Consider the following 113,558-nt stretch of genomic DNA (forward strand, 5'->3'; position numbering starts at 1 on the left):
ACCCAGGCCCAGTACGTGGTCGCCGAGCGCGACGCGCTGTCCGAGCTGATCATCACCGGGTCCGGGGACCTCACCGGCATCGGCGCCATGTTCCGGCGGCTGCAGAGCAATCACACCAAACGAATGGGCCAGCTAGGCCTGGGCTGAACCTTCCCGGCAAGTCCTCGCAACACCCGCCCCCGACGCAGGGCGCTGGAGACCGAATCCCAGTTTTAGTCATAACCGAGCCATGATCATGTCCGAAATGTCCACTCAGTTTGGACTAAAACTGGGACCTGGTGCGGCGGCGGCGGTGCCGGCCGGGGGTCCTGCGCAGGCATTCGCTCTGAGCGAATGGGCAGATCCCGTGCCTCGTGGGGTGGCTGGGATAGCCTTGGCCCGTCACATCGTTTCTAGTGCCCTACGGAGGTTCGGCGTGGAGGTCAAGATCGGCGTCGTGGACAGTCCGCGCGAGCTCACGGTCGACAGCGGACAGTCCCCGCAGGAGATCGAGTCGCTGGTCTCGGACGCGCTGAAGAACGACGTGAGCGTGCTGGCGCTGGACGACAACAAGGGGCGGCGCATCATCGTTCCGTCGAGCAAGATCGCCTACGTCGAGATCGGACCGGGCGACGTGCCGCGGGTGGGCTTCGGAGTCGGCTGACACCCGGATTCGAGCTGTACGAGGGGCATCCCGGAGCGGTCCGGGGTGCCCCTCGACGCGTTCAGCCCAGGTCCTGGTCCTCGACGGCCTCCAGGTGCGTGTCGTCGAGGAGGTCGAGGTTCTCGTCGGGGTCGAGGGTCAGGCCCGCCGAGCGCAGCACGCCGTCGATGGCCGACCAGATGACCTGCGCCAGGTAGGTGATGAGGTCGTCGCGGCTCATCGTCTGGCGGTCCAGCCACCAGTCACCGCTGGCCTGCACGAGTCCGACCAGCCCGTGGCTCCACACCTCGATGCCGCCGGAGTCCAGGCCCAGCGCGCGCATGTAGCGGCCGAGCAGCCGGGTCAGCGAGTTGGCGATGACGGTCTTCTCGTGGGACACCGGGTCGCTGGCGACCGGCCGGTCGGTGAAGTTGCGCTGCACGACGAACCGGTAGAGGTCCGGGTACTCCTCGATGACGCTCAAGTAGGCCTCGAGCAGTCGGCGGATGAGCTCGTTGGCGGAGCCGTTGATCCGGAACAGCGGTGCGAGCCGCTCCATCAGCAGGGTGGTGCCCCACTCGCCGACGGCGACGTAGAGGTCGCTCTTGTCGCTGAAATGCCGGTAGAGCACGGGTTTGCTGACGCCGGCCTCGGCCGCGATGTCGTCCATGCCGACGTCGGCGCCGTGCGCGCCGATGGCGCGGACCGCCGCCTGGACGAGTTCGGCGCGTCGGGCCAGGCGGTGCTCCCGCCATCGCTCCTTGCGGGCGTCGCCCTTGTGCTCGTCGTTCCGGGCGGCCTTGACATGTCGGGAACCGTGGCTCACGCTACCCGAGGTTACTGTTACTGAAGGTAACACGCAAATTCATGGAGTTCCAGTGCAGACGATCACTCGCCCCGAGTTCATCACCAGCGACGGCGCGCAGCTGCGGCTGATCGACGAGGGTCCTGCGGACGCGCCGGTCACCGTGCTGTTCGTGCACGGCTGGACGCTGAGCAAGCACAGCTGGGACCGCATCGCCGCCGGGTTGCCTGCGGCGGCCGGGCGCAACGTGCGCACGCTGCGCTTCGACCTGCGCGGCCACGGGGCTAGCAGGCCGGCCGAACCGGGTGAGGCCACCATCGCGCGTTGCGCTGAAGACCTCGCGGAGATCATCGCAGACCGGGTTCCGGCGGGGCCGATCGTGCTGGCGGGGCACTCGATGGGCGGCATGGCGATCATGGCGCTCGCCGAGCAGCACCCGCAGGTGTTCGACCGCGTTCGCGGGGTGGCGCTCGTGGCGACCTCGTCGGGGGACCTGGCCGCTCCCAGCTTCGGTCTGCCCCAGCGGGGTTCGGACGTGTTCAACGCCGGTGAGCGGGCGCTGCGCCGCTACCTGGCGAGCTCCGGAGCGAAGCGGGTCAGCGGTGCCTCTGCCTGGTTGCGCCCCGGCGTTCGGTGGCTGCTGTTCGGCAAGCAGGCCGCGCGCGAGGACGTCGCCGCGACGGCGTCCTGGCTGGCCACCTGCCACCCGAAGAACATGGCCGCCTACCGGGAATCGCTCGCGGTGCACGAGCGGGCGGAGGCGCTGGCCAGGCTCAACGAGGTTCCCACGCTGGTCCTCGCGGGCCTCTCGGACAGGCTGACGCCCAAGGACCACGCGGACAAGATCGCCCGAGCCCTGCCGAACGCCCGGTTCTACCTCTACCCGGGCGCCGGCCACATGCTGCCGCTGGAGCGCACCGCCGAGATCACCACCCGGATCGCCACGCTCCTGTAGGGCGGGTCAGGAGTTCTGGAGCGGGAAGCCCGCGAGCCCCTTCCAGGCGAGGGTCGACATCAGGTTGATGGCCTCGTCGCGGGGGATCTTCTGCGTCTCGTCGAGCCAGTCCCGGGCGGTGACCTGGGCGAGGCCGACGAGGCCCACCGCGAGCAGGCGGGCGCGGTCGGCGTCCAGGCCGGCGTCGGCCGTGACCGCGTCGGTGATCGCGTCGATGCAACCCGAGAGCGAGCTCTCGACGGCCTTCTCCACCGCGGGCTCACCGCGCAGGTCGGACTCGAACACCAGCCGGAAGGCCTGGTCCTCGCTGGCCACGAACTCGTAGAAGGCGCCGATCGCGGCGCGAACCCGGAGCTTGTTGTCGGTGGTCGACTCGATCGCCTTGCGGACCCGCCGGACCAGCTCGTTGCCGTGGGTCTCCAGCAGCGCCAGGTACAGCTCGAGCTTGCCGGGGAAGTGCTGGTAGAGGACCGGTTTGCTGACTCCGGCGCGCTCGGCGATGTCGTCCATCGCCGCAGCGTGGTAGCCGTTGTGCACGAACACGTACTGCGCCGCTTCGAGCAGCTGCGCCCGTCGCGCGTCGCGGGGCAACCGGATTCCCTTGTTCGGCTGCGCGGTCCCGGTCATCCTCGCCTCTTCCTTCTGCCGCGATCGGTGGCCATGCAGCCCCCAAACTTCCCCGACTCTACTCGCCAGTAAAGGCGCCTACCGCAATCCGCCCGGTTCGGGCTGCATCCTGTACCGATGACGACGCGTGCGACCGACCTGAACCTGCACCGGGCGACCCGGCGGAACCGGCTGGATCGCGACGCCCTGACCCGGGTGCCGCTGGTCGACGGCCTGCCGGAGCTGGACCTCCACCTGCTCCCGCCGGCAGGCCGTCAGGTCGACCTGCCCGCAGGGCCGGAGTGCGGTCCCGCTCAGGTGCACGTGCGCGAGACAACCGGGCCGCCTGGCGCGGAGACCGCTGTTCACCTGCACGGACTCGCCGGTTCGTCGACGAACTGGACGGACCTCTCCGCGCAGCTCTCGGGCACGCTGCGCAGCGTCGCCGTCGACCTGCCCGGTTTCGGCCGCTCCCGGCCCCCGGCCGGTTTCGGTTACACGCGCCAGGAGAACGCCGACCTGATCATCCGGCTGCTGGTCGAGCTGGGTGCCGGCGCGGTGCACCTGACCGGCAACTCCTTCGGCGCGGCCGTGGCCACCGAGGTCGCCGCGCGCCGGCCCGACCTGGTCAACACGCTGACGCTGATCTCCCCGGCGATGCCGGACCTGCGGCCGAGCCCGAAGCGGATCTCCGACCCGCGCCTGGCGCTCGCGCTGCTGCCGGTGATCGGACCGCCGACCCGCCGCAGGCTGGCCGAGGTCACCCCCAGGGAGCGCGCCGAGCAGCTGCTCCGGGTGTGCTTCGCCGAACCGGACCTCGTCCCGCCGCACCGCTTGGACGAGGCGGCCGAGGAGTTCGCCGAGCGCGCGGGGCTGCCGTGGGCCACCGTCGCCTTGGCCACGACCACGGTCGAGCTGATGCGTTCGTGGGTGGTCGCGCCCTCGCGCTCGCTGTGGCGGCTGCTGCCTCGAGTCGACACCCCTGCTCTGGTGATTTGGGGTGACAACGATCGGGTGGTTTCGGTCCGCAAGGCACCACGCACGGCGACTCTGCTCCCGCGCGGGCGGTTGCTCGTGCTGCCGCGCACCGGCCACGTCGCCCAGATGGAGAGGCCCGCGATGGTCGCCCGCGCCGTCCTGGGACTGGCCCTCTCCAGCACCTGGTGACTCGACGTCGTCGGCGCGCGGGCTCGCGGCGGGTGCGCACTGGCAACACCGGCCCGAAACGACTTCTTACGCAACAAGGGTGATCTTTTCCGCGCTGCTCACCCCGAGTGGTCGGTGTGACGGAGTTGGCTGGTCGGGCTGTGGCACGCTAGTGGGGTGACCCGCCCGCCGCAGCCCTCCCGCGACCCCGCGGAAGACCGCCATCCGGCGGATCATTCCGCGCGTGAGTCCCGTGGGCTCGCGGACCGTCCCCGCAAGCGCGGGGAGGCGCCCGGCGACGAGCCGCTCGCCGCGTCCTGGACACCGGACAAGCCGGAGGGCAACTACCGGGCCCGGCACCGCAAGAGCGTTCTGGGGCGCTACGGCTGGCGGGTCTACGCGCTGCCGTTGCTGGTGGTCATCACGGCTCTCGCGGTCCTGCAGACCGTGCGGCCGGGCGACGTCAACGCCGCGTTGACCGGACCGCCGCCGATCGCCGAGCAGGGACCTGGCGAGCCGGTCGTGCGCGAGGCGCCGCCGAGCCAGACCTACCCGGTCAACATGTTCTCCGCCGACCTGCCGCCGGGCGGGCCGGTCCCGGAGACCGGTGCCCGCACCTTCCAGGTGCTGCCGGGCTCCTCGCCGGTCGTGGGGGCCGGCCAGCTCTACCGCTACAGCGTGGAGGTCGAGGTCGGCGTGGAGCTGCCGGACCCGAACGCCGAGTTCGGCAACCTGGTGCAGTCGACGCTGTCGGATCCGCGCAGCTGGACGAACCCGCAGGCGGGCGGCATCTCGTTGCAGCGCGTCGATGCGAACACCGGTCAGCCGGACTTCCGGGTGATCCTGGTGAGCCAGCAGACGGCCCGCGAAGCCTGCGACTACACCGACGGCGTGCCCTACGACAGCTCGTGCCGCAAGGGCGACATGGTCTACCTCAACGCGGCTCGCTGGGTGCGGGGCGCGGTGTCGTTCGAAGGTGACATCGGCAACTACCGCCGGTACGCCATCAACCATGAGGTCGGCCACGTCTTCGGCAACAAGCACGTCGGGTGCCCGGGGCAGGGAGCGCTGGCGCCGGTGATGATGCAGCAGACGTTCAGCGTCGCCAACAACGAGCTGCACGACCTCAACCAGGTCGCCGACCAGGGCACCTCGATTGACTCGGACGGGTTCGTCTGCCGCCCCAACGCCTGGCCCTTCCCGGTCGCGCCCGGCTTCTAGGCGCGCCCGCACGACCGGCCCGGGCGTCCCGGATGCTGGGAGTAGTTTGGGTTGGGGAATCGGATCGTTCAGGCTTGCGTTGCAGATTCCGTGTTACCCGTTGGGAACACGAGGACGCTTTTGAGGCATCGGCCGCTCTCGCAGCGAGCGGTGCCGCCACCAGAGGAGGAGCTGGGAATGTCCGGCGCAACGTCGCTACCGCCGCTGGTCGAGCCGGCGTCGGAGCTGACCAAGGAAGAGGTCGCGCGCTACAGCCGCCACCTGATCATCCCGGACGTCGGGATGGACGGGCAGAAGCGGCTGAAGAACGCCAAGGTCCTGGTGGTCGGCGCCGGCGGGCTCGGTAGCCCGGCGCTTCTGTACTTGGCCGCCGCGGGCGTCGGCACGCTCGGCATCGTCGAGTTCGACGAGGTCGACGAGTCGAACCTGCACCGCCAGATCATCCACGGTCAGTCCGACCTGGGCCGCTCCAAGGCGGACTCGGCGAAGGACTCGATCGCCGAGGTCAACCCCTACGTCCAGGTCAACCTGCACAAGACGCACCTGACCTCGGACAACGCCCTCGACATCTTCCGCGACTACGACCTGATCCTGGACGGCACGGACAACTTCGCCACCCGGTACCTGGTCAACGACGCCGCGGTGCTGTCGGGCAAGCCGTACGTGTGGGGCTCGATCTTCCGCTTCGAGGGCCAGGCCAGCGTGTTCTGGGCCGAGCACGGGCCGCAGTACCGCGACCTCTACCCCGAGCCGCCGCCGCCCGGCATGGTGCCGTCCTGCGCCGAGGGCGGTGTGCTGGGCGTGCTGTGCGCCTCCATCGGTTCGATCATGGTCAACGAGGCCATCAAGCTGATCACCGGCATCGGTGAGACCCTGCTGGGCCGGCTGATGATCTACGACGCGCTGGAGATGAGCTACCGCACCGTCAAGATCCGCAAGGACCCGAACGGCGAGCCGATCGAGGGGCTGATCGACTACGAGGCGTTCTGCGGTGCGGTCTCCGACGACGCGCAGCAGGCGGCGGTGAACTCGACGATCACCCCGCAGGAGCTCAAGGAGAAGTTCGATCGCGGCGACAAGTTCGAGCTGATCGACGTCCGCGAGCCGCACGAGTACGAGATCGTCAAGATCGACGGCTCGAAGCTCATCCCGAAGGACCGCATCCTCTCCGGTGACGCGCTGTCCGAACTGCCGCAGGACCGCCAGATCGTCCTGCACTGCAAGTCCGGCGGCCGTTCCGCGGAGGCGCTGGCGGCGCTGCACAAGGCCGGTTTCGCCGACGCCGTGCACGTCGGCGGCGGTGTCCTGGGCTGGGCCAACCAGGTCGACAAGAGCCTGCCGACCTACTGATCGCAGTCATCGAGGGCGGTGCGCCGGTTTTCCGACCGGCGCACCGCTTTTGCGTAGATGCGGAGTGCCTGCTGCCTAATCGCCGATCTTCGAGGTAGCGTCTGCCGCGTGAGTGCTACGCCGGAGCCGCCACCGCCGCACGTGTGCGCGGCGTTCGGGGCGCGAGTCGAAGAGCCCGAGGCCCTGGACGGCGCGGTCGCCTGGCGTTGCGGCGAGATCGTGCTCAAGCCCGCGGCCAACACCGCGGAGGCCGCGTGGGTCGCGCAGACCCTCGACGTGCTGGAACCTGACGACGTCCGGATCTCGCGCCCGGTGAGGTCGACGGACGGGCGCTGGGTGGTGTCCGGCTGGTCGGCGAGCCGCGATGTCATGGGCCGTCCCGAACCGCGCCACGACGAGGTCGTGGCCATGTCGCTGCGGCTGCACGCCGCGAGCAGGTACGTGGCCCGCCCGAGGTTCCTCCAGCTGCGCCAGGACATCTACGCGCTGGCCGACCGGATGGCCTGGGGCGAAGAGGACTACGTGCTGCCGCAGGAGAAGGGCGGTCGTCTCTACGACGTGCTGGCCGGTTCGCGGCGCCAGGTGCAGCTGCAACCGCAGGTGGTGCACGGCGACCTGTTCGGCAACGTGCTCTTCGCCGGCGACGCCTCACCCGGCGTGATCGACTTCAACGCCTACTGGCGGCCCGCCGAGTGGGCCGCGGCCGTGGTGGTCGTGGATTCGCTGGCCTGGGGCGGAGCGGATCCGGCCATCGTGGAGCGCTGGTCGCACCTGACCGACTGGCCGCAGGCCCTGTTGCGCGCCTTGCTGTTCCGGCTCTCGGTGCACGCGCTGCACCCGCGCTCCAACGCCAAGACGCTGACCGGTTTGGAACGCGCCTCGCAGATGGTGCTCGAAGTTCTCTGACCTGGTCGCTCCGGCCTCGGTCGGCGCTCGCTCGCTGTGTGACGATGGGCGCGTGCAGGACGTTCTGAGCGGGTTCACGGTCGGTGTCACTGCGGAGCGCAAGGCCGAGGAGATCGGGAGCCTGCTGTCCCGCAGGGGCGCACGCGTGCTGTTCGGTGCCGCGATGCACACGGTTCCCCTGCCCGAGGACGGCGAGCTCGCCACCGCCACCGAACGCGTGCTCTCCGCTCCGGTGGACTTCGTCGTGGCGATCACCGGCGTGGGTTTCCGCGGCTGGGTGGAGGCCGCCGGCGACGCCTTGGTGGAGCACCTCAGCGGTGCGCGGGTGGTCGCGCGAGGAGCCAAGGCCAAGGGAGCGGTGCGCGGGGCGGGGCTCCGCGAGGAGTGGACCTCGCCGTCGGAGGAATCCGCCGAGATCCTCACCTACCTGCTGGAACGGGGTGTGGCGGGCAAGCGCGTCGTGCTGCAGGTCCACGGCGACCCGATGCTCGATTTCCGCCGCGAACTCACCGAGGCCGGGGCCGAGGTGGTGCCGGTCGCGGTCTACCGCTGGACGGATCCGGTCGACCTGGACCCGCTGGATCGCCTGATCGACGCCGTCATCGCCGGTGAGGTCGACGCGCTGCCGTTCACCAGCGCGCCCGCGGCTACCAACTTCCTGGCCAGGGCCGATGCCACGGACCGGGGTGACGCGCTGCGAGAGGCCCTGCGCGATGGCGTCTTCATCGCCTGCGTCGGTCCGGTCACCGCGGCCCCCATCGTCCGGGCCGGCCTGCCCCACGAGACCCCGGACCGAGCCCGCACAGCTGCCCTGATCCGCCTGGTCGCCGAAAGGCTCCCCACCCGCACCCCGCGAGCCTGAGTCCGTCCGATTTCGCGCGAGATTCGAATGCGAAGCGGCCTTGACCTGGCACTGCGCGCGGGCGAGTCGAACCGGGGGTCAGCTGCTCCAGCGGTAGTGGCGCATGTTCACCCGTCCGTCCTGGGCGAGGACGCCTTCAGCGCGGAGGAGCTCGAGCTGCCGGTGGCGGAGGTGGTCGGCGACGGTCCCGTTGGAGCGCAGCACGCGGTACCAGGGCAGGTCGGCGGTGTCCTCGGACATGATCCGCCCGACGAGGCGAGGCGACCGCAGCCCGGCGAGCTCGGCGACGTCGCCGTAGGACAGCACCCGGCCGGGCGGGATCGACTCGACCACGGCCCGCACCCGCTCGAACGTCTCCTCATCCACGGAACCGAAACTACCGCCCCGCAGCCGGGGACTTCCGCGGATGCCTCATCGAGTCCCAGTTTTAGTCCAAACCGAGCCATGATCATGTCCGAAATGTCGGCTCAGTTATGACTAAAACTGGGACCTGGTGGGTGTCGTTGCTTCAGGTGTGGGACTCAGCCCGCACCGCCGCGGGTTCTCACACGTCGTCTGGATGAGTACGCCGCGACGCCGTGTATTGGCATACATCAGGAGTGGCGCACGGAGTCCAGGCGGCGTGTGAGGTTCCGCTACCCGCACCGCCAAGCAAAGTGATTCTGCAATGAGCCCCAAAACTGGGAACGGCCCGCCCTCCGGGGAGAGGACGGGCCGCTTGGAGCCGGGGTGTCAGCCCTGGAAACCGGCGACGATCTTGGAGAAGTCCCAGTCCTGCTGCTCGATGCCGCTGCAGGAGTCGACGGCTCCGCCGCTGCACGGCCGGTCGCGGTTGACCGACCAGAAGGTGAAGCGGCCGAGGCTCTTCTCCTTGGCGTAGTCCGCCATCTTCTGGAACGCGGCCTGGTCGACGATCTCGCCCTCGACGTCGGTCTTGCCGTTCATCGACGAGATGCCGGAGTGCGCGTAGGCGTCCGCGTCCTCGTAGCCGAGGCTCGACTTCAGCGCTTCCTTGAGCCCCTCGGTCGCGGAGATGGTGTCCGCGGCCATGTCGGAACCGTTGAAGTCGAACGGCATCTGCGTCCAGACGTCGATGTTCGCGCCGATCTCGGCGGCCTTGGCGAACATCGCCTTGCCGTTCTCGTTCGGGCCGGTGGTCGTGGTCGGGAAGGTGACCACGGTCAGCAGGCCCTCGTTGGCCTCCTTGGTGATCTTCAGGGCCTCGATGACCTTGTCGCGCGAGGCCTGGTTCTCGAACTCGGTGGCCTCGATGTCGACGTCGATGGCCTTGAGGCCGTAGGCGTCGATCAGCTTCTGGTAGGCGCCCGCCAGCTGCTGGGCGTCGCCGCACACCTCGCCGAGCTTGGTGCCGGAGTACCCGCCGATGGACGGGATCACGTCGCCGCCGGCGCCGCGGATCGCGTCGATGGTGGCCTTGTCCTGGCCGTCGAGCGGGCGCTGGCCGTCCCACGCGGGGTTGCAGCCGCCGTCTGAATTGATGAAGGCGAGGGTGAAGTCCTTGATGCCGGTCGCGTTCATGACGTCGGCGGGCGCGGGCGGGCTGCCCCAGCCGTTGTACAGGTAGGGCGAGGCGGCGACCGGGCTCGTGGCCGCGCTGGGCTCTTCGGCGCTGAGCGCGGGGGCCGCTCCGATGGCCAACGTGCCGAGGACGGCGGCGCCGGCGAGCAGGCTCTTGCGGATCTTGCTCACGCTTCCTCCTTCGGGGTGTGCGTCGCGCGATCGGGGGACTGCGCGAATTCGCAGGTCACAGGCGGGGGAGGCCTGCGATGGAAGGAAATCTGCCAGAGCGCAAAATTGGTTTGTACCACCAAACGCCGGAGCGCGATCCCACATTCACAGTTGGGAATCACGGACAACTCGGGCACATCCCGGCGTGCCCAGAGCCGATCTTGTCTGGTTGACGTGGTTCCATTCGGTGCGTGCCTCCCGCGACTTCGCCCGTGCTCGTGCGCCGCGCCGGAACCGCGCGCCGCGCCACGACCTGGGACGAAGCGGGTCGGCGGGCGCTGGAGCACTCCTTCGGATTCCTGCGCGTGCTGGGCGGGCCGGGAACGGGCAAGTCGACGCTGATCGCCGAGATCGCGGCCGACCGGATCCGAAACCGGGGCGTGTCACCGGAGAACGTCCTCGTGCTGACCTCCAGCCGCCGCGCGGCGTCGTGGATGCGCACCGAGATCACCCGGTTGCTCACCGGATCCGGCGAGGACGTGCGCACCGCCCCGGAGCCGCTGGTGCGCACCGTGCACTCCTACGCGTTCGCCGTCCTGCGCCTGCAGGCCGTGCGCGACGAGCTCCCGCCGCCGCAGCTGCTCAACGGACCGGATCAGGACGCCCTGGTCCGGGAACTCCTCGAAGGTGACGTCGAGCAGGGTTCCCGCGACTGGCCGGAGCCGCTGCAACCGGCGCTGACCGTCCCGGGATTCGCCGAGGAGCTCCGGGACCTGCTGCTGCGCGCGGCCGAACGCGGCGTCGATCCGGACCGGCTGATCGCGCTGGGACGCGAGCACGGCCGTCCGGAGTGGATCGCGGCCGGTCGCTTCGGCAGGCAGTACGAGCAGGTCACGCTGCTGCGCGGAGCGGGAGGATCGCAGGCCGCCGCGCTGGACGCCGCGGAGCTGGTCGGCTCGGCGCGGCTCGCCTTCGCCACCGATTCGAGCCTGCTCATGGCCGAGCAGGACCGGGTCCGGCACGTGCTGGTCGACGACGCGCAGCACCTGGATCCGCAGCAGTACCGGCTGATCCGCACCCTCGGCGACACGGCCACCGAGTTCGTCCTGGCCGGGGACCCGGACCAGGCCGTCTACACGTTCCGCGGCGCGGATCCGCGCTGCCTGCTCGACGCGGACCCCGACGGCACCAGCACCACGGCGCTCACGATCGATCACCGCATGTCGAAGTCGGTACGAGAAGCGGTGCAGCGCTTGGCTTCCCGGCTTCCGGGACACGGTCCGCAGCGACGGCTGGCTGAACCGGAGCCGCAGTCCGAGGAGGACGAGACGGCGGGCGGTTCGGTGCAGGTGCGGTTGCTGGCGACCGAGGCGCAGGAGGCGGCGTGGGTCGCCGATCAGCTCCGCAGGGCCCACCTGCTCGACGAGATCCCCTGGTCGCGGATGGGTGTCGTGGTCCGCTCGACGGGCCGGTCGCTGCCGGTGCTGCGTCGCGCGCTGCTGGCCGCCGGGGTGCCGATCGCGCTGCCCGTGGACGACGTGCCGCTGCCCCAGCGCTCCGCCGTCCGCCCGCTGCTGACCCTGCTGCGCTGCGCGGTACGCCCGCACGAGCTCGATTCCGATGCCGCGGCGTTGCTGCTGTCATCCCAGCTCGGTGGCGCCGACCCGCTCGCGCTGCGCCGGTTGCGGCGCGGTCTGCTCCGCCTCGAATCGGCGTCCGGGGCAGGGCGTCCCAGCGGTGAGCTGCTGGTCGAGGTGCTGACCGAGGGCGACCGTCTCGCGGCGCTGGAGGATTCGGCGGCCGAGCCGGCTCGCCGTGTCGCCTCCCTGCTGCGCACCGCGCGGGAGTCGGTGGAGAAGGGGCAGTCCGTCGAGGAAACCCTGTGGCGGGTGTGGAAGGCCAGCGGTCTGGAGAAGCGCTGGGTCGCCCAGTCCGAGCGCCACGGCATCTCCGGTGCGCAGGCAGACCGCGACCTGGACGCGATCGTGGCGCTGTTCGATGCCGCCGCCCAGTTCGTCGATCGGTCGCCCGGCAACGACGCGGCCGGTTTCGCCGACTACCTCACCGACCAGCAGATCGCAGGTTCCTCGCTGGCACCGACCGCTCCTCGCGACAACGCGGTGCAGATCCTCACCGCGCACGCCGCGACCGGGCAGGAGTGGGACGTCGTCGCGGTTCCCGGTGTGCAGGAGGGCAGTTGGCCGGACCTGCGGCTGCGCGGGTCGCTGCTGGGCGTGGAGCACCTGGTCGACGTGCTGTCCGGGATGACCGCGGAACGCGTGTCGGCGACCGCGCCGCTGCTGGCCGAGGAGCGCCGGTTGCTGCTGGTCGCCGCGAGCCGCGCCCGGCGGAGCCTGCTGGTCAGCGCGGTGCGCGGCGAGGACGAGCAGCCGTCCCGGTTCCTCGACGAGCTCGACGGCGTGGAGAGCGATCCGGATTCGGCGGAGCGCCCGATCGCCCGTCCCGAGCGAGGTCTCACGCTGGCCGACCTGGTCGGCGAGCTGCGCCGGGTGGTCTGCGACGCCGACGAGCCCGAGGAGCGCAAGCGCCGCGCTGCCGCGCAACTGGCCCGCCTCGCGGCCGACGGCGTGCCGGGGGCGGATCCCGGAACCTGGTACGGATTGCCCGAACCCTCCACCGACGCACCGCTGATCACCGGCGACGACCCGGTCAAGGTCTCGCCGTCCACGGTGGACATCCTCGCGAAGTGCCCGCTGCGCTGGCTGGTGGAGCGCAACGGCGGGCAGGACACCGCCGAACTCGCCGCCGTCACAGGCACTCTCGTGCACGCGCTGGTGCAGGCGGCCGCCGACGGCGCCGACACCACCCAGCTGCACCAGGCTCTGGACGAGGCGTGGCAGAGCATCGACGCCGGAGCGCCGTGGTTCTCCCGCAAGGAGCGCAAGCGCGTCGAGGGCATGCTCAACGCCTTCGTGGTCTGGCTCGTCCAGTCCCGCGCCGAACTCACCCAGGTCGGCGTGGAGCGCGACCTCGACGTCACCGTGCAGGGACGCGAGGGCGGGCCGTGGCTGCGGTTGCGCGGCCGCGTCGACCGGCTCGAGACCGACGCGGACGGCCGTCCGGTCGTGATCGACGTCAAGACCGCGAAAGCACCGGTCAGCAAGGGCGATGCCGAAGAGCACCCGCAGCTGGCGGTGTACCAGCTGGCCGCCGCGCTCGGCGCTTTCGGCGACGAGGACGAGCCCGGTGGCGCCCGGCTGCTCTACGTCGCGAAGTCGGACCGCAAGGGTTCCGCCACCGAACGCGCGCAGGAACCGCTCGACCAGGAGAAGATCAAGGTGTGGCTCGACGTCGTGCACAGCGCAGCGGAGTCCAGTCTCGGGCCCGCGTACGTGGCCAGTGAGAACACCGACTGCCCGCGCTGCCCGGCGCGGACCAGCTGCCCGGTTCACCCCGCAGGCAGGCAGGTCTCGCAGTGATCAGTCCGCAGCGCGTCGCCCAGGCGCTGGGCCTGCACCAGCCCACGCCCGAACAGGCCGAGGTGATCGCGGCACCGCCGGAACCGGCGCTGGTGGTGGCCGGTGCCGGTGCGGGCAAGACCGAGACGATGGCCGCGCGCGTCGTGTGGCTCGTGGCGAACCAGCTGGTCACGCCCGAGCGGGTGCTGGGCCTGACCTTCACCCGCAAGGCCGCTCGCCAGCTCGCCGACCGGGTCCGCGCCCGGCTGCGCAGGCTCGCCGGGTCGGGTCTGCTCGACGAGGTGGACCCGAGCGGGCAGCTGCGCTCGGCGGTGCTCACCGAGGAACCGACCGTCCTGACCTACCACGCCTACGCCGGGCGCATCGTCGGCGAGCACGGTCTGCGCGTGCCGGTCGAACCCGGCGCGCGGCTGCTCACCGCGACCGCGTCCTGGCAGCTCGCGCACCGCGTGGTGGCGACCTGGACCGAGGACCTCGACACCGACAAGGTGCCCGCGACCGTCACCGGCTACCTGCTGTCGCTGGCGGGCGAGATCGCCGAACACCTGGTGAGCACGGACGATCTGCGGGTTCACGCCGAAAAGCTGTGCGAGGCGGTGGAGAACGCGCCGCGCGCCAAGGGGCAGCGCGCCAACCTCCCGCAGGATCTGGTGAAGGTCGTTGCCGCACAACGGCTCCGGGTCGCGATGCTTCCACTGGTCGAGGAGTACGCGCAGCGCAAGCGGCGCGAGGGCGCGATGGACTTCGCCGACCAGATGTCGCTGGCGGCCCACCTCGCCGCCGGGCACCCGGAGGTCGTCGAGGGCGAGAAGGCCCGCTACGGCGCGGTGCTGCTCGACGAGTACCAGGACACCGGGCACGCCCAGCGCGTCCTGCTGCGCTCGCTGTTCGGCGGGGAGTCCGCTTCCCTGCCGGTGACCTCGGTGGGCGACCCAGCCCAGGCGATCTACGGCTGGCGCGGCGCGAGCGCGGCGAACCTGCCCCGCTTTACCACCGACTTCCCGCGCACCGAGGTCGACCACCTCGCGCCCGCGCACCGCTACGGACTGCTGACGAGCTTCCGCAATCCGGAGGAAGTGCTGCGGGTCGCCAACGTCGTCTCCGAACCGCTGCGCAGGATCGGCCTGGAGGTCGAGGAGCTCCGCGCGCGCGAAGGCGCCGACGAGGGCGACATCCGGGTCCTGCTGGCCGAGCACGTCCGCGCCGAGCGCGAGTGGGTGGCCGACCGGATCCACGCCCACTGGCGGGCCTCCCTGGACGAGACGGGCCGGCCGCCGACCGCGGCGGTGCTGGTCCGTCGCCGCGCGGACATGGCCGACATCGCGGTGGCGCTGCGGGAACGCGGTCTGCCGGTGGAGGTCGTCGGACTCGGCGGTCTGCTGGACGAACCGGAGGTGCGCGACCTGGTCAGCGCGCTGCGGCTGCTCGTCGACCCGCTCGCCGGCACCGCGGCCGCCCGGCTGCTGACCGGCTCGCGCTGGCGGATCGGCGCCGCCGACCTGGCCGCGCTCTGGGAACGGGCGAGGGAGCTCGGCGCGCAGTTCTTCGGCGAACCGGAGTCCGACGACCCCTCGGCCGTGGTCCAGGCGGCGATGCCCGGCGAGAACGCCGAGCAGGCGGGACTGGCCGACGCGCTGGACGATCCCGGCTCGCCGGAGCGCTACTCGGAGCACGGTTACGAACGCATCCGCAGGCTCGGCGGTGAGCTGGCCGCGCTGCGGCGGCGCCTCGACCAGCCGCTGCCCGAGCTGGTCGCCGACGCCGAGCGGACGCTGCTGCTGGACATCGAAAGTCTCGCCCGCCCAGGCGGTGTCGGCCGCATCCACCTCGACGCCTTCGCCGACGTCGTCACCTCGTTCACCACCGCCAGCCCGTCGGCCACGCTGCCGTCGCTGCTGGACTACTTCGCCGCCGCCGAACGTGCCGAGGACGGCCTGGAACCGGGGGAGGTCGAGGTCGCCGACGACCGCGTCCAGATCCTCACCGTGCACGCGGCCAAGGGCTTGGAGTGGCAGGTCGTGGCCGTTCCTCACCTGGTCAACGACGTCTTCCCGGGCAAGCGGAAGTCCTCGTCGTGGCTGCGGTCGGTCACCTCGCTGCCCGCGGAGCTGCGCGGCGACGCCCCCGACCTGCCCGCGCTCGACGTCGACCGGCTCCACGGGCTGGACCGCAAGGAGCTGGGCGAGGCGCTGAGCATCCACGACGAGGAGTTCGAGGAGCGGCGCCTCGCCGAGGAGCGCCGCCTGTTCTACGTGGCGGTGACCCGCTCGGAGCGGACCCTGCTGCTGTCCGGGCACTGGTGGGGTGAGAACGGCGACCGCCCGAAGGGCCCGTCGGACTTCCTGACCGAGACCGCGCAGGTCGTGCACGACGACCGCGTCGGCGTCATCGACGAGTGGTGCCCGGCTCCGGACGAGGACGCCGAGAACCCGCTGGCGGACGAGGTCCGCTCCGCGGAGTGGCCGGTCGACCCGCTCGGCCCGCGCCGCGCCGCCGTCGCCGAAGGCGCCGACCTCGTGCGCTCAGCGATGAACAGCGCGGATTCGCCCGAGCCGGAGGAGGATCCCGACGGCTGGGCCCGCGACGTCGACGTCCTGCTCGCCGAACGGGCCGCCGCCGCGCAACGCAGGGAGCAGGTCGCGCTGCCGGACCACCTGTCGGTGAGCCAGCTCGTGGAGCTCGCGGGCGACACCGACGCGCTGGCCCGCAGGTTGCGCCGTCCGCTGCCGTACCCGCCGAACCCGATGACCCGCCGGGGAACGGCGTTCCACGCCTGGCTGGAGCACCGCTTCACCTCCTCGGCGCTGCTGGACGTCGACGAGCTGCCCGGCGCGGCCGACGATTCGGCCCCGCTGCACGAGGACCTCGCTGAGCTGCAGGAGGCGTTCCTGCGCGGTACCTGGGCCGATCGGACGCCGCACCGGGTCGAGGTGCCCTTCGAGACGCAGGTCGAGGGAATCGTGCTGCGCGGCCGGATGGACGCCGTCTTCGCCGATCCCGACGGCGGCTGGACCGTCGTCGACTGGAAGACCGGCGGGGTCCCCAACGGCGACCAGATCCCGTCCCTGTCGGTCCAGCTCGCCTCCTACCGGCTGGCCTGGGCGGAGTTGTCGAGGACACCGCTGGAGAAGGTCCGCGCGGCCTTCCACTACGTCCGCCACGACCACACGCTCCGGCCCACCGATCTCCGCGACGCGGAGGGCTTGCGCGACCTCATCACCGCGGTCCCGAAGAACAGCTGAAGATGTACACGTTCGGGTGGTGGAGCTTGAGTTCGGAGTGCGCGGCGACCGACTATGCCCGCGATGAACACCGACTGGAAGCTCACCACTCCGCCGGAATCCGCAGTGCGCGTGGACACCGAAGTTCTCGCCATGCGCGCCCCTCTGGTGCGGGTCCACCGCGACGATGAGGGCACCTGGACCTTCGAAGGCCCGGCTGCCACGGGTCGGGAGTCCAAGCAGACCAAGCTGCACGCCGTCGTGGGCGCCTGGCCGCACGTCGCAGCGCTGTCCGACCTCCACGCGGGCAGCGCGGTCATCTGGTCGTGGCGGCAGCACGGCTGGGCCAGCGAGTTCGTCTGCGAATGCGGCAGCTGCGAGCAGCCCGTCGCCGGCGACATCGACCGCCAGAGCTGGCCCGCGGAACTGCAGCCGCACACGATCATCAGCGTCGAGCAGACCGCGCTGTCCGGTCAGCGCCCGCTCGCCGACATCATCAACACCCCGGGCGGCATCGCGATGCTCGGCCCGGGCGACCACCGGCGCACGGTCGACATGATGACCCCGGTGGCGCTGGCCAACGTCATCCGCCGCTGGCCGCACACCGTCCAGGCCATGCGGGTCCTCCAGGAAGGCCGGGGGATGCGCTGGAATCAAGAAGGGCTCAACTGGCACGAATACGCCCTGGCCTGATCTTTTTCGCGTTCTCGCTTTGCGTGGCGGTGCGGGTAGCGGAACCTCAGCGGCCCTCTGGGTCCGGGCGCCACTCCTGATGTATGCCAAACGGCATCGCGGCGTCCTCCCCAGAGGACCGCTGAGAACCCGCGGCGGTGCCGGTTGAGTCCCGCACCTGAAGCAATCGCAGGCCCGGCGCTGGTTCGGGTTTCGTTCCGGGCTGGAACGCCTCTTGGTGAGAGCGGTTAGGCGTTCTCGGTCAGCTGGGGGTGTTCCAGGAGTTTGGAGTAGAGGACTTCGAGGAGCCAGCGGCCGAACATCGACGAGCCGAACTCGGCGGCGCGGTTCTCCGGTGCGATCACCAGGTGGGCGGAGTCCTCGGCAGCGGTCGTGACGGCACCGGCCCCGTAGTAGTCCAGCTCCAGCATCGACAGCGCGTCGTAGCGGTGGTCGCCCGGGAGGACGACCGCGCAGGGCGCGAGCGTCAGCAGCATCCCGCAGGCCCGCAGCGCGCGGGACGGTGTGGACACCGGAACCAGGATCCCGATCAGGTCGACCGCCGCCACCGGCAACTGGTCGTGGTGCTCGGGTTCCGACCACGCCTTGAACCACGCCGGATTGAGCTCGGGTCCCCACCCGTTGTGCAGACGCCATTCATGGACGTCGGGCCGAATGCGGGCCACCGCCGTGAACCGGGTGCCGAGCACGTCGACATCCGGTACTAGATTCCCGTCCCAGCCGAGAGCGCGGGCCGCGTGCTGAAGCTGCTGCACGATCGCATGGTAAACGCCCGGCGGGTGATTTCGGGATGGTGTTTCCCCATTGATTCGCCACAATTCCGGGCGGTCGTCTTCCGGATGTGCGGAGCGGTTACTGTTCAACGCCGTGAGTGGTCACAACGTCGGGGAGCACGACTCATGAATCGAGGTCCCAGCCAGTTGTTCGGCAGGCACGACGCCGAAGAAGAGCTGAGCACCAGGCCCGATCACGCACTCGTCGGCGTCATCAGGATGCCGGGGAACGTGACGAGTCCGGTGCGCTCGATCGTCCGGCGCATCCTCGGTGCGATGGTCGCGCTGGCCGCCACCGTCGCCATCGTCTACATCGGCCGCGAGGGCTACCGGGACGCCGCGGGCGGCGAGATCAGCGTGCTCGACGTCGTCTACTACGCCACGGTGTCGTTGTCGACCACCGGCTACGGCGACATCACCCCGGTGTCCGACAAAGCACGTCTGGTGAACGTGCTGGTCATCACTCCGCTTCGCGTGCTGTTCCTGATCGTCCTGGTCGGTACGACACTGGAAGTGCTCACCGAGCGCTCGCGGCAAGCTTTCAAGATCCAACGCTGGAGGTCCAAGGTGCGCGACCACGTGGTCGTCATCGGATACGGAACCAAGGGACGTTCCGCGGTCACCGCACTGCTCGGCGAAGGCGCCGACCCGGGCCGCATCGTCGTGGTCGACACCGACCGCGCGTCGCTGGAGTCGGCGTCCGCGCAGGGCCTGGTGACGGTCAACGGTTCCGGTACCCGCTCGGACGTGCTGCGCGTGGCGGGTCTGCCGCGCGCCCGCGCGATCGTGATCGCCCCCGCCCGCGACGACACCGCCGTGCTGGTGACCCTGACCGCCCGGGAGCTCGCCCCGAAGGCGCAGATCGTCGCCGCCGTCCGGGAAGCCGAGAACGTGCACCTGCTGCGCCAGTCGGGCGCGGATTCGGTGGTGGTCTCCAGCGAGACGGCGGGTCGTCTGCTCGGCATGGCGACGTCGACGCCGTCGGTGGTGGAGATGTTCGAGGACCTGCTCAGCCCCGAGGTGGGTCTGGCGATCGCCGAGCGCGAGGTGGAGCGCCAGGAGGTCGGCGGTTCGCCGCGGCACCTGGCCGACATCGTGCTGGGCGTGGTCCGCGACGGTGAGCTCTACCGGGTGGACGCTCCGGAAGCGGATGCGATCGAGGCCGGTGACCGGCTCCTCTACGTGCGCAAGGTGAGTCCGCCGCAAACGTGATCTTCTGACCCCGGGTATCACCCGATCCAGTTACGGGTTTCTGGGACTATCGGTGTTGTGGGAAGCACGCGCGGTTCGGCCTCGGTGGCGTCGATCCTGCTCGTCCTGGGCGTTCTCGGCGTCCTGGTGGCCGGCTTGACGGTGTGGCCGCTGGTCACGGCGTCCGGGCAGTCGGAGGTCGCCGAGCGCCGGGGGACGGCCGTCGTCGTCGAGCCTCGCCCGTGCGGTCCCCGCGCGGCAGGTGACGTGGTCGAGGTGACGATCGACGGGCAGACCCGGCGCGCGACCTTCGACGGCTGCGGGCACACCAGGGGTCAGCGCCTCGAAGTCATGGTTCCCGCCCGAGCGGCGGGGAAACTGCGCGTCACCCCGGCCAAGACCGAGTTGTCCGAGCTCGACGCCCTCGCCTGGCGCACCAACATCGTCCTGATCACGCTCGCCGCAGTGGCCGGCGGAGGCTACGGAATCCTCCTCGGCCGCCGCTAGGAGCTGTATATGTATTGCTTTGCGTGGCGGTGCGGGTGGCGGAACCTGATCGCCTTCGTGGACTCCGTGCGCCGCTCCTGATGTATGCCAATACACGGCGTCCCGGCGTACTCGCCACGAAGGCGCTCAGAACCCGCGGCGGTGCGAGCTGAGTCCCACACCTGAAACAACGGCTCCGCCGCATTCCCCAACAGCGCCTAGTCCACGTCGCCCGGGGACGAGAGCCAGGTGTTGCACTCGGTGATCCGGTTCTTGCTGAACCCCTGCTCGACCCACTGCGAGTTGGTCTGGATGCTGCCGTGGTCCTGGGTGTTGCTGTTCTCGTCACCACGCCCGGCCGAGTCGCGGAGCGCGGGGAAGATGAGGTCGTTGCTCACCCCGCCGTTCTGGAAGGCGGCGAGGGACATGCCTTCGAAGCAGGTCGCCTGGAGCTCGGAGCGCCGGGTGAGTTCGAGCCCGGCCGGGGACGTGCCGCCGACGCTCGCGGAGGCGTTGCCGTAGGCGCCGTTGATGCCCGAGAGCCGTTGCAGCGCATGGCCGAACTCGTGCGCGAGCTGCCCGAGGAACACCCCGGCATCGGACCGGCCCTCGACCTCGGAGTAGTAGCGCGCGGTCATGTAGATGGTGTTGTCCTGCGGGCAGTACAGCGCCGTCTGGTCCCAGGTCCGCAGCCCGCAGGGCGTGTTGATGTCGTCGCCGGTGGTGACAACCTTCGGTGTGTCCGTGGGCAGGTTCGCTTCTTCCAGCGCCGGTTCCCACGCTCGCACGAGGCACGGCAGCACGGCTTGGTAGAAGGCGTCCTGCGAGGCCACGTCGGTGGAGAACTCCGGGAGCGAGCAGGAGGTGGTGACGGCCCCGTTCCCCTCGACGTTGAGCGGGTTGTCCCCGAGCTTGAGCACCGGCACCGCGTTCGTGGACACCTCCGAGGTGGAGCTGGAGGTCGAGGTCGGCGCAGAAGTGGAGGTTTCCGAAGTGGTTTCGCTCGCGCTCGTGCTGGTCGAGATCGGCGGTCCGCTGGGCGCGACCGGTTCCTCCGCCTGGTGGGACGACTCGGAGAGGGCGACCGCTCCGACGGTCCCGAACCCGAACAGGGCCACCGCTGCCAGCACGAGCGCGACGACGAGCCCGGTGTTGCTCCGCTGCGGAGGCGGCGGAGCGTGCTGCGGGATCCGGGGGATCGGCCCGGTCGGCCGCTCCTCGAACGGAATCCACGAAGCCGGCACCTGCCCAGGCGGCGGAGGCTGCTGCCACTGCTGGGGCTGCCACTGCGGAGGTTGCCACTGCGGAGGCATCGGAGGCTGCGTCATCCGCAGAACCCCGTCCTCCGCCCGCAGCAGGCCGCAGCCCTCCCGCCCGACGACAAAGCCCTCATCCCACCGACTTCCCACCCAAGAACAAGACCGAGGCCAAACCCTAACCCCACGAACCCCGCCACAACCCGAGAACGTCCGAACCAACCCCCAGGCGCACGGGGCTCAGCAGTGGTCCCGTCCCGGACGTGACCTCGCCACCTCCCAGTTTTAGTCCAAACCGAGCCATGATCATGTCCGAAATGTCGGCTCAGTTATGACTAAAACTGGGACTTGCCGAGCGCCACTCACGTTCGCGGCCGAGAACTCTTGACACGCATTCCGGCCATTTCAGGCTTGAGCCCGTTCGTGCCGAGGTCGCAGCAGGGGAGACGAGGGGTCGTCGATATCTGACCTGCTGGGCTCCTAGACGACGCTCGACCAGGTCGAAATGTCTCAGGAATCGACGGCTTCGAGGCGGACTCCTCCTGGTGTTGAGCTGCCTCGAAGGACGAGGTTCGAGCTGTACGTTCCGCCGGGAATTCGGGAGGCGTTGAGCTCAACGGCCCGGAAGATCTCGCCGTTGTGCATGAAGAAGAGCAGTTGGCCGGGCCCGGCGTAGTAGTCCTCGATATCGACCTCGCTGTGAACCTTGGCTTGCACCTCTTCTTTGCTGGTGTACTCCTCGAAGACGTGCACGGTGTCCCATGAGCCGGGCTGCATCTCCCGCATCGCCCGTTCCCGACCAGGCTGGGTGAGACTGTTGACCTGGTCGTAGAGAGCCTGGTCGCGTTCGGGTTCAGCACCTCCGGTGGCGCACCCGGCCAGTGACAGCACGAGCAGCGAACTCGCCGCGAAACGCTTCAGCACGTCAGTAGTTCCCATCCGTCGTTCCATAGCTGTCCGCATCGTCACCGGGGTTGTAACCGCCAGACCAATGCCGGTCGGGCTCCTTCGGAGCGTGCCCGCCAGGATCTGGCGCGGCTTGGGCATTGCCGGATTGACCGATCTCAACCCGATCGCTGTAGTTGAGGTTTCCTTGTCTGTCGTGCACGAGCACGTCGCCGTTGCGCACAGCCTCTTCGACGTGTCGAGCCAGTTCCTCCGGGCTCGCGTCGGGGTGTGCCTCGGCGATGCCCCTGCCGACCTCGTTGTTGTACAGGTCCATCGCTTCGACCGTGGACGCGTTCGCCTGGTCTTGGGGGAGTCGTTCGTGCGCGGTGGTGTAGCTCTCGGTCCATTCCGCACCGAAGCGTTGTGCCAGAAGGGCGTTCCAGTAGGTGTGCCGGAAAGCATCCCCGTGGCCATCGGTGCTGCCCTGACCTCCGAACGCTTCGAAACCGGATTCCTGAGCGAGCTCGTAGATGTCGTAAGCGTCTTTGACGCCGGCTGCACCGAGATCGGTGAGCAGAGAAGCTTCACCGGCTGTCATCGGCTTCGGTTCGAACCCGAACTGTTCGGCGATCCAGCCCATTGCTCCGTCCGGGAACGTGACCATGCCGTTCGGGTCGGGTGTGACCTGGTATTCGTGCAGGATCTCCTCGATCGGTTTGCGCTGGTCACCGGACGCAGCGGCGAGGAAAACGATCGGGCCGAGCGGGCCGGAGGCGGACGCGAAGGTCTTCGCCGTCTCCTCGTCTTCGGTGCGAAGCTTGGTCACGAGCTTCGCCGCGTCGGTAACGGCCGATCGGGCGTGGTCCGCGAGGTCATTGGCAGCAGGTGACGTTGCCGCGTCGGGTGGGAGCGCATCGGCCTTGTGCTGCAGGTCGAGAAGGTATTGCTGGAGTGCGCTGTGCTCCTGGTGCGCGGATCGGAGCGAGTCGGCGACCGAGGTCAGCAGCTTGCTCGCTGCGGCGAAGAGGGTGCTGTCGGTCTCCAACTCCTTCGTCGCGGACATCAGCGCTCCGCTCGCCGCATCGGCGGCCTGGCCGGACCAGATGGCCGGGAGCCGTTCGACTGCCATGGCGGCGGAATCCTGCTGCGCTCCGTCCAGTCCCTGACCTGCTCGTGTGAACGCGTGGAGCAGATCGTCGATTCCACCGGGGTCACCCAGCGCGTGCCGGGCATCGGCGATCGCAGCGGCGAGGTTCTCCGGGCGCAGGGAACTCGCGATCCGCTCAAGATCCGCGGCTCGACGTGTGAGGTCGCCCGTGGTCGTCTGGTTCACAGGACACCGCCGATCTGACCCTTGCCGGACTCGTCCGCGGCGCCGTACGTGGTGGCGCTGTCGTGGACCTCCTGCGCGGTCCGGTCGTAAGCCTCCAGCCGTTTCGTGAGGTTGTCGAAGAGCAATTGCTGGAAAGCGCTGAACGCTTCCCCGCAGGTCGTCGTGGCGAAGACCCGACCGCCTTCCGAGGAGGCGCCGTCCCACGCGGAGCGGATCGAGCGAAGGTCCGTCGCCAGCACGCCGATCTCGCGTGAGGCGTTCCGGACCTCGTCGGGCGTCAGGTTGAACCCGGTCATGGATGCGACTCCTCCCCAGTGCGTCCGTCGCGGCCAGAGAGTCTCGCAATCTCAGAGCACGCACATCGGCGGATCAGGGGATTTTGTGAGGATTCGGACACCCTGCCGCGGTCTGCGGGCTGGACGTAGTGGTTGTGGTCCATCAGCCTCGATGCCCTGCTTCAGTAGTCCCACGTGTGTTCGTGGTGGGTTTGGTTGTTGGCGATGGTGGTGCATTCGGGGCAGCGTTCGGTGATGGTTCTGCTCGGGGGTTCTTGGGGCCAGGGGGTGGCCGTGGGGATGAGGAGCCACGTTTCGCAGAGGGCGGGGACCCAAGCGCCGGTATATACCGAACCGGGGAGCGTCGTCATGGCATGACGAATCTTGAAACCTGAGCCGACGATCCAGAACACATCCGCGCGGTCGCGTCGGAACACGTCGAAAACCATCCCATTGAGTCCTTTGCTCGAAATGCCGTGGAACCGGAATGGGATGGGAAGTTAAGTTCGCTTCAGCAGTTCATCCACCAGTGAAACGTTTCCCCGAGAACCGAAGCAGTGAAGCGGAATTCGAAGCAGGGGAGCCCGTCACGAACTACCCGGAGGTCAGGGTGCCGGCGAGATCCCGCCTGTTTCGCGTCAACCTGGGGGCCGAGCTCCGAACTCTCCGCGAGCGCACCAAGATGTCCACCCGAACGGTGGCCGCCCGCCTGGGCACCAGCCCGGCGTGGGTGAGCAGGACCGAGACCGGAGCCCGCTACCCGACGCCGGAGGAAGTCGGCGCGCTCTGCCACCTCTACGGCGCCACCAGCGAGATGTGCGACCTCCTGACGGCGAAGGCGGAGTCCAACGACGGATCGGTGATCAACCTGCCTTCGCACGACCAATTCGCGGACCAGCTCGCGAACGTCATGTTGTTGGAGACCGAGGCCTGGCGCGTGACTGAGTACGAGCTGGCGTTGGTTCCAGGACTGCTGCAGACGGCCGATTACGCGCGTCAGATCTTCGCCACCGTCCAACGTCCGCAGGCCGAGATCGAGCGCATGGTCTCCACAAGGCTGGGGCGGCAGCCGCTGCTCTCTCGGCCGAAGGGGCCTGAACTGCGATTCTTGCTCGACGAATTCGTGCTGCGCAGGCTCATCGGTGGTCCGGCAGTGATGCGGGAACAACTGCGCAAGATCGCCTCGGAGGCAGATCGCCCGAGCGTCCACGTGCGGGTCATACCAGCAGCGGCAGGCGCACACGCCGGCTTGGACGGGACGTTTGCGGTGTACGAGTTCGCAGCTGTCGAGACCTACGTCTACTTGGAGTACAGGAAGGGTGGAATTTTCCTGGCTGACCCCGAGGACACGCGTCGGTATGTTGATGTGCGGGACGCACTTTGGGAGTCGGCGCTCGACGAGCAGGCATCCGTCGAGCTGGTCGGCTCGTTAGCGGAAGGGTTAGCTGATGACTGACCTCGTATGGCGCAAGAGCAGCCGCAGCGGCTCCGAGACGAAGTGCGTCGAGGTCGCGCAGGCCGCCGACGGGATCGCGGTGCGTGACTCCAAGGACCCGGAGGGTGGCCAGCTGCGGGTCGGGCCATCCGAGTGGGGAAGCTTCCTGAGCGGCCTCAAGGGTGGGCGCTTCCGCTCGGCCAAGTAGGTGATCGTGATCCCGTGACCTGGGGTGGGGTGTGTCGCAGGTCAAGTTTGTCCAGATTCCCCGGAACCGTTACGCGCGCGGGCGCGTCAAGCTAAAGTAATCACGGTTCATGGGGGATCACAGGGTCCGGAGGATCTGAGATGGCAGGCGCAGAGGGCGGGTTCGCCGCAGCGCAAGAAGGTTTGAAGGCCGTCAGCGGCCAGACCGGATGGATCAACTCGCAGGTAGGCGCGGGCAAGCTCGCGCTGAACCCCGAGGCAGCGGAGAAGGCTGCCAAGCGCTGCGAAGACGAGATCCGAGAGCTTGCTCGTGCCATGCGTGACGCTGAGCAGATCACCCGTGTCTCTGGACTGGGGAACTATCCGGATGGCCAAGACTTGACCCAGCGGTTTGTGGACAAGGCGTCGGCGCCGGGGACTGGAGCGGTCGACCTGGTCCGTCAGCTCCAGGATGAGTTGAAGAGTCAGGCGGAGGCCTTTCGGGCTGCTGCCAAGGATTACCGTGCCACCGACGAGCAGAACGCTGACGATTTGAGGCGAGGTATTCAGTGAGTTTGGTTTCCCGGTCCGTTGTTGCAGGCATCGCTGGACTTGCTTTGGTGGGTCTTTCCGCCTGCTCGGGTGGCTCCAATGCGGGTGGTGAGCAGCCCGGTGCACCCACGACCGAGACGCAATCTACGGGTCTTTCGAGTTTTGATCCGTGCACCTTCTTGACGGCCGACGAGCTCACGGCGGCCGGTGTGCAGGCGGGGCCTGGTCGCCCTGCCAATGCTCTTGAATCCCAGCCTGGTTGTGACTGGGAGGGTGAGAACGTTCTGTTCACTCTGAGCAAGAACGAGACTCAGGACTTCGAGGCTTACAGCAAGAACAACTTCGAGAAGTTCGAACGGTTCGATCTCGACGGTCGCCAGGCTGCGCGTGCGATCACCTCGGGTTCCGGGGGGCATGGGATCTGTTCGGTAATTCTTGGTGCTGGCGGCGGCATCGTTGACGTGAACGTCGCTGGAATTATGCGCGATTCCGTGGCTGATCCGTGTGGTGAGGCGGAGAAGATCTCTCGCCAGATCGCACCGAGACTGCCTCAATGATTCAGGGGGAGTGATGGGGCTATTCAGCGCGCTGGACAATGCTGGCGGTCACGTCTTCGGTTGGGAAACCGAGGCGGAGGAGAACCGCAAGGAGCACACCGCTGAAGCGCAGCGGATCGCTCAGCAGCAGCAGAGCAGGCTCGCGAGCGAGAACTCCGGTCTTCAGATTGGCGCCTACGACTCGCCTGGCATCAGCCAGTGCGTGAACTGGGGCGGTTTCAGCCACGGCGACATCTACAAGACAAACCAGGAGTCCATCAAGCCTGACTCGGTCGGTGAGTCCGCGGACGCTTGGATCAAGCTCGCGAAGGCTCTCCGCGAACGCGGCGAGAATTACCACACCGACCTGGCCAACATCGTCCAAGGCGGTTGGCAGGGTGAGGCTGCGGACGCTGCATCGGAGGTTGGGAAGCCGGCGTCTGACTGGATGAAGGCGAGTGCAGATGCCTTCGAAATGACTGGCAACAACCTCCAGGGAGCTGGGGACGCTGCTGGTCAGTCGAAGAAACTCGTCCCCGAGCCCGAAGGCTTCAGCTGGGGTGAGGCTGCTGCGAGTGCTATTCCGTTCGGCCTTGCGGGCGGTGGGATCAACTCGCTCTCCCAGATGGAGGAGCAGGAGCAGGCTGAGAAGGCTGCTCAGGAGACGATGGGTCGGGTCTACAGCCCGACGTTGACGCAGGTCGACGCGAAGATGCCGCAGTACACGGCGCCTGACGGTTCGACCGCGAATCCTCCGCCGGTCGCGCCTCCGGGCGGCACCGACTGGGGTGGCGGCATGGGCGACGGGGGCAACGTTCCCGGTGGTTCGGGTGCGGGTTCCGGTGCTGGTGGCGGCGGGATCGGCGGATCCGGTTCCGGTGTCGGCGGTGGGGGAATCCCCGGCGGCGGTTACTCCGGTGGCGCCTACCCGGGCGGGACCAGCCCGGCCGGAACCGGCACTGCCTGGGCGAATCCGCCCGGCGGCGGAATTCCCGGCGGTGGCATGCCCGGTGGCCCGGGAACGGGCGTACCTGGTGGCGGTGCAGGCGGTATGGGTCTCGCGGCCGGCATGGGCATGGGCGCGGGAGGCGCAGCGGGCGCCGGTGCCGGAGGCCGTGCCGGTGGCATGGGCGCCGGAGCCAAGGGCGCTGGCATGGGTGCTGGTGGCCGGGCCGGGGCCGGTGGTCTCGGCGGTGGCGCGGGTGCCGGAGCCGGTGCAGGTGCTGGAGCCGGTGGTCGTGGTGCCGCGGGTCGCGGTGGCATGGGCGGCATGGGTGCCGGTCGGAAGGGCGAAGGTTCCGAGGACGACGAGCACGAGCGTCCGTCCTGGCTCGAAGAGCAGGACGACGTGTGGATGAACGACATGCCCAAGACGGCACCGCCGGTTCTCGGCGAGTGAGCGGGCTCTTCACCTGATGCGGCGGCGCGATGCCCGATGGGTTCGCGCCGCCCTGACAAGTCTCTTTTTGCTTCCACGAGTGGGAGAAAGCTCAAGTGAGTGTGTTGGGGCGGTGGCAGCTGCCGCCGGTGCACCTGGACATCGTGCTCAAGTACCTGCGGATCGACGGGCTCACGCTCCCGATCAGCACCCGGTCCTTCGGCCACACGGCCGATCAGTTCGCCGCGATCGGCAAAGCGGAACTGCCCGCCATGGAGGCCGCCGGTCTCGTCGTGGACGACGAAGTCGTGCCGCCGCTGATCGATGCGCTGAAAACCCTGTCCACGCCGTACCTCTGGGTCGATTCGATGTGGTTCCCGGAGCCGGGCAGCGATCACTGCTGGCGGGCGCTGGCGGTGTTCACCGAGGGCAACCGGGTCGTGCTCGGGGTGCAAGCGCCCAGCGAGGACCCGAAGCGCGGCGGGCTGCTCACCGTCGAAGTGCACCAGAACGTCCCGCTGCCCAGCGTCGTGCTCGGCACGCTGCCGCCCGCCAAGCCGGGCACGAGCGGTCCGATCCGCGTTCCGCACAGCTCGCTGCAGGGCGAGAAGGTCGAGGACTACGACACCTCCAGCATGATGCAGACCGCCACGCGGCAGCGCGGCAGCAGCGGTGACCAGCAGGTCGAGCTCTACGAGAAGATCGGCAAGGCACCGCACGCGCGGCTCGGGCAGATCGCGGCGAACAAGCGCGACCAGCACGGCAGGCGCCGCCGGACCCAGGTCCTGTCGTGGTTCGACAACGTCGAGCCCGACGGGCGCTACCTCGAAAGCGTGGAACGCGGCAGCACCGGCGAACCGCTCTACGGGTTGCTGCCCGCGGACGCCCGGTTGATCGGGAACGAGATCAACTCGTTGATCAACCAGATCCGCCAGGCCTGATCGCCTCCCGGCCGGTCGGTATGCCGCATCGGAGCAGGTCAACGTCCTGCGGGGCCTGACTCCGATCGCCCCCGCGGGCCTCGGTCCGGGTGTGCCGACACGCCGAGAATTCCAGAAGGGGGCACGCGCGGGTTGACAGCTCGCACGTAGGCTGCGTGGCATGGTCGAACCCCAGCTGCATCGCGTCACTCTGCCCAATGGGCTGCGCGTGGTGTTGGCACCGGACTCGGCAGCGGGCCAAGCGTCATCAGGGCAGGCCCCTGTGGTCGGTGTCAGCGTGCACTACGACGTGGGCTTCCGCTCTGAACCGGAAGGGCGCACCGGATTTGCGCACCTGTTCGAGCACTTGATGTTCCAGGGCAGCGAAAGCCTCGAGAAGCTCGCGCACTTCCGCCACGTCCAGGGATCCGGCGGCGTCTTCAACGGTTCGACGCACCAGGACTACACCGACTACTACCAGGTGCTGCCCTCGGCCGCCCTGGAGCGCGCGCTGTTCCTGGAAGCCGACCGGATGCGCGCCCCGAAGATCACCGAGGAGAACCTGCGCAACCAGGTGGACGTGGTCAAGGAGGAGATCCGGCTCAACGTCCTCAACCGCCCGTACGGCGGTTTCCCCTGGATCCTGCTGCCGCCGGTGCTCTACTCGACCTTCGCCAACGCGCACAACGGGTACGGCGACTTCACCGACCTCGAGAAGGCCACGGTCGACGACTGCGCGGCCTTCTTCGACACCTTCTACTCGCCGGGCAACGCCGTGCTCACCGTCGCCGGTGACCTCGACGTCGACCGGACGATCAAGCTGATCGAGAAGCACTTCGGCGACGTCCCGGCCCGCGACGTCCCGCAGCGGCCGTCGTTCGGCGAGCCGTTCCCCACCAGCGAGGTGCGCGGCAAGCACACCGACCCGCACGCGCCGCTGCCCGCCGTCGCGCTGGGCTACCGGCTGCCGGACCCGGTCGGGGAGCTCGACTCCTACCTGGCCAACGTGGTCCTCTCGGCGATCCTCTCCGACGGCGACGCGTCCCGGCTGCAGCAGCGGCTCGTGCACTCCGAGGCGCTGGTCGTCGACGTGAGCGCCGGCACCGGTCTCATGGGCGCCCCCTTGGACGCGCGCGACCCGGACACCTTCACCTTCACCGCGATCCACACCCCCGACGTCGGGGTGGACCGCGTGATCGGCGCGATCGACGAGGAGCTCGACAAGATCGCCTCCGAGGGCCCGAGCGAGGAGGAGCTGCACCGCGTCACCGCGCGCTGGGCGGCGAGCCTCTACCGGGAGCACGACAGGGTCATCTCGCGGACCCTGGACCTGGGCAGCACCGAACTGCTGCACGGCCGCGCCGAGCTGATCTCGGAGCTGCCCTCCCGGATCGGCCAGGTCCGGTCCCAGGACGTCGCCGCGGCCGCCAAGGCCCTGCGCTCCGACGCCCGCGCCGTGCTGGAGATCGAACCCGCTGGTGACGAGAACGGAGGTGCGGCATGACCCGCGCAACGCACCGCAGCGCCGAGGAGATCGGCCGCACCGAGGCAGGTCCGCGACCGCTGCCGCCGCTGGCCGAACCCCGCACCGGCGTCCAGCCGGTGGGCGTGGACACCGTGCTGCCCAACGGACTTCGCGTCATCGCCGTCCGCCACGGCCAGGTGCCGATGGTCGAGATGCGCCTGCGCATCCCGTTCGCCGGCGACGCCCGGGAGCACCCCGCGCAGGCCGAGGTCCTGGCCGAAACGCTGCTGACCGGCACCGAGCGCCGCGACCGGGTCAAGATGGACACCGACCTGGCCGCTGTCGGCGGAGACCTGCACGCGGCGGTCGATCCGGAGCGGTTGAGCATCGCCGGAGACGCGCTGGCCAGCGGGCTGGACACGCTGCTGGACGTCCTCGCCGACGCGCTGACCGGCGCCACCTACGCCGAGGACGAGATCAACGCCGAACGCGCTCGGCTGGTCGAGCGGATCAGCGTGGCCCGCTCGCAGCCCCGGGTGATCGCCCGCGAGGAGCTGCAGCGCCACCGCTACGGCGACCACCCCTACGTCCGCGAGGTCCCGCAGGCCGAGGACGTGGCCGAGGTGACCGCCGAGCAGGTCCGGGCGCTGCACGGCGCGGCCGTGCTGCCGCGCGGTGCGGTCCTGGTGCTGGTCGGCGACATCGACCCGGACGCCGTGGTCGGCGAGGTCGAAAAGGCCTTGGTCGGCTGGAAGTCCGAGGCCTCGGCCCGCGAACTGCCCGCGCTGCCGCCGGTCACCGGTGGCGACGTGCGGCTGGTGCACCGGCCGGGCGCCGTCCAGTCGCAGCTGCGCTTCTCGGCGCAGGCGCTGGCCCGCACCGACGAGCGCTACCCGGCGCTGCAGATCGCGAACCTCGTCTTCGGCGGCTACTTCTCCTCGCGCCTGGTGGAGAACATCCGCGAGGACAAGGGCTACACCTACGGCGCGCACTCGTCGTTCGAGTTCACCAAGGGCAACGGCACGCTGCTGGTCGACGCCGACACCGCCAGCGAGGTCACCGCGGCCGCACTGCTGGAAACCCGCTACGAGCTGGCGAAGATGGCGCTGGTGCCGCCGACGGAATCCGAGGTCGAGTCGGCTCGGCAGTACGCGATCGGTGGGCTGCTGACCTCGACGGCCTCGCAGGCCGGACTGGCTTCGACCCTGTCGGGGCTGGCTGCGGCGGGCCTGGACCAGGACTGGCTGAGCGCGCACCCCGAGCGGCTGCGCGGGGTCACGGTCGAGCAGGTCGCGGACGCGGCGAAGCTGTTCGCACCGGGTTCGTTCACCGGCATCGTCGTCGGTGACGCCGACAAGCTGGCCGACCAGCTGCAACTGCTCGGCGGCGTGGAGCTGCCATGAGCCGGTTACCGGATGGAGCGCAAGGATGACGCGCGAAGTGTTCGCCGGTGGGGGTTTCCAGCTGGATTCCCCTCCGCTCCTCTCGCGGTCCACTGTGGACCGCCGGGAGGAGTGGCGGGAATCCCTCGACGGTGGCGCGAAGCTGTGGCACACCGGCAGGGTCGTGCTCGTCGACGCCAAGGGGCGCTCGCAGATCGGCGAGGACGCGCGACTGGTGGTGCAACCGGCCGTCGACTTCGGTGATCGGCCGTCGCCGAACGCGGTGCTGCTCGGCGTCGAGGACGACGTCAGCTTCTGGGCGCTGCGCACGGATCACGACGGTGCCCAGGACGGCTGGCGGGACCTGCGTTCCGGCGGTGCGCTGCTCAACGACACCGATGCCGGGCTGCTCACCACCGCCGTCGGCCTGCTGGGCTGGCACGACAACGCCCGCTACTGCGCGGTCTGCGGTGCGGCGACCACCCGTGTCCGAGCCGGGTGGGCCCGGCGCTGCTCGGGTTGCGACCGCGAGGAGTACCCGCGCACCGATCCGGCGGTGATCTGCCTGGTCAGCGACGGTGAGGACCACGTGCTGCTGGCCCGGCAGCCGATCTGGCCGCAGTTCCGCTTCTCGGTGCTCGCCGGGTTCGTCGAGGTCGGTGAGTCGCTGGAGGCCTGCGCCGCGCGCGAGATCGAGGAGGAGGTCGGGGTCAAGGTCACCGACGTCCGGTACCTCGGCAGCCAGCCGTGGCCGTTCCCGCGTTCGCTGATGCTCGGTTTCGCCGCCATCGCCGACCGCAACGCCCCGCTGGTCCCGGCGGACGGCGAGATCGAGGAAGCCCGCTGGGTCCACCGCGACACGATCCTCGCGGCCCTGGAGGCCGAGGGCGAACCGGTGGACGGCGTCCGCCTTCCCCCGAACGTCTCCATCGCCTACCGAATGATCAAGGGCTGGGCCACTTCCAAGCCCTGACGCCCCACCGCGGCCGGGGAATTCGAACTTCGCGCGAAATTCGAATCCTCGGCCCGGGTCCGGGTGTGTCTGCGCTGGTCGGGGAGTGGGGAACGCGATCTGGGCGACACACGGTGGTGGGTATCGCCTGATCGGTGTCGGGGGTCTGCGAGGATGCCTGCATGGCCGATCAACCGCGTCTCCTGGAAGGTTTGGATCCGGAGCAGCGGCAGGCCGTCATCGCACCGCGCGGGCCGGTGTGCGTCCTGGCGGGTGCGGGGACGGGCAAGACCCGGACCATCACCCACCGCATCGCCCACCTCGTCCAGCGCGGTCTCGTAGCGCCTCGGCAGGTCCTGGCCGTGACCTTCACGGCGCGGGCCGCGGGCGAGATGCGCACCCGGTTGCGGGAGCTCGGGGCCTCGGGGGTGCAGGCGCAGACCTTCCACGCGGCGTCCTTCCGGCAGCTCCGGTACTTCTGGCCGCGGGTCCACGACACCCCCATGTGGCAGCTCACCGACAACAAGTTCCGCCTGGTCATGCAGGCCGCGAACCGGCTGGGGCTGTCCACCGAGCGGGAGGACGTGCGCGACCTCGCCAGCGAGATCGAGTGGTCGAAGTCCTCGCTGATCAGTCCGGAGCAGTACCCGGCGGCCGCGCAGCAGGCCGGGCGCGAGACGCCGATCCTGCCGGAGTTGATCGCGAAGGCCTTCGCCGGTTACGAGAAGCTCAAGAGCGGCGCGCAGCTGCTCGACTTCGACGACCTGCTGCTGCACATCGCGGCGATCCTGGAGGACCGCGACGACGTCGCGGAGGAGTTCCGCAGCCAGTACCGATCCTTCGTGGTCGACGAGTACCAGGACGTCAACCCGCTGCAGGCCCGGGTGCTCGACGCCTGGGTCGGCAACCGCGACGACCTCACCGTCGTCGGGGACGCCAACCAGACCATCTACTCCTTCGCGGGCGCCTCCCCGAAGTGGTTGATCAACTTCCCGCGGAAGTACCCGGAAGCGACCGTGGTGCGGCTCGAGCGCGACTACCGGTCGACCCCGCAGGTCGTGGACCTGGCCAACCAGGTCATCGGTGCCGCGCGCGAACGTCCCGCCGGCACCCGGTTGAAGCTGGTCGGGCAGCGGCCCGACGGTCCGCGCCCGGACTTCGCCGAGTACGACGACGAGACGGATGAAGCCGACGCGATCGCGCGCAAGATCGCGCAGCTCGCCAAGCGAGGGGTCGCGCTCTCGGAGATCGCGATCCTGTTCCGCGTCAACGCCCAGTCCGAGGTCTACGAGAAGGCGCTGTCCGACGCCGAGATCCCGTACCAGGTGCGGGGTGGCGAGCGGTTCTTCGCACGCGCCGAGATCCGCCAGGCCATGGCCACCCTGCGCACCGCGATCGCCCGCGACACCGCCGCCGAGGACCTGCCCGCAACGGTGCGGGAGCTGCTCGTCGAGGTCGGCCTGACCGACGAGCCGCCTGCCGGTGGCTCCGCCCGCGAGCGCTGGGAGTCGCTGATCGCGCTGGTCGAGCTCGCGGAAGGACTCGTCGCCACCTCGCCCGACGCCGACCTGTCCCGCTACGTCGCCGAGCTCGACGCTCGCGCCGAGGCCCAGCACCCGCCGACGGTCGAGGGCGTCACGCTCGCGTCGCTCCACGCGGCCAAGGGTCTGGAGTGGGACGCGGTGTTCCTGACGGGCTTGGTCGACGGGACCTTGCCGATCCAGCACGCCGACACCGATGCGGCGGTGGAGGAGGAGCGACGCCTGTTCTACGTCGGCGTCACCCGCGCGCGCGAGCACCTGCATCTGTCCTGGGCGCTGGCGCGCGCCGGCGGGCGTCGATTCCGGCGTCGCAGCCGGTTCGTCTACAGCCTCGTGCCCGACGGGCACCCGGCTGCGCTGCCGGGCAAGGTCAAGCAGCCGCAGCCGCCTGCGCGGCACACCGCGACGATCAAGCCGAAGTGCCGGGTGTGCTCGTGCACGCTGGTCAGCACGATCGACATCAAGCTCGGGCGGTGCTCGGACTGCCCGTCCGACGTCGACGAGAACCTGCTCGAACAGCTCAAGGCGTGGCGCAGCGAGCGCGCGAAGCAGCTCAAGGTCCCGGCCTACGTCGTGTTCACCGATGCGACGCTGACGGCGATCGCGGAGCAGCGGCCGGAGGACGAATCCGCGTTGGTGGGGATCTCCGGGATCGGCGCCACCAAGATCCAGAAATTCGGCACCGACGTGCTCGCCTTGATCAACCGGGTGAACTAGCAAAATCGCAGGTCAAAAATATGTTGCGGGTTGTACCCCGCAACCAATAACCTCGTAAACACGCGCGCGCCGATTCGGCGCGCATTCGCCGGACGAGACCGATGAGGAGGTGGGGAGCAGTGAAGATCTTCGAGACCATCACGAATGCCCCGCGCTCCTTCATGGCCGGGGTCGTTTCGCTGCTCGCGGGCACCTTCGTGCCCTTCGCCGCCATTGCCGCTGATCTGCGCGTCACCAAGCCGCGCGTCTACGGCTTCGTCCCGGCGACCACGCAGCACCCGCGCAAGTCGGTCCGCTGGCTCTTCCTGGATCCGCTGATCTAGGAAAGCCCCAGGCTTCTCAGAAGGCCGCGGACCTGCACACGGGTCCGCGGCCTTTTTGTGCTGGGTTGATCCACATCCACAACCACATCCATCCACAACCACACGTTGTCTGCCATCGACTACTGGAGGAAGTCGTATGTTCACCGCGAGTGTGCCGATACCCGAGTCGGCCGTGGACTCGCAGTTCGAGCCCGAGCAACCCCCGGGCTCCTCGCTGCAACGCCGCTTGCCCTGCCGACGCGACCCGGACCTGTGGTTCGCCGAGAGCCCGTCCGACCTGGAGCAGGCCAAGGTCCTGTGCAGCGACTGCCCGATCAAGAGCGCGTGCCTGGCCGGCGCGATGGACCGCTGCGAACCCTGGGGGGTCTGGGGAGGCGAGATCTTCGAACGCGGCGAGGTCGTCGCCCGCAAGCGCAGGCGCGGTCGTCCGCGCAAGCACCCACGTCCGGAAGAAGTCGAACCCCGCAAGCAGGAGCGAGCAGCATGACCAACGACAACGCGACCACCCTGATTCACCCGAACAACGCGGAGCTGCGCATGCAACCGACCGAGGAACTGATCCGGATACATCGGAAGGAGATGCTGGCCGAAGCGGAGCGACAACGCGAAGGACGTGCGCTCTCGGCAGGCAGGAGATGGCGGGCGATCGCCCGCTACGCGACGAGAAGAGCCGAAGCCGCTGAGCAGCGCTGAACCCTGTGATCGCGCGCTCGCGGGTGCCGCGTCGGCCGCTGCTTTCCGGCGGCGGCCGACGCACTCTTGCTGACATGGCAAATCGGCGTGCGTGGTTCGCGTTGCCCGGTCTAGGGTTTCGGCTCGTGGGAGCACATTCGCATTCGCATTCGCACGACAACATCGACTGGGACGCGCACCTGCAGCGGTTGCGCGCAGCTGACGACTTCATCGAGCCGGACCTCGTCGAGGTCGTCGGACGGCTGCTGCTGCCGGACGACCGATCGGTGATCGAGATCGGCGCCGGGGCGGGCGGAACCGCTGCGATCTTCGCGAAGTCCCTCGCGGGCAACGGCGGAGACCCGCAGCTGACCATCGTCGACACCGCCGAGCAGCTGCTCGCGGCGGCGGGGGAGCGGGCGTCGGATGCGGCCGAGGGCATCACGGTCCGGACCGTCCGGGCGGACGCCGCGGCCGACACGCTCGCCGCGGAGATCCACCAGGCGGGTGCTCCGGCGCAGGCCGACCTGGTCTACGCGGCGTTCGTGGTGCACCACCTGCCCGACCAGCTCGCGGGTCTGCGCAGGCTCGCGGAGCTGGTCACACCCGGCGGGAGGCTGGCGGTCGTGGAGTTCGGCCTGCAGACCAGGGTGCTGCCCGCCGACGTCGGGATCGGCGCACCAGGCCTGGAGGCCAGGCTGCTGGGCGCGAGCGAGCAGTGGTTCCAGCGGATGCGCGCCGAGATGGACGGAGCGGTCCGGCTCCCGGTCGGCTGGCCGAAGGCGATGGAAGAGGCGGGGCTGACGGGGGCGACCTCGTTCAGCTACCTCGTCGACCGGGCGGCGCCGCTGGACGAATCGGGTCGCGCCGCTGCGCTGCGACAGCTGCAGATGCTCCGCCGCGACGCCGACGAACTCCTCGACCCCGGGGACGTCACCGCGCTCGACCAGCTCCTGGACCCGGAAGGCGAGCACTACGCCGGCAACAGGGACGACCTGCATTACCTCAGCGCCAACACGGTCCACATCGGCACCAAGCCGTAGGGGCTCTTGAGGAATCGCTGTGCGTGGCGGTGCGGGCGGCGGGGCCTGGCGCGTCGAGCGACGTGGGATCCGGGCTCAGGCCTCGGCTTCGGCGAAGCCGGGTTGCCATTCGGCGATGATGTCACGGGTGGCGACCTCGGCGTCCAGCTGGCACAGGATGCCGGTGGCCCCGAGCGTGACCCGGTGGATCAGCAGGTAGTCCGGCGGCAGGTTCAGCGACCTGCCGGTACGGAAATCCGGACCTCGCAGGTCGGAGACGCGTTCGGCCTGCTGCTGCAACCAGCTGCGGCTGAAGTGGAACGTCTCCTCGCGGGCCGGGTCGACGAACGGCGCCAGGTAGGCGAGCACGTCCTCAGCGGGCAGTTCCTGATCCGGCTGCACGAATCGCTCCGACCGCAGCAGCTCCAGCAGCTCGGTCGAGCGGTCCTCCAACGCCAGGCGGATCATCTTGCCGAAGGTCGGCGGAAGTCCGTCCGGGACCCGGGAGACCGCGCCGAAGTCGATCACGCACAGCTGGTCATCGGGGAGCAGCATGAAGTTGCCCGGATGCGGGTCGGCGTGCAACAGCCCGACCTTCGCCGGGGTCGAGAAGTGGAACTCCGCCAGCAGTCGGCCGGCCAGGTTGCGCTCGTCCTGCTCGCCGTCGGCGATGATCTTCGAGAACGGCTTGCCCGTGACCCACTCCGTGACCACGACCTTCGGGGCGCTCGCGATCACCGCGGGCACCACGACGCGCTCGTCATCGGAGAAGACCTTGGCGAAGGTGCGCTGGTTCTCGGCCTCGATGCGGTAGTCGAGCTCCTCGACCATGCGCTCCTGCAGCTCCTCCAGGAGCGGTTTGACCTCGGCGCCCGGCGCCAGCGACTGGAACAGCCGGGAGAACCGCATCAGCTGCCGCAGGTCGGAGCGCAACGCCTCGTCGGCGCCCGGGTACTGAACCTTGACCGCCACCTCGCGGCCGTCGTGCCACACCGCCCGGTGGACCTGGCCGATGCTCGCCGAGGCCGCGGGTTCGTCGTCGAAGGACTCGAACCGCTGGCGCCACGACGAGCCCAGCTGCTCGCTGAGCACCCGGTGAACGCTGCTGACCGGCATCGGTGGCGCTGCGGACTGCAGCTTGGTCAGCGCCTCGCGGTAGGGACCCGCCATCGCGTCGGGGACGGCGGCTTCGAAGACGCTCAACGCCTGGCCGAACTTCATGGCCCCGCCCTTGAGCTGCCCGAGCACCGCGAACAGCTGCTCAGCGGTCTTGGCAGCCACGTCGGCGTTGATCTCGGCCGCGTCCTGACCGGTCAGGCGACGACCCCAGCCCGCGGCAACTCGTCCGGCGACGCCCAGTGGGAGGCTGGCGAGCTTGGCGGTGCGATGTGCGGCTTGGCGGGGAATGTCGGCCACGAATTCTCCTAGGTGCGCGCAGGAAAACCCTCTCGAAGACCGAAAGCCGTGAGTTCGCCATTCGGAATCCGAGAAGCCCATCAACATGCTAGTCGTTCACGAGCGCGTCGTGGGCTGTGATCGGCATTCTGGAGGAGTGAGGTTCGTTCCCCCGGCCTAATCGGACGGGCCGGTGGGAACGGTGGAAAACGGATTCGGCGCGTCTCGATGCGCCTGAGGACTGGCGCAGGGTGGGCCGCTGAGGGCCCACCCGTGCCCTGTCACGCCTTGCCGAGGATGCGGGTCATCTTGGTTCCGCACACCGGGCATGTGCCCTTGGCCATCCGGCGTCCGTTGGTCTCCGAGACCTCACCGGAAAAGTCGCGCTTCTCCCGGCACTTCACGCAGTAGCCGTTGTACGTCTCGGCCACGGCTCCCCTCCTTCTGGTCATTGATCCAGCGCCACAGCTGGATCGCCGTCGCCCCCCTGCGGGCGGCTGGGGGAACCGTACAGGCGGAGTAATTGAGATGCATGCATTACGCGTAGGGCATGTTCGACTCGATGGAGTAATCATTCGGCCATTGATGCGCACCTGGAGTTGAGGTGCAGCTCACAGGGGGAACCGTTTGTCGGAGCCGATCGCTAGGGTCCACTTCCGTGGCTGAACCGCAGGTCGAGGTCCGCCGCAGCAAGCGCCGCCGGCAGACGGTGAGCGCTTATCGCGACGGCGACAAGATCGTGGTGCTGCTCCCGGCTCGGATGAGCCGTGCGGAGGAAAAACGCTGGGTGGCGGACATGCTGAGCCGTCTTCAGCGCAGTGAGACGCGACGCCGATCCCCCGCGCGCAACTCGGACGAGGCGCTGGTGCAGCGCTGCCGTGAGCTGTCCCTGAAATACCTGGACGGCCGGACCGATCCGAGCAGTGTTCGATGGGTACCGCCGATGCGGACCCGCTGGGCCTCGTGCACGCCTAGCGAGGGCACCATTCGGGTGAGTCAACGGCTGCGAGATGTACCCGGTTGGGTGCTGGATTACGTGCTCGTCCACGAGCTCGCGCACCTGCTGGTGCCTGGGCACGGCGCCGATTTCTGGAAGTGGGTCCAGCGGTACCCGAAGACGGAACGGGCGATCGGCTACTTGGAGGGCCTGGTCGCGGCGGCCCAGCTCGAGATCGGCCTCACCGACGACGAGACCGAAGAACCCGAAGCCTCCTGACGCCACTTCCAGCAACCGTTCTGGGGTGCCGTCTGGATTCCGCGCGCGGCAGTTCCCAGTTTTAGTCCAAACTGAGCCGACATTTCGGACATGATCATGGCTCGGTTTGGACTAAAACTGGGATCGGACGCACATCAGCCCACCGCGAGGTCGCGATGGGCTGATGTGGTGAAGCGGTTCTGCGCAGGTCAGGACTGGGTGTCTCCGTTGGGGCCTTCGGTGTTCTTGGGGCCTTCCGGTCCCTCGTCGTCCGGGCCGTTGGGCTTCTCGCCCTCGGTGCTGTCGGAGCTCTGGGACTCGGTGGTGTCGTCGGACTTCTCGGCTTCCTCGGCGCGGCGGATGGCCGCGATCGGGTCGTCGAGGTCGGAGTTCGAGCCCCACCGGTCGGCGAAGTCGAGCGGCTCGTCGAGGTCGGTGCTGTCCGGCAGCAGGTCCGGGTGGTCCCAGACCTGATCGCGGGCCTCGGTGCCGTGGCGTTCGGCCATGAGCCGCCAGAGGTTGGCCGCGTCGCGCATCCGGCGCGGGCGCAGCTCCAGCCCGATCAGCGTCGCGAAGGTCTGCTCGGCGGGACCGCCGCTGGCGCGACGCCTGCGGATCAGCTCGCCCAGGGCATCGGCGGAGGGCAACCGCTCGCCCAGCGCATCGGCGACGACCACGTCGACCCAACCCTCGACCAGCGCCAGCAGCGTTTCGAGCCGGGTCAGCGCGGCCTGCTGCTCCGGGGTGGTCTTCGGCTCGAGCATTCCCGAGCTCATCATCTCCTGCATCGCCGCCGGGTTGGACGGATCGACCTTGCCGGCCAGGTCTTCCAGCGCGGAGGTGTCGATGTGGATGCCGCGCGCGTACTCCTCGACGGTGGCCAGCAGCCGCTGCGCCAACCACGGGACGTGCCCGAACAGCCGGTGGTGCGCCGCTTCCCGCGCGGCCAGGAACAGGGTGGCCTCGCTCGTCGGCCGGTCCAGTCCTTCGACGAACCGGTCGATGTTGGCGGGCAGCAGCGCCGCGGTCCCCGAGGGTCCGAGCGGGAGTCCGACCTCGGTGGAGGTCAGCACGTCGCCGCCGAGCTGGGCGAGTCCGCTGCCGAGCTGCGAACCGAAGGTCATCCCGCCCATCTGGCCGAGCATGTTCAGCAGCGGGCCGGCCGCCTGCTTCGCCTCCTCCGGCAGCGCTTCCAACCACGCCGCGGACATGCGCTGTGCGATCGGGTCGCACAGCCGCTGCCACACCGGCAGCGTCTTCTCGACCCAATCCACCGAGGACCAGGTCTGCACCGAGCGCACGCCCGCGGGCAGCGAAGTGCTGGCGTCCAGCCAGAGCTCGGCGAGCCGAACCGCGTCCTCGATCGCCTTGACCTGCTCCTGGCTGGGCCGCTCGGTGCGCTGGTTGTTGTGCAGCTGCTGCACGGCGAGCTGCTTGGCGAGGTCGTAGTTGACCGGCCCGGACTGGCCGCCGCCACCACTACCGGACTGGCTCAGCGCCTGGCCGAGCTGGCTCAGCATCTGGCCGAGCTGCCCCATGTCGAAGTTGCCGCCCGGTCCGGGCATGCCGGCGAAACCGAAGGGATTGTCCCCAGGGTTGCCGGACCCGCCCTCAGAGCGGCCTTGCGACGAGTCGCCCTTGTCAGAGTCGTCGGGGTCCTGCGAGCCGAACCCGAACGGCATATTGGTCATAGTTCCACCGTACGCGGCCTCGGCCGCCCCTAAGAAGAAGTCGTCTGTCTGGTCGGTGCGAACACCGGGAACATCGCCAACAGCGAACACGTACGCTGTCGCCTCGTGAACCGCCGTACCTGGACGCTGCTGACGAGTGTCGTGCTGGTTGTCGCCTTCGGTCTGCTCGGCGCGTTCGCGCGGGTGCCGTTCGTGGCGCTGGGCCCCGGTCCGACCTACGACACGCTCGGCTTGGATGGCGACCACCCGGTGATCAACGTCGAGGGGCAGGAAACGTACCCGACAGCCGGTCACCTCAACATGACCACGGTATCGGTCACCGACCAGTTGACGCTGTTCGGTGCGCTGGGCCTGTGGGTCTCCGGTCGCTACGCGCTGGCTCCGCGCGACGTCTACTTCCCGCCGGACAAGAGCGAGCAGCAGATCGAGCAGGAGAACACCGAGGCCTTCAACGACTCGCAGACGACCGCGGAGTCCGCGGCGCTGGGCTTCCTCGGGTATCCGAACAAGGTTCTGATCGGCCAGATCGTCAAGGGCAGTCCGGCCGACGGCTCGCTGGAGCCCGGCGACCGCCTGCTCAACGCCAACGGCAAGCCGGTCACCGACGCTGCGTCGCTGAAGACCGCGCTGGGCGGCACCAAGCCCGGAGACCGTGTGGAGATCCGCTACCAGCGGGGCGATCAGCCCGAGCAGGTCGCCAACGTGGAGCTGGGTCGCAACGACCAGCCGGGCGGCGACCAGTCGCAGGGCTTCCTCGGCGTGGCCGCGATCGAGCGTCCGGACGTGCCGTTCGAGATCAAGATCAGCCTCGCCGACGTCGGCGGCCCGTCGGCCGGCCTGATGTTCACGCTGGCGATCATCGACAAGCTGACGCCGGGAGAGCTCAACGGCGGCAAGTTCGTCGCGGGAACCGGTGAGATCGACCCGGCGGGCAACGTCGGCCCGATCGGCGGCATCCCGTTCAAGATGATCAAGGCCAGGGAAGCGGGCGCCACGACGTTCCTGGTGCCGGCGGACAACTGCGCCGAGGCCAAGTCGCAGGCCCCGGAAGGCCTGCAGCTCGCCCGCGTCGGCACCCTCCTCGACGCCACCAAGGCGCTGGAAGCGGTGCGCGGAAACCAGGCCCCGGCTTCCTGCTGAGGCCGGTCAGGTGAAGGTGGTCTGCAGGGCCTTGAGGAGGTTCGGGGCCAGCGACGGGTCGTTGAAGACCTCGTCCTCCTCCTCGCCGCGGAGCCGCATCACGCAGGAGTGAGCGACGTCGTCGCGCAGCACCGCGGCCACCAGCCGCGCTTCGCGGCGGTCCGGGTGCTCGGCGGCCAGCTTGCCCGCGCCTTCCTCGTCGTCGGGCAGCTCTGCCTCCGCCTCCGGCGGGAGCACGATGATCTCCTGCACCAAGGCGCAGCCGATGACCTGCTCCGGCCACTCGATGCGGGCCAGTGCCTCACCCAGGTCCTGGGCCGGCAGCGACTCCTGCGCGAGCGGGGTCAGGGGAGAGGCCGCGGGGTCGAGCTGACCGGCCATGTCAGGCGCTGCGGCGAGCATGGTCTCGGTCGACACCAGGGCGAAGATCTGCGTCGGCTGGTCCCAGCCGCCGGACGCGACGAACTCCTCGACCTCGCGGGTCGTGGCGGGCAGGGCGAACCCCAATTCCTCAACGGAAGGCATGGTCCGCATCGTCCCAGAACGGGGATTCGCGCGATGCGGCGCGCCGGGCCGAGGCGATCGATACCGATCTGTGTCCGAAAAATACCGTTCGCGCGGGGCCTTCCAGGAACTTCACACCTGGGTCGTAGAGTTGAACATCACGAGGGAATCGTGTTCCGGAAGCGCGATTGCCAAGTTCAGCTGATCGTCCCCAGGAGCGTGCGCTGTGGCCATGCGGCCCCCGGTAGGAATGCCGAAACTATCCCGGCGAAGCAGAATACTGCTGATTCTGGGCGGGGTCGTCCTGCTCGCCCTGATCCTCGGGTCGCGCCTGCTGAGCGCTTATGTCGACTGGTTGTGGTTCGGCGAGGTCGGATACAGGCAGGTCTTCACCACCCAGGTCACCTCGCGGCTCGGTCTCGGGGTCGCGGCCGCGGCCTTCCTGGGCGGTGTGCTGCTGCTCAACCTCTGGCTGGCCTACCGCAACCGCCCGGTGTTCGTGCCGGTCAGCGGTCCTGATGACCCGCTGACCCGTTACCGCACGGTCATCACCGAGCGCTCCCGGCTGTTCGGCCTGGGCGTGCCGATCGTGATCGCCGTGATCGCCGGGCTGGCGGGGCAGGCCGACTGGCAGACCTTGCAGCTGTTCCTGCACAGCGTCCCGTTCGGTCAGGCCGACCCCGAGTTCGGCAAGGACATCAGCTTCTACGTCTTCCAGCTGCCGTTCTGGCGGATGCTGCTGTCCTGGGCGTTCATCGCCGTGACCGTGTCGTTCCTCGGCGCGCTGGTCACCCACTACATCTTCGGCGGCATCCGGCTGACCGGTCGCAGCGGCCAGCTGTCGATGCCCGCGCGGGTCCAGCTCGGCGTGCTGGCAGGTCTGTTCGTGCTGCTCAAGGCCGTCGACTACTTCCTCGACCGGTACGACCTGCTGCTGTCCCAGCGCAACAACCTGTTCACCGGCGCCAGCTACACCGACCTCAACGCGGTGATGCCGGCGAAGCTGATCCTGATGTGCATCGCGGTGTTCTGCGCGCTGGCGTTCTTCTCGGTGATCTTCCTGAAGAACCTGCAGATCCCGGCGCTGGCGACCGTGCTGCTGCTGCTGTCGAGCGTCGTGGTCGGCGCGGTGTGGCCGGCCCTGCTGGAGCAGTTCTCGGTCCGCCCGAACGCCAACCAGCGCGAAGCCGTGTCCATCGAGCGCAACCTCGCGGCCACCAAGTCCGCGTTCGGCATCGGCGACGACAAGGTCAAGTTCGTCGACTACCCGGGCAAGACCCAGCTGCAGCCCAGCGAGGTCGCCGACGACACCGGCACCATCCCCAACATCCGGCTGCTCGACCCCAACGTGCTGTCGGCGACGTTCACGCAGCTCACGCAGCAGTACAACTTCTACGGCTTCCCGGACAAGCTCGACGTCGACCGCTACAAGGACGCCAACGGGCAGCTGCAGGACTACCTCGTCGCGCTGCGCGAGATCAACACCGACGGCCTGGCGGTCAACCAGCAGAACTGGATCAACCGGCACACCGTCTACACCCACGGCAACGGTTTCATCGCCGCTCCCGCCGACCGCGTCGACTCGACCTTCAACGAGGGCGCCACCCAGGGCGGCTACCCGGTCTTCCAGATCAGCGACGTCGCCAACAAGGGCCAGGGCGCCATCCCGGTCAAGCAGCCGCGCGTCTACTACGGCGAGCTCGTCGGTCCCGACGACTACGCCATCGTCGGCGGCAACCCCGGTGAAGCTCCGCGCGAGTACGACACCGACACCCAGCAGTTCACCTACGACGGTCGCGGCGGCGTGCCGATCGCCAACCCGTTCCAGCGACTGGCGTTCGCCGCCTACTACGGCGAGCGGAACTTCCTGTTCAGCGGTGTGATCGGGGACAACTCCAAGCTCATCTACGAGCGCAACCCGCGCGACCGCGTCCAGAAGGTCGCCCCGTGGCTCAAGCTCGACGGCGACCCGTACCCCGCGGTGGTCGACGGGCGCATCAAGTGGATCGTCGACGGCTACACCACGCTCAACAACTACCCGTACTCGAAGCTGACCGAGCTGGGCGAGGCCACCAACGACACCCTCACCGGTGTCGAGCGCCAGCCGAACCAGCAGATCAACTACATCCGCAACTCGGTCAAGGCCACGGTCGACGCCTACGACGGCACCGTCGACCTCTACGCCACCGACCAGAACGACCCGGTCCTCAAGACCTGGGAAGGCGTGTTCCCCGGCGTCGTCAAGCCGGCCAGCGAGATCAGCCCGCAGCTGCGCGAGCACTTCCGGTACCCGGAGGACATGTTCAAGGTGCAGCGCAAGTTGCTCACCGAGTACCACGTGGACAACCCGGGTGACTTCTTCTCCACCCAGACGTTCTGGGAGGTGCCCAACGACCCCACGGCCCGGGGCACCGTCGGCAGCAGCGAGGGCCAGCAGCCGCCCTACTACGTGCTCGCCCAGGTCGAGGGCCAGCAGCAGCCGAACTTCCAGCTGACCAGCGCCCTGACCGCGCTGCGCAGGCAGAACCTGTCCGCGTGGGTGTCGGTGTCCTCGGACCCGAAGAACTACGGGCAGATGACCGTGCTGCGGCTGCCCACCAACACGCTGACCCCGGGACCGAACCAGGTCCAGAACCAGATGGAGTCGACGCCCGAGGTCACCGAGAACCGGACGCTGTTCAACAACCCCAACGTCACGGCGATCTTCGGCAACCTGCTCACGCTCCCGGTGGCCGGTGGGCTGCTCTACGTCGAGCCCATCTACATCCAGCGCAACGAGCAGGAGTCCTACCCGCAGCTGGCCCGGGTGCTGGTGTCCTTCGGCGGCAAGGTCGGGTTCTCCGAGACGTTGAAGGGCGCCCTCGACCAGGTCTTCGGATCCGGAGCGGGTTCGGCGACCGAGCCTGGGAAGCCCGACGAGCAGCCGGGGCAGCCGCCCACCCCGGGCACTCCGCAGACCGACCAGTCCGTCAGCGCCATCCGCGACGCGCTCGAGCGCGTCCGCAAGGCCCAGCAGTCCGGGAACTTCGCCGAGATGGGTCAGGCCTACCAACAGCTCGACGAGGCCATCAAGCGCTTCGAGCAGACCCAGGGCACCGGAGGCTGAGCCGTCCGTGTGGAAGTCGGCGGGGTGGGGACCGGCGCGGTCCCCACCCCGCCGACGCATTTCCGGGCCAGTTCAGGACGGCGGACGGGTTTTAGGAGTTGTTTCAGAATCGGTTTGCAGCGGCTCCGCCGCACTCTGAAATGACCCCTTAGCCACCCCCGGTTTGAACGGCCGTTACCCGGCCCGTAGACTGGGGACACAACACAGCGGCCGATTCGGCCGATGGCGCGGGGTGGAGCAGTTCGGTAGCTCGCTGGGCTCATAACCCAGAGGTCGCAGGTTCAAATCCTGTCCCCGCTACTGATCGACAGGCGCCTTCCGGAGACATCCGGGAGGCGCCTTCGTCGTTGTTGATGTCGTGATGACTCAGCAGATCCTGGATCGCTTCGACATCGAAGAAGCCCTCATCCGCTACACCCGCGCGATCGACTCCGGTGACTGGGACGGGCTCGACACCGTGTTCACCCCGGACGCCCGGATCGACTACACGGCCTCGGGCGGCATCGAGGGCGACTTCGCCACCGTCAAGCCGTGGCTGGCCGAGAACCTGCCGATCTTCACCCGGCGCATGCATTCCCTGCACCAGATCGCCATCGACCACGAGGGATCCGATCGCGCCCAGGTCGCCGCCTACTTCCACAACCCGATGATCTTGCCCCAGGGCGACGGCGGGCCGGAGCTGCTGGTGGAGTTCGGCGGCATCTACCACCACACCTTCACCCGCACCTCGGACGGCTGGCGAAGCCACTTCCTGCGGGAGGAGATCTGCTGGAAGCGAGGGCTGTGACCGCCCGGTCGGCCGAGCGTTCCCAGCGGCGAGCGGATGGGCTGAACGGGGCTTCAGGCCGGGGCCGCGGTGTGGTCTGCTCGCGGTGTGATGAAGCTGGTGCTGTGCGTGCGCGGTGGCGATCTCGGCGAGGTGCTCCGGGGCGCTGAGCTCCGCGAGAGGGTGCGGGCCGCCGGGGCCGCTGAGGTTCAGGTGAACGTCGATGACGCCGATGTGGCGCCTGCCCTGCGATTCGGCCCGGGCGAGCAGGTGACCGGCCTGGTGTCGGTGTGGACCGACGGGGACGCGGCACCGCTGATCGCGGTGGTCGCCGAGGTGACCGGGGATCCGGGGGTGCACGCGTACCGGGTGACCGAGAGGGTCCGGCTGGACCCGCTGCCGGTGGCGGACGGGGAGCGCGCGGACGTCTACGCGCAGGTGGCCTTGTTGCGGCGGCCCGAGGGCATGTCGCGGGAGGAGTACCTGGGGTATTGGTTGGTGCACCACACACCGATCGCGATTCGGACCCAGAACACGTCGGGCTACGTCCAGAACGTCGTGGAAGAGGTGCTGACGCCGGATTCCCCGGAGGTCGCCGCCATCGTGGAGGAGCATTTCCCGATGGCGGGGATGACCGATCCGCACGCGTTCCACGGCAGCGGTGGGGATGAGGCCGAGCTCAAGCGTCGTTTCTCGGAGTTGATGGCCAGCGTCGCCGAGTTCGGCGGCGGTGACGGGCTCGACGTGGTTCCGACCAGTCGGTACCGCTGGAGCCTGTGAGCTGGCATTTCCTCTTTTGCCACCCCGGCGTTCGGTCGTCTTTCGAGGCGTGTAGAGTTTCACTTACAACAGAACGACGCGGCCGGAAAATTCGGCCGATGGCGCGGGGTGGAGCAGTTCGGTAGCTCGCTGGGCTCATAACCCAGAGGTCGCAGGTTCAAATCCTGTCCCCGCTACTAGAGAAAGTGCCTCCGGTGATCCGGAGGCACTTTTCTTTTGTCGCGTTCAGTCCTTCAGGCCTTCGGCCCACTTGCGAGCGCAGCCGGGGGAGCAGACCCTGCCCTCGCCTCGAACCACGGCCGTTTGACGCATGGTGCGGCCGCAGACCATGCAGGAGTCCGTCTCGGCGCCGCGCTGCACCGGGACCATGGACTTGGCTCGTTCGGTGACCCGCTGGGTCACCTTCTCCTTGCTCTCGTTGACCTTGGTACGCAACCAACTGCGATGCACGCCCGAACCTCCTGCTTTCCATGCCGTGCCCCCGCCGTGGCCCGGCGGTCACCAGCAGCGTGAGGGTAACCGCATGTAGTTGTGCAGTTTCAGAACGTGATAGCACCTCATTGCGCGCCCAAGAACCCCCATCCAGGCGAACGATCCGGAGGTTGGTTGCAATGCGTGCACCTACCGGGGCTGCATTCGGGTGGGATCTGTGATCGTCTTGCCTCCGAGCGTCGAAAAACCGGTAATCCCGACCTGGAACCAATGGCGGAACGGTTCGTCCACTTGGACCAGTCGGGTGCAACCACTGTGGACAGAAGCGCCGACCACTGTGGACAGCTCCGGCGGGACGTGGCACCGTTGGTGTCGTGAGCGAGCTGAATGCGACATCCGCTGCCCTGTTGGGACTACTGCACGAAGGGCCGAAGACCGGTGGCCAGCTGGTCGCCGCGGCCACCGAGCGCTTCGCCGGGTTCTTCAGCGTCACCCGCAGCCAGGTCTACCGGGAGCTCCCCGCGCTGACCGAGGACGGCCTGCTGCGCCTCGGCAAGCAGGGACCCCGCTCCAGCCAGCAGTACGCGATCACGGCCGCGGGCAAGAAGGCGTTCAAGTCGTGGCTGAACACCGCGCCCGGTCCGGACAACGTCCGCAGCCCGCTGATCCTCCGGCTGGTCTACTCCGGCACCCTCACCCCGCGCCAGCGCGCCGGCCTCGTCGAGTCCGCTCGCGCGCAGACCGCGGTGAAGATGGACGAAGCTCGCAACGCCGCCAAGACGGCAAGCGACCCCTACGAGAAGGCCGCCGCCGACTTCACCGTCTCCTACAACCGGGCGATCATCAAGCTGCTCGACTCGATCCCCGACTGACCCGGGTCCGCTCGCGAACAACGGCTGCGCCGCTCGATCGGCGCAGCCGTTGTTCGTGCGCGGCCGGTGGAGAAGCCGATCTGGCTGCAACGTGCCGTCCTCGTGGGCGACCGGTTATCGGTGAAGTACCCTGAGCTCTGTGAATGCCGACGTCGCAGCCTCCCTCAAGGAACTGTCCAACACGCTCGAAGGCATCGAGAGCGTGATGGATCTCGACGCGCTCCGCGCGGAGATCGCCGAGCTGGAGGAAGAGGCGGCCAAGCCCGACCTCTGGGACGACGTCGAGAACGCGCAGCGGGTCAGCAGCCGCCTGGTGTACCGGCAGGCCGACCTGCGACGCGTCACCGAACTCCGCCAGCGCGTCGAAGACCTCGAAGTCCTCTACGAGCTCAGCGAGGACGAAGGCGACGACTCGGGCCTCGCCGAGGCCGACGAGGAGCGCCAGCGCCTCGCCAAGGACCTGGAGACCCTCGAGGTCCGCACCCTGCTCTCCGGCGAGTACGACCAGCGCGAAGCGATGGTCACCATCCGCGCCGAGGCCGGTGGCGTCGACGCCGCCGACTTCGCCGAGACGCTGATGCGGATGTACCTGCGCTGGGCCGAGCGGCACTCCTACACGACCGAGGTCTACGACACCTCCTACGCGGAAGAGGCCGGGCTGAAGTCCGCGACCTTCCGCGTCAACGCGCCCTACGCCTACGGCACCCTCTCGGTCGAGCAGGGCACGCACCGCCTCGTGCGCATCTCCCCGTTCGACAACCAGGGCCGTCGGCAGACGTCCTTCGCCGGTGTCGAGGTGCTGCCGGTCGTCGAGGAGACCGACCACGTCGAGATCCCGGAGAAGGACATCCGGGTCGACGTCTTCCGCTCCTCCGGCCCCGGCGGGCAGAGCGTGAACACCACGGACTCGGCCGTGCGCATCACCCACATCCCGACCGGCGTGGTCGTCTCCTGCCAGAACGAGAAGTCGCAGCTGCAGAACAAGGCCGCCGCGATGCGCGTGCTGCAGTCCAAGCTGCTGGCCCGCAAGAAGGAGGAGGAGCGCGCCGAGCTGGACGCCCTCAAGGAGAGCGGTTCCAGCTGGGGCAACCAGATGCGCTCCTACGTGCTGCACCCGTACCAGATGGTCAAGGACCTGCGGACCGAGCACGAGGTGGGCAATCCCGACGCGGTGCTCGACGGCGACATCGACGGTTTCCTGGAAGCAGGCATCCGGTGGCGCAGGCAGCAGCAGAGCGTGGCCTGATCGACCCCCAGCGCTTCCATCGAAACTGCTGGTCACGGCTAGTAGAACCACCTCTGTGGGTGAGTGCGGATCGCCCTATCGGGCGGGGGTAAACTCCCGCCCGTGATCCGCCTTGAGCACGTGTCCAAGACGTACAAGACGTCGACCCGGCCCGCTCTCGACGATGTCTCGGTGAGCATCGACAAGGGCGAGTTCGTGTTCCTCATCGGGCCATCGGGCTCCGGGAAGTCGACGTTCATGCGACTCCTCCTGCGCGAGGATGTGCCCAGCCGCGGCCGGGCGTTCGTCGCCGACTGGAACGTCGCGAAGTTGCCGCGCCGCCGGGTGCCCCGTCTGCGCCAGCGCATCGGCTGCGTCTTCCAGGACTTCCGGCTGCTGAACAACAAGACCGTCGCGGAGAACGTCGCGTTCGCGCTGGAGGTCATCGGCAAGCCCCGGCAGGACATCCAGCGCGTCGTCCCGCAGGTGCTGCAGCTGGTGGGCCTGGACGGCAAGGCCGACCGCATGCCGAACGAGCTCTCCGGTGGTGAGCAGCAGCGCGTCGCCATCGCGCGCGCCTTCGTCAACCGGCCGCTGGTGCTGCTGTGCGATGAGCCGACCGGAAACCTGGACCCCGACACGAGCCAGGACATCATGCTGCTGCTGGAGCGGATCAACCGCACCGGCACCACCGTCGTGATGGCCACGCACGACCACGGCATCGTCGACTCGATGCGCCGTCGCGTCGTGGAGCTCAGCCTCGGCCGGGTCATCCGAGACGACGCCCGCGGCGTGTACGGCGTCGGCCGCTGATCCGGCGCGACCCGATCGCCAGGCACCCGAGGACACACACCCCCGAACGGCAGGAAAGCTGACCCAAGATGCGTGCGAGCTTCGTATTCAGCGAGGTCGTCAACGGCCTTCGGCGCAACGTGACGATGACCATCGCGATGATCCTGACGACCGCCATCTCGGTGGGTCTGCTCGGCGGCGGTCTGCTGGTGGTCCGGCTCATCGACAAGATGCAGGAGACCTACCAGGACCGCGTCGAGGTCGTGGTGTTCATGACCGACGACGTCAGCGCCAATGATCCCGACTGCAGCCAGCAGCCATGCGCCTCGGTCAAGTCGGCCCTCAACGGCGCCGACGGAGTCAACTCGGTCAAGTACGAGAACCGGGAAGAGGCGTTCGCCAGCTTCAACAAGGTCTTCGAGTCGCAGCCGGAGCTCAAGGACGTCGCCCGCGCCGAGGCGATGCCGGCCTCGCTGCGGGTGAAGCTCGACGACCCGGAGCGCTTCCCGCAGATCCAGGCCGAGTTCGCCAGCAAGCCGGGCGTGGACAGCGTCGTCGACCAGGCCGAGTACCTGGACCGGCTGTTCGACATCCTCAACGGCGTGCGCAACGCGGTGTTCTCGATCGCGCTGGTTCAGGCGTTGGCCGCGTTGCTGCTGATCTCCAACACCATTCAGCTCTCGGCGTTCACCCGCCGCACGGAGACGGGCATCATGCGCCTGGTGGGCGCGACGCGGTGGTACACCCAACTTCCGTTCTTGCTGGAAGCGATGGTGTCCGGTCTGATCGGTGCGGTGCTGGCGATCGGTGGCCTGCTGATCGCCAAGGCGGCGTTCATCGACAGGGTCATGGGGCCGGTGCTGGGCACCGGCATCATCCCGGCCGTCGAATGGGGCGACATCGCGCTGATCTCGCCGATCCTGCTGCTGGTCGCGGCAGCGATCTCCTCGATCACCGGCTACGTCACGCTCCGCCTGTACGTGCGGCTGTAGCCTGTTGCTCGGCGGTCCCCGCTGGAGGGGGCCGCCGAGTTCGGCTTATCCGGGTGACACGAGGACTAGAGTTGTTCGCATGGTGAAGGAACGCGGCCGCAAGGTCATCTCGCAGAACCGCAAGGCGCGGCATGACTGGTCGGTGCTCGACACCTACGAGGCCGGTATCGCGCTGACCGGTACCGAGGTCAAGAGCCTGCGCCAGGGCAAGGCGCAGCTGGTCGACGGCTTCGCCACTGTGGACGACGGCGAGGTCTGGCTGCGCAACGTGCACATCCCCGAGTACACCGAGGGGACCTGGACGAACCACGAACCGCGCCGGTCGCGCAAGCTCCTGCTTCACCGGCACGAGATCGAGCGGCTGGTCGGCAAGATCAAGGAGACCGGGCTGAGCCTCGTGCCGATGTCGTTGTACTTCAGCGACGGCAAGGCCAAGGTCGAGCTCGCTCTCGCGCGCGGCAAGAAGGCGCACGACAAGCGCCAGGACATCGCCAAGCGCGACATGGAACGTGAGATCCAGCGCGCCATCGGGCGCGCGCGAAAGGGCAAGCGCTGATTTGACGGCACCGCTCGACGACAACCGAATCCCCGCTTGGCTGGACGAACTCGGCTTGCCGGGTCTGGTCGACATCCACACCCACTTCCTCCCGCCCAACGTGCTGGACAAGGTGTGGGAGTACTTCGACAACGCCTCCGAGCACTACGGGATGCGGTGGGACATCTTCTACCGGCACGACGAGGCCACCCGGGTGCGGCTGCTGCGCGAGTTCGGGCTGCGCGCGTACGCCCCGCTGGTCTACGCGCACAAGCCTGCGATGGCCGAGTGGCTCAACGACTGGGTCCGCGATTTCGCCGAGCGCACGCCGGACGCGGTTCCCACCGCCACGATCTACCCGGAACCCGGTGTCGGCGATTACCTCGCCCGCGCGCTGGACCGGGGCGCTCGCTGCGTGAAGATGCACGTCCAGGTGGGCGGGTTCGATCCGCGCGACCCGCTGCTGGACCAGGCGTGGGGCCTGCTCAGCGAGACGGGCGTGCCCGTCGTCGTGCACTGCGGGCACGGTCCGATCCCCGGCTCCTACACGGGCCTGGACGTGTTCGAAGGCGTGCTGCGCAGGCATCCCGGCCTGACGGCTGTGCTGGCGCACGCGGGAATGCCCGACTACCTCGCCGCGCTGGCCCTCGTGGAGCGCTACCAGCGGGTCCACTTGGACACGACCATGGTCGGCGTGGCGTTCAGCGAGAAGTTCGCCCCGCTGCCCAAGGACTGGTCCGCCCGGGTCGCGGCCCACTCGGACCGCATCGTGCTGGGCACGGACTACCCGAACATCCCCTACCCGTACGCGGACCAGCTCGCGGTCATCGCGGACTGGGCCCACCGCGACCAGCGCCTCGGCCCGGATTTCCTGCGCGCGGTGCTGCACGACACACCGGCTGCGCTGCTGGGCTTGAGCGTTTGAGGGATATGGGAATGATCGCCGGGACCCGACGCGTTATCCTGTTGGACACCGGTTCGAAAGCCGGTAGCAGTGGAGTACAGACATGGGGGTGAACGGTTTCGACTCCGTACGTTGATCCTTGGGAAGCGTGCCGGTGCAGGCGGGAGACCACCGTGAGCGTCGCCGCAAACAAATAAGCGCCGACAAGAGTCAGCGCGAGTTCGCCCTCGCTGCCTGAGCGAGGAGCGACTCTGTCGGACCGGGAACGCCTCCGTCCCGGAATCCGGCATCAGCTAGGAGGCTCGACCACGAGGTTCGGTCGCGGGACCTCGTGGGACATCAAACAGCGACTGGGCTCGTCACATCGGCTAGTTCGCGAGACCGGTGGAGCCGAGTAGAGGCATAGCGGACTGCGCACGGAGAAGCCTTGGTGAAGCGACGGAGGACCCGGGTTCGATTCCCGGCACCTCCACTACGCGATTGAAAACGCCCTGCTCAACGCAGGGCGTTTTCGCTTTTATCGCTCCGTCATGATTTTGGGGGAGCGACTCCCCCAAGCCCCCTACGGTGCGGTGGCCGCTCGACGATGGCTCCTCACCTTGAGAGCGGTTCCCGGCCTGCTCGCTGACCAGCGGTTCGGTGTTCGAGTAGGCTCCCGCAACCTCCACTGACCTCGGGGCGAGCTGTGTTCGCGGAATGCGCGAACCGGCTCGCCTCGTCGTATTTGTTGCGGGGGCCGAGCCCCCGCAGGCCCCCACGGTGCGGTGGTCGCGCGACCGATGGCTCCTCGTCTTGGGGGCCGTTCCCGGCCTGGTCACCGACCAGCAGTTCGCTGGTGTTCGTGTTCTGCGTTGCGCCTCCGGGTCCGCAAACTCCCTGCACCGCGGAAGAGCCACTTAGTGGCAGGTGCGTCTGACCGCCCTTGTGTCGTGAACTCGCCACTGCGGAGCACTCCGCGCGTGCCCGACGCGGCATAGAGTTTTCCCGGTTCCGCCGTTCCTGGAGGTTCGACTTGCGCGTCGGTGTGCGCGGCGTTTGCGCCGCTGCGGTCTTCACCCTGCTCGCCAGCGGGTTTCCGGCCGCTGCCGGTGCTGCCGGTTCGTGCTTCGATCCGGACGCGCCGACGACCGTCGAACAGGGGCGGCTGGGCGACGACGTCGCGGTCGAGATCCTGCGGCGAAGCGGTTTCGACCGGCTCGCCGGGGAGTTCGAGCAGGAGCTGTGCGGCGTCGACACGCTCGAGGACGCGAAGCGGTTCGTGCGTTCCGGGGGCGGGCGGTTGTGGGAGGCCGCCGTCGACCGCGCGCAGGGCCGCGAACCTGCGGTGGGTGATCTCCCCGCGGAAGACGACCGTCCCCTCTACTGGGCGCGGCTGCACATGACCAGGTCGCTGGCCCGCTGGCAGCCGGGTTTCGAACTCGGCCCGGCCGAGCGGGCGGAGCTGGTGGCCTCCTTCGAGCGCGAATCGCGCGGCCACAGCAGCGTCGAGGTGCAGCCAGGTGTCAAGCGAGTGCTGGTCAGCGGTTTCGACCCGTTCCAGCTCGACGAGGACATCCGCCGCAGCAACCCGTCCGGCGCGGTGGCCCTCGCGCTCGACGGCACCGTGCTCGACACGCCTTCGGGCCCGGCCCGCGTCGAGGCGGTGATGTTCCCCGTGCTGTGGGAGCCGTTCGAGCAGGGCATCGTCGAACGGGCCTTCCTGCCGCACGTGCGGCCAGGTCCGGAACAGGTCGACCTGTTCGCCACGGTCAGCCAGGGCAGGCCGGAGCGATTCGACGTCGAGCGCTGGAACGGCCGCTGGCACCAAGGTGCCGACAACGACCGCGAGGTGCGCGAGGGCGGTGTGATCACCGTGCCGCCGGATCTGCCGACGATCGACCCCCAGCCGGAGTTCGTGCCCACGACCCAGCCCTACGCCGAGATCGTCGCCGCTGACACCGGTCGCTTCCCGGTCTTCGACAACACCGAGGTGACCGAGATCCCGAGCGGCGAGACCGAGCCGGTGACCCGGCCGGACGGTCCGACACCAGGTTCGCAGGCGCGGCAGGGCGGTGGCGGCAGCTACTTGTCCAACGAGGTCGCCTATCGGACGACGCTGCTGCGCGACGCGGTGGGCGCCGAGATCCCCGGCGGGCACGTGCACACGCCGATCCTGGAGTTCGGTCCCGGCAACACCACCGAGATCACGGACCCGGTGTTCGAGGCGAGCCGCCGCGACATCAACGCCCAGTTCCGCAACATCCTCGCCGTGGCGGTGGACGCCGGCGTCACGGGCGATCCGTTCCAGCGGTCGGTCACGCCGAGGTCCGGACCGCTGTCGCCGCCGTCCATGTGATCCGCTCGCGCAGGAGAGGTGGACGGCAGCCCGCGCGGCCGTCGTCCACCGGCGCACTGCGCTTCGTCAGCCGCCGTTCGCGATGCTCTGCTCGAAGACGCTGTTCCAGGCGGAGAGTCGCGTTCTCCACCACCTCACGCCGGCATCCCCAACGGGCTCGGCGCCCACGCGTCGTCAGGGGTTCGCGCCATCGAGGTGCGCAGGTGGTCGCGGAGCGCGGTCAGCACGGGGTGTCGATCTCCATCGCGCGACAACAGCACGTGGGGGTAGACCGGGGTCGGTTCGTGCAGCGGAATGCGTCGTAGGTCGTGGATCTGGGGCCACAGGTACCGATCTCCACCGCCGACGAGGGTGGCCAGCGAGGGTGAGTCGGCCAGCGCGTCCATCAGGGCCTCGTCGCCGAAGTGGGGGCCGAGCGCGTCGATGCTCAGACCGAAGGCCTCGGACACCGCCTGGTAGAACGCCGACCACGCGGTTCCGGGCTTGATCCCGGGGATCCAGATCCGGTGGCCGACGAGGTCCGCGGGCCTGGCCCGAGCGGCGTCCGCCAGGGGATGCCCGGGCCCGACCAGGAGTTCCAGGGGAGTGTCCAGGATTCGTTCCGCGGTGATCCCATCCGGGATCTGGTCCACCGCCAGGGCTCGGAAGGACGCGTCGATGGTGCCTTCGAGCACGGCCCGGGCTGCTCCGGCGGCGTTCTCGTCGGCCAGCGCGACCGCGTCCAAGTCCATCCCGGGATGCGAGCGGTAGAACCGGTACACGGCCTGGGCCGGAGCGATCCGCCGGTTGAGGACGTCGACGCGCAGGGGGCGGCTGCCGGGGCGCACGGCCCGCTCGCTCCGCTCGACGGCGGTCAGGACCTCCTTGGCGTGCGGCAGGAAAGCCTGCCCGTCCGGGCTCAGCCGGGATCCTCGCGAATGTCGCACCAGGAGCACGACTTCGAGGTATCGCTCCAGAACCGCGATCCGCTTCGAGACCGCTTGCTGACTGATCTCGAGCTCGTCCGCCGCTGCCTGGAACTGGCCGTGCTTGGCGATGGCCACGAACGTCCGCAGCGCTTCGACATCCACACCGCCAGCTTAGGGACACAACGAACGGTTGTGGTTGACGAGTCTCGTGGTTGTTTGATCGCGCTTTCCTCGGAGTGGTGATATCGCCGCATGAACACTCGCGCAGACCAGGTTCTTTTCGTGCGGACAGCCGAATTCGCCAGCCACGCGGAGCGAATCGCTGAAGTGACCGATGCGACGTCCAGGCTGAACGTGCTGCCGTTCAGCGACCACGAAGGTCGCGCAGAACTGCTGTCCGTTGTGTTCGGTGGCCCTCTCCCGGACTCGGTGACGATCTACCCGCCGTTCTTCACGGAATGCGGGCTGCACACGACCTTCGGGGAGAACGTCTTCGTGAACCAGGGATGCACCTTCATGGACAAGGGCGGGATCCGCCTCGGCGACGGGGTCATGATCGCCCCGAAGGTCAACCTGATCACCGGGGGCCATCCTCTGCGCCTGGCCGAGCGTCGCGAGCATCTCGTCTTCGCCCCGATCACCGTCGAAGACGACGTCTGGATCGGGGCGGCAGCCACGATCCTGCAGGGCGTGACCATCGGGGCCGGTGCCGTGGTCGCTGCCGGTGCGGTGGTGACCCGCGACGTTCCCGCACGGACTTTGGTCGCGGGAGTCCCCGCGCAGGTGATCAAGACGGTCGGCTGAGCGGCCGGGCCCGCCTGGCGAGCGCTGACGGCGGGCCCGCCTGCGACCGCGACGCTGCCCGTCCGGGGTGACCGGCGTGCTCGCTGTGGTGAGTGGGGCGGGCGGGATCTAAATGAAAGATCAACTATCATTTATTGACGATTAGTGACCGCAGTCACAGCGCGAACTGTGTTGTTTGGCTTACGTTTACCCCCGTTCGGAGTAGCGAGGATCACGCTACGGACACGCCGAGTGATGGGAGCGGATGTGGGCGAGAAAACGGGCGGCCGGACCCGCTGGCGCGTGTTCGGGCTGGTGCTGCTGGTCGGGCTCTTCGGGGTCGGGCTGATGTTCACCGGCATGTCCCAGGGCGCGATCGCGGCCTCGTTCGCGGTGGCCGGAACGAGCTACAAGGCCACGGCCGACAAGCTCGACGCGCAAGGAGTCGTGCAGTACGGCTCGGTCGATCAGAGCGCGGATCAGGCGCATCCGGTGATGGTCAACGGTTTCCAGAAGGCGAAGCTGGACAACTTCTGCCAATCCATCGTCGTGCCAGGACTGCCTGCGATCGGTGACATCACCTTGAAGATCGACGCTCCCGGCGGGATGAACGCCGACAACCTCGTGATCGGCGTCGAGGAGGTCACCGGCGATGTGACGCTCAACAACGTCGAGATCGGCCGCGACGCCGGAAGCATGGACAAGGGCCCCAACGGTGTGACCGGTAGTCCGGGCACCTTCGGCATCCAGGCCGACAGCACCCAGATCACGGGTCTGCGCCAGGTCGCATGGTCCACCACGGCGTCCACGCTCAAGCTCAACCAGGTCAAGATCTCGGCCTCCGCCGGCCGCGACGAGTGCTTCTGACCGGAGGTGAACCCATGGCTGCGAAGAACACCAACCTGACGAAGTTCCGCCAGTGGCGGCGAACTCGCCCGTTCTGGGCCGGGTTCTGCACGCTGGTGTCCGGACTGCTGATCCTCTTCCCGCCCTACGCGTCGCTGAAGTTCGGCGACATCGTCGTCTCGCTGAACACGCTGACCGGGATCTCGGCGATGGTCATCGGAGTCCTGCTGGTGTGCTGCGGGCTGTCGTTCTGGACCCGCCAGGAGTTCCGGATGCCCGCAGGAATCGTGACGCTGCTGCTGTCGGTGGCCGCGATCGTCACCGCCAACCTCGGGTCGTTCCTGCTCGGGACCCTGTTCGGAGTGGTGGGCGCGGCCCTGGGCATCGCATGGACGCCCAAGGCGCGCCAGCGCAAGCCCGCTGCCGAGCCCGCAACCGAGCCCGCAGCGGAACCCGTCGAGGTTCCGACCGGTCTTGCCGGAGGGCGTGCGTGAGGTCATCGAGGCTTCGCCTGGTGGCGAGCGTGCTCGGTTCGACGCTGGTGCTGGGGATGATCGGTCCCGCCGCGGAGGCCCAGGAATCCGGCGGCGGCCCGATCTCGGACCTGCTCGGCCTCTCGCCCGACGCTGCTCCGACGACGACGGAGCAGCCCGCTCCGGCTCCGACGTCGACCCCGGCGCCCGAGCCGACTCCAGCTCCGGAACCGGCGCCGGCCGCGCCGGTTCCGGCTCCCACCTCCGCTCCGGCCCCGCTGCCCGCCCCGGCACCCCTGCCGGCCCCAGCGCCGAAACCGGCTGCGCTGCCGCCGGCTTCGTCGTCCGACGTCCAGCCCGGCCCTGGTCGGTCGTGGACGCTGACGGCCAGCGCGCTGAAGCTCGTGGGGTCCCGGTACCGCGGCATCGAGGAACGCGACGGGGTGCGGACGCTGCACTTCACCGTCGACCGCCTGGAGATCACCGACCTGGTGCAACGCGGGGCCCTGGGCAACGGCATGACCCTGCGCACCGCCGCGCGCCAGGGAAGCGTGTCGAAGGTGGTCAACGGCCCGATCGAGCTCTACACCCAGGAGCTCACCGGGACGCTGGCCATCGCCCGCACCACGCTCACGGCCGACTCGCTCCTGATGCCGGACCTCGACCTGGGATTCCTGCAGCTGCCCGAGCTGACCTTCACCGACGCGATCGTCCGCAACACCGACCTCGCCGGCGGCACGCTGACCATCCCCGGCGCCACCATCGGGCTGGAGTGATCACGCCCTTCCCGGGACGGGGGAGGCGCTGCTCGTGCGGTGCAGCAGGTAGAGGAAGTACGGCGTGCCGATGAGCGCCGTGATCAGCCCTGCCGGGAGCTGATCGGGCGCGATCGCGGTGCGCCCCAAGGCATCCGCCGCGCAGACGAGGATCGCGCCCAGCAAGGCCGCGATCGGGAGCGACCGCGCGTGCTTGCGCCCCACGAGCGCCCGCGCCGCGTGAGGTGCGACCAGGCCGACGAAGGCGATGACGCCGATCGCCGCGACCGCCGCACCGGTCAGGACCACTGCGCACAGCAGCAGCACCAGCCGCGATCGGGACACCGCGACGCCCAGGACGCGGGGTGTCTCGTCGTCGAGCGAGAGCAGGTCCAGCTCGGCCCGCGCCCCGATGAGCAGCGGGATCGCGACGGCGATGGCCAGGGCGACGGGAACCAGGTGCTCCGGCAGCCGCCCGTAGGTCGAGCCGCCCAGCCAGGTCAGCGCCTTGGTCTCGTTCCACGGATCGGTCAGGGCGATCAGGAGCGTGATCACCGCCTGGGTGCCCGCCTGCATGCCGAAGCCGATGAGCACCAGGCGCTCGCTGGAGAAACCGCCGCGCGCGGCCACCGCGAACACGACAGCCGCGGCCAGAGCCGCACCGAGACCGGCCGCGGTCGCCTGCGCCCAGAAGCCGAGCCCGGGCGCGAAGGTGATCACCGCGATCGCCCCGATCCCGGCGCCGCCGGACGTTCCGAGGATTCCCGGCTCGGCCAGAGGGTTTCGGGTCACCGCCTGGATCGCCGCGCCCGCCAGGGCGAGTGCGGCACCGGCCAGCAGGGCCGCCAGGACGCGCGGGAAGCGGTTGCCCATCACGTTCGACACGATCGGCCCCGCCTGCCCGGTCGTCCAACGGGTGACGTCGCCCAGCAGCAGCATTCGGTCGCCGAGCAGCACCGACGCCACCACGACCAGCGCGGCCAGGACCAGCAGACCCGCCAGCACCAGCCGGAACCGCAGCACGCTCACCGACCCGCGCACGCCTGCGGCCGGGGGCTCGGACACCGTGCTGGACACCCGGATCCCGCGCGCGAGCACGATCAGGAACACCACGCCGAGCAGCGTCGTCACCACGCCCGCAGGCACTTCCAAGGCGCCTCGGGCACCGATCACCGCGCGCAGCAGGACATCCGCGCTGAGCAGCAGCACCACGCCCATCGCCGCCGAGACCGGGATCAGCGCAGCGTGCCGGTGCAATCCGGGCACGAGGTTCGCGCCCAACCGCACCAGGGCCGGGGCGGCCAGGCCCACGAATCCGATCGGACCGGCGAGGGTGACGGCCGCGGCGGCCATCAGCACGGCCAGCGCGACCGCCCCGAGACGGATCCGTCCGACGTGGACGCCGAGCGTTCGCGCGTGGTCGTCGCCGAGGTGGATCAAGTCGAGCTTGCGCGCGAGCAGCAGGAGCCAGACCAGGGCGATGAGCACCACCGGCGCGAACGTGCGGACGCCGTCCAAGCCGTTCTGGCTCAGCGACCCCGCACCCCATGCGAACAAGCCCTCGGTCTCCTCCGAGAACAGCAGCAGCAACATCTGCGTCACCGAGCTCATCGCCAGCGCGAGCGCCGTTCCCGCCAGCACCAGCCGCACGATCCCGGCACCGCCGCTGCCCGAGAGGCCCAGGACGACCAGGGCGGCGCACAACCCGCCCGCGAACGCGACACCGGCCGTGCCCAGCAGCGGGACCGACACGCCGAAGGCAGCGACGGCGACGATCGCCAGGTGCGCGCCCGCCGACACTGCCAACGTGTCGGGAGCGGCCATGATGTTGCGCGACACCGACTGCAGCACCGCGCCCGCCACGCCCAGCGCCGCTCCCACCAGCATCGCGGCGAGCAGCCGGGGCAAGCGGGACTGGAGGATCACCGCTGCGTGCGCGTCCGGTGCCAGGAGGTCGACGTCGGCCGTTCCCTGCGTCAGGTGGACCAGCGAACCGGCGGCGATGAGCCCACCGAGAGCGACGACGACCAGCAGCAGCCTGATCTTCACGCCTGGACCGCGGCGATGGCCGCGTCGACGAACCGCTCCATCGACTTCGGTCCGCCGAACGTCCACAGCTCACCGGGCAGGAGGTGGACCTCGCCCTTCTGCACGAACGGCAGGTTCGTCCAGATCGGGTTCCCGGCGAGGTTCTCGGCGAACGGATCGCCGGACGTGGCGTTGTACCAGAACGGGACGTCGCCCAGCTTCGTCAGGCCTTCGACGTCGGTCTGGGCGAGCCCGTAGGCGGGGTCGCCCTCCATCTCCCAGGCCGTCGGCAGGCCGATGCGCTCGAACACCGCGCCCACGAGGGAACCCCGCGTGTAGGGGCGGATGGTGACCGAGCCCGCGGTGGCGTAGGCATCGGCGAAGGCCACCGGCCTGCCCGACATGCCCGCCTGCCGGACCGCCGCCCTGCCTGCCTGGACCTTGGCGTCGAACTCGGACTTCAACCGCGCTGCCGCGTCCTGGGTCCCGGTGGCCTGGGCGATCAGGTCGACGTTGCTGAACATCGAGCCGATCGGGTCCTGGGCGTTGCCTCCCGGGATGACGACGACCGGCACCTTCGCCTCGATCTGCTCGAGCGCGCCCTCCGGGAGGTCGCCGGTGACCACGACGAGGTCCAGGTCGAGCGAACCGAGCGCGTCGATGCTCGGTTCGCCGCGCGTCCCGATGTCGGCGACCGACGCGTCCAGCGGGGCGGCGCTCGAGTACTCGCCGTAACCCCGCACGTCCGAGACCGCGGCGGGCATGACGCCCAGCGAGACCAGGTATTCGGCGGCGTTCCACTCGGTCGCGGCGACCCGCGCGGCCGGGTGCTCGAGCCGGACCTCCTTGCCGCGCGAGTCCACGACGCTCACCGGCGGGCCGCTCGCTTCCGGCGCTGGACCGGCAGGCGCTTCGGTCGTGCCGCAGGCAGACGACGCCGCGGCGAGGGTGACGACGGTGGCGATGAACGCACGTCTGGTGCGCATGATGACTCCCCGGGGGATTAGAGCGAGGCGGCGTTGAAGCGGCCGACCGCGCGGGTGTGGATGCGTCCGTCGGCCGGATCGCGGTGGACCTCCACCTCGATTCCGTAGGCGCGGGTGAGGTTCTCGACGGTCAGGACGTCGTCCGCGGCGCCTTCCGCGGACACGCGGCCGTTCTCGAGCAGCAGCAGCCGATCGGCGACGGCCGCCGCCTGGTCGAGGTCGTGCAGCACGACCCCGACGCCGACTCCGTGCTGGTCGGCGAGATCGCGCACCACGTCGAGGATTTCGACCTGGTAGCGCAGGTCGAGGAAGGTCGTGGGTTCGTCCAGCAGCAACAGGCCGGTGTCCTGCGCGAGGCACGCCGCGAGCCAGGTCCGCTGGGCCTGACCGCCGGACAGCGCCTGCACCGGGCGCTCGGCGATGGGGCCAAGGCCGGTGAGCTCCATCGCCCGCTCGATCGCGGCGGGCCCGTCGGGATCGTTGCCCGCCCAGCGGGAGCGGTGCGGGTGGCGGCCGAACTCCACCAACTCGCGCACCGAGAGACCGCCGGGAGCGGTGCGCTGCTGCGAGAGCAGGGTGATCCTTCGTGCCAGGTCCTTCGCGGACAGGGCGCGCAGTTCGGCGCCGTCGGCGAACCGGACCTCGCCCGAGGCCGGCGGGTGCAGCCGTGACAGCGCGCGCAGGAACGTCGACTTCCCGCTGCCGTTCGGGCCGATCAGAGCGGTCACCGTTCCGGCGCGCAGCGTTACCGACGCGGCGTGAACCACGACGTCACGCCCGTAGGCGACGTCGATCTCCTGCGCGGACAGACCAACCGAAGCCTGCGATGAGTAGCGCGACACGCCATCACACTAAAGTGAGCCTTCCCTAACCCACAACCCAGGCCGGACATCCGGGCAGTGACGCGGCATTTCCCAGTTTTAGTCCAAACCGAGGAGGCTTCGTGCCCGAAATGTCGGCTCAGTTTGGACTAAAACTGGGAAACGCCCTGGTCCCGCCGCTGCGAGGGCATCAGCCGGTTCTCTGTCGGACTACTTGGGCGACCTCGGCGGCCAGGTGCGTCGGGGCGGTCGCAAGCCTCTCGGCGGTGATCACGACGACCACCCACCCGTTCGCCCGAAGCCATGCGCGCCGACGCTCGTCCCTTCGGAACTGATCGCGATCGGCGTGCCACCGGCCCTCGTATTCCACGACGACCTTGGCCTCGGGAAATCCGAGGTCGCCGCGCAGCGTCTCACCGAACTCGCCTGGTATCTCCAGTTGTGGCACCGGGCGGAGACCTTCGAGTCGGAACAGCACCCGCAGCACCGACTCCGGCGGCGATTCCGCCCGCTCGTCCAGCAGCTCGAAACCGCGGCGGGCGCGCACGATGCCGTCGTCGTGGCGGTCTGCCATGAAGCGGGCGAGTGCTTGCTTGGAAAGTCGCCCGGAGTGGAGGAGGGCGTCGACGCAGGCGACGCCCTGGGTCAGCGGGTTCTTGGTGAGCAGATCGAACGCCGCTCGTACCAGGGTGGCGACTTGCACGCCGCCCCAGGGCATGTGCTCCGAGTGGTGCCTGCGAGTGTTCCAGGTTCGCAGGCCGTGGACCCGTTTGACGCCGCTCGCCAAGACTTCGACCGCGTCTTGTGCTCGAGCGAGGTCGATCCCGTGCAGCGTCGCGGCGGATCTTCCGGTGATCACCGCGTCCCGTGGCAGCACCATCGCGGCAGCTCGGCAGCGCAGCTCGTGGGTCAGTGGCGTGGAGTCGAGCCTGTAGACGCCGTGGAGGACGCGCCGGAAGGGGCCCTTGCGCAACTTCTCGTCGGTGAAACCCTGCTGCAGCGCCTCGGCGCGGGTGAACAACCCCCGAGTCCCGCCGAGCGCCACCTTGTTCGAGGCAGCCATGCCTCCCAGGTTGCACAGCGAAAACGACGCCGAAAAGCCAACTCCGGAATCTGTGGAGAAAACAGTCCCCTGTGGACAATCACGCTTACACCTTCGGGTGGAATCCCAGTTTTAGTCCAAACCGAGGAGGGTGCGTGCCCGAAATGTCGGCTCAGTTTGGACTAAAACTGGGACTTGGTGAGGGGTCTTCAGCGGGGTGTGCGGGGTGGGGTGTCTTGGTGGAGTTCTGGGAGGCCGAGATCGAGGTGCGGGCCGGCGCCGAGTGCGCGGTGACCACGCTCGTGCCCACCACCGCCTCCTCGATCCTGGAGCCGCTGCGATGAACATCCCCGCCGAGATCCCCGCAGGCCGCTACCGGCTCCGCCGCTGGCGGCCGTCCGACGCCGAGCAGGTGTTCCAGGCCTGCCAGGACCCTGAGATCCAGCGCTGGACCACCATCCCCGTGCCGTACCTGAAGGAGCACGCGGACGGTTTCATGACCAGCGCGGTCGATGCGCCGCTGTTCGCGGTGACCGCGCACGGCGACGACGTGCTGGGGTCGTTCGGGCTGGTGGAGGTGCAGGACGACCGCGCCGAGGTCGGCTGCTGGGTCGCCCCCTGGGCTCGCAGGCTCGGCGTGGGCGAGGTCGCAGGCCGCGCGCTGGCGAGCTGGGCGTTGCGGACGACCGGGCTGACGACGCTGGAGTGGATCGCCGACGCGGCCAACGGGACCTCGCTGAGGCTGGCCGAGCGGATCGGCTTCACGCCGGTCCGGATGCTGCCGGATCACCTGGAGAACCGCGACGGCAGCTTCTCGGACGCCGTGCTCGCGGTGATGCGCGAGGACTCGTGATGTTCGACGCCACCACCTCCTCGACCATGCCCCCGGCTCGGCGTTGCCGCTGCTCGCCGAGGGTCTGCGCCCGCGCGCCCGCGGCCGGGCGGGCAACCTCAACTCGCTGCTGGTGGTGCTGCGGGAACGGCTCGACGCGATCGGCTGGGGCGGTGAGGAGGTGACGAGCTGGGTCCGCGCTGCCGCCGACGCCGATCACCGGGTCCGCGCTCGCACCAGTCCGGCCGCCGACGACGTCGCGGAGCAGAGCGCCGCGGACACCGCCCGGCTGGTGCTTGAAGCGCTCGGGGGATGATGGCGAACAGCCGCGAAAACAGTGCGTGGCAGAATGCGCGTGTTCGAAAAACCCAGAGTATCCACACCACCACGGGCGATGAAGGGTTCGGAATCCGGTGACCGAGAGCAGCACACCGACGATGCAGGACGCGCTGCTGGCGCTGCAACGCTACTGGACCGAACGAGGTTGCATGATCATGCAGCCGTTCAACACCGAGGTCGGAGCCGGTACCGCCAACCCCGCGACCATGCTGCGGGTGCTGGGGCCGGAGCCGTGGCACGTCGGGTACGTCGAACCCAGCGTCCGGCCCGACGACGCCCGCTACGGCGAGAACCCGAACCGGTTGCAGACCCACACCCAGTTCCAGGTCATCCTCAAGCCCGACCCGGGCAACCCACAGGAGCTCTACCTGGGCAGCCTGGAAGCGCTCGGCGTCGACACCGAGGCCCACGACATCCGCTTCGTGGAGGACAACTGGGCCTCCCCGGCGCTCGGCGCCTGGGGTCTGGGCTGGGAGGTCTGGCTGGACGGGCTGGAGATCTCGCAGTTCACCTACTTCCAGCAGGCCGGTGGCCTGGTGCTCGACCCGGTGTCGGTGGAGATCACCTACGGCATCGAGCGCATCATCATGGCGCTGCAGGGCGTCGAGCACTTCAAGGACATCCAGTACTCCGACGGCGTCTCCTACGGCGAGATCTTCGGCCAGTCCGAGTACGAGATGAGCCGCTACTACCTCGACGACGCCGACATCGAGGCCACCCACCGCATGTTCGACACCAGCGCCGCCGAAGCGGGCCGGCTGCTGGACCTGCGCCTGCCCTCACCGGCCTACGTGCACGTGCTCAAGTGCAGCCACATGTTCAACGTGCTCGACGCGCGGGGTGCCATCAGCACCACCGAGCGGGCCAAGGCGTTCGGGCAGATGCGCGGTCTCACCCGCCGCGTCGCGCAGCTGTGGGCGGAGCGCCGCGAGGAGCTCGGCCACCCGCTCGGCGTCGTCGAGGCCACCGCGCCGGCGGACGACGTCGTCGACTTCCCGACCGTGAGCGAACCGGCGACGCTGCTGTTCGAGATCGGGCTCGAAGAACTCCCGCACGCGGACGTGTCCACGATGGCCGATTCGGTGCGCGACTCGCTGGAGTCCAAGCTCTCCGGAACCCGCCTGGCGCACGGCGAGATCAACGCCCACGCCACGCCGCGCCGGATCATCGTGCAGGTCGCGAACGTCGCCCCGGCCGAGCCGGACGCCGAGCGCACCGTCCGCGGCCCGAAGGCCGCGGCCGCCTTCGGCGAGGACGGGACGCCCACCAAGGCCGCCCAGGGCTTCGCGGGCAAGCACGGCGTCTCGCCGGAGGAGCTGAGCCGCGTTGAGGTCGACGGCACCGAGCACGTCGTCGTCGTGCGCACCGACGAGGGGCGCACGGCTCCGGTCGTGCTGGCCGAGCTGCTGGCCCAGCTGGTGAGCGAACTGCGCGCGGACAAGAACATGCGCTGGCGCGACCCGAAGCTGTCGTTCAGCCGCCCGGTCCGCTGGTTGCTGGCGCTGCTCGGCGACACCCCGTTGCCGGTCGCGGTGTCCTCGCTGCGCAGCGGCACCACCACGCGCGTGCACCGCACCGCTGCCGAGCCGGAGGTGCAGGTGGCCTCCGCTGATGGATACGTGGCGTTCCTGGCCCGGCACGGCATCGTCGCCGACGCGGCCGATCGCCGTCGCACGATCGTCGCCGCCGCCACCGAGCTCGCCGCGGGAGTCCGCGGCACCGTCGACTTCGCGGGGGAGGCCGGTCTCGTCGACGAGGTCACCAACCTGGTCGAGCAGCCCAACGCCATCCTCGGCGGCTTCGACGAGCGCTACCTGGAGCTGCCCGAGCAGATCCTCACCACGGTGATGCGCAAGCACCAGCGGTACCTGCCGGTGCGCGGTGAGAGCGGGCTGCTGCCGCACTTCGTGGCCGTGGCCAACGGCGACTGCGACACCGACCTGGTCCGCGAGGGCAACGAGTCGGTGCTGCGGGCCCGCTACGAGGACGCCGCGTTCTTCTGGCGCGCCGACCTCAAGCGCAAGCCCGAGGAGCTGCGCGAGGGCCTGCACAGGCTGACCTTCGAGGAGCGGCTGGGCTCGATGGCCGACCGCGCCGACCGCATCGCCCGGGTCGCGGTCTCCCTCGGCGCCACCACCGGCCTGTCCGGGGAGGACCAGAAGACGGTCGCCCGCGCCGGTGAGCTCGCCAAGTTCGACCTCGCCTCGCAGATGGTCGTGGAACTCTCCGGACTCGCCGGGACCATGGCCCGCGAGTACGCGTTGCGCTCGGGTGAAACTCCCGCCGTGGCAACGGCTCTGGTCGAGATGGAGCAGCCGCGCGGAGCCGGTGACACGCTCCCGGAGAGCACGCCTGGTGCGGTGCTCGCGCTCGCCGACCGCTTCGACCTGCTCGCGAGCCTGTTCGCGATCGGCGCCAACCCGACCGGCAGCTCCGACCCGTTCGGTCTCCGCCGTGCCGCCGGCGGGGTGGTGACGATCCTGCGCGCCACCCCGGCCGCGGGTGCCGTCACGCTGCGCGCCGGGCTGGAGGCCGCCAGCGCCGAGGTCGCCGTGCAGGGCTCGACGCTCAGCGACGAGGCCCTGGCGGAGGCGCACGACTTCGTCATCCGCCGCTACGAGCAGCAGCTGCTCGACGCCGACCACGAGCACCGGCTCGTGCAGGCAGTCCTGCCGCTGGCCGACGCTCCGGCCGTCGCCGACGCGACCCTGGCCGAGCTGGAGAAGCGGATCGACGACGAGGACTTCGCCGCGCTCGTCGCGGTGATCCAGCGCGCCCGCCGCATCGTTCCGGAGGGCACCGCCCCCTCCTACGACGCGGACGTGCTCACCGATCAGGCCGAACGCGATCTGCACTCCGAGGTCGCGGCGGTCTCGGGCCGGTTGTCGGGGGCCGCGAGCCTCGCCGAGTTCCTCTCGATCGCCGCGCCGCTGGTGGCGCCGGTGAACCGGTTCTTCGACGAGGTCATGGTCATGGCCGAGGACCCCGCCCTCCGCGCGGCCCGCCTCGGACTGCTGGCCACGATCACCGCTCTCGCCGACGACTACCTCGACTGGCGAGCCCTCTGACGAACCCCTCGAACGGGGCCCGGACCACTGCGCCCGGGCCCCGTTCGTGTGAAGTTGTCACCAGGTCCCAGGTTTAGTCCAAACCGAGGACCTCTCGTGCCCGAAATGTCGGCTCAGTTTGGACTAAAACTGGGCTGCTCCCGGGACGAGGAAGGCGGGAGCGCTCACGAGAACGACCTCGACCACCGCGAAGGCTCTCCGGGTGCGCCGCCGCAGAGTTGCGGGGTCGCTCGGGGCGGTTTTGGTCTGAATTGACCGGGTGAATCGGGCTTTGATCATGGACGGTTCGGACCAAAACCGCCCGTTGGCCACGCGCCGCACGAGCGTGCGGTGCCTCCACTCCTATGGTCCTGAAGTGCTGCTCCGCGCGGAGGATCAGGGTGAGCAGGCGTCCATGCCCGCTGTGTTCTCCAGTCCGAAGTCGGCGAGGTACCCGTCGTCCTTGAACGCGAAGATGTAGCGCTGGCCCGGGCGGTCCGGGATGTCGTGCGCGTAGGTGAAGTCCGCCGGCGGGTACTGGTACAGGTCCGGGTAGGTCGCCTTGACCTGGTCGAGGGTCTGCCCGAAGCCGACGCCTTCGGGCGTCTGCATGGCGTCGGTGACCTGGATCTCGACCACGCCGTGGGTGGGGTGGACGAACACCCCGTTGCCCGGGTTGCCCTGCCCCTCCTCGGGCCGGAAGTCCAGGACGTTGCAGCCCTGGTTCGGTTCTCCCGGCGTCTCGTCGACGACCAGGCCGGTCGCGAGCGCGTCCTGCTCGGACTGGCCCAGGCACAACGTCTTGTAGCAGTCCGGTCCGATCGGAACGGGCGCTTCCTGCGCGCTCGCGAGTCCGGTGCCCCCGACGGTCAGCGCAGCCGCCAGCGCTCCTGCGATCCCCAGTGCTCGTCGCATGTTCACTCCCCAGTGAGTCGGTACGTCCACCATCCTGCAGACGCCCGGGGTGCCTCGCAGGTTGCAGGCGGGCGAGCAGTTCTTCTGTTCGAAGAGGACGTTCCCGATCACTTCGCTTGGTGGACAGCGACTTCCGTCAGTCGAGCTCGATGGGCGCGATGCCCAGCACCCCGTAGCTCACCGCCCAGTACAGGACGTAGCCCGCCAGCAGCACGTAACCGTGCCAGCGGCGCAGCTGACCGGTCGACAGGAAGTAGGCGGCCAGGGCCGTGAGCACCACGAGCGCGGGCAGGTGCCAGCTGAGCACGCTGGAGTCCACCACGAGACCTCCGGCGAGCAGGATGATGCCGAGCTTGCCGGTCACCGAGAACACGACGCTGCCGATGACGTTGCCGACGCCGATCTCCGGCGCGCCGCGCCGGGTGGGCTCGACGGTGAGGAAGATGTCCTCGATGGTCAGCACGAGCGTGGCGATGGTGGCGCCGAACAGCGTTCCTTCGAGGCCGAACTCCTCCAGGATCCCCTCGGTGCCGACGCCGGTGGCCCACGCACCCGCGATCAGCCCGACCAGCGCCAGGAGCGCGAACGCGGCTCCGGCCCAGCCGGGCATGTCGCGCATCTTGGCGAAGGGCATCCGCTCGGCGAAGCTCGGGTTCTCCGGCGTTTCCGGCCCCTGGGGCGGGAGTTCGGCCACCGCGGTTCCGCTGCCCTCGCGGGCGGTCGCGAACGCCTCGTAGAGCTCGGCGTCGCGGAACACCGGGCGCGAGCCGCGGGATTCGCGAACCACGACGTAGCCGAGGAATCCCGCGAACAGCGCCAGCAGCACCACGCCGGTGAGCGCGTTCATCGGCGCCAGCGCGACGAAACCCACCAGGACCAGGGGAGCGGCGGCGAACAGAAGGAGGTAGTCGCGCGGGATGTTCACCTTCGTCGGGGTGAGGATCGCCGCGAGCGCGAGGACGACGCCGGGCAGCGAGAGCGCGGTCCCGAACACGATCCCCAGCGCGACGCCGTCGAGATCCTCCATGTTCAGCGCCACGCCGAGGAAGATGTCGTCGAACTCGATTCCGGTGAAGATGATCGCGAGCAGGAAGAGTGAAATTCGCAGCCCGGCAGCCATTCCGACCAGGTAGCCGACGAGCTTCTCGGCGCTGTAGATCAACAATGCCGCTCCGGCGGCGAAGATCAGAATTGATTCCATGGCGCCTCGAAGTGTCGGGCGGGCGCTGGTGTCGCTCGCTGTTCGAAACACCATCGCGTCGCCGCCCTCGAGTGGCAACCCGTTGCCCGACGGGCGCGATCTCATCCGCAACGAACGGGTGCGCGAACGCAACCGGCGGTGGGGCGTTGCGGCGGTGCGGGAGACTGTGGGCGTGACTGGTGGTGCGTGGTTGATGCTGGTGTACCGGGTTCCTGGCGAGCCGACGCGGCTGCGCGCGACGGTGTGGCGCAGGTTGAAGGCGGCCGGGGCGGTGTACCTGGCGAACTCGGTGGCGGTGCTCCCGGAGTCCGCTGCGGCGGAGCGAGCCCTGCGCAAGCTGCGCGCGGAGATCGAGGGCATGGGCGGAACCGGGCAGCTGCTGCGAGCCGAGGCGCTGGCGGGGCAGGACGAGGTCGTCGCCGCGTTCAACGGTGCTCGCGACGCCGAGTACCAGGAGGTCCTGTCGCGGTGCTCGGACTTCCAGGCCGAGATCGACAAGGAGACCGGCGCGGGCAAGTTCACCTACGCCGAGCTGGAGGAGAACGAGGAGGACCTCGCCAAGCTCCGCCGCTGGCTGGACAAGATCCGCGCCCGCGACACCCTCGGCGCCCCGCTGGGCGAGGAGACCGTCGCCGGCGTGGAGAACTGCGCCCGCGCGCTCGACGCCTTCGCCGAGCGCGTCTACGCAGCTGAGGCGAACACCTGAGCGGCACGCTGAAGGATGGTGTCGCTCACGAGCACTACCTGCGGAGTCTAACCGCCGTTACACTCGTGTCATGACGATCGTGAGCACTCTCCTGGGCGTTGCCGCGGGTCTGCTGGTGGTCTGGCTGGCGCTCGTGGTGGTCCTGCTGGTGATGTGCCCGCGCAAGGGGATGCTCAGCGAGGCCCTGCGGCTGCTGCCGGACACGCTGCGCCTGCTGCGCAGGCTCGCCGCCGACCCCGGGATGCCGCGCGGCGTGCGCATTCGGCTCGGCGGTCTGCTGGCCTACCTCGCGCTGCCGTTCGACCTGGTCCCCGACTTCGTCCCGGTCCTCGGGTACGCGGACGACGCGATCGTGGTCGTCGCGGTGCTGCGCTCGGTGGTCCGCAGGGCGGGCACCGAGGCCGTGCAGCGGCACTGGCCCGGTACCGACGAGGGCTTCGCGGCCCTGTCGCGGTTGGCGGGGCTGCCGCAGCGCGCACTCGACTAGCGTGGAATTCACGCTTTTGGAATACTCCGGCGGGATTATCGGGTCGATTCCCGAGAAATGCCGCTCGAATTTCTTGCGCGCAAACCCCGAACCCTAGGAAACTCGGTCTCTATCCGTTTGACCTTGTTAATGGGGGTGGAATCCGGTGCGGTTCGACGTGCTGGGGCCGGTTCGGGTGCGGCACGGCACCGTGGACGTACCGGTTCCAGGCCTGTTGCGGCAACGCCTGCTCGCGTTGCTCCTCGCGCACGCCAACACGCCGGTCTCGGCGGAGTGGCTCTCGGTGGCGCTGTGGGGAGGCGAGCCGGAACGTCGCGGCGGCAGCAAGCTGCACCTGCTGGTTCACCGGTTGCGAAAGACCCTCGGTGAACCCGAACGCCTGGTCTCCGACGCGGGCGGCTACTGGCTGCAGGTCGAACCGGACGAGCTCGACGTCGAGCGCTTCGAAACCCTCCTGAACCTCGCCGAGCGCAACTTCGACCCGCAGCGCCGGGTCGACATGCTGCGCCAAGCGCTGCGGTTGTGGCGCGGCTGCCCGTACCACGACCTCGACCTCACCGAGCTCGCCGGCGAGACGCAGCGCATCGAAGAACGCCGCCTGGTCGCGCTGGAACAGCTGCACGCGGCTGAACTCGACTGCGGCAGGCACGCTTTCATCATCGCCGAGCTCACCGAGCTGGTGCGCGAGAACCCGCTGCGGGAACGCCTCCACGCACTGCTCATGACGGCCCTGTACCGCTCGGGCAGGCAGGCGGACGCGCTCGCGGTGTACCGCCGCGCCCGCCGCACCGTCGTCGAGGAGCTGGGTCTGGAACCGGGCCAGGCGCTGCGGGAGCTGGAGCAGCGCATCCTCGCCGGGGAGCACATCGAGTTCGAGCCGCCGACCGCCCGCCCGCCGACGCGACCGGCGCAACTTCCGCACGACGTCCCGGGTTTCGTGGGCCGCGACGCGGCTCTGGCCGAGCTCGACCGGCTCGGCGAGAAGCCCGAGGTGCCCATCGCCGTGATCGCGGGCACCGCGGGCGTGGGCAAGTCCGCTCTGGTGACGCACTGGGCCCACGCGGCGCGCGAACGCTTCCCGGACGGCCAGCTCTACGTCGACCTGCGCGGCTACGGCCCGGACCAACCGCTGAGCACCACCGAGGTGCTGGCCGGTTTCCTGCGCTCCCTCGGCATTCCCGGCGACGCGATCCCGGCCGACGCCACCGAGCGCGCCGCTCGCTTCCGCACCGTGGTCGACCAGCGCCGGATGCTGATCGTGCTGGACAACGCCGCTGATCCGGGGCAGGTCCGGCCGCTGCTTCCCGGCACGCCCACGAGCTTCGTGGTGGTCACCAGCCGCGACTCGCTGTCCGGCCTCAGCGCCCGCGACGGCGCCTACCGGCTGGTGCTGGACCGGATGCACGCCGACGAGGCGCACGCGTTGCTCACCGATCGGCTGGGGGAGCAGGTGATGAGCGCCGAGGCGGCCCGGCCGCTGATCGAGCGGTGCGCCCGGTTGCCGCTGGCCCTGCGGGTCGCGGCCGAGCGCATCCACCAGAGCACGAGCCGCGACGTGGGCGAGCTGCTGGAAGCCCTCACCGACGAGCAGCGCGGCCTGGACGCGCTGGACACCGGGGACGAGCACACCTCCGTGCGCGCGGTGTTCTCCTGGTCCTACCGCAACCTGCCCGAGGACGCGGCCCGCCTCTTCCGCCTCTACGGCTTCACCTGCAGGCACGCCGGTCACCGCATCGGCGTCTTCGCGCTCACCGCCTTGCTGGGCGCCGAGGACGTGCAGACGACCCGGCGGCTGCTCGACGTGCTGGTCCGCGCCCACCTGCTCACCGAGGTCAGCTACGGCCGGTACGAGATGCACGCGCTGCTCGGCGACTACGCGGCCGAGCTCGCCGTGCTGGAGCAGGACAAGCCGGCGATCGTGGCCCGGTTGCTCGGCTTCTACCTGCACACCGCCGACCAGGCGATGCGCATCCTGCAGCCCGGCCGCGACCCGGACGCGGGAGGGCTGCCTGCTCCGGTGGTGATGCCGAACCTGTCGAACCAGGAGTCGGCGGTGAAGTGGCTGGAGACCGAACGCCCCAACCTCATGTGCGCGGCCGAGGCCGCCGCCAGTTCGGGGATGAGCGACCTGGTCACCACCCTGTTCCAGATGCTGCACGGCTACCTGTCGGGGGAGAGCCGCTACCTCGATGACGCCGACCGGCTCAAGGCCCTGGCCACCGGAGCGATGCCCGAGGACTGCTGAACAGCTGCAAGCGCGGCGAAAGACCGGCTGCTCAGTCTGGCCCGATGACACGCGAGTACCACTTCCGCACCGCCACCGACCTGGGGCGGGAGCAGACGGAACTGCTGCAGGAGATGCTCGACGAGCGGACCAGGCAGCTCATCGAGCCCGCCGTGCGGCCCGGCGCCCGCTGCCTGGAGATCGGCGCGGGCAGCGGTTCGGTCGCGCGCTGGCTGGCCGGGCGGGGAGCCTCCGTGGTCGCCGTGGACCTCGACACCGAGCAGCTCACCGACCTGCGCGATGTGGCGGTCCTGCGGCACGACATCAACGAGGGCGTCCCGCCGGGTGGCCCGTTCGACCTCATCCACGCCCGCACCGTGCTGATGCACCTCCAGCGGCGGGAGCAGATCCTCGGTGAGCTGGCCGCAGCGCTGGCACCCGGCGGGATGCTGGCGCTCGGCGAGGTGTGCCTGCACGATCCGCCGCGCCTGCTGGCGGTCCCGGAGCCGGGTGACGCCGAGGTCTTCCAGCGAGTGCTGGGCATGGCGAGGGAAGCGTTCACCGGGCCCAACGGGATGGCCCTGGACTGGGGCCTGGAGATGGACGGGCACCTGGCTGCGGCCGGGCTCCAGGAGGTGCGCAGCGAACTGTTCGGAGAACCCGCGGTCGGTGGTGCGACGGTGGGCAGGTACGTCCGGAACCTCCTCCTGCAGCTGTCGCCCGCGCTCGCCGAGCGGGGATGCGCTCAGAGCGACCTCGACCGGTTCGCCGAGCTGTTCCTCGATCCGCGGATGCGGTGCTGGTACCTGCACTTCGTCTTCAGCAGCGGCGTGAAGGCGAACGGGGCCGCGACCCCGACTTCCTGAGCGGGCGAGCTCAGGGCCGCTCCCGGTGCCAGGGCGTGGCGGGGACGGACCGGTTCGCGAGGGCTTTCGCGGTGTGGGCGTGCAGGGCGGCCGTGTCCGGGAAGTGGTCGGGGTCGAGGGCCAGCACCGTCAGGTTGAGCGTTCCGCCCGTGCGGGTGAGCCACGCCGTGAGACCACCACCGCGCGAGCGCAGCAGCGCTGGACTGGTGCCACCGGTGATCGAGCGCATCACGATCGAGGTGGCCGGGAAGCCCGTCGGAGCGGCGAAGTCCTGCGGCATCTCGCCGAGGTTGGAGCACAGGCAGAGCGGAACCGGGAATTTCTCCGCGGTTCTGGCCCCCAGCGCGTCCGGCAGGAGCTGGACCAGCGGTTCCAGGAGCTTGGCCGGGGTCGGGGCTCCGGCGGCGGCGAAGGCCCGCTTGCTCGAGGCGCGGATCGGGGCGAGGTCGTCGACCCGGCCTCCGGTAGGGGTGACGGCGATCGAGACGCCGGTGGTGGCGTTGGAGCGGTCGTCGTCCTGCCCTCGGAGGCTCACCGGCAACGAGACCTTGACCGGCGCGTCCGGGCCCACTCGCCCGGACGACAGCAGGACCTCGGTGAGGATCGCGATGAACAGGGCGTTCGCCGAACCGCCTCGGACAGCGGCGGCCTCGTCCCAGGCCTCGGCGTCGCAGTCGAAGACCACCTGCGGCGGGCGTGCGGGCGTGTCGTCGCCTTCGCGCGGACCGGCCTGCGACACCTGGGTTCCCGGCGGCAGCGCAACGCTCTTCGGAGCGCGCAGCGCGCGGAGAACCCCGAGTCCGGCTCGAACCAGCTGGCCGGCCGCGTCGCCGAGCTCGTGCCGCAGCCCGGTCCGGGTGGAAGGCGGACGCCCGGCTTCCACGCCGCGCACCGCCTCGGTCACCGCGCGCACGTGGGCACCGCCGTCGCCGACGACGTGCGAGACCGTCAGGGAGAGCACGGATCCGCCTGCGCGGGTGGGGGCGCAGGCCAGCCGCCAGCCGGGGCCGCGCACGGGATCCAACCGCTTCGCGGCCTCGTCGTCGGCCCAGCTCAGCACCTCGTCCGGCGCGAGCGCGACCGGGTGCACCGCGACCGGTTCGACCGACGCCGAGCGCACCCAGCGCGGCCGCGCGCCCGGAACGGCACCGCGCACCACGAGTCTGCCGAGGCGTCCCCTGCTCAGCCGGTGCGCGAGCTCGTCGAGCTCGGAAGCCGGGATCTCGCGGTCGAAGTGCCAGACGCTCTGGTTGGTGACGGGGATGCCCAGCACGCGCTCGGCGCGCAGGAACAGGTCGTCGTCGGAGGTCAGCCGGTTCACCACTCCTGCACCTCCACCCCCCACCCGGACAGCTCCGAGAGCACCAGCTCGCGCAAGGCCGCGACGCCGTCGATCCGCCCCGGCGCGAGTCCGCACACTGAGAACGTGGTGCGGGCGCCGCTGTCGCTGAGCCACCCGGTGACGCCGTCGCCGATGGTGGCGATCTCGGCCGGGCCGGCGCCGGGGTAGTGGGCGGTGGCGGAGGTGCTGCGCACCGGAACACCGCACAGCTCGCGCGGGATCTCACCGAGGTTGGAGGCCAGCACGGTCGCCGCGGGCGGCGGCGGGAGTCGCCGCACCACCGCGTCCGGCAGCATCTGCACCAGCGCGAGCGGCTGCGCCGCCGAGGAGTTCGCCGCGAGTCGCTGGTAGGCGCTCTTGCACGCCGCCTTCACTGCGGACAGGTCCCGCGCGTCGAGCACGGCCCGGTCCAGCGCCGCCACCGCGATGCGCGTCGAATTCGCCCGCACATCACCGGGTTCCCTGCCGCTGACCGGCAGCGCAGCGGGCACCACCTCGTCCGCGCACCCGGCGGCGGCCGCGATCCGGGCCAGCGCCGCCACGAACAGCGAGTTGACCGAACCACCGTGCGCCGCGGCCTTTTCGGCGAGCGCGGCGCTGTCGCACTCCACGACCACGTGCGGGGTGCGCCAGTCCCGGGGTGCCTCGGGCTTCACCTTCGCGGAGGCGGCTCCGCCCTTGCCGCGCTCGCGGGTGATCGCCCAGCGCGCCACGGACCTGATCTGGTCGAGCCCGTCGCCGATCTCGTCGACCACCGCGGACAGCAGCGGGGCGCGCTCCGGGACCGGCACGGGGTCGCCGGCGTCGGCGCGGACCACGGCATCGATCAGGGCCGCCCCGTCGGCGATCGCGTGCGCCGCGACCAGGGACAGCACTGCGCCGCCGTCGGTGGTGCGGGCGAACGACAGCTGCCACGCGCGTCCGGTCGCCGGGTCGAAGTCCGCCGACACCCGGCCGTCGAGCCAGCCGAGCACATCGGTGATCGGTTCCGGTTCGACGTGCAGCGGCGCGGCGTCCGCCGAGCGCGACCACCTGTCCCGCGCAGTGGGAAACCACGCGCGTTCCACCCTGCGAGAAAGCGCTCCGGCGGCTATTCCTTCATGAAATTTTCGCACGCTGGACACATCAGGCGTCGTGTCGAATCGCCAGCCGAACTGGTTTATCGCGGGTGTTCCGAGACCGCGATGACGCCGCATGAACAGGTCATCGGCGAATTCGAGTCGTGCAGTGCCGGAAATGATGCCTCCAGTTGCGGAAATGGACCGTTGGCCCAGCGTTTTACCAGCTTGAAACATCGGGCTTCGAGGTGGTACCGATTGTGGCCAATGCCCGCCGGAGGCTTGAAGCGGCCTGTGTGGTGACCATCGACACACTCGATTGGGCGTGTGCGCGAGCGATACCCTGCTTGCTCTGCGGTCAACGCCGATTGCCTTTCCCCACCACGAAATTCCGGGAGATTCGCGAAGTGGAATACACCGAATTAGCCGACTACCCGCTGCCGGACGGCGCGGTCAGCACGTGGGCGCCGGTGTGCGAACCCGATTCCTGGTCCGACGACGACCGCAAGCTCACCCACGACCACGAGGCGCACCTGGCTTCGGCCCTGCCGGGCTCCTGGATCGGCTCGGTGCTGCGCGTCCCCATGCGCTACGACGCCGAGGTGCTGCGCCGGGCCCTGCGCGCCTGGATCGCCCGGCACGAAGCGCTCCGCACCACCGTGAGCCCGGGCGAGAGCGGCTGGCGCCGGCACCTGATCGCCGCGGACGCCATCGACGTCACCGAGCGCTCGCACGGCGAGCTGAGCGGCTCCGTTGCCCACGACACGATCTCCGAGCACTTCGCGGGCGTGACGCCGGACCGCTGGCCGCACTGCCTGTTCGCGACGATCGCGCTGCCCGAGGGCTTCGTGCTCGCCTTCGGCGCCGACCACAGCGTCATGGACGCCTACTCGCAGCTGCTCTTCTTCGGCGAGATCGTCGAGCTCTACGAGCGCGCGCTCGACGGCGTCCCGGACGAGGAGCTCGGCACCCTGGACGTCGGCAGCCACGTCGACCACAGCGCGGCGGCCCGATCGCTGTCGGAGGTCGTCGACGCAGAGCACCCGGTCGTGCGGCACTGGGCCGAGTTCCTGAAGGACGGCGAATTCCCCGGCATGGAGGGCGTTTCGTCGCAGGCTCCGGCTCCTGAGGGGGTTTCGCAGCACTCGCTGTCGCGATGGGTGATCCCGTCCGGAGACGCCGAGAGCATGGAGCGGTTGTGCGCGAACCTGGGCACCGGCGCGCAGTCCGGCGTCTTCGCCGCCGTCGCGCTCGCGATGCGCGAGCGGACCGGTTCGGAGCAGCTGCGGTTCGTGCTCCCCATGCACACCCGGCACGACCGGCGGCACGCCGGAGCCGTCGGCTGGTACGTCGGGTTGTGCCCGGTGGACATCGATCTGCGCGGTGCCACCGACTTCCGCGAAGTCGTCTCGCACACCCGTGCCGGGGTCTCCGCCGGTCGCGGCTGCGTGAAGACCTCGTTCGCCCGGGTCGCCGACATCCTGGAGCTGGACGCCGAACCGCGCTTCGTCATGTCCTACGTGGACGTGCGCAAGGTGCCGGGTGCCGAGCACTGGCCGGACTGGGGTGCGCGGGCGCTGCGCAGCCCGGAGGCCAGCCGCGATGAGGCCTACCTGTGGGTGATCCACTCCGACGAGGGCATCAGCGTCTCGGCCCGCTGCGGTCGTACGGACAGCGCGCTGGAGGCCGTCGAAGGGCTGATCGCCGGTTTCGAGGAGAAGTTCACCGACGTGCTGGGCGCTCCCGAGGCGCTGGAGGTGGGCGCGTGATCCTCGCCGACATGGCCGACTGGCGCACCCCGCCCGGCCGAGTCCTGCGCTGGGTGCCGACCGCCGCTGCCCGCGAGGCGGCGGAGACCGCACCCGTGGATCCCGGCCCGCCGTCGGATCTGCAAGCCGACCACCTCGCCGCGTTCCGGGCGCACGGCCGCAACCGCGCTTGGACGGGCGTGGCCACCGACGTCGACGGCGACCTCGATCGCGCGGCGATGACCCGCGCGCTGCAGCGCCTGGTGCGAACCCACGGCGGCTTCCGCACCTGGTTCGACCTGTCCGAGCCCGAACCGGTCCGCCACCTGGTGCCCGCCGAGGCCGTCGACTTCGAGGTCGACGAGGTCCCGGTGCCGCAGGAGGACTGGGACGCCGCCCTGCAGGAGCACCTGGCGAGCCGGTTCGACGACGAGTGCACGCCCGACGCCTGGCCCGGTTTCGCGCTCGGCGTCGTCGAGCGCCCCGGTGGCTTCGGCGTGTTCTGGGGCTGCGACCACGCGTTCACTGACGGCGCCTCGCAGATCCTGCTCGGTTCGGAGCTCGCCGACCTCTACGCCGCCGAACTCGCCGAACCGGGCGGGCCGGAAGTCGACTCCGGTGCGTTGCCCGGACCGGGCGAGCGCGGCGACTTCCGCGACTACGTGACCGAACAGCGCGAAGCCGCAGCCGCTTTCAGCTCGGAATCCCACGAGGTCCGCGAGTGGGTGCGGATGGTGTCGGCGAACGGGAACCAGCTCCCGCGCTTCCCGCTGCCGCTCGGCCTCGCCGACGGCGAGAAGGCGCCGGTGCACATCAGGACCCTCACCTGTCTCGAAGGCGAGGAGCTCGCCGCCTTCGACAAGGCCTGCAAGGCCGCGGGCGCGCGCATGAGCGGTGGCGTGTTCGCCGCGGTCGCGGCCACCGAGCGGTTGCTGGCCGGGCGGGACCGCTACTTCGGCATGACGGTGCTCAGCACCCGCGACCGCGGCCCCTACTCGCGCTCGCAGGGGTGGTTCTGCACGTTCGCCCCGGTCGAGTTCGACGTCGGCGACGCGGAATTCGGTGAGCTCGCGGAGCGGGCTCAGCATGCGCTCCGCAGGGCCAAGGAGCTCTCGGCGGCCCCGATCGGCCTGGTCGTCGACACCCTCCTGCGCAGCGGGACGTGCACCCCGGCCGACCTCGGCAGCCCGCAACTGCTGTCCTACTTGGACCTGCGGTGGTTCCCGGGCGCAGGTCGCGCCGCGGACGCGCGGGGCGTGCACTTCACCGGCACCGGGCGCACGTCCAACGCCTCGACCTGGATCAACCGCGACGCCGACCGGCTCTACCTGCTGGCCCAGGTGCCCGACACCGAGAAGGCCCGCGACACCGTCGACGACTACCACCGCAACCTGCGGAAGGTCCTCCAGGACGCTGCGAGCTAGGCGTGCAGGTCACTTCTGCCGACCTCTGGGAGGTCGAGCCCGGTGAGGTGACGGCCTGGACCGCCGTCCAGGACACCGGCGCGACGCCCGAGCCCGTGGGCCTGTCGGTCAACCAGCGCAACCACCTCGCGGGCGCGGCAGCGGGGGAGCGGACGGTGTGGCTGGCGGCGTGCTTCGAGGTCGACGGACCGATCGACGCCGATGCGCTGCTCTCGGCGTTCCGCTCCTTGCTGGGGCGGCACACCGCGTTGCAGTGCGAGTTCCTGCCGTGCGGGACAGGCGCGGTCCGGCACGACCCGGCGCGGCTGGTCTTCCGGGAGAAGCCGCTCGGTGGAGGCAGCGCGGCGGCTCTGTTGCGGTCGCTGCTGGACCGCGAGTGCACGCCGTTCCCGTACCCGGCGTTCGCGCTGGCGGCGGTGTCCCGGCCGGGCCGTTCGACGGTGGTGTGCGGATTCGACCACGCCCACGTCGACGCCTACTCGATCGCCCTGGTGGCGCGGGACCTCCACGCGCTCTACGCTGGGCAGGAGCTGCCGATCGCGACCAGCTTCGTCGCCAGGGTCGCGGAGTGGTCCGGCGAACCGGTGGAGCAGGACCCGGCGATGGTGAGCTGGCGCGGGTTCCTCGACGCCATCGACTACCGGCTTCCGGTGTTCCCGCTGGACGTCGGGCTCCCCGCGGGCGAGACCGCCGCTCAGGCCACCGATCGCCGCTGCCTCGCCGACGCCCGCACCGCGGCGGAGTTGAGCGAGACCGCCGAGCGGGCCGGTACCTCGACCTACGGAGCGCTGCTGTCCACGCTGGCCTCGGCGCTGGGTTCCGGAACGCTGCCGGTGCTGGCGCCCGTGCAGACCCGCCAGCCCGAGGACGCCGCCGCCGTCGGGTGGTTCACCACGACCGTTCCCGTCTGGGCCGACCCCGAACTCGCCCGCATGGGCGGGCACCTCGGTGACGCCCGCGAGCGGGCGGGACTGCCGCTGGACCAGGTGCTGGCGGCGCTGCCGAGACCGCTGGAATCCGCCAGGCGCGACGTGTTCATGGTCTCCTACGTCGACTACCGACGGCTTCCGGGAAACGGGTCGGCTCAACACGTTTCGGGCACGAGTCCGGCCGATGACGTGCAGCTGTGGCTGTCCCGCACGGAGCACGGCATTCACCTGCGCACCCGGTTCCCCGACGTCGGACAGGCTCACCGCGTGGTCGGTGCGGTGCTGGAGGACTGGTCGGCGGAGATCCGGAAAGCCGTGCGGCAGTAGGCGATCAGTTCGCGAGCCGCCGCGTTCGTGCCCGGCCGCCAGGCGAGCACCAGCAGCGCCGGGTCGATCGCGTCGGCGAGGGGCAGCGCGGTGAGGCCGGAATGCCCGGCGACCATCGACTCGCTGAGGATCGCCACCCCGAGCCCGCGCAGCGCCAGGTCCGCGATCGCCTCCGCCGCGCTGGCCTGCAACGCGATCATCGGTTCCACGCCGCGCGCGGCGCAGACCCGGTCGAACACCGCGCGCAACCCGGTGCCGGGTGGCATGCAGACCACGGGGTGAGCCGCCAGGTCGTGCAGCGCCACCGGTCCACCGGCGAGCTCGTGACCGGCGGGCACGGCCGCGACCAGCGGTTCGCTGATGATGGTGAGGAATTCGAGGTCGTCGGGCTCGGTCCCGGTGCCGATCAGCGCGAGGTCGAGCGCTCCGCTGCGCACGTCGTCGAGGAGCCGGTCGGAGTTGTCCTCCCGCAACGACAGCGTCACCCCCGGGTGCGCCCGGTGGAACCCGGCGAGCGCGTCGAACAGCGGCGTCACCGTGCAGCCGATGACCATCCCGATGCTCAGGTTTCCGCGCAGCAGCCCGGTGATCTCGCCGACCGCCTGACCGACGGACGCGGCGGCAGCCAGAGCGTTGCGCGCGTGCGCCAGCGCCGCCTCGCCCGCGACGGTCAGCTCCGCCGAACGCGCCGAGCGGTCGAAGAGCTCCGCGCCGAGCTCCTTCTCCAGCCGCCTGATCTGCGCGCTCACCCCGGACTGGCTGATGTGCACGCGCTGCGCGGCACGGGTGAAGTTGCGCTCCTCCGCCACGGCCACGAAGTACTCGAGCTGCCGCAAGTCCATGACCGCAGATTCTAGCTACCAGCAGAACCAGCTGTTGGACTTCTAGCGACGCCGACCGCAGGCTGGTCTCAGACCGAGAGGAGAGCGCAGATGCGTGAGAAGGCCCGCGAACCCGAAGATCTGACCAGGCTGTTCGTCGAGCGCAGCAACGCAGGCGACGCCGAGGGTGTCGCCGAGCTCTACGAGCGGGACGCCGTCATGGCCTACCCGCCCGGGAAGACGACGGTGGGCCGCGAGGCCATCCGCGAGCTCTGGGCGGAGGTCCTCGCCCACCGCCCGCGCTTCGAACCGGAACCGCCGTTGCCGACGCTGATCAGCGGCGACATCGCCCTCACCGCGACCCCGCCGTCGGACGGGACGGGCGCCCGGGCCCAGGTGGCCCGCAGGCAGCCCGACGGCAGCTGGCTCCGCCTCCTCGACCAACCCGAGTTCCGCCAGGCGCCCTGACGAGCGGCACCGCCACCTCGTCCGCGCCAGGCACGCCCGACGCGGGCATCTCCCAGTTTTAGTCCAAACCGAGCCATGATCATGTCCGAAATGTCGGCTCAGTTAGGACTAAAACTGGGACCTCGCCGGGGTGACGCGCGGCCCCGCGACGCGTGGGAGCGTCACCTGGTGCGTGTCAGGTGGGAGAGCCAGAGGTGGTCCTGGGCGCGGGTCATGGCCACGAGCCGCCGGCGCTCGTGAGCCTCCCGGTCCTCCCGGGTGTCCTCCGGGGCCACCGGTTCCGCGGGGAGGAACACCGTGCGGAACTCCGTTCCCTTTGCCTGCAGGACGGTTCCGACGAGGGTGTCTGAGGTGTCGCGACCGTCCCAGCTCGCCAGGGGTAACGCCTTGACGCCCGCCCCGCGCAGCACGTCGAGCCAGTGCTCCGTCGCGGCCTCGGACTCGGTGATGATCGCCGCCGACGACTCGTCGTCGAGCGTGAGAAGCGCGCCCAGCAGCGCTCTTTCCTGGTCGTGGCCGTGCCAGTCGACGACCCGGCCACCGCTGCGCACCGCGAGCGCACCGCTCAACGGCAGCGACGGGCCGTCGTCGTACCGGTTGACCGCCTCGACCTGGCCAGCGCGCTCCAGGACCGTGCCGCGGTTGCGGTAGTCGTGCCGCAGGACCTCGCCCCGGCCGTGCAGCGAGATGCCGGCCTCCGACAACCGCCATCCACCCGTCGATGCCTGCTGCTGGCCGTCCCCGACCAGCAGCAGCTGGTCCGGTTCGTCGCCGCTGATCGCGTGCGCCAGCCGAAGCCCGACCAGCGTCAGCTCCTGCGCCTCGTCGACCACCACCGCGGTGTACTGCCGGGGCAGCGGTCGCCGTTCCAGCTCGGCCAGAGCGCGCTTGAGCACATCGCTGTGGTCGAAGACGTCGCGCTCGGAGAGCTCCCGCTCGTAGTCGCAGTAGAAGCGCCAGGCGTGGGAGCGGAAATCCGTGGGCAGCGAACCGCCTCGGCCCTTGCGGGAGGCGGTGCGGTACGCGTCGAACGACGAGACGCCGCGACCCTTGATGACCCGGTCGATCTCGTCCTTCCAGTACTCCGGCGAGTTCCGGATGCCGGGCAGCACCTCTTCGCGCGACCACACCGCGTCGAAGGCCCGCCGGACCTCCTGCTCATCGACCTCCGCCGGACGTCCGCGCCCCGCCAGGAAGTCGCGAGCCCACGAGTGCAGCGAGCCGAACTCGATCTGCCCGGACAGCTCCGGAGCCATCTGTCCGAACCGGCTGGCAGCCCGCTCCGGAACCTGCGCCAGGGGCGCTGTGTAGAGGAGCTTGCCGTGACCGCGCCGCGCGAGGAACGCCAGCCGGTGCAGCGCGAGGGTGGTCTTGCCCGTCCCGGCCGGACCGCTGATCTGCGCAGGGCCGGAGAAGCTGCGCCGCACGGCACCCAGCTGAGCGTCGTCGAGGAAGTACCGCCAGTCCCGGAACGGGTGCCGGGCCGATGCCGCGACCTGCTCCTGCAACACCTGGGGAACGGTGCCGCGCTGGTTGGGGATGCGCTGGGAGTTCCACATGATCGGCGTCAGGTCGAAGGTCCGGCTGTCCAGGTGCTTGGCCAGCGCCAGCACCTCGTCCGGGGTCAGGATCTGCTCGCCGCGCTTGAGCAGCCGGTCCAGCTCGTCCTCGGTGATCGCCAGGTGATCCGTGCTGCGGCCCTTGCGGCCGGTGTGCTCGACGGGGTGCACCACGACCGTGCTCAGCACCGACTCGCTGAGCATCCCGGACCCGATCGACGCGCCGGCCAGCAGCTCGGCCGTCCACACGAACGCCGCGCGCGAATCCTCCCAATCCGGCTCGGTCTCGCGCAGCAGCACCACCAGGACACCCATCCTGCCGACCAGCACCAGGTCCGGGCGCTGCCGCGGGGTGTGCGGGGCGAACTGGTTGAGCAGCGGGTACCAGCCGTTGTCCCGTTCGACCGCGAAGCGGTGCAGGACCCGCTTCTGCCACGACGGCAGCGGCCGGTCCCGCAGCTGCACCTCCGCTTCGCGCCGGAGCAACTCCTGGCGGTGGTGGAAACTCCCGGTCACGGTGCCTCCTGGCCAGTTCCTCCAAGCCTGATCGCGCGCAGAAGTGGACACGCTCGGTATCGAGATTAATGCGTTCCGTGGCGAATTCGAGCGTGTTGAGGTTGCGTCACCTGGATGTAGCAGGCGGCTGATCCTCGACCAGGAACTCCAATGTGGAGATCGGCAGCGCACCGTGCCCGAGGACGGTGTCGTGGAACCGGCTGATGTCGAAGTCCGCGCCCAGCCGCCGGCGCGCGGCGTCCCGGATCCGCTCGATCTCCAACCGCCCCACCAGGTACGACAAGGCCTGGCCGGGGTAGACGATGTAGCGGTCGACCTCGGACGCCGCCTCCAGATCCGACAAGGTGGTGCTGGAGGCCATCGTCTCCAGGGCGCGCTGCCTGCTCCAGCCGAACTCGTGCAGACCCGTGTCCACCACCAGCCGCGCCGCCCGCAGCAGGTCCTGCACCACCATGCCCAGCCGCGCGAGATCCCCCGAGTACAACCCCATCTCGTCGGCCAGCCGCTCGGTGTAGAGCCCCCAGCCCTCGGTGTAGGCGTTGAACCCGGTGAGCCTGCGCAGCAGTGGCAGGTCGGTGAGCTCCTGGGCGAGGCTGATCTGCAGGTGGTGCCCGGGAACGACCTCGTGGAAGGCGATCACCTCGGAGGCGAACCGGGGCCGCTGCTCGGCGCGCAGCGTGTTCGCGAAGTACACGCCGGGACGCGAACCGTCCAGCGCCGGGGACATGTAGAAGCCCATCGGCGTGCTCTCCGACGGAGTTCCGGGAACCGGGCGCACCTCGCACGGCTGCTGCGGCAGTCGCCCGAACCAGCCGGGCGCGGCTGCCGTCGCCCGCTCGACGGCGTCGCGCGCGGCGGCCAGCATCTCCTCGCCGTCGTTCCAGCACAGCGACCGGTCGGTCTGCATCCGCCGCAGCACCGCCTCCGGATCGCCCTCGCCCCAGAGCCGTTCGCCGAGCTCGGAGATCTCCGCGCGCAGCGACGCCAGCTGAGCGCTGCCGATCTCGTGCAGCTCGCCAGGGGTGTGCTCGGTGGTGGTGTGGGCGTGGATGAGCCGCTGGTAGATCTCGTGCCCCTCGCGCATCCAGCACAGGCCGGGCCGGTCGGCCGGGCGCGCGTGCGCTGCGATCTCGCTCGCCAGCACCTCGCGGTACTCGGCCAGCGCGGGGTTCACGACATCGCGGATCAGGCGCTCCCGCTGCTCGGCGTGGGTGGGCGGGAGCTGCTGGGTCAGCAGCGGATCCAGCTCGGGGCGGGACAGATGACCGTCGAGATCCGCGATCGCGTCGTCCAGCAGCGGGCGCACCGGCACCCGCCCGGCGCGGACCCCGTCGCGGTGGCGTTGCGCGGCAGCGGCGGTGAAATCGGGGAGGCGGGCGATGCGCCGCAGGTAGTCCTCGGCCTGCTGATCGCCGCTCACCGGAACCTGCCCGAGGTGGAACAGCAGACCGGCGACGGGCGCGAACAGGTTGCCGATCACGGTGTACTCGGGCGAGCGGGCGTCGAGCCGGTCGACCGTGGCCTGCGCGTGCTGCACCACGACCGCGACGGTCAGCCTCGTCTCCAGGTCGGCGTGGGTGGTGTCGACGGCCATCGCCCGCACCCGGATGTCCTCGGCGTGCTCGCGCTGGGCGAACTCCGCCGCGGCCGAGATGCCCGGCAGCAGGTGGTCGCGGCCGGGCAGACCGTAGAGCGAGGCCCCGATCGGGTCGGAATCCAGTTCGAGGTCCAGGAGCTCTTCGGCGAGCTGGTCCGGCGTCGTCACACGACAATCGTGCCCCTCCGGACCGACATGCGGCAGGGTGGCGCGTTCGCGGTCTCGTCGAGGGGACAATGGCGGAGTGGACCCGCTGCACGATCCGGACGACGAAACCCTCCTCGACCCCAGGCAGGCCCGCGACCTCGCCGGGCTGATCGAAACCGCACGTCTGGCCTCGGCCGTGGTCCGCTACGGCGTGCGCACCCGGGTGGGTGTCGCGTCGGTGGTGCTCAACCAGGACAACCCGCTGCCGGTGGCCAACCACGCGTGCGCCCTGTGGGGGACCGGTGCCCAGGTGGCGGGCACCCTGATGGAGCTGGAGCAGGTGTTCGCCGAGGCCGGCCGCTCCGAGGCCGTCGTGTACGCCTCGCCCACGACCGTCGGGGAGATCGAGGGCATCGCCGATGACGCGGCCTGGCGCGCGGTCGAGGAGCAGGTGGTGCTGCTGCACCGCAGCCGGGGGTTCAGCCGCGGTCTCACGCGGCCCGCCGAGGACCGCGACATCGAGGGCATCGTCGAGCTCTACGCCGACGAGACCGGTCTGTCCGAGGAGGGCGAACGGCGGTTGGCCCGGCACCTGGGGCATCGCGCGGACGAAGGACGCAGCGTGCTGCTCGTCGTCGACGACCCGGGCGTCGACCGGATCGCGGGTTTCGTGCAGGGATTCGTCGAACGCGGGGTCGGGCTCGTCGAACAGGTCGTCGTGCGGCCGGGCCGCCGTCGCCGGGGCTACGGCCACGAGCTGGTCACCGAGGCGTCCGAGGAGCTGCGGCGGATGGGCGCGATGTTGGTGGCGGGCCACGCCGAGGAGGGCGGTACCGCCCAGCGCTTCGCCGAGGCGGTCGGTTTCGACGTCGCCTACGGCGTCACGGCCTACGCGCGCAGGATCGACGACCTGCTCTGATCCGCGTCCCACGATGCGGACTGCGGCCGGCCGGGTGAGGTCCGCGCCACGAAAGCGCTCCGGGGGAATTTCGGTGGTGCCGGGCGGCGTTGGTGTTCGTGGCTCGCACTGTCGAAAATCCCGGGGAGGAAGCTGTGTCCAGCGGCTCAGCGTCAGAGAAGACCATCAAGAGCCCAGGCGTCACAGCACTTCCCCGTGAGATCTGGATCCTCGGCGCGGGCAGTTTCATCGTCGCCGTCGGCATGGGCATCGTCGCTCCCGCGTTACCGGCGTTCGCCACGAGTTTCGACGTCGGCGTGACCGCGGCCGGGTTCATCGTCAGCGCATTCGCCCTGATGCGGCTGCTGTTCGCACCGCTGAGCGGTCGCCTGGTCTCCGCGGCGGGCGAGCGCACGATCTACGTCATCGGCATCACGATCGTCGGCATCAGCAGCACCGCCTGCGCGTTCGCCGACTCCTACTGGCAGCTGCTGATCTTCCGCGCGCTCGGCGGCATCGGGTCGACGATGTTCACCGTCGCCGGCGTGGGCCTGCTGATCCGGCTGTCCCCACCGCACCTGCGCGGACGCGCCTCCGGTGTGTGGGCGACGAGCTTCCTGCTGGGCAACGTCTCGGGCCCGATCGTGGGTGGCGTGATGGTCGGCTACTCGCTGCGGCTGCCGTTCGTCACCTACGGCATCGCGCTGTTCGTCGCGGCCTTCCTCGGCTGGTTCCTGCTGCGCAAATCCACCCTCGCCGCCCCGCTGGGCGATGACGCGACCCCGGCGATGCCGCTGGGCGAGGCGATGCGCACCCGCTCCTACGTGGCCGCGCTGCTGTCGAACTTCGGCAACGGCTGGGCGGTCTTCGGCGTCCGGATCGCGCTCGTCCCGCTGTTCGTGGTGGAGGCGTTGAAGGCGCCGCAGTCGATGTCCGGCATCGCCCTGTCGGTGTTCGCCGTCGGCAACGCCGGTGTCCTGCTGCTGTCGGGGCGGATGGCCGACCGGCACGGCCGCAAACCGATGGTGCTGATCGGCCTGGCCGTGTCGGGCGTGGCCACGGCGTCGCTGGGCTTCACCACGTCGGTCCCGATGTTCCTGGCGGCGTCGCTGATCGCGGGGATGGGCGCGGGCGTGCTCAACCCCGCGCAAAACGCGGCGGTCGCCGACCTCATCGGCGGAAACCGGCGGGGCGGGACGGTGCTGGCGACCTTCCAGCAGGCCGCCGACCTCGGCGCCATCCTGGGCCCGCTGATCGCCGGAGCCTTGGCCGACACCGTCTCCTACCAGGCAGCGTTCCTGGTCACCGGTGCTACGGCGGCGCTCGGGCTGCTGGCGTGGGTGCGCGCTCCGGAGACCCGCCCGCAGCCGGAATCCGGCGGGGAGCAGGTGCGCGCGGCGGCCTGAGGTGTCGATCGTCCTCGTCGCGGGTACCCGTGGAGCAGCGCCACCGGCGTTGCGGTTGGCCCTGCCCGATGCGGGAGGACGACATGAACATCACCGGTATTCCGGGGCATGAACTGACGGAGGACGTGCTGCTGCAGGAGCTCGGCAACCTGCACCAGACGCGCAACGACACGTTCCTGCACGGTTCGCCCGATGCGTTGCGCGAGCACACCGCGCGCACGTTCGAACTGGAGCAGGAGTACTTGCGCCGACACCCGGAGCGAGCGGTCGACCCGCGTCGCACGCGTTCCGGGGCACGAGGGGAGTCGCAGCATGCGTGAACCTCGCGTGGTGATCATCGGAGGAGGGCACGTGGGGCTCACCCTCGCTCTCCGCCTTCAGAAGAAGCTGGACGACGGCGAGGCCAGGGTGACGGTCATCGACACCCAGCCGCACATGACCTATCAGCCGTTCTTGCCGGAAGCCGCCGCAGGTTCACTGGAACCGCGCCACGTGGTGGTGCCGCTGCGGGAGGCGTTGCGCCGGTGCGAGGTGCTGACCGCGCAGGTCCACCGCATCGACCACGCCAACGGGTGCTTGACCGCGACGCTGGGCGATGGGCAGACCGAGACGCTCGACTTCGACATCCTCGTTCCCGTTCCGGGTTCGATCTCGCGGGCGCTCCCGATCCCCGGCCTGGCGGAGGAGGGCGTCGGTTTCAAGACGATCGGAGAAGCGATCTTCCTGCGCAACCACGTTCTGTCCAGGTTGGACATCGCGGCCAGCACCGAGGACGAGCACTTGCGCCGCAGGCTGCTGACGTTCCTGTTCATCGGCGGTGGCTACGCGGGCATCGAGGCGCTGGCCGAGTTGCAGAGCATGGCCCGCTACGCGATCCGCAGTTACCCGCAGCTCTCCGAGCACGACATGCGCTGGGTGCTGGTGGAGGCGATGGGCCGGATCATGCCCGAGGTCAGCCCGCACATGGGCGAGTACACCAAGCAGCAGCTGGAGAGCCTGGGCATCGAGGTCAAGCTCAACACCACTGCGAAGTCCCTTGTGGACGGACATGTGGAGCTGGGTGACGGCGACACCTTCGACGCCGACACGATCGTCTGGACGGCCGGCGTCAAACCGCACCCGATGCTGGAGGACAGCGACCTTCCCAGGGATTCCAAGGGCCGCCTGGAGTGCACGACGAGGCTGCAGGTCAAGGGCACCGACAACGTGTTCTCGGCGGGGGACTGCGCCGCGGTCCAGGACCTGACCAGCAGTGATCCGGAGGCGCTGACGAGCCCCTCGGCCCAGCACGCGGTGCGCCAGGCGAAGCTGCTGGCGGACAACATCGTCGCCCAGCTGCGCGGCGAGCCGCTGAAGGAGTACCGCCACAAGCACGCGGGCTCGGTCGCCGGACTCGGCCTGTTCCGGGGCGCGGCGGAGGTCTACGGCGTCAAGCTCAAGGGCCTCCCGGCCTGGCTGCTGCACCGCGCCTACCACTTGATGAAGATGCCGACGACGTCCCGCAAGGCCCGGATCCTCGGCGACTGGCTGCTGGAACTCCCGTTCCGACGCCAAGTCGTGGCCCTCGGCGAACTCCACGACCCGAGAGCGGAGTTCGTCAAGGCCGCCAACACCCGAGGCCTGCCCAAACCCAGGGGCACGACAGCAGCGGGATGATCGCAGTGACCGTCCTCACGGAGCCTGGCCGTCTCCGTGAGGACGGGTACCGTCAGAGGCACAGCGCGACCGTGTCTCCGCAGGTCAAGGCCCGTTGTCAGGCACTCGGCGCGTTCCGGGGACCCCCCTGGAATCACCCCCGAACGGCTGTTGTACTGTATTGGCACACGAGATGAGCGGGGCGGAAACAAACCGAACACCTCGGAACAACAGAACACGGGGCTGTGGCGCAGCTGGTAGCGCACTTGACTGGCAGTCAAGGGGTCAGGGGTTCGAATCCCCTCAGCTCCACCCCGATGACCAGGGCCGATGCTTCCGAGCATCGGCCCTCGTCTTTTGCTGCCTGTCTATCTGCCTGTCTAACGTGTGGCGGACACACGGGCCGACGTCACGTCCGGCTCGGTGTTAAGGGAGAGCTGTGTTCGGCACAGGGCGTCCTTCGGAGTCCAAGACCGTCCTGCTGGACCAGTGCTCGGCTTCGGCGGTCTCGCCGCGTTGGTGGAGCAGGGCGCTCAAAAAATACATTGCGATGTTGTCCCCCGCTTCCGCACTCGTGCGAAACCAGGTCTCGGCCTCTGCGGTCTCGTTCCGTCCGAGGAGGAGTTTTGCAAGGTTCTTTGCGCCCTTGGTCATGGCCTCGTTGTCGTTGCTCTCCGCAGCTTTGCGGTACCAGTCTTCGGCTTCGGTGGTCTCGTCTCGGCTGTCGAGGAGCAGCCCGAGGTTGTTCATTGCTCTAGGGTGGCCCGCTTCGGCGGCTTTGCGGTACCAGTCTTCAGCCTCGGTCGACTCACCGCGTTGAAGGAGGAGGAGACCTAGGACGTACATCGCCTTGTGGTAGCCCGCTTTGGCGGCTTTGCGGTACCAGTCTTCGGCCTCGGTCGACTCACCCAGGTCTTCTAAAAGGAGCCCGAGGTTGCTCATGGCCTTGGGGTCGCCGGTTTGCGCGCCTGCGCGGTACCAGACTTCGGCTTCAGTGGTCTCGTCTCGGCTGTCGAGTAGTTGGCCGAGGTTGTTCATGGCTCTATGGTCGCCCGCTTCGGCGGCTTTGCGGTACCAGTCTTCAGCCTCGGTCGACTCACCGCGTTGAAGGAGTTGAAAGCCAAGATTAAACATGGCCCCGTGGTTGCCGGTTTGGGCGGCTTTGCGGTACCAGCTTTCGGCTTCGGTGGTCTCGCCTCGGTTAGCGAACAGGAGTCCGAGATTGTTCATGGCCCCGTGGTTGCCGGTTTGGGCGGCTTTGCGGTACCAGCTTTCGGCTTCGGTGGTCTCGCCTCGGTTAACGAGCAAGAGCCCGAGATTGTTCATGGAATCGACGTGGTCGCTTTCGGCGGCTTTGCGGTACCAGCTTTCGGCTTCGGTGGTCTCGCCTCGGTTAACGAGCAAGAGCCCGAGATTGTTCATGGAATCGACGTGGTCGCTTTCGGCGGCTTTGCGGTACCAGCTTTCGGCTTCGGTGGTCTCGCCTCGCGTCTCAAGCAAAAGACCGATGTTGTTTGCCCCTTTAGTCATGGCTTCGTGGTCGTTGCTTTGGGCGGCTTTGCGGTACCAGGTTTCGGCTTCGGTGGTCTCGCCTCGGGCGTCGAGGAGCAGCGCGAGGTTGTTCATAGCTTTAGGGTGGCCGGCTTCCGCTGCCTTGTGATACCAGGATTCGGCCTCGGCTGCCTCATCAAATTCAAGAAGTTGAAGCCCGAGATTATACATTACATTCGGATTTCCGCCTTCGGTAGCTTTACGGTACCAAGAGAGAGATTCGGCCTTCTCGCCGCGTTCGAGGAGGAGAACTGCGAGGTTGTTTGCCCCTTTGGTCTTGGCCTCGTGGTCGTTGCTTTCCGCGGATTTGCGGTACCAGGTTTCGGCTTCGGTGGTCTCGTCTCGGCTGTCGAGGAGCAGGCCGAGGTTGTTCATAGCTTTAGGGTGGCCGGCTTCGGCCGCCTTGCGGTACCAAGCTTCACCTTCGGGAATGCTGCCGCGTTCAACAAATTGCATTCCAAGGAAATACATTGCATGAGCATTTCCGGCCTCGGCGGCCTTGAGGAATGCTTGGGTAGATACGGCAGTGTTATCGAGGTATTCTGCGGTTAGTCCGATATAGATAGCCTCGTTGGGGGTGCTAAGTGCCAGCACGGCATTCCAAGTTTCAGGGCGGACTCGTGTTCCCGCAAGCGGACTGCCAGGTATTTCTGTGCTGTCTGCGAGATAGTCGGCTGCGAGTACGGAGCTCTCGGGATGCGGCTGCAAGCAGGAGTTTGCGCCGAGTACGAGCTTTTCTGCCCATTTGATGCCGTCGTGCGCGGTTGGAAGGTCACTCCGTTGGCGCCAGTCTGGTGTTAGGTAGTGTCGGTAGAGATCTTCTACGGTTGTGGTTGGAATCGGTTCGTCGTATCCGGCGCGGCGACAGTCGACCGCAGCGCTAATGACCGCTTGACCGACCTGGAAGAGGGCGCCGTCGCCAGTGGACCATCGACCCAGCATTGCCCGGCCAGCTACAAGATATTCGGCGAATCCTTCATTAGCGTCGAGAGCAGCAGAAATTCGATAGTCGGGAATCTTATGAGCTCTTGCTCGTTCGTCCTCGCTGAGGTATCGATCGATACGGATGCGTCGTCGGTCTCGTATGTGTCGGATCAATTCGACGGAATTGTGAGCCAAGGCGCTTTCGTCTTTGGAGCCAGCGATTGAGGCATTATCGTAATGGGCGAGTACGTCGTCGCGGATGGTCGAGAAGATTGTGGCATTAGCTCCCTGAGGGCAAAGGCGATGCAATAGCCCGAGATCGAGACCGTCGGGCTCAAGGAAGCGTTCCAAGTCGTCAAGCCAAATAACTGCATTTGTTAGATCAACACCCGCGTCGGCGATCGCACGCAAGCTAGATCCGTTGCACGGTATTACCAATTGTTGGTCTGGGCAGAGGCGGTGAAGAGCTTCTGCTGCTGCGCGGGTCTTGCCTGATGCTGCACGGCCGTGTAGCAGTACCATTCCGCCTTGAGCAAGTGCCCATTCTAGATCCTCGTCACGGTCACGTGCGACGAACGGTGGAAGATCTTCGTCGGTTTCGGTGTCCATAGCGGGTTTAACCCGCATGTCGAGAAGCCCTACATCTGATACCTTCGGCAAGGCTCCATTGATTAAAAACAGTGCGCGGCCAGCAAGCGTTGCATTTGCTCCATCAAGCGTGCCTTGCGCGGGGCGCGCGCCTCGGCGTAACCATCGCCACGCCTGGCCACTTGCAGCCCCAAGGAGGGTTGCGATCGCTGCGAGCCAGCTCAAGGCTTCGGCAACGTTGCGGACGGGGCTGTTGTCTGCAAGCAGCCATTCCTGCCTGCTCAACAGGAAACTCACGGCTGCAACCACCGCGAGTACGGCGAGCGGTAAGAGTCGGCGTAGCGGTACGCGCATCAGGACATTATGAAGGCGAGACAAGGGGGAGCGGGGGCAAATGACGGGAATGCCTGCCAAACCAAGCCTCTTGGTCTACCAGGCTCTCGAAGAGTTCGAGTGTTACCAGGGCCGACGCGGACTGCGTCGGCCCTGGTAGTTGCCTAACATGCCGGTTTCGGGTTGCGAAACACCTCGTCCATAGCTTCGGCACCCTCGACGATCACAGGCCTGATCTGCTTGCGGTAGACCAGCTCGGTCACGCGGGTGCCGCTGTGACCGACCAGGCGCGCGATGTCTTCCAGAGAGACGCCGGATGCGGACATGATGGAGACGAAGCTGTGCCGCATCTCGCGGGGTGTCCACTGGTGTGGTTCGAGGCCGGCGGCTTTGACGACTCGGCGGAAAGCGCGTCGGACGTTGTGGGCGTCGAGCTCTGTGCCGTTCTCTGACGGGAAGACCAGCCCTGTCGGGTCCCACTGTTGGCCCTGGCGTCGTGCCAGGTCGCGTTGACGAAGTCGGTGGCGTCGGAGTGCCACAACGCACCGGGCGGGGAGTGCCAAGGTGCGGCGTGACTTCCTTGTCTTCGTATCACCGCCCTCGCGGACTGAGTGCCATACCTCGATCGAGCGTGGGACCGGCGGATCTGCGCTTGGGTCGCCGCCGAGGTCGACGTGATCCCAAGTCAGTGGGCGAAGTTCCTCTTGCCGCGCCCCGATCAGCAGCGAGAGCACGATGTAGGCGTGCATGTTGGAGTTCTCTGAGGCTTTCAACACCGCTTCGGCCTGGTCGAGGGTGAGGGACTTCGAGGGCCGGCCTTGCAGCCCTACTGGGATCTCGCACAGCTCGACCACGTTGCGCATGACCTTGTCGCGAGCCTGGGCGTACCGGACGGCGCGGCTCAAGAGAGAGTGCAAGAGCCGCAGCGTCCGAGTACTCAGCTGGTTTGCTCGGTCTGCCAGCCATCGCTCCACATCCTCTGTGGACAGATCAACCAGTTTCCTCTTGCCCAGGTATGGGATCACGTGCATCTCGACGTTGTTCCGGTAGTTATCGACTGTGGACTTGGACCGGCCACTCAGCCCGTAGGCCAGCCACCCTCGAACAGCTTCCTCGACGGTGTAGCTACTCGGTGCAGGCTGCTTCTTCTCGCGGTTGTCGACGAGCTCACGAAGCTTGTCTTTCGCCTCGGTCTTCGTGACTCCGCTTGCGCTGCGGGTTTTGCGCTTGCCCGCAGCATCGAAACCGACCGTCACCCAGGCGATCCAACGACGGCGGCCCTCGTGCCAGTGCAGACCGCCGTCGCCTCGGCTACGCCGCTTCGCCATTGCCGTCCTCCTTGGCTTCCTTTTCGAGCAGTTCCACGTAGTCGGTGAGGGCAGCTGCCGGGATGAGGCGCGTAGCGCCCTGAGTGACGGAGCGGAGTCGACCGCAGCGAAGCTGTTCGTAAATGGTCGATCGACTCAGCGCGAGCAGAACCATCGCTTCGCGGACCGGGTACAGCAGGCGCTGTGGGACGCCCTCAGCCGAGAAGTGCGCGGTGGTCATGCGATCCCCCTGGTGTTGATGGTGCGTGGGGTTGCCGTCCCAGCCGTCCCATCCGTCCCAATGCAGGTCAGGCTGGGACGGCTTGGGGTGTTGGGACGGCTTGTGCCGTCCCAGGGAACTGGGCCGGTGATCTGGGTGGGACGGCTGGTGCCGTCCCGGGCGGTGGTGCCGTCCCGCTCTGACCTGGGCTGGGACGCTTGGGACGGCTGGGACGGCTCCCCCGCAGGGGCCTCCGGCGGGCAGTACCGAGCCCACGCGTCGGCGAAGTCGGCGCGGCGGTAGCCCTTGGCCTGGGAGCCGTCGGGGAACCGCACGTTCGCCGACCGGATCTCGAACTCGGCGAGCAGCTTGGACAGCTTCGCCGGGCTCAGCCCGCCAGGTCCGTAGTCGCGCCACGGGGCTTCGAGGTCGGCGTTGAGCTGCCGGAGCAGGTCAGCGGTGGAGATGACCTGTGCGTCGTTGAACGCGGTGCGGCAGTCGACCAGCAGCCGGGTGCGGATGGTGCCCTGGTCGTTGTCGGTGGCTTCGGCCAGGAGGTCAACCGCGGCTTGGCGTGCGCGGTCTGGCCAGCTGCCGCCGGCGTGGTCTGCCACTGCGATCAGCGGTTCCCAGGTGTCGGCTGCTCGGTCTTCCAGCGGCATCTCCGGTTCGGCGCGTTCGAGGACGTTGAGGTCGCCTCGAAGCCAGGCGGTCATCTGGTCGCCCAAGTGCGTCAAGGCGGGGCGGTCGCGGCGGTGGCGGTAGGGCGAGACCGACTCGCCCGGAGCACGTCGACGCATCCGGACGACCACGGCTCGGTCCTCGATGGTGTCGGGCATGGCGCCGATGCCGGCCAGGGCTGCCATGGCGAACGTGGGGATCGACTCGACCTTGCGGGTGTTGGCGTCGAATCGGATCGCCGGGCGGTTGCGCTGGTGTCCGGCGTTGAGCAGGCCGCGCAGGTCCTCGTTGCTCGCTGCTTCGGCGCCGAAAATCGTGTCGGCTTCGTCGACCAGCATCGTGGGCGGGTCGTCGGTGATGGAGCGGTAGATCGCCGAGGGCGAGGCGTTGACGGTGATCAGCGGCTCGTAGCAGACGGCCTCGACCACATCGAGCAGTCGCGATTTCCCGCAGCGCTTCTCCGGGGCGCGGATCACCAGGCGCGGGGCGTGAGCCCATGCCGGCTGGGCGTGGGTCGCAGCGATCCACAGTACGACGGCGTCCACGGCCTGCGGGCTGGGCAGGATGACGTAGCGGGTCAGCGCGGTGTGCAGCTGGTTCAGTAGCCCGGCCCCGTTGGGTTGAGACGTCATTGAGCTACCTCCTTCCGAGCTCGTGGTCATGCGATCCGGTTTCCGAGGCCGTGCAGTGAGTCCGGGCCGTCGTGGGTCCCGCGCTCCCAACCCCGGAGGGCGTTGCGTCGGGCGGCGGCGGGTTCGAGCGGCTTGCCGGTGCGCTCACGCCGGCGGAGCGCTGCGGCGGTCAGGGCATCGATCGCCTCGGTCGCCGTCCAGGGGGCGGTGTCGTGGGTGGCGAGGTTGGCCAGGCGACGAGCGGCCGCGTAGACCAGCCGCCAGCGCTCCCCCGGCTCGGTCTCGACCTTGCTCAGCTGGCCTTCCCAAACGCGCTGCCAGTAGCCCGGAGCGTGATCGCCCGGCGCGGCTGCCGTGAGGTTGGGAGCTACCGGTGCCGGTGTGGCCGGCGGCATGACCCGGTGTCGTAGCCAGGCGGGCAGCTCGGCGATCTCAGCGGTCGCTGAGATCCGCCTGTAGACGCCCCCAACGTCCTCCGGAGGCGTGACCGTGGTTCCGGGTGCAAGGACGTAGCCGCCCAGGGCACGGACGTCGATCTGATGCGCCACACGCCCCGTCGCATCGCTCGGCACCTCCAGCCCATCCGGGACACGGAAGTACAGGTGCCGACCGCCAGAGGGTGTGGCGACGGTGAGCGTGGTCGGCCACGGCTCTCCGGTGGCGATGGTCAGGGCGTCGAGGGCTTCCAACCCGTCGCCGACCGGGTTGGACACGTCGTGCGCTGCCGGGGCTGGCGGCTTGGGCTTGCGGTCGAGGTCGAGCACCACCAGACCGGACGGCCCGGTTGCGATGCCCACTCCGGCGCGGGGCGTGCGGGTCCACCACTGCCGGATCAACGCCTGATCGGTGGTGGCGGCGAGCAGGCCGTGGCAGGGCTGCTCGGCGGTCAGGCACCGGCAGGCGCTCGGTGCGGTGTGGCTGGCCTTGCAGTGCGGGCAGTTGGCGAACGGGCGCTTGCTGCCGGGCCGCAGGGGGAAGACGTGCATGTCCTGGGCGGCGAGCCAGCTGGCGATGTTGAGGTGAGTGCTCATGCGGGATGGGCCTTCCAAGTAGGGCGTTCAGTCGCGGTGGTGGTTGGTTCGGTGGATGCGGCGGGCGGCGTTGATGGCCCGGCGGCCGGGCCGAAGTCGGAGGCCGGTGCCGTTGCAGCGCCGACAGAGGCGGATCGCGCGGCCGAACGGGGAGCGGAGCTTTCCGCCGCCTCGACAGGTGCGGCAGGCCTTGAACGGCCAGAACCAGCACGTCACGCCGTAACCGAAAGTGACCAACAGGAGTGTGAGGAGCAGGACGGTGCTAGCGGAGTCGGTGGGGGTCACAGATGGCCTCCAGGGCGGTTTTTGGGCGCACTGGCCCGCAGCGCGCTAGGAGCTAGGGCGCTGGTCGTGGTGGAGATGGGGCGCTAGCGGGGCCGCTAGGTCTAGCGGGTAGGTCGGCTAGACCTAGCGGCGTTGCTGGGCTTAGCCAGCACCCCGCCCGCTGTCACGCTGCGTGTGGGTTTCGGCGACGTCGGCGCGGTGGAAGCCACGCCGGTTGCGGCCAGTGCCGGCGGCATCGGTGCCCCAGATCTGGCGGTTGACCCGCACGCCGTGGCGCTTGAGCGCGGCGGTCAACTCGTCGGGCTCCCACTCGCCGTAGACCTCGGGGCGCAGTTCGGCGAGGCGGGACACCGCGGTTTCGTTCCACACCTTCGCCTCGGCCTCGCCGAACACCGCCAGGATGTCTTCCAACAACGTGTCCTTCCGGGACGCCGTCTCATCGACGTCGGAGGTTTCGCCGATGGCGTGGCCGGTGAGGGTGCCGGCCTGTTCGCGGAGGGTGCGGGCGTAGGCGGCGACCTTCTCCGAGGCCGGGCCGTCCAAACCGGCGACGGTGCGCACGATCTGGGCGTCGGAGCCTTCTCCGACGAGGTAGCCGATGCCCTTGTCCGCCCACGCGAACGTCGTGGCTCGGACGCCCTGCTTGTACTTGGAGGTGCCGAGGACCATGTCGTTTTCGGTCTGGCCCTGCACCTTCAAGCAGAACCGCGTGGAGACGTTCGCCGAGATGCCGGTGGGCAGGCTCTTGGCGTCGGGGCGCTGGGTGGCCAGCATGAGCACGATCCCCAGAGCTGGGCCTCGTTTGACCAGGTCGGTGCAGATGGCCTCGAACTCGTCGCCATGGTCGGGGTGCTCGAACCACATCTGGCACTCGTCCACCCCGATGACGATCGGGTGCAGACCCAGGGACTTCTTGCCGGCCAGCTCCGGGGTGACCTTGTTCTCCGGGGACAGACCTTGCTTGGCCAGCTTTCGGATGAGGTCGGACCGACGCCGCATCTCATCGCGGATGCGTCGCAGTTCAACGATGGCCTTCTCGATTTCCTCGTCGTCGTCGCCGACACCGTGGGCGTGGGTGACCTTCTCCAAGGGGTCGAGGTCGCCGGTGCCCTTGAGGTCGTAGGTATGCAACTCGGCACGCGGGTCGAGCGCGGCGATGAGCAGCAGCTCGCGCAGCGCGAAAGTCTTGCCCATACGCGGGATCGCCCCGATCGCCACCGAGGTGAACATCAGCCGGAGGTCGACCCACCGTCCACGCTGGTCAGTGCCGAAGGGTTGGGGCTGGAAGAGGTCGACACGGACGCCCTTACGCAGCGCCCAAGCGGGTTGCTTGGCCTTGCGCATGTCCTGATCCCCCACCCAGAGGATCATCCGGGCGGCGTGCTCGGCGTTGTCGGCCTCGGGCCACACGCACCCCACCGGCCGACGCAAACCGGAGGCGAGCTTTTCGCGCTTGTCCATGATGTCGCCCGGCGTCACCCCGTGCGGCAGGTCCACATCCGCACGCCACCCCTTGCCATCACGCGAAATCGGCTTGGGGAACCCGATTCCCTCGCCGCCCTTGCCCATCGCCTGGTTGATCCCCGAAATGCCCAGAGAGTTCAGCGCGATTTCGACGGCGTTGCTGGTCAGCTTCGGCACCTTCGTCGCCTCCACCGCACGGGAAGCGATCGGCTGATCCGCCGGCGCTCCCAACCAGCCCACCGCGCCCAGGGCGCCGGCCACGATCGCGTACTGCACCAGCTCGGGCAGGAACGCCCTGCCGAGGAAGAACGCCGCCAGCGCGGTCGCGCCCAGGCCCACGGTGGCGTAGACCCGGCCCCGGACCCGGCTATCACGCTGGCTCGACAACCGGAGGTATTCGGCGGCATCCGCGCGGTCAGCGGCAGCGTGGCGAACGGTCCGGCCTTCGGCGTCGGTCACCCACCGCAGAAACCCACCCAGCAGCCGCAGGGTCCCTTGTGGAACGCGGATCAGGATGCGGGCGATGTAGACCGGGCAGCGCACCGCGTGGAAGGCGAAGGTGTGGCCGGCGTACCCGACCGCCCACTTCGCGGTCTCCTGGAACTCCTCGACGCTGCTCGCCCAGCCAGGCAGGACCGGTTCCCGCTTCTCGTGGCGGACCAGGCTCGACCCCGCCTCGGCGGTCTGGGACTGGTCGACCTGCGGGGCCTGGTCCTCGTCGACCAGCTCACCATCGATGACCTGCTGCTCCGACTCGCCCTCGTCGCGGGTCTGGTCGTGGTTGAGGCGTTCGGAGGGGAAGCGCAGCACCCGCGCCTGCTCGCCGTCCTGGTGCTCGTCGTCGGGCCTGTGGTTCTGGGGCTGTTCGGTCATTGCTGCACCTCCCGGTGGTCGTCGGTGTCCTTGATCAGGTGGGCCAAGCCCGCGCCCATGCCGAGCACGGCCACGGGCAGACAGGCCACAGCGGCGGTGATCAGCCAGGGCGCGGAGGTCATGCCGGCGGCCTTCATAAGGTGGAACGCGATCTGGCCCAGTGCTCCGAGAGCGAGCGAGCCGAGCGCGGAGTACTTGGCGAACCGGCGGGCGCGGGGCGGGACTTGGCCGGAGAGCCAGACGCGGAGGGCGTAGGCGGCGTAGGTCTCCACCCCGATCGGCAACGTGATCGCGGTGTTGATCGCGAATCCATCGGCGATGCCGGGCAGGGGGTGGACGATGCCGAACCCGGTGAGCTGGCCGAGTCCGACCCAGCCGGACCAGATCGCCACGAACGCCGGCAGTGCCAGCAGCATCACCGGCCACACCGCCACCGGCCGCGACCTCTCGCCTTCGGCGGGCTTGGCCGGGTCTGCGGCGGGTGTGATCGGCTCGGACCGCTCCTCGCGTTCGGGCTCCGGCTGTTCCGCCGAGACCCGCTCGGGCTCTGCGACCGGTTCCACCTCGGTGGACTCGCCCTCGGTCCTGGTGGATTCGGCGTCGTGGGTTTCGGTGGGTTCGGTTTCGACCGAGGCGGAGTCGGTGACCACGTGCAGACCGACGGGGTTGGGAGCCTTGGTCTGGCGCTCCTGGGCCAGGTGCGCCAGGAGGTCGCGGGCCTTGGGCGCCCCGATTCGCAGCTCGGCCATCAACTGGTTGCGGCTCGGAATCCGCCCCAGGTTCTTAACCAACTGGCGGGCCTGCGGCAGCAGCTCGGCGACCGGTACGGGGTAGGAGCTCTTGGCGGTGGTCATCGGCCCACCCCCACCGGGAGCCGCGGAGCAGGGACCCGAGACCCCAGCTCCTCAACAACGGCCATGACAAGCCGCAACGCGACACCGAGGCCGAACAGCCCAACGCCGAGGGTGCGGGCGATACCGGAGGCCACCGCCAGGGCGAAGAGCACGACCAGCGGCAGGACGGTCACGACGGTGACCCGCAGCAGCCCGGTGGCCGTCAGCAGCACCAGCGGCAGCACCACAAGGACAAACAGCTTGATCAGCAGGTACAGCGCGCTCATCAGCAGGGTCTTCATCGCACACCCCCAGAGGGGTTGGTGGCGATCGCTAGCATCAGAGATCTCCTAACGGTTGGTTGATCGGTGGGAGACCCGGCCCAGCAGTTGGTTTGGCGACTGGCCTGCTGGGTCGGGTGCATCAAAAAGCCCACGTGGTCTCGCCGCCGTCGACACGCTCGGCAGCCCGAAACAGGGCTTCGGCCATCAAGGCGTCATTGCGGTGATCCGCCCAATAGGCCTCATCCCGCGCCGCGCACGGCCCGTACCGCTGGACGTACTCCCGGGCCTGCCGGTCGCACCGCAGCTCGCGCCGCGTCTCCTCCGACGCACTCGACTCGGCCGTCTCCTCGGCCGGTTCGGCGTGCTCGACCTGCAAGGGCTTGCCGGTGATCTGGGAACGCCACGGCCCCTTCTTGCCCTGAAGCCCCCAACGCTCCATCTCCAGATACGCCGCCGTGGGAACCTCATCAACGTGCGGCGGAGGCGCGTCGATCTCGAAGCGGAACGCACCGCACTCGCAGGTCCACCGCACCGTCACCTCAGTGACCTGCTCACCCCGGCTGGGCTTGTGCCCCAGGCAGGTCAGCTCACGCCGCCGCCTAGCACCCCGAGAACCGTCCTCGGTCGAAAACTGCGACACCGGCCGCCCGGACAACAGCCAATTCAGCAACCCGTTCACGCCGCCTCCCCGGAGTCCGCATCGGTGGTGACCAGCCGCAGCACGGCGCCGGCCTCGCGACGCTCGTAACGACGCAGCCGTGTGCGCTCCCCGGCGCCCAGCTCCGACCAGACGAAGGGCGCCACGGGCAGCTCGCCCAGTTCCTCGGCGATGACCTGATCCCAGTAGCTCCGCACCGCGTCCTGCTCGAACTCGCTGAGTTCGGCCTCGCAGTTCGCCAGCTCGGCACCGAACGAGGCGTAGACCTCGATGTCGTGCTGTTCGTGCAGGTCAGATGCGAATGCGTCGTAGTTGTGAGAGTGCATCTCTCGGGCTCCTTCCTTGAGCGATGCGAGAACATTAGCGCAACTATTAGCGCTACGGAAGCGATGGAGGGTGACCACGGATAACTCCGGCTTGGGATTTCTCGGGGAACTGGGAACTTCAGCGCTAGGATTTGCGCTGATAGGAGTGGGTCAACGGGAGGTGTCGTGGGCAAGGACTGGGACGCAGTAGCGACCGCAATCAACACCCGATTGGCGGAGCTCGACCTGACGCAGCGAGAGCTGTCCGAGCGGTCCGGGGTGAGTACCGCGACCCTGCGCCAGCTCCAGAACAACTACGAGCCGCGCCGACGCAGCCCGCGCCTTCTGGCTGCCATCTCCGAAGCACTCCGCTGGCCGTCCGACCACCTGGCCCAGGTCCTCGAAGGTGAGGCCCCGGAAGACGACGTGGACCTTCGGGCAGACGTCGTCCGACTTCGTCAAGAGGTAGCTGAGCTGCGGGAACGTCTCGTCGCGCTGGAGGGTAAGCAGGCCTGACATCGGTCAGCCGCCGATCGCTTGCAGGAACGTCGCCAGGGCGTCGCCCGCGCCGGCGAACTTCGTCCACAGGCCGCCGATCACGGTGGCGGACTCGACCGGCTGCTTGATGATCATCGATCCGACCGCGAACAGAACCAGGAAGCCGATCAGCTTCGGCATCACGCCGCCGCCGGCCTTCGGCATCATCGGAAACGCGTTCTTCGCCATAGTTGCCTCCTCGGTCAGCCCCGCCGCCGATTTGGTGGTCGGGGTTTTTCCGTCTCTGGCAACAAGTTCACCGCGAAACCGCGGACGTTCCCACGGGTCTTTCCGGGTCGGTTGCAGACGTCTTCGCAGCTCTATAACGTCTGCTCGACGTCCCAAAAGATCCTCAAAACGTCCCCGGGGTAGAGATGGCGAACGAGCGTCTTCGCGCAGCGGTGCGCGCGGCCGGCCTCACGATTGAGGAGGTCGCCGCCAAGGTGCGAGTCGATGAGAAGACTGCCGGACGCTGGATCACCATGGAGCGGAAACCGCACCGGCAGACCCGGAGGAAGGTCGCTGAGCTGCTTGGCACGTCCGAGGTCCAGCTCTGGCCGTCCCTGGCGGAGGACCCGCACACCGCGCCGAACCAGGACGTTGAGCTGGTGCACCTGTTTCCGTCTCGCTCGGCTGTGCCGTTCGAGCTGTGGAACGAGTTGATCCACGGCGTCCAGGAGCGCATGGAGGTGCTGGTCTTCTCAGGACAGTTCCTCGTGGAGCAGCACAACATCCTGCCCGTGATCAGGCGGAAAGCCGAAGAGGGCACGGTTTTTCGCTTCGCCGTGGGGGATGAGACCTCGTCGGCGGTAATCCAGCGCGCGATCGAGGAGGGGACGACTGGAGGTTTGGAAGGCCGGATTCAGATGATGCGGCGCTATCTGAGCAAAGTTGCCGAGTTGGACAGCGTCGAGATCCGGACCCACGGGACGATCCTCTACAACTCGATCTACCGGTTCGACGATCAGATGCTCGTCAACGGGCACGCCTTCGGCTCCCTCGCAGGTGAGAACCCCGTGCTGCATCTGCGGCGGGTGGACGACGGGCCGATGTGGGAGCACTACCTGCGGTCGTTCGAGCGCGTGTGGCAGGAAGCCACGCCGGAAACCGTTTGAGGAGCACAACAGTGGCTCGTGTGGACTACTTCAACGACCCCAACGCACCGGCGGCCAACTCGGTCGTTCCATCGGTGACTGCAGCCATCCGCAACGATGCCGGCGACATCCTGCTGATCCACAAGATTGACAACGACCTGTGGGCGCTGCCGGGCGGTGGCCACGACGCCGGCGAATCCCTCACCGACACCGTGGTTCGCGAGGTCAAGGAGGAGACCGGCCTTGACGTCGAGGTCGTGCGCCTAGTCGGCACCTACACCAACCCCAACCACGTCATGGCCTATGACGATGGGGAAGTACGGCAGCAGTTCTCGCTGTGCTTCGAGGCCAAGTGGGTCGGCGGTCAGCCGCGCGAGGACGGCAGCGAAACGAAAGAGGTCCGCTGGGTCGCCCCAACGGACCTCGATCGCCTGAACATTCACACCTCGATGCGCCTGCGCATCGATCACGCTCTGGACGAGACTCGCACGCAGCCCTACTTGGGGTGAGACGCCAACCGCTGAGCGGTCAAGCGCTGTTCGGTGCGGAGGGCAGCTTCAGCAAGCACTGGACGCGCCTTGACCCACGTGCGGTGAACCGGGTCCTCGGGGGTGTAGCGGCTGAAAATCTCCTCGATCCGCTCGTCGTAGGTCAGACGTTGCCCCGCCGGCCCCGTGGTGAGGTCGGCTGTGACCAGGGCATCCAGCAACGCTGAATCCTCGAACGGAAACTCGGCCAGCTCGTCGGACATGCCGCGCTCGTCCGCCTCGAAGCGTGCCCCGGAGTGGTGTGCAACGAGGTTCACGATCACCTCGGGCCATTCCTGCTCGCGCAGGTACCGAGCGCCGTCGAGCGGGTGGAACTTGGTGTGCCCGATCTCGGGCGCATATCCGATGTCGTGCAGCCAAGCCGCGGCGACCAAGGTGTCTCGGTCCCTCGATGGCACGGCGTCTTTGAGCTCGGACGCGCGCGCGGCGACCGCCTGAACATGCTTCCAACGGCGCCCCAGCGGGGCCACGAAGTGTTCCGCGGTCTCGGCGGCTTGCTGGACCAGCTCCATGTGCGCTCACGCTACCTTTCACGGTCTCAATCGGTCATCGGCGAGTCGGGTTGTGCATCGGAGCCTGGTGATTACGGAGCGCTGTGCCAGGCTCTCGCAGATCTTTTTGGGAGGCACGGCCTTGTCCTTGCCTCGCTGGTCAGTAGTGGTGTCGGCGATCTCATGGCCCGCTGAGAGCGCCGTACGCGGCTCGTTCGGGCAGGCCCGGAGGGGTGGGCGGGCATGGAACACCGAGGGGCGCGGAGTTCGGGGCCATCCGCGCCCCTCGGCTGCTAGGGGATCTCGGATGCAAGGTGTTCGGTGATGCAGCTTCGACAGGCGCGAGCCGAGATCGGGCGGTTGCTCTCGCCTGCGCTGAGGTCGCAGAGGGTGCGGCCGTGGTCGTCCTGGCGGCGTTCGTGTGCGACGCCGAGGTGATCGGTCCACACCTGGGCGTAGCGCTGCTCGGACTTGGTCGGGGCGCTCACGACTCGCCCTGCTTCCGGCAGATGAGGTCGCAGGCGTGGATGCGGGCGTACTCGCGCAGGCTCACCGCGACGCAGTCTTCGCAGGCCTGGGTGGGCTGGGTGCCGTAGTTGCCGACGGGCTGACCGCAGAAGGTGTCTCCGGTCCCGGCGTTGCGGATGTGGACGCAGCCGTCAGGGCTGGTCCACAGGCCCGCATCAAGCGGTGGCGTTGGTCGTGCCGCATCCATGCACCCAACGCTGCCGAAACAACACTGCCCGTGACCTTGAATGCGGGGCTATGCGCATCAACTCAGCGCCGATGCGCATAGCCAGGCGTGGTTAGCGGCTGGTCATGGTCCGGTAGGAGTCCTGGAGCTCTCCTGCGGTTGGGAGCTTTCCTGCGGTGACGTGGTTGAGGACTTCGCGCACACGCCACCAGTTGGACGGCGCAACCTGCCCGGACTCGATCGCGGTCTGGGCCGCGTCGGCGGCTTCATCCAGGCGGCCGTTGCGGGCTGCGCACAGGGCGAGGTCGACGTGGGCGGTGGCGTAGCGGCGGGGCCAGGGCTGGAAGTCGTTGGTGGGCCGGAAACGGGCGATGACCTCGCGGGCGTGCTGTTCGCCTTCCGGGTCACCGAGCCAGGCCAGGGTGGTGGCGGTGTAGGCCGCTGCCTTACCTGGGTCGTAGCGGTAGTGGTGTTCGGCCGGTACCGGCTTCGGCAAGTGCGCCGACAGCGAGTGGACTCGCTCGACGGTGCGGTAGGTGGCATCAGCTGCCCCGAGCCGCGCCCACGCCCGGCCTTCCTGCGCGGTCGCCTGGATCTCCGCCGAACTTCCGGTTGGCGCGATGGCCTGCGCGTGCTGGGAGAGCTCGGCGGCACGTCGGTAATTGCCGCTGGTGAGGGTGCGCCAGGCTTCGGTTTCGTAGCACCAGGCGCGGATCTCGTCCTGGTCGGCGTGGGTGGCCAGGCTGGCGGCGGTGCGCAGCCGAGCGGTGGCCGGCGCGTGCTGATTCAGATCGATGTGCACTGTGGCGGCCAGCAGCGAGAACCAGCCGCCGAGCACCAGCAGGTGGCGGTGGGCGGCGAGGGTCTTGCGGGGCGCGTCGATGAGCTGGGAGATGTAGCCCAGGTGCTCCCGCAGCCGAGGCAGCAGATCGTGCGGGCTGGACGCGGGGTAAGCCGTGGCCAGGTCATCGAAGGCCATTTCCAGCTGCGCCAGCGTCTCGGCGCTGATGTCGGAGGCCGCGACCCTGCGAGCCAACTCCATCGCATCGGTCTCGTCGCTCGGCTGTACCGCACCGGCGGCCGGGATTCCCCTGGTCGCAGTTTGCGGGGGAGCGGCGGTGGCCCGGGCGCGGAGCTCCCCGTCGGCGCACAGGAGCGCGTCTAAGGCGTCCACGGTCGCGGGCTCGGGGCGTTGCCGGTCGTTTTCGTACCGGGAGAGATTGCCCTGGTCGAGGTGAAGTTCCTGGGCAAGTTGGGCTTGAGACAGGCCGGCCGCACGACGATGACGCCGCAAGGCCTGCCCGAAAGACTCCTCGGACATGGTCCTCTACCTTCCCGCCGGAAACCCCCACCGGCGCCCCCAGAGCGTCCCCTGGGGGCTAACACCTCCGGCGGGAGGCAAGATCCAGCATGCCAGCAGCAACACGCCCGGATCGAGCACAACGCCAAACTGGCGATCTTTCGAACGCGCGTTCTAGAATGTTTGCAAGTCGGGCTGGGGCGATGGGGAAGATCGCCCGGTCCGATGCGGGCCGGCCGACTGCACCCCATTCGGCCGGCCCGCCCTCCGGGCACACCAGAGCGGGCGCCACATGACGAACAAAAACGGGGACTGGCAGGGCACCCGGCGACGACCAGACGCCCCAGTCCCCATCTGGATCAAACTGGCCTACGTCCTCCCGCCCAGACCACGTCCCGGCGGCCTCGACGGTGTGCCACTCCGAGTCCGCGCCGCCGGCATCGACATCACCAAAACCGTCCCCGGAGTTCTGCACGCTTGGCACCAAACCATCACCGGCGACTGGTGGGCACTCGCCACTTTTGAACTCACCAACCACTCCCGACGGCCAGGCATAGTTGTGACCCAGTTAGTCGCCGCTGCGGCGGTCAAAGCTCGTTAAATCGTTTTCCTTGCTTGCAGCTGGCTGAGTGCGGCCTCGCTCGGAACGGCCTAACTAAGCCAGCTCCGAGTGGCCACGAGGTCATTAATTCCCGTCGGGATCGGGGGTTCTCGTCAAGAATATCCAATTTCCTTCAAGTCCTTCGATTTCGCCTTCGTCTTGGTCTGTCCATTCCGGCAACCATTCGACGGGCCAAACCTCCCCCCTTCTATCGACGTCTGTGCGTAGGCGTGCTCCTTCGAAAGAAGCGTAGGTGAATTTTGTGGCCAGGAAGAAAGCGCCATTGTGGAAGTAGGAACTCTGAAAATTGACCTCTCCTTCGAAGCGGGTGCGATTGAAGTCGGCGTTCGAAAAAAAGTGCGCACCTTCGAAACTGACCAATTTGGGAAAGTGCGCATCTTCGAAGGTGCCCCATGTCAGGTGTGCGTTGTCGAAGCGTGTCCAATCTGGGAACTGTGCCCCCTCGAAGTCGGCGAATGTATGAAACTTGGCCTCTTTGAAGATTGCTGAGTTGTGGAAAACAGCATTTCTGAATTCGGCAAATCCGCTGAATTGAGCGCCGTTAAAGTGTGACTTTCCGTAGAAAACGGCGGAGTTAAATTTGGCGGTGCGGACATGCGCCCTGAACATCGCAACATCTTCTAGTGCGGCTCCGGTGAGGTCCAAGTTCATCCCGGGCCAGAATGTCTTTATTTTTTGGTTCCCGCTCTCATCGAAATACGCATGGATATGGTTTACAAGGATCCGTTGAGCGGTGAGGCGGACCTGTTGCTCTTGTCGTTGACGGTCAGCGCCATCCAGTGGAAGGCCGGCAGCGGCTGTCAGTGTTGGGGCTAGGTCAAGATAAAGTACTCGCCGTTCGGGTGTCACGCTGTTATCTTGTTCGGGAATTGGGTATGATTTGTCGTCTGGATGCGCGAATGGCATGCGCAAGTAGGCGCACAGCACATCAACAACTGTCTGACGGTATTCAGGATTGCTCTGCCCGAACCTTTCCAGCGCGTAGAGCCCCGCGAGCCGGACGGGTGCTTTATCGGAGCCGAGCTGTTCGGTCGCTGCGATGTAGAGATCAGTGGCGCGTCTTTCGTTGGCATCGTGCTCCTTGTACGCCAGGTCGCGTTCGGTCTGTGCGATGCTCAGTTCGGTCGAGCGCTGTCGGCGAGCGGCGAGTAGAAGTGCAGCGGCTCCGCCTGTGCCGATTACGACGCTGCCAGACAGTTTGATGATCTCCAGACGTACCTTGTTCGCTTCCAACTGAACCTTGTCTTCGGTGCCGAACAGCGTGAGCAACGCCCACATTGAAGTCGTCGCCACGAGGAGTAGGAGGCCAGCGCCCAACCAGATCGACCAAGCTGGCATTACGCTGGGTGCGCGATCGGCAGGCTGCGGTGCTTCCTTCGCGCGGACTCGATAGAGCTCGCTCATGGCTCGATCATGGCAGCGAGCGCACGATCCGTCGCCGAATTTGGTCCCATCGTCCTAGTTCCAGCCCTGGGGTCGCTCGTTCGCTCTGCCTGTCTAACTGCCTGTCAATCGGTGGCGACGGCTGTGGACCGATGTGGACGGGGGAGGACCGCCGGTGCTGGTCAGCGCAGCAGGCCATGCATGTAGCACACCTGTGTGATGTGCCTGGCAGTCAAGGGGTCAGGGGTTCGAATCCCCTCAGCTCCACCCCAGTGACCAGGGTCGATGCTTCCGAGCATCGGCCCTGGTTCGTTTTCGCCTGTCTGAATGCCTGTCTCGTGCACCGAATTGGTGTGCCAGGCGCGGTTTCACCTTCCTCGGGCGGCGGACTGCCTTCTCCGCGTGGCTGCTGATGGGTGGTCGACTTGCAGTGCTGGGTGCGGGTTGGACCCTGGGGAACGCAGGTCCTGTCGGCGTTCGCCTGCCGGACGAGGCCGAACGGCGCGCCGCGTCCGGCCTGATCCGAACTCGTTGAGGAGGCGACCGCGATGAATCGCGATGATCTGCCCGCGCCCGATGACGGCTTGCTGGTGACGCACTTCCTGACCGTGGGAGACGTGCCCCGTTCCCGGGCCTTCTACGCCGACATCTTCGGCGGGCGCGTCGTGCTCGAGGAGAACCCGTGCATCGTCAAGGTCGCCAACACCTGGATCATCATGAATCCCGGGGGTGGGCCCACTCCCGACAAGCCCGGCATCACCCTGCGCACGCCGCAGGCCGCCGACGCGGTCTCGGCGTTCCTCAACGTGCGCGTCGCTGACATCGCGACCTTCTACGACGAGGCGCGAAGCAAGGGCGCCGAGTTCGTCACCGAGCCGATCGATCGCAAGGCCGAGATCCGCTGCTACTTGCGCGATCCCGACGGCTACCTCATCGAGATCGGCCAAGCCACCGGCATGCTGCAGGGCATCTTCGCCGACCGGCCCGCCAGCGCCGGCGAGGCGGACCAGCGATGACTCAGCGGCTCACGGGTCGACTTGCAACGCGGACTGCCCGGGTCAGTCGGCTCGTTGGTCCAGGGAGCGCTTGATGGGTTCGTAGTGGGTGGTCACCGCGTGGCGGAAGCGTTCGGCGTCTCCTGCTTCTGCGGCTTCCAGCATCTCGCCGTGGGCTCGGGCGGTTCGTTCGAGGTCCATCGCGACGGAGACGCCGAGCTTGGGGACCACCGCTGTGTGCACGTCCCAGAAGGCGCCGACCAGTTGTCCGACCAGGGAGTTGTCGAGGCGGGCGAGGAGTCCGGTGTGGAAGGCGCGGTCCTCGTTCGGGAACGGTGAGCCGCCGGTGGCCTTGGTGACCATCTCCGTCACCAGCGCGTGCAGCTCCGGGTTGGTGGTGCCGCGGAAGGCGTCCACGATGCGCTCGGCCATGGCGAGGTCCAGGGTCAGGCGCAGGTCGATCACCTCGCGCAGGGCGCGGAGGTCGTCGCCGGGGGCGAGAACGCCTCGGAAGACCAGTGATTCGACCAGCGCGTCGAGCGACATGTTGCCCACGAAGGTGCCGTGCCCGTGCCGGACCTCGACGATGTCCAACGTGGACAGCTGGCGGACCGCTTCGCGGACGTTGGAGCGCGACACCCCGAGGTGGTCGCACAGCTCGGCCTCGGTCGGCAGCAGATCTCCCGGTCGCAGGCCTTCCGCGAGGATGTAGTCCTTGATCCGGTCGGCGGTCGTCTCCTGGCGCGGGGCTGCCCGCCCGCCCGCCTTCGCGCCGGCGGTGCGTTCGCTCGACCGGCGGTTCGCAGTGCGCATCTGATCCACTCCTAGTCCTCCGCGCCCGGACTCTACCCGACGTAGGACATCAGACCTTTCCTCCGATCAGGCTTTACAGCACCCCGTCCCGGGATCTACCGTGCTGCAGACGTTAGACATCAGACATCCTACGTCGCGGAGCATGGCCTGCAAGGGAGCAGAGGTGCAGCACATGGACGGTGAGAAGGCGGAGGCCGCAGGGGGCGTTTCCCAGCCCTGGTACCGGCAGCTCGAACGGAGTCAGTGGAAAGCGTTCGTCGCGGCGTGGATCGGGTACCTGCTCGACGGTTTCGACTTCGTCCTCATCACCCTGGTGCTGACCGAGATCAGCGCCGAATTCGGTCTCACCGACGTGCAAGCGGCCACCCTCGTGTCCGCCGCGTTCATCTCGCGCTGGATCGGTGGCCTCGCGATCGGCGCCTACTCCGACCGCTTCGGACGGCGGTCGGGAATGGTGCTCAGCATCGCGCTGTTCTCGGTCGGCACCCTGGCCTGCGGGTTCGCGCCCAGCTACGGGGTCCTCTTCGCGGCGCGGCTGGTCATCGGGCTGGGCATGGCCGGTGAGTACGGAGCCAGCTCGACCTACGTCATCGAGTCCTGGCCCACCCGGATGCGCAACAAGGCCAGCGGCTTCCTCATCTCCGGCTACTCGATCGGCACCGTGCTCGCGGCCGGTGTCTACAGCCTGGTCGTGCCGTCGTTCGGGTGGCGGGCGCTGTTCATCATCGGGCTCCTGCCGATCGCCGTCGCCGTGTGGCTGCGCCGCAGCCTCCCCGAGTCGCGGGACTGGAAGGAGCAGCAGGGCAAGGACTCCGACGCCCCGCCGGTCACCGACACCCTCTTCGGCGGTCGGCGCACGCCCGTGAACATCACCACCGGAGTCCTCGCGACCGTCGCGCTCGTGGTGATCTTCACCGCCGGTGGTGTCCCCACCTGGCTCATCGCGGTTCTCGGTCTGCTCGTGGCCGCGGTCTTCGTGTCCTACGTGGTCCAGTTCTCCGGACCGCGCTGGCCCACCGGCCTGGCCGTCATGGTCATCGTGTTCTGCGCCTTCCTCTACTCGTGGCCGATCCAGTCGCTTCTGCCGACCTACCTCAAGACCGACCTGGGCTTCTCCCCGGCCGAGGCGAGCCAGGTCCTGTCCTTCTCCGGGCTCGGTGCCGCCGCGGGCTGCATCGTCGCCGGGTTCACGGGAGACCGGTTCGGCACCCGCCGCGCCTACTGGGGCAGCCTGCTGATCTCGCAGATCGTGATCTTCCCGGTCTTCGCCGTGGGCGGATCGAGCCTCGTGCTCCTGGGCGTGCTGCTGTTCGTGCAGCAGGTCTTCGGCCAGGGCATCTCCGGCCTGCTCCCGAAGTGGATCGGCGGCTACTTCTCCATCAAGCAGCGAGTCGCCGCCCTCGGATTCCTCTACAACGTGGGCGCGCTCGGCGGAGCGGTGGCTCCGACCCTGGGCGCGACACTCGGAGCGTCGATGAGCCTCGGCACCGCGCTGGCCGTGCTGTCGTTCTCCCTCACCACCGTCGTGCTGGTGCTGATCGGGATCGACGCTCCGGCTCGGCTGCAACGACTTCTGAGGCCCGACGCCGCCGACACCCTCGACGCCGCTTCAGCCCGAACGACCTGACCGCACAACGAGATCCACGAGGAAAACAGATGACCACCGCCGCGATCACGGGCGTCGTGCCGCCCGTCTGCACCCCGCTGACCCCCGAACTCGACGTCGACACCGCCTCGCTCGAAAGGTTGCTGCACTTCCTGATCGAGGCCGGGGTGGACGGGCTGTTCGTGCTCGGGTCCAGCGGCGAGACCGCGTACCTCGACGACGAGCAGCGCGCGACCGTCATCGACGTCGCCACCTCGGTCGCCGCCGGTCAGGTCCCGGTCATCGCCGGAGCGATCGACATGACGGCGCCGCGAGTGCTCGCCCACGCACGCTCGGCCGCGCGCGCCGGGGTCGACGCCGTGGTGGCGACCGCGCCGTTCTACACGCGCACCCACCCGGCCGAGGTCGAGCACCACTTCCGGACCGTGGCCGCGGGCGTCGACGTCCCCCTCTACGCCTACGACCTGCCCGTGTCGGTGCACACCAAGCTCTCCGCTCAGCTCCTGCTGCGGCTCGCCGAGGACGGCGTCATCACCGGGGTCAAGGACTCCAGCGGTGACGACGCCGGTCTGCGGAGGCTGTTGCAGATGCGCGGCGAGCGCGGGCCCGTCGTGCTCACCGGGTCGGAGCTGACCGTCGACAACGCGCTGGCCAACGGTGCCGACGGCGTTGTGCCCGGTCTGGGCAACGTCGACCCGCACGGCTACCTCGCGCTCGCCCGGCACGTGCGCGACGGCGATCTCAAGGCCGCGGCCGCCGAGCAGGACCGCCTGGCGGACCTCTTCCGCATGGTCGAAGCCGGGGACCCCGCGCGCATCGGACCCAGCTCCGCAGGACTGGGATCGTTCAAGGCGGCCCTGCACCTGCGCGGCATCATCGACTGCCCGGCCACCATGCCGCCCCAGCTCC

The 113,558-nt window shown here is 68.9% G+C and carries 109 protein-coding genes, 3 tRNA genes and 1 other RNA gene (2 of these 113 running past the window's edge); 69 read left to right on the forward strand and 44 right to left on the reverse strand.

What is annotated here, in order from left to right:
- Both FHU35_RS22195 and FHU35_RS22200 read left to right on the forward strand, forming a co-directional pair.
- On the forward strand, positions 1-147 hold the end of the coding sequence (locus tag FHU35_RS22195; RefSeq protein WP_145742912.1) for a ferritin-like fold-containing protein. It extends 540 nt beyond the left edge of the window; the window shows 147 of its 687 coding nt (coding positions 541-687); its start codon lies beyond the left edge, outside the window; it ends in the stop codon at positions 145-147.
- A 268-nt stretch (positions 148-415) separates the two neighbouring features.
- Positions 416-643: a DUF3107 domain-containing protein gene (locus tag FHU35_RS22200; protein WP_145742914.1), complete on the forward strand. Its 228-nt coding sequence runs from the start codon at positions 416-418 to the stop codon at positions 641-643.
- A gap of 61 nt (positions 644-704) precedes the next feature.
- Here the strand turns inward: FHU35_RS22200 and FHU35_RS22205 are convergent, their stop codons facing one another.
- Positions 705-1,448: a TetR/AcrR family transcriptional regulator gene (locus FHU35_RS22205; protein WP_145742917.1), complete on the reverse strand. Its 744-nt coding sequence runs from the start codon at positions 1,446-1,448 to the stop codon at positions 705-707.
- A 52-nt stretch (positions 1,449-1,500) separates the two neighbouring features.
- Between FHU35_RS22205 and FHU35_RS22210 the strand changes: the two genes are divergently transcribed.
- Positions 1,501-2,382: an alpha/beta fold hydrolase gene (locus FHU35_RS22210; protein WP_145742919.1), complete on the forward strand. Its 882-nt coding sequence runs from the start codon at positions 1,501-1,503 to the stop codon at positions 2,380-2,382.
- Between the two features lie 6 nt (positions 2,383-2,388).
- Here FHU35_RS22210 and FHU35_RS22215 read toward each other — a convergent pair whose 3' ends face one another.
- The gene (locus FHU35_RS22215) at positions 2,389-3,009 is read right to left on the reverse strand and encodes a TetR/AcrR family transcriptional regulator (protein WP_145742922.1); all 621 of its coding nucleotides are present in this window, start codon (positions 3,007-3,009) and stop codon (positions 2,389-2,391) included.
- A 117-nt stretch (positions 3,010-3,126) separates the two neighbouring features.
- Here FHU35_RS22215 and FHU35_RS22220 point away from each other — a divergent pair, with 117 nt between their 5' ends.
- From FHU35_RS22220 to FHU35_RS22240, 5 genes are all read left to right on the forward strand, one after another.
- Complete coding sequence (locus FHU35_RS22220; protein ID WP_186459563.1) at positions 3,127-4,155, forward strand: alpha/beta fold hydrolase; 1,029 nt, start codon at positions 3,127-3,129, stop codon at positions 4,153-4,155.
- Between the two features lie 156 nt (positions 4,156-4,311).
- Positions 4,312-5,355, forward strand: coding sequence for a DUF3152 domain-containing protein (locus FHU35_RS22225; RefSeq protein ID WP_145742924.1), 1,044 nt, complete (start codon positions 4,312-4,314; stop codon positions 5,353-5,355).
- A gap of 177 nt (positions 5,356-5,532) precedes the next feature.
- Positions 5,533-6,705, forward strand: a complete 1,173-nt coding sequence (gene moeZ / locus FHU35_RS22230) for an adenylyltransferase/sulfurtransferase MoeZ (RefSeq protein ID WP_145742926.1) — start codon at positions 5,533-5,535, stop codon at positions 6,703-6,705.
- 108 nt (positions 6,706-6,813) lie between these two features.
- Entirely contained in the window at positions 6,814-7,611 is a 798-nt protein-coding gene (locus tag FHU35_RS22235) for a TIGR02569 family protein (RefSeq protein ID WP_246110498.1), read from the forward strand.
- Between the two features lie 52 nt (positions 7,612-7,663).
- A complete protein-coding gene (locus FHU35_RS22240) occupies positions 7,664-8,473 on the forward strand; it encodes a uroporphyrinogen-III synthase (RefSeq protein ID WP_145742931.1) in 810 nt (269 codons plus the stop codon).
- Between the two features lie 78 nt (positions 8,474-8,551).
- Here the strand turns inward: FHU35_RS22240 and FHU35_RS22245 are convergent, their stop codons facing one another.
- On the reverse strand, positions 8,552-8,839 hold the full coding sequence (locus FHU35_RS22245) for an MGMT family protein (RefSeq protein ID WP_145742933.1): 288 nt from the start codon (positions 8,837-8,839) through the stop codon (positions 8,552-8,554).
- A 366-nt stretch (positions 8,840-9,205) separates the two neighbouring features.
- Positions 9,206-10,183: a chitinase gene (locus tag FHU35_RS22250; RefSeq protein WP_145742947.1), complete on the reverse strand. Its 978-nt coding sequence runs from the start codon at positions 10,181-10,183 to the stop codon at positions 9,206-9,208.
- Positions 10,184-10,413: 230 nt separating this feature from the next.
- Between FHU35_RS22250 and FHU35_RS22255 the strand changes: the two genes are divergently transcribed.
- The 3 genes from FHU35_RS22255 to FHU35_RS22265 all read left to right on the forward strand — a co-directional run bounded on the left by FHU35_RS22255 (position 10,414) and on the right by FHU35_RS22265 (position 17,516).
- Positions 10,414-13,602, forward strand: coding sequence for an ATP-dependent helicase (locus tag FHU35_RS22255; RefSeq protein WP_145742950.1), 3,189 nt, complete (start codon positions 10,414-10,416; stop codon positions 13,600-13,602).
- Positions 13,599-16,844, forward strand: coding sequence for an ATP-dependent helicase (locus FHU35_RS22260; RefSeq protein ID WP_145742952.1), 3,246 nt, complete (start codon positions 13,599-13,601; stop codon positions 16,842-16,844). The genes FHU35_RS22255 and FHU35_RS22260 overlap by 4 nt, the downstream gene beginning before the upstream one ends.
- 63 nt (positions 16,845-16,907) lie before the next feature.
- Complete coding sequence (locus tag FHU35_RS22265) at positions 16,908-17,516, forward strand: hypothetical protein (RefSeq protein ID WP_246110499.1); 609 nt, start codon at positions 16,908-16,910, stop codon at positions 17,514-17,516.
- A gap of 227 nt (positions 17,517-17,743) precedes the next feature.
- On the opposite strand, the gene FHU35_RS22270 is transcribed toward FHU35_RS22265, so the two are convergent.
- On the reverse strand, positions 17,744-18,271 hold the full coding sequence (locus FHU35_RS22270) for a hypothetical protein (protein ID WP_145742956.1): 528 nt from the start codon (positions 18,269-18,271) through the stop codon (positions 17,744-17,746).
- 144 nt (positions 18,272-18,415) lie between these two features.
- Between FHU35_RS22270 and FHU35_RS22275 the strand changes: the two genes are divergently transcribed.
- Positions 18,416-19,501: a potassium channel family protein gene (locus FHU35_RS22275; RefSeq protein ID WP_145742958.1), complete on the forward strand. Its 1,086-nt coding sequence runs from the start codon at positions 18,416-18,418 to the stop codon at positions 19,499-19,501.
- A 57-nt stretch (positions 19,502-19,558) separates the two neighbouring features.
- On the forward strand, positions 19,559-19,987 hold the full coding sequence (locus FHU35_RS22280) for a hypothetical protein (RefSeq protein ID WP_145742960.1): 429 nt from the start codon (positions 19,559-19,561) through the stop codon (positions 19,985-19,987).
- 197 nt (positions 19,988-20,184) lie between these two features.
- On the opposite strand, the gene FHU35_RS22285 is transcribed toward FHU35_RS22280, so the two are convergent.
- The 3 genes from FHU35_RS22285 to FHU35_RS30005 form a co-directional block, all read right to left on the reverse strand.
- Positions 20,185-21,294 carry a neutral zinc metallopeptidase gene (locus FHU35_RS22285; protein ID WP_246110500.1) on the reverse strand — a complete coding sequence of 370 codons (1,110 nt, stop codon included), beginning with the start codon at positions 21,292-21,294 and terminating at the stop codon, positions 20,185-20,187.
- A gap of 438 nt (positions 21,295-21,732) precedes the next feature.
- Positions 21,733-22,161 (reverse strand): hypothetical protein, encoded by a 429-nt coding sequence (locus tag FHU35_RS22290; RefSeq protein ID WP_246110501.1) that lies wholly within the window; start codon positions 22,159-22,161, stop codon positions 21,733-21,735.
- The gene (locus FHU35_RS30005) at positions 22,148-23,239 is read right to left on the reverse strand and encodes a DUF6973 domain-containing protein (RefSeq protein WP_246110502.1); all 1,092 of its coding nucleotides are present in this window, start codon (positions 23,237-23,239) and stop codon (positions 22,148-22,150) included. Before FHU35_RS30005 ends, FHU35_RS22290 begins: the two co-directional genes overlap by 14 nt.
- A gap of 54 nt (positions 23,240-23,293) precedes the next feature.
- Between FHU35_RS30005 and FHU35_RS29405 the strand changes: the two genes are divergently transcribed.
- Entirely contained in the window at positions 23,294-23,461 is a 168-nt protein-coding gene (locus tag FHU35_RS29405) for a hypothetical protein (protein ID WP_186459564.1), read from the forward strand.
- Here FHU35_RS29405 and FHU35_RS22300 read toward each other — a convergent pair.
- Positions 23,440-23,739 carry a type VII secretion target gene (locus tag FHU35_RS22300; protein WP_145742961.1) on the reverse strand — a complete coding sequence of 100 codons (300 nt, stop codon included), beginning with the start codon at positions 23,737-23,739 and terminating at the stop codon, positions 23,440-23,442. The two genes, FHU35_RS29405 and FHU35_RS22300, sit on opposite strands and share 22 nt — an antisense overlap.
- Positions 23,740-23,900: 161 nt before the next feature.
- The gene (locus FHU35_RS22305) at positions 23,901-24,167 is read right to left on the reverse strand and encodes a hypothetical protein (protein WP_246110503.1); all 267 of its coding nucleotides are present in this window, start codon (positions 24,165-24,167) and stop codon (positions 23,901-23,903) included.
- Positions 24,168-24,205: 38 nt separating this feature from the next.
- On the opposite strand from FHU35_RS22305, the gene FHU35_RS22310 reads away from it, so the two are divergent.
- The 14 genes from FHU35_RS22310 to FHU35_RS22375 all read left to right on the forward strand — a co-directional run bounded on the left by FHU35_RS22310 (position 24,206) and on the right by FHU35_RS22375 (position 36,820).
- Positions 24,206-25,174: a helix-turn-helix domain-containing protein gene (locus FHU35_RS22310; protein ID WP_145742963.1), complete on the forward strand. Its 969-nt coding sequence runs from the start codon at positions 24,206-24,208 to the stop codon at positions 25,172-25,174.
- A complete protein-coding gene (locus FHU35_RS22315; RefSeq protein ID WP_145742965.1) occupies positions 25,167-25,361 on the forward strand; it encodes a DUF397 domain-containing protein in 195 nt (64 codons plus the stop codon). The genes FHU35_RS22310 and FHU35_RS22315 overlap by 8 nt, the downstream gene beginning before the upstream one ends.
- 140 nt (positions 25,362-25,501) lie before the next feature.
- Positions 25,502-25,912 carry a hypothetical protein gene (locus FHU35_RS22320; RefSeq protein ID WP_145742967.1) on the forward strand — a complete coding sequence of 137 codons (411 nt, stop codon included), beginning with the start codon at positions 25,502-25,504 and terminating at the stop codon, positions 25,910-25,912.
- Positions 25,909-26,448, forward strand: a complete 540-nt coding sequence (locus tag FHU35_RS22325; protein ID WP_145742969.1) for a DUF3558 domain-containing protein — start codon at positions 25,909-25,911, stop codon at positions 26,446-26,448. Before FHU35_RS22320 ends, FHU35_RS22325 begins: the two co-directional genes overlap by 4 nt.
- A gap of 13 nt (positions 26,449-26,461) precedes the next feature.
- Positions 26,462-27,826, forward strand: a complete 1,365-nt coding sequence (locus FHU35_RS22330; protein ID WP_145742971.1) for a PPE domain-containing protein — start codon at positions 26,462-26,464, stop codon at positions 27,824-27,826.
- 95 nt (positions 27,827-27,921) lie between these two features.
- Positions 27,922-28,746: an ESX secretion-associated protein EspG gene (locus FHU35_RS22335; protein WP_145742973.1), complete on the forward strand. Its 825-nt coding sequence runs from the start codon at positions 27,922-27,924 to the stop codon at positions 28,744-28,746.
- A gap of 160 nt (positions 28,747-28,906) precedes the next feature.
- Positions 28,907-30,229 (forward strand): M16 family metallopeptidase, encoded by a 1,323-nt coding sequence (locus FHU35_RS22340; protein ID WP_145742975.1) that lies wholly within the window; start codon positions 28,907-28,909, stop codon positions 30,227-30,229.
- Positions 30,226-31,593, forward strand: a complete 1,368-nt coding sequence (locus FHU35_RS22345; protein WP_145742977.1) for a M16 family metallopeptidase — start codon at positions 30,226-30,228, stop codon at positions 31,591-31,593. The genes FHU35_RS22340 and FHU35_RS22345 overlap by 4 nt, the downstream gene beginning before the upstream one ends.
- Positions 31,594-31,618: 25 nt before the next feature.
- On the forward strand, positions 31,619-32,545 hold the full coding sequence (nudC, locus tag FHU35_RS22350; RefSeq protein WP_145742979.1) for an NAD(+) diphosphatase: 927 nt from the start codon (positions 31,619-31,621) through the stop codon (positions 32,543-32,545).
- Positions 32,546-32,706: 161 nt separating this feature from the next.
- The gene (locus FHU35_RS22355) at positions 32,707-34,782 is read left to right on the forward strand and encodes an ATP-dependent DNA helicase UvrD2 (RefSeq protein WP_145742981.1); all 2,076 of its coding nucleotides are present in this window, start codon (positions 32,707-32,709) and stop codon (positions 34,780-34,782) included.
- A 119-nt stretch (positions 34,783-34,901) separates the two neighbouring features.
- A complete protein-coding gene (locus FHU35_RS22360; RefSeq protein WP_145742983.1) occupies positions 34,902-35,105 on the forward strand; it encodes a hypothetical protein in 204 nt (67 codons plus the stop codon).
- A gap of 136 nt (positions 35,106-35,241) precedes the next feature.
- Complete coding sequence (locus FHU35_RS22365; RefSeq protein WP_145742985.1) at positions 35,242-35,592, forward strand: WhiB family transcriptional regulator; 351 nt, start codon at positions 35,242-35,244, stop codon at positions 35,590-35,592.
- Complete coding sequence (locus FHU35_RS22370; protein ID WP_145742987.1) at positions 35,589-35,798, forward strand: hypothetical protein; 210 nt, start codon at positions 35,589-35,591, stop codon at positions 35,796-35,798. The genes FHU35_RS22365 and FHU35_RS22370 overlap by 4 nt, the downstream gene beginning before the upstream one ends.
- 125 nt (positions 35,799-35,923) lie before the next feature.
- Positions 35,924-36,820, forward strand: coding sequence for a class I SAM-dependent methyltransferase (locus FHU35_RS22375; protein ID WP_246110504.1), 897 nt, complete (start codon positions 35,924-35,926; stop codon positions 36,818-36,820).
- A gap of 75 nt (positions 36,821-36,895) precedes the next feature.
- On the opposite strand, the gene FHU35_RS22380 is transcribed toward FHU35_RS22375, so the two are convergent.
- Positions 36,896-38,215, reverse strand: a complete 1,320-nt coding sequence (locus FHU35_RS22380) for an ABC1 kinase family protein (RefSeq protein ID WP_145742992.1) — start codon at positions 38,213-38,215, stop codon at positions 36,896-36,898.
- A 260-nt stretch (positions 38,216-38,475) separates the two neighbouring features.
- Positions 38,476-38,625 carry a DUF5679 domain-containing protein gene (locus FHU35_RS29410; RefSeq protein ID WP_010693945.1) on the reverse strand — a complete coding sequence of 50 codons (150 nt, stop codon included), beginning with the start codon at positions 38,623-38,625 and terminating at the stop codon, positions 38,476-38,478.
- A 227-nt stretch (positions 38,626-38,852) separates the two neighbouring features.
- On the opposite strand from FHU35_RS29410, the gene FHU35_RS22385 reads away from it, so the two are divergent.
- Positions 38,853-39,410, forward strand: coding sequence for a M48 family metallopeptidase (locus tag FHU35_RS22385; RefSeq protein WP_145742994.1), 558 nt, complete (start codon positions 38,853-38,855; stop codon positions 39,408-39,410).
- Positions 39,411-39,598: 188 nt separating this feature from the next.
- Here the strand turns inward: FHU35_RS22385 and FHU35_RS22390 are convergent, their stop codons facing one another.
- Positions 39,599-41,080 (reverse strand): zinc-dependent metalloprotease, encoded by a 1,482-nt coding sequence (locus tag FHU35_RS22390; protein WP_145742996.1) that lies wholly within the window; start codon positions 41,078-41,080, stop codon positions 39,599-39,601.
- Positions 41,081-41,185: 105 nt separating this feature from the next.
- Between FHU35_RS22390 and FHU35_RS22395 the strand changes: the two genes are divergently transcribed.
- The gene (locus FHU35_RS22395) at positions 41,186-42,220 is read left to right on the forward strand and encodes a YlbL family protein (protein ID WP_145742998.1); all 1,035 of its coding nucleotides are present in this window, start codon (positions 41,186-41,188) and stop codon (positions 42,218-42,220) included.
- Between the two features lie 6 nt (positions 42,221-42,226).
- Here the strand turns inward: FHU35_RS22395 and FHU35_RS22400 are convergent, their stop codons facing one another.
- Positions 42,227-42,745 (reverse strand): PPA1309 family protein, encoded by a 519-nt coding sequence (locus tag FHU35_RS22400; RefSeq protein ID WP_145743000.1) that lies wholly within the window; start codon positions 42,743-42,745, stop codon positions 42,227-42,229.
- A gap of 211 nt (positions 42,746-42,956) precedes the next feature.
- Between FHU35_RS22400 and FHU35_RS22405 the strand changes: the two genes are divergently transcribed.
- From FHU35_RS22405 to FHU35_RS22425, 5 genes are all read left to right on the forward strand, one after another.
- A complete protein-coding gene (locus FHU35_RS22405) occupies positions 42,957-45,830 on the forward strand; it encodes a UPF0182 family protein (protein ID WP_145743790.1) in 2,874 nt (957 codons plus the stop codon).
- A gap of 226 nt (positions 45,831-46,056) precedes the next feature.
- Positions 46,057-46,130, forward strand: a tRNA-Met gene (locus tag FHU35_RS22410).
- 61 nt (positions 46,131-46,191) lie between these two features.
- Positions 46,192-46,617, forward strand: a complete 426-nt coding sequence (locus FHU35_RS22415; RefSeq protein WP_186459565.1) for a nuclear transport factor 2 family protein — start codon at positions 46,192-46,194, stop codon at positions 46,615-46,617.
- A 90-nt stretch (positions 46,618-46,707) separates the two neighbouring features.
- A complete protein-coding gene (locus FHU35_RS22420; RefSeq protein ID WP_145743005.1) occupies positions 46,708-47,376 on the forward strand; it encodes an EthD domain-containing protein in 669 nt (222 codons plus the stop codon).
- Positions 47,377-47,478: 102 nt separating this feature from the next.
- Positions 47,479-47,552, forward strand: a tRNA-Met gene (locus tag FHU35_RS22425).
- A gap of 49 nt (positions 47,553-47,601) precedes the next feature.
- Here the strand turns inward: FHU35_RS22425 and FHU35_RS22430 are convergent.
- Positions 47,602-47,826, reverse strand: a complete 225-nt coding sequence (locus tag FHU35_RS22430; protein WP_145743007.1) for a hypothetical protein — start codon at positions 47,824-47,826, stop codon at positions 47,602-47,604.
- Between the two features lie 356 nt (positions 47,827-48,182).
- On the opposite strand from FHU35_RS22430, the gene FHU35_RS22435 reads away from it, so the two are divergent.
- From FHU35_RS22435 to FHU35_RS22470, 8 genes are all read left to right on the forward strand, one after another.
- The gene (locus FHU35_RS22435) at positions 48,183-48,680 is read left to right on the forward strand and encodes a PadR family transcriptional regulator (protein WP_186459566.1); all 498 of its coding nucleotides are present in this window, start codon (positions 48,183-48,185) and stop codon (positions 48,678-48,680) included.
- A gap of 139 nt (positions 48,681-48,819) precedes the next feature.
- Positions 48,820-49,926: a peptide chain release factor 2 gene (gene prfB, locus FHU35_RS22440; RefSeq protein WP_145743009.1), complete on the forward strand. Its 1,107-nt coding sequence runs from the start codon at positions 48,820-48,822 to the stop codon at positions 49,924-49,926.
- A gap of 102 nt (positions 49,927-50,028) precedes the next feature.
- The gene (gene ftsE, locus FHU35_RS22445; protein ID WP_145743010.1) at positions 50,029-50,718 is read left to right on the forward strand and encodes a cell division ATP-binding protein FtsE; all 690 of its coding nucleotides are present in this window, start codon (positions 50,029-50,031) and stop codon (positions 50,716-50,718) included.
- A gap of 68 nt (positions 50,719-50,786) precedes the next feature.
- Positions 50,787-51,689, forward strand: coding sequence for a permease-like cell division protein FtsX (ftsX, locus tag FHU35_RS22450; RefSeq protein WP_145743012.1), 903 nt, complete (start codon positions 50,787-50,789; stop codon positions 51,687-51,689).
- A gap of 79 nt (positions 51,690-51,768) precedes the next feature.
- On the forward strand, positions 51,769-52,245 hold the full coding sequence (smpB, locus tag FHU35_RS22455; RefSeq protein WP_145743014.1) for an SsrA-binding protein SmpB: 477 nt from the start codon (positions 51,769-51,771) through the stop codon (positions 52,243-52,245).
- A 1-nt stretch (position 52,246) separates the two neighbouring features.
- A complete protein-coding gene (locus FHU35_RS22460) occupies positions 52,247-53,149 on the forward strand; it encodes an amidohydrolase family protein (protein WP_186459567.1) in 903 nt (300 codons plus the stop codon).
- A gap of 84 nt (positions 53,150-53,233) precedes the next feature.
- Positions 53,234-53,603, forward strand: a transfer-messenger RNA (tmRNA) gene (ssrA, locus tag FHU35_RS22465).
- 537 nt (positions 53,604-54,140) lie between these two features.
- Entirely contained in the window at positions 54,141-55,463 is a 1,323-nt protein-coding gene (locus FHU35_RS22470) for a pyroglutamyl peptidase (RefSeq protein WP_145743019.1), read from the forward strand.
- A 134-nt stretch (positions 55,464-55,597) separates the two neighbouring features.
- Here the strand turns inward: FHU35_RS22470 and FHU35_RS22475 are convergent, their stop codons facing one another.
- Entirely contained in the window at positions 55,598-56,533 is a 936-nt protein-coding gene (locus FHU35_RS22475; RefSeq protein ID WP_145743020.1) for a LysR family transcriptional regulator, read from the reverse strand.
- Positions 56,534-56,698: 165 nt separating this feature from the next.
- On the opposite strand from FHU35_RS22475, the gene FHU35_RS22480 reads away from it, so the two are divergent.
- The 4 genes from FHU35_RS22480 to FHU35_RS30010 all read left to right on the forward strand — a co-directional run bounded on the left by FHU35_RS22480 (position 56,699) and on the right by FHU35_RS30010 (position 59,249).
- Complete coding sequence (locus tag FHU35_RS22480; protein WP_246110505.1) at positions 56,699-57,175, forward strand: DapH/DapD/GlmU-related protein; 477 nt, start codon at positions 56,699-56,701, stop codon at positions 57,173-57,175.
- Positions 57,176-57,421: 246 nt separating this feature from the next.
- Positions 57,422-58,021, forward strand: a complete 600-nt coding sequence (locus tag FHU35_RS22485; RefSeq protein WP_246110506.1) for a DUF6230 family protein — start codon at positions 57,422-57,424, stop codon at positions 58,019-58,021.
- 14 nt (positions 58,022-58,035) lie between these two features.
- Positions 58,036-58,494, forward strand: coding sequence for a DUF6114 domain-containing protein (locus FHU35_RS22490; RefSeq protein WP_145743026.1), 459 nt, complete (start codon positions 58,036-58,038; stop codon positions 58,492-58,494).
- A gap of 20 nt (positions 58,495-58,514) precedes the next feature.
- Positions 58,515-59,249 carry a hypothetical protein gene (locus tag FHU35_RS30010; protein ID WP_246110507.1) on the forward strand — a complete coding sequence of 245 codons (735 nt, stop codon included), beginning with the start codon at positions 58,515-58,517 and terminating at the stop codon, positions 59,247-59,249.
- Here the strand turns inward: FHU35_RS30010 and FHU35_RS22505 are convergent, their stop codons facing one another.
- From FHU35_RS22505 to FHU35_RS22520, 4 genes are all read right to left on the reverse strand, one after another.
- Positions 59,250-61,277, reverse strand: coding sequence for an iron ABC transporter permease (locus tag FHU35_RS22505; protein ID WP_246110508.1), 2,028 nt, complete (start codon positions 61,275-61,277; stop codon positions 59,250-59,252). It abuts the gene before it with no gap.
- Positions 61,274-62,242, reverse strand: coding sequence for an ABC transporter substrate-binding protein (locus FHU35_RS22510; RefSeq protein ID WP_145743030.1), 969 nt, complete (start codon positions 62,240-62,242; stop codon positions 61,274-61,276). Before FHU35_RS22510 ends, FHU35_RS22505 begins: the two co-directional genes overlap by 4 nt.
- 17 nt (positions 62,243-62,259) lie before the next feature.
- A complete protein-coding gene (locus FHU35_RS22515) occupies positions 62,260-63,084 on the reverse strand; it encodes an ABC transporter ATP-binding protein (protein ID WP_145743032.1) in 825 nt (274 codons plus the stop codon).
- Positions 63,085-63,253: 169 nt separating this feature from the next.
- Complete coding sequence (locus FHU35_RS22520; protein ID WP_145743034.1) at positions 63,254-64,126, reverse strand: DUF559 domain-containing protein; 873 nt, start codon at positions 64,124-64,126, stop codon at positions 63,254-63,256.
- A 319-nt stretch (positions 64,127-64,445) separates the two neighbouring features.
- Between FHU35_RS22520 and FHU35_RS22525 the strand changes: the two genes are divergently transcribed.
- The 3 genes from FHU35_RS22525 to FHU35_RS22535 all read left to right on the forward strand — a co-directional run bounded on the left by FHU35_RS22525 (position 64,446) and on the right by FHU35_RS22535 (position 68,344).
- On the forward strand, positions 64,446-64,958 hold the full coding sequence (locus FHU35_RS22525) for a GNAT family N-acetyltransferase (protein WP_145743036.1): 513 nt from the start codon (positions 64,446-64,448) through the stop codon (positions 64,956-64,958).
- A 43-nt stretch (positions 64,959-65,001) separates the two neighbouring features.
- Positions 65,002-65,253, forward strand: a complete 252-nt coding sequence (locus tag FHU35_RS22530; protein WP_145743038.1) for a hypothetical protein — start codon at positions 65,002-65,004, stop codon at positions 65,251-65,253.
- A gap of 97 nt (positions 65,254-65,350) precedes the next feature.
- Positions 65,351-68,344, forward strand: coding sequence for a glycine--tRNA ligase (locus tag FHU35_RS22535; protein ID WP_246110509.1), 2,994 nt, complete (start codon positions 65,351-65,353; stop codon positions 68,342-68,344).
- A 375-nt stretch (positions 68,345-68,719) separates the two neighbouring features.
- Here FHU35_RS22535 and FHU35_RS22540 read toward each other — a convergent pair whose 3' ends face one another.
- On the reverse strand, positions 68,720-69,238 hold the full coding sequence (locus FHU35_RS22540) for a hypothetical protein (protein ID WP_145743040.1): 519 nt from the start codon (positions 69,236-69,238) through the stop codon (positions 68,720-68,722).
- 136 nt (positions 69,239-69,374) lie between these two features.
- A complete protein-coding gene (locus FHU35_RS22545; RefSeq protein WP_145743042.1) occupies positions 69,375-70,439 on the reverse strand; it encodes a sodium:calcium antiporter in 1,065 nt (354 codons plus the stop codon).
- 172 nt (positions 70,440-70,611) lie between these two features.
- Between FHU35_RS22545 and FHU35_RS22550 the strand changes: the two genes are divergently transcribed.
- From FHU35_RS22550 to FHU35_RS22565, 4 genes are all read left to right on the forward strand, one after another.
- On the forward strand, positions 70,612-71,145 hold the full coding sequence (locus FHU35_RS22550) for a Chromate resistance protein ChrB (RefSeq protein WP_222429469.1): 534 nt from the start codon (positions 70,612-70,614) through the stop codon (positions 71,143-71,145).
- A gap of 70 nt (positions 71,146-71,215) precedes the next feature.
- Positions 71,216-71,632, forward strand: coding sequence for a YkvA family protein (locus tag FHU35_RS22555; RefSeq protein WP_145743043.1), 417 nt, complete (start codon positions 71,216-71,218; stop codon positions 71,630-71,632).
- A 145-nt stretch (positions 71,633-71,777) separates the two neighbouring features.
- Positions 71,778-73,877, forward strand: a complete 2,100-nt coding sequence (locus tag FHU35_RS22560; RefSeq protein ID WP_145743045.1) for an AfsR/SARP family transcriptional regulator — start codon at positions 71,778-71,780, stop codon at positions 73,875-73,877.
- A 44-nt stretch (positions 73,878-73,921) separates the two neighbouring features.
- Positions 73,922-74,722 carry a class I SAM-dependent methyltransferase gene (locus FHU35_RS22565; RefSeq protein WP_145743047.1) on the forward strand — a complete coding sequence of 267 codons (801 nt, stop codon included), beginning with the start codon at positions 73,922-73,924 and terminating at the stop codon, positions 74,720-74,722.
- A gap of 10 nt (positions 74,723-74,732) precedes the next feature.
- Here the strand turns inward: FHU35_RS22565 and FHU35_RS22570 are convergent, their stop codons facing one another.
- Together FHU35_RS22570 and FHU35_RS22575 are read right to left on the reverse strand one after the other, a co-directional pair.
- Positions 74,733-76,046 (reverse strand): hypothetical protein, encoded by a 1,314-nt coding sequence (locus FHU35_RS22570; protein WP_145743049.1) that lies wholly within the window; start codon positions 76,044-76,046, stop codon positions 74,733-74,735.
- On the reverse strand, positions 76,040-77,131 hold the full coding sequence (locus FHU35_RS22575) for a hypothetical protein (protein ID WP_145743051.1): 1,092 nt from the start codon (positions 77,129-77,131) through the stop codon (positions 76,040-76,042). The genes FHU35_RS22570 and FHU35_RS22575 overlap by 7 nt, the downstream gene beginning before the upstream one ends.
- Positions 77,132-77,529: 398 nt before the next feature.
- Here FHU35_RS22575 and FHU35_RS22580 point away from each other — a divergent pair, with 398 nt between their 5' ends.
- From FHU35_RS22580 to FHU35_RS22590, 3 genes are read left to right on the forward strand one after another with little or no spacing between them, the layout of a single operon-like run.
- Positions 77,530-78,891, forward strand: a complete 1,362-nt coding sequence (locus FHU35_RS22580) for a condensation domain-containing protein (RefSeq protein WP_145743053.1) — start codon at positions 77,530-77,532, stop codon at positions 78,889-78,891.
- Positions 78,888-80,294 carry a condensation domain-containing protein gene (locus FHU35_RS22585; RefSeq protein ID WP_145743055.1) on the forward strand — a complete coding sequence of 469 codons (1,407 nt, stop codon included), beginning with the start codon at positions 78,888-78,890 and terminating at the stop codon, positions 80,292-80,294. The genes FHU35_RS22580 and FHU35_RS22585 overlap by 4 nt, the downstream gene beginning before the upstream one ends.
- 2 nt (positions 80,295-80,296) lie before the next feature.
- On the forward strand, positions 80,297-81,550 hold the full coding sequence (locus tag FHU35_RS22590) for a condensation domain-containing protein (RefSeq protein ID WP_186459568.1): 1,254 nt from the start codon (positions 80,297-80,299) through the stop codon (positions 81,548-81,550).
- Here FHU35_RS22590 and FHU35_RS22595 read toward each other — a convergent pair.
- On the reverse strand, positions 81,484-82,392 hold the full coding sequence (locus FHU35_RS22595; protein WP_145743060.1) for a LysR family transcriptional regulator: 909 nt from the start codon (positions 82,390-82,392) through the stop codon (positions 81,484-81,486). The two genes, FHU35_RS22590 and FHU35_RS22595, sit on opposite strands and share 67 nt — an antisense overlap.
- Positions 82,393-82,482: 90 nt before the next feature.
- Here FHU35_RS22595 and FHU35_RS22600 point away from each other — a divergent pair, with 90 nt between their 5' ends.
- Positions 82,483-82,839, forward strand: coding sequence for a YybH family protein (locus tag FHU35_RS22600; RefSeq protein ID WP_145743062.1), 357 nt, complete (start codon positions 82,483-82,485; stop codon positions 82,837-82,839).
- 161 nt (positions 82,840-83,000) lie between these two features.
- Here the strand turns inward: FHU35_RS22600 and FHU35_RS22605 are convergent, their stop codons facing one another.
- Complete coding sequence (locus tag FHU35_RS22605; protein ID WP_145743064.1) at positions 83,001-84,914, reverse strand: UvrD-helicase domain-containing protein; 1,914 nt, start codon at positions 84,912-84,914, stop codon at positions 83,001-83,003.
- Between the two features lie 106 nt (positions 84,915-85,020).
- Positions 85,021-86,679, reverse strand: a complete 1,659-nt coding sequence (locus FHU35_RS22610; protein ID WP_145743066.1) for a DUF885 domain-containing protein — start codon at positions 86,677-86,679, stop codon at positions 85,021-85,023.
- Positions 86,680-86,755: 76 nt separating this feature from the next.
- Between FHU35_RS22610 and FHU35_RS22615 the strand changes: the two genes are divergently transcribed.
- From FHU35_RS22615 to FHU35_RS22635, 5 genes are all read left to right on the forward strand, one after another.
- Positions 86,756-87,577, forward strand: a complete 822-nt coding sequence (locus tag FHU35_RS22615; protein WP_145743068.1) for a GNAT family N-acetyltransferase — start codon at positions 86,756-86,758, stop codon at positions 87,575-87,577.
- A 134-nt stretch (positions 87,578-87,711) separates the two neighbouring features.
- Positions 87,712-88,962, forward strand: coding sequence for an MFS transporter (locus tag FHU35_RS22620; protein ID WP_246110510.1), 1,251 nt, complete (start codon positions 87,712-87,714; stop codon positions 88,960-88,962).
- Between the two features lie 83 nt (positions 88,963-89,045).
- Positions 89,046-89,282, forward strand: coding sequence for a DUF6158 family protein (locus FHU35_RS22625; protein WP_145743797.1), 237 nt, complete (start codon positions 89,046-89,048; stop codon positions 89,280-89,282).
- Positions 89,275-90,618: an NAD(P)/FAD-dependent oxidoreductase gene (locus FHU35_RS22630; RefSeq protein ID WP_145743069.1), complete on the forward strand. Its 1,344-nt coding sequence runs from the start codon at positions 89,275-89,277 to the stop codon at positions 90,616-90,618. The genes FHU35_RS22625 and FHU35_RS22630 overlap by 8 nt, the downstream gene beginning before the upstream one ends.
- Positions 90,619-90,836: 218 nt before the next feature.
- Positions 90,837-90,909: transfer RNA gene (locus tag FHU35_RS22635), tRNA-Ala, on the forward strand.
- 114 nt (positions 90,910-91,023) lie between these two features.
- On the opposite strand, the gene FHU35_RS22640 is transcribed toward FHU35_RS22635, so the two are convergent.
- The 10 genes from FHU35_RS22640 to FHU35_RS22690 all read right to left on the reverse strand — a co-directional run bounded on the left by FHU35_RS22640 (position 91,024) and on the right by FHU35_RS22690 (position 102,587).
- On the reverse strand, positions 91,024-93,957 hold the full coding sequence (locus tag FHU35_RS22640) for a tetratricopeptide repeat protein (protein WP_186459569.1): 2,934 nt from the start codon (positions 93,955-93,957) through the stop codon (positions 91,024-91,026).
- Positions 93,958-94,157: 200 nt separating this feature from the next.
- Positions 94,158-95,321: a site-specific integrase gene (locus FHU35_RS22645; protein ID WP_145743073.1), complete on the reverse strand. Its 1,164-nt coding sequence runs from the start codon at positions 95,319-95,321 to the stop codon at positions 94,158-94,160.
- A complete protein-coding gene (locus FHU35_RS22650; RefSeq protein WP_145743075.1) occupies positions 95,305-95,541 on the reverse strand; it encodes an excisionase family DNA-binding protein in 237 nt (78 codons plus the stop codon). The genes FHU35_RS22645 and FHU35_RS22650 overlap by 17 nt, the downstream gene beginning before the upstream one ends.
- A complete protein-coding gene (locus FHU35_RS22655) occupies positions 95,538-96,833 on the reverse strand; it encodes a DUF3631 domain-containing protein (protein ID WP_145743077.1) in 1,296 nt (431 codons plus the stop codon). The genes FHU35_RS22650 and FHU35_RS22655 overlap by 4 nt, the downstream gene beginning before the upstream one ends.
- Positions 96,834-96,859: 26 nt before the next feature.
- Entirely contained in the window at positions 96,860-97,864 is a 1,005-nt protein-coding gene (locus tag FHU35_RS22660; RefSeq protein ID WP_145743079.1) for a bifunctional DNA primase/polymerase, read from the reverse strand.
- Positions 97,865-98,290: 426 nt separating this feature from the next.
- A complete protein-coding gene (locus FHU35_RS22670) occupies positions 98,291-100,486 on the reverse strand; it encodes an FtsK/SpoIIIE domain-containing protein (protein WP_145743083.1) in 2,196 nt (731 codons plus the stop codon).
- The gene (locus FHU35_RS22675; protein WP_145743085.1) at positions 100,483-101,340 is read right to left on the reverse strand and encodes an ABC transporter permease; all 858 of its coding nucleotides are present in this window, start codon (positions 101,338-101,340) and stop codon (positions 100,483-100,485) included. The genes FHU35_RS22670 and FHU35_RS22675 overlap by 4 nt, the downstream gene beginning before the upstream one ends.
- Entirely contained in the window at positions 101,337-101,621 is a 285-nt protein-coding gene (locus FHU35_RS22680) for a hypothetical protein (protein ID WP_145743087.1), read from the reverse strand. The genes FHU35_RS22675 and FHU35_RS22680 overlap by 4 nt, the downstream gene beginning before the upstream one ends.
- Before the next feature lie 121 nt (positions 101,622-101,742).
- Positions 101,743-102,282 (reverse strand): hypothetical protein, encoded by a 540-nt coding sequence (locus tag FHU35_RS22685; RefSeq protein WP_145743089.1) that lies wholly within the window; start codon positions 102,280-102,282, stop codon positions 101,743-101,745.
- Positions 102,279-102,587 carry a hypothetical protein gene (locus FHU35_RS22690; RefSeq protein WP_246110511.1) on the reverse strand — a complete coding sequence of 103 codons (309 nt, stop codon included), beginning with the start codon at positions 102,585-102,587 and terminating at the stop codon, positions 102,279-102,281. The genes FHU35_RS22685 and FHU35_RS22690 overlap by 4 nt, the downstream gene beginning before the upstream one ends.
- 165 nt (positions 102,588-102,752) lie before the next feature.
- Here FHU35_RS22690 and FHU35_RS22695 point away from each other — a divergent pair, with 165 nt between their 5' ends.
- The gene (locus FHU35_RS22695; RefSeq protein ID WP_145743091.1) at positions 102,753-103,082 is read left to right on the forward strand and encodes a helix-turn-helix domain-containing protein; all 330 of its coding nucleotides are present in this window, start codon (positions 102,753-102,755) and stop codon (positions 103,080-103,082) included.
- A gap of 6 nt (positions 103,083-103,088) precedes the next feature.
- Here FHU35_RS22695 and FHU35_RS22700 read toward each other — a convergent pair whose 3' ends face one another.
- Positions 103,089-103,292 (reverse strand): hypothetical protein, encoded by a 204-nt coding sequence (locus FHU35_RS22700; RefSeq protein ID WP_145743093.1) that lies wholly within the window; start codon positions 103,290-103,292, stop codon positions 103,089-103,091.
- Between the two features lie 185 nt (positions 103,293-103,477).
- Between FHU35_RS22700 and FHU35_RS22705 the strand changes: the two genes are divergently transcribed.
- Together FHU35_RS22705 and FHU35_RS22710 are read left to right on the forward strand one after the other, a co-directional pair.
- Positions 103,478-104,218 (forward strand): helix-turn-helix domain-containing protein, encoded by a 741-nt coding sequence (locus FHU35_RS22705; RefSeq protein ID WP_145743095.1) that lies wholly within the window; start codon positions 103,478-103,480, stop codon positions 104,216-104,218.
- Between the two features lie 11 nt (positions 104,219-104,229).
- A complete protein-coding gene (locus FHU35_RS22710; protein ID WP_145743097.1) occupies positions 104,230-104,706 on the forward strand; it encodes an NUDIX hydrolase in 477 nt (158 codons plus the stop codon).
- Here the strand turns inward: FHU35_RS22710 and FHU35_RS22715 are convergent.
- The 5 genes from FHU35_RS22715 to FHU35_RS22735 all read right to left on the reverse strand — a co-directional run bounded on the left by FHU35_RS22715 (position 104,694) and on the right by FHU35_RS22735 (position 109,256).
- Positions 104,694-105,257: an HD domain-containing protein gene (locus FHU35_RS22715; protein WP_145743099.1), complete on the reverse strand. Its 564-nt coding sequence runs from the start codon at positions 105,255-105,257 to the stop codon at positions 104,694-104,696. The two genes, FHU35_RS22710 and FHU35_RS22715, sit on opposite strands and share 13 nt — an antisense overlap.
- Positions 105,258-105,529: 272 nt before the next feature.
- Positions 105,530-105,724 carry a hypothetical protein gene (locus FHU35_RS22720; protein ID WP_145743101.1) on the reverse strand — a complete coding sequence of 65 codons (195 nt, stop codon included), beginning with the start codon at positions 105,722-105,724 and terminating at the stop codon, positions 105,530-105,532.
- The gene (locus FHU35_RS22725; RefSeq protein ID WP_145743103.1) at positions 105,721-105,951 is read right to left on the reverse strand and encodes a hypothetical protein; all 231 of its coding nucleotides are present in this window, start codon (positions 105,949-105,951) and stop codon (positions 105,721-105,723) included. Before FHU35_RS22725 ends, FHU35_RS22720 begins: the two co-directional genes overlap by 4 nt.
- A 91-nt stretch (positions 105,952-106,042) precedes the next feature.
- Positions 106,043-107,251 carry a helix-turn-helix domain-containing protein gene (locus FHU35_RS22730; protein WP_145743105.1) on the reverse strand — a complete coding sequence of 403 codons (1,209 nt, stop codon included), beginning with the start codon at positions 107,249-107,251 and terminating at the stop codon, positions 106,043-106,045.
- A 664-nt stretch (positions 107,252-107,915) separates the two neighbouring features.
- Complete coding sequence (locus tag FHU35_RS22735; RefSeq protein WP_145743107.1) at positions 107,916-109,256, reverse strand: pentapeptide repeat-containing protein; 1,341 nt, start codon at positions 109,254-109,256, stop codon at positions 107,916-107,918.
- A 527-nt stretch (positions 109,257-109,783) separates the two neighbouring features.
- Here FHU35_RS22735 and FHU35_RS22740 point away from each other — a divergent pair.
- A complete protein-coding gene (locus FHU35_RS22740; protein ID WP_145743109.1) occupies positions 109,784-110,251 on the forward strand; it encodes a VOC family protein in 468 nt (155 codons plus the stop codon).
- Positions 110,252-110,293: 42 nt separating this feature from the next.
- Here FHU35_RS22740 and FHU35_RS22745 read toward each other — a convergent pair whose 3' ends face one another.
- Positions 110,294-111,043, reverse strand: a complete 750-nt coding sequence (locus FHU35_RS22745) for a FadR/GntR family transcriptional regulator (RefSeq protein WP_145743112.1) — start codon at positions 111,041-111,043, stop codon at positions 110,294-110,296.
- A gap of 172 nt (positions 111,044-111,215) precedes the next feature.
- Between FHU35_RS22745 and FHU35_RS22750 the strand changes: the two genes are divergently transcribed.
- Both FHU35_RS22750 and FHU35_RS22755 read left to right on the forward strand, forming a co-directional pair.
- Positions 111,216-112,670: an MFS transporter gene (locus tag FHU35_RS22750; protein WP_145743115.1), complete on the forward strand. Its 1,455-nt coding sequence runs from the start codon at positions 111,216-111,218 to the stop codon at positions 112,668-112,670.
- A gap of 29 nt (positions 112,671-112,699) precedes the next feature.
- Positions 112,700-113,558 carry the 5' portion of a dihydrodipicolinate synthase family protein gene (locus tag FHU35_RS22755; RefSeq protein ID WP_145743117.1) on the forward strand. The gene runs 62 nt beyond the window's last position, so 859 of the gene's 921 nt are visible here — the first part of the coding sequence; its start codon is at positions 112,700-112,702; its stop codon lies beyond the right edge, outside the window.

Origin of the sequence: Saccharopolyspora dendranthemae, from assembly GCF_007829955.1 — a bacterium.
Lineage (GTDB): Bacteria > Actinomycetota > Actinomycetes > Mycobacteriales > Pseudonocardiaceae > Saccharopolyspora > Saccharopolyspora dendranthemae.

Bases quoted from the DNA above. Each gene is read 5' to 3' on its own strand.
- FHU35_RS22275 (WP_145742958.1), top strand. From the start codon at position 18,416: ATGAATCGAGGTCCCAGCCAGTTGTTCGGCAGGCACGACGCCGAAGAA.
- FHU35_RS22285 (WP_246110500.1), bottom strand. From the start codon at position 21,294: ATGACGCAGCCTCCGATGCCTCCGCAGTGGCAACCTCCGCAGTGGCAG.
- FHU35_RS22525 (WP_145743036.1), top strand. From the start codon at position 64,446: ATGAACATCCCCGCCGAGATCCCCGCAGGCCGCTACCGGCTCCGCCGC.
- FHU35_RS22675 (WP_145743085.1), bottom strand. From the start codon at position 101,340: ATGACCACCGCCAAGAGCTCCTACCCCGTACCGGTCGCCGAGCTGCTG.
- FHU35_RS22265 (WP_246110499.1), top strand. From the start codon at position 16,908: ATGAACACCGACTGGAAGCTCACCACTCCGCCGGAATCCGCAGTGCGC.
- FHU35_RS22670 (WP_145743083.1), bottom strand. From the start codon at position 100,486: ATGACCGAACAGCCCCAGAACCACAGGCCCGACGACGAGCACCAGGAC.
- FHU35_RS30005 (WP_246110502.1), bottom strand. From the start codon at position 23,239: ATGGCAGTCGAACGGCTCCCGGCCATCTGGTCCGGCCAGGCCGCCGAT.
- FHU35_RS22365 (WP_145742985.1), top strand. From the start codon at position 35,242: ATGTTCACCGCGAGTGTGCCGATACCCGAGTCGGCCGTGGACTCGCAG.
- FHU35_RS22690 (WP_246110511.1), bottom strand. From the start codon at position 102,587: ATGCACTCTCACAACTACGACGCATTCGCATCTGACCTGCACGAACAG.
- FHU35_RS22510 (WP_145743030.1), bottom strand. From the start codon at position 62,242: ATGCGCACCAGACGTGCGTTCATCGCCACCGTCGTCACCCTCGCCGCG.
- FHU35_RS22330 (WP_145742971.1), top strand. From the start codon at position 26,462: ATGGGGCTATTCAGCGCGCTGGACAATGCTGGCGGTCACGTCTTCGGT.
- FHU35_RS22555 (WP_145743043.1), top strand. From the start codon at position 71,216: ATGACGATCGTGAGCACTCTCCTGGGCGTTGCCGCGGGTCTGCTGGTG.
- FHU35_RS22725 (WP_145743103.1), bottom strand. From the start codon at position 105,951: ATGGATGCGGCACGACCAACGCCACCGCTTGATGCGGGCCTGTGGACC.
- moeZ (WP_145742926.1), top strand. From the start codon at position 5,533: ATGTCCGGCGCAACGTCGCTACCGCCGCTGGTCGAGCCGGCGTCGGAG.
- FHU35_RS22595 (WP_145743060.1), bottom strand. From the start codon at position 82,392: ATGGACTTGCGGCAGCTCGAGTACTTCGTGGCCGTGGCGGAGGAGCGC.
- FHU35_RS22700 (WP_145743093.1), bottom strand. From the start codon at position 103,292: ATGGCGAAGAACGCGTTTCCGATGATGCCGAAGGCCGGCGGCGGCGTG.
- FHU35_RS22750 (WP_145743115.1), top strand. From the start codon at position 111,216: ATGGACGGTGAGAAGGCGGAGGCCGCAGGGGGCGTTTCCCAGCCCTGG.
- FHU35_RS22600 (WP_145743062.1), top strand. From the start codon at position 82,483: ATGCGTGAGAAGGCCCGCGAACCCGAAGATCTGACCAGGCTGTTCGTC.
- FHU35_RS22735 (WP_145743107.1), bottom strand. From the start codon at position 109,256: ATGAGCGAGCTCTATCGAGTCCGCGCGAAGGAAGCACCGCAGCCTGCC.
- FHU35_RS22310 (WP_145742963.1), top strand. From the start codon at position 24,206: ATGGGATGGGAAGTTAAGTTCGCTTCAGCAGTTCATCCACCAGTGAAA.
- FHU35_RS22625 (WP_145743797.1), top strand. From the start codon at position 89,046: ATGAACATCACCGGTATTCCGGGGCATGAACTGACGGAGGACGTGCTG.
- FHU35_RS22745 (WP_145743112.1), bottom strand. From the start codon at position 111,043: ATGCGCACTGCGAACCGCCGGTCGAGCGAACGCACCGCCGGCGCGAAG.
- FHU35_RS22715 (WP_145743099.1), bottom strand. From the start codon at position 105,257: ATGGAGCTGGTCCAGCAAGCCGCCGAGACCGCGGAACACTTCGTGGCC.
- FHU35_RS22705 (WP_145743095.1), top strand. From the start codon at position 103,478: ATGGCGAACGAGCGTCTTCGCGCAGCGGTGCGCGCGGCCGGCCTCACG.
- FHU35_RS22730 (WP_145743105.1), bottom strand. From the start codon at position 107,251: ATGTCCGAGGAGTCTTTCGGGCAGGCCTTGCGGCGTCATCGTCGTGCG.
- FHU35_RS22740 (WP_145743109.1), top strand. From the start codon at position 109,784: ATGAATCGCGATGATCTGCCCGCGCCCGATGACGGCTTGCTGGTGACG.
- FHU35_RS22650 (WP_145743075.1), bottom strand. From the start codon at position 95,541: ATGACCACCGCGCACTTCTCGGCTGAGGGCGTCCCACAGCGCCTGCTG.
- smpB (WP_145743014.1), top strand. From the start codon at position 51,769: ATGGTGAAGGAACGCGGCCGCAAGGTCATCTCGCAGAACCGCAAGGCG.
- FHU35_RS22340 (WP_145742975.1), top strand. From the start codon at position 28,907: ATGGTCGAACCCCAGCTGCATCGCGTCACTCTGCCCAATGGGCTGCGC.
- FHU35_RS22415 (WP_186459565.1), top strand. From the start codon at position 46,192: ATGACTCAGCAGATCCTGGATCGCTTCGACATCGAAGAAGCCCTCATC.
- FHU35_RS22660 (WP_145743079.1), bottom strand. From the start codon at position 97,864: ATGAGCACTCACCTCAACATCGCCAGCTGGCTCGCCGCCCAGGACATG.
- FHU35_RS22370 (WP_145742987.1), top strand. From the start codon at position 35,589: ATGACCAACGACAACGCGACCACCCTGATTCACCCGAACAACGCGGAG.
- FHU35_RS22680 (WP_145743087.1), bottom strand. From the start codon at position 101,621: ATGAAGACCCTGCTGATGAGCGCGCTGTACCTGCTGATCAAGCTGTTT.
- FHU35_RS22390 (WP_145742996.1), bottom strand. From the start codon at position 41,080: ATGACCAATATGCCGTTCGGGTTCGGCTCGCAGGACCCCGACGACTCT.
- FHU35_RS22320 (WP_145742967.1), top strand. From the start codon at position 25,502: ATGGCAGGCGCAGAGGGCGGGTTCGCCGCAGCGCAAGAAGGTTTGAAG.
- FHU35_RS22400 (WP_145743000.1), bottom strand. From the start codon at position 42,745: ATGCCTTCCGTTGAGGAATTGGGGTTCGCCCTGCCCGCCACGACCCGC.
- FHU35_RS22630 (WP_145743069.1), top strand. From the start codon at position 89,275: ATGCGTGAACCTCGCGTGGTGATCATCGGAGGAGGGCACGTGGGGCTC.
- FHU35_RS22540 (WP_145743040.1), bottom strand. From the start codon at position 69,238: ATGCGACGAGCACTGGGGATCGCAGGAGCGCTGGCGGCTGCGCTGACC.
- FHU35_RS22565 (WP_145743047.1), top strand. From the start codon at position 73,922: ATGACACGCGAGTACCACTTCCGCACCGCCACCGACCTGGGGCGGGAG.
- FHU35_RS22220 (WP_186459563.1), top strand. From the start codon at position 3,127: ATGACGACGCGTGCGACCGACCTGAACCTGCACCGGGCGACCCGGCGG.
- FHU35_RS22305 (WP_246110503.1), bottom strand. From the start codon at position 24,167: ATGGTTTTCGACGTGTTCCGACGCGACCGCGCGGATGTGTTCTGGATC.
- FHU35_RS22420 (WP_145743005.1), top strand. From the start codon at position 46,708: ATGAAGCTGGTGCTGTGCGTGCGCGGTGGCGATCTCGGCGAGGTGCTC.
- nudC (WP_145742979.1), top strand. From the start codon at position 31,619: ATGACGCGCGAAGTGTTCGCCGGTGGGGGTTTCCAGCTGGATTCCCCT.
- FHU35_RS22300 (WP_145742961.1), bottom strand. From the start codon at position 23,739: ATGACCGGGTTCAACCTGACGCCCGACGAGGTCCGGAACGCCTCACGC.
- FHU35_RS22645 (WP_145743073.1), bottom strand. From the start codon at position 95,321: ATGGCGAAGCGGCGTAGCCGAGGCGACGGCGGTCTGCACTGGCACGAG.
- FHU35_RS22405 (WP_145743790.1), top strand. From the start codon at position 42,957: ATGCGGCCCCCGGTAGGAATGCCGAAACTATCCCGGCGAAGCAGAATA.
- FHU35_RS22520 (WP_145743034.1), bottom strand. From the start codon at position 64,126: ATGGCTGCCTCGAACAAGGTGGCGCTCGGCGGGACTCGGGGGTTGTTC.
- FHU35_RS22215 (WP_145742922.1), bottom strand. From the start codon at position 3,009: ATGACCGGGACCGCGCAGCCGAACAAGGGAATCCGGTTGCCCCGCGAC.
- FHU35_RS22490 (WP_145743026.1), top strand. From the start codon at position 58,036: ATGGCTGCGAAGAACACCAACCTGACGAAGTTCCGCCAGTGGCGGCGA.
- FHU35_RS22315 (WP_145742965.1), top strand. From the start codon at position 25,167: ATGACTGACCTCGTATGGCGCAAGAGCAGCCGCAGCGGCTCCGAGACG.
- FHU35_RS22355 (WP_145742981.1), top strand. From the start codon at position 32,707: ATGGCCGATCAACCGCGTCTCCTGGAAGGTTTGGATCCGGAGCAGCGG.
- ftsX (WP_145743012.1), top strand. From the start codon at position 50,787: ATGCGTGCGAGCTTCGTATTCAGCGAGGTCGTCAACGGCCTTCGGCGC.
- FHU35_RS22345 (WP_145742977.1), top strand. From the start codon at position 30,226: ATGACCCGCGCAACGCACCGCAGCGCCGAGGAGATCGGCCGCACCGAG.
- FHU35_RS22290 (WP_246110501.1), bottom strand. From the start codon at position 22,161: ATGGGAACTACTGACGTGCTGAAGCGTTTCGCGGCGAGTTCGCTGCTC.
- FHU35_RS22655 (WP_145743077.1), bottom strand. From the start codon at position 96,833: ATGACGTCTCAACCCAACGGGGCCGGGCTACTGAACCAGCTGCACACC.
- FHU35_RS22545 (WP_145743042.1), bottom strand. From the start codon at position 70,439: ATGGAATCAATTCTGATCTTCGCCGCCGGAGCGGCATTGTTGATCTAC.